This window comes from Pseudoalteromonas sp. 2CM36K (assembly GCF_023161865.1).
Lineage (GTDB): Bacteria > Pseudomonadota > Gammaproteobacteria > Enterobacterales > Alteromonadaceae > Pseudoalteromonas > Pseudoalteromonas tetraodonis.
On record NZ_JALNTK010000002.1, the window covers coordinates 1 to 115,343 of the forward strand.

Genomic DNA, 115,343 nt, shown 5'->3' on the forward strand with positions numbered 1-115,343 from the left:
ACTATGATAATTTAAACGAGTCAGGTAAAGTGGCCTGACTTAAACAAACTGGTCTCCGATGAACTCGGGGCGATTCACTTTGTTTACACCCGTATACATCAGAGGTATTTTAGAATGGCTATTCTAAGCATCCGAATTGACGATAAATTAAAAGAGTCTTTAAGTAGTGAGGCGCAAAAGGAAGGTATTTCTTTATCTGAATATGTGAAGAAATCACTGGAAATTAAGAGCGTTGATACTCATATACTAGCAACAGAGAAAAACTTAAAAAGCTCTGTTGATAGTATTAAAGATTTAGCGCTCGTCTCTCAGGAGACTGTACACGAAGTTGAACTAAATATTCAGCGGCTAAATGAATCGCTTAAAAATGCAAATCACTTAAAAGAAATCAAAAAATTGAAATGGATATTGATTTCTATATCCCTCATCTTTGTATCAATCTCGATCCCAATATTTCACTTTAATATTGCTTATTTCAAAACCTTCTTTTATTAGGCTTTATCCTGAATAATTTAAGGCCTATGAGCCAAGCCTATTAGTAAATATTCCAGTTACCGGAAAGCCTTTGCCGTCCAACACCTCTGTATTAAGCTTTTCACTTTACGATGAATTACCTTCAACAACTTAATTTAAATAAACTTTTTAAAGGCGTTTTCAAAAGACTATAAGTGTATAATTATGGCGCAGGTTTTGCAGTTAATATCACTCATACGATCATACTAAGGAAAAGAACCTATGCGAGTTGATGCAAACGTACATTATTTTAATGGGAACCAGCGTACCAAGCCTTCAACAGAGGCCTCAACGTCATTTTCGGCTGCATTAACAGCAGCACAAACAGACAATGATAAGACTGACAGCAGCACAAAACAGGCGGATTTCACTAGTATGACCCGGCAAGAAATGCGGGACTGGGCCAACACTCAAATCCGCAATGGAGAAATGTCTCTCGATGACGGCAGGCCTTTCATGGCTATGACTATGAAAATACCCGTAAATGGAGGCGAACTGGCAGGTGCACACAGTGATGAAACACGATATAACTTCATTCAAAAAACGCGTGATGGCATCCAAGGCGCACTGTCACGCAATGACGAGACTACTTTGAAGATGTTAGAATCAGCTATGTCTATCATGCAAGACAAAAGTACTGGTGTTAACATTCGTATTTAGAAATATAAAAAGGCCAGAATGTCTGGCCTACTGATCAGTGCCACTTAAATCGAGAATTCACGGCGCGTTGAGAACTTATTGATTTATAATGAAATATGGCACTTAAATTGAGATTTATTAACTAAATTACACTCTAAAAATAATTATGTTTTTTATTAGGTAAATTTCTTAAACAACGAGAAATCGCTTGAAAACATCTATTACAGTAAGTGATTTGAATTGATAATTTGCCTATCTGTTATACGAAAGCTAATCGGTTTACTTCGAGGTAGAGTTTATTTAGGCCGATGCTTTGCGGAGTAGCAACAGCGCATCTTTATTTTTCATTACATAAAGAACTTGTATTCATGGGCAGTTATAGCCGTGGATTGCATCACTCAATAATTACCGGCGGTCTGCTCTGTGCCATAAGCCGACCTTGAGACACATAGAGATTAAGACTGCAAAGATACGAAAGCGGAAGTTAGCTTTGGCCTGTTTAACGACAAATATTCCGACAAAGCAGTCATGACTATTAGTTTATTGTTAAATCTAATCTTTCTTTTCGTTCATCTACTCAATAACCCCACGCTAAACGTGACTTTAGCGTGGGGTTAGAGTTCACAGTAATTTTATCTGGATAGCTCTTTTATTTTTTTCTCTGAAAACCAGCGATATAAAACAGGTAAAACAAATAATGTTAACAGTGTTGCAGTTACCAAGCCGCCAACAATAACACTCGCTAATGGGCGCTGTATTTCTGCACCAACACCATTAGACATTAACATCGGTATCAAACCTAAAGCTGATGTTATAGCAGTCATAAGTACAGGTCTTAATCTTGAAGTAGCGCCTTCAAAAACGGCTTTAGATGCTTCTAGACCGTCTTTAATACGTTGGTTGATACTTTCTACCATAACGACCCCATTCAATACCGCTACACCAAATAAGGTAATAAAGCCAACGGAGCTTGGTACAGACAAGTATTGTCCAGATAAATATAAGGAGAAAACTCCGCCAATTACAGCAAGCGGCACGTTGACCAATATCAGCATAGCTTGACCAACAGAACCAAAGGCAAAGTAAAGTAGTAGTGCGATTAGTGCTAACGATAAAGGTACAACTATAGCTAACCTATTTTGAGCACGTTTTTGACTTTCGAACTGGCCGCCAATCGAAACAGAATAACCTGAAGGTAAGTCAACCTTTTCAGCAATTACCGTTCTGATATCGGCAACCACGCTTCCCATATCTCGATTTTGTACATTTGCTTGGATAACGACTCTTCGTTGTACATCATCGCGTCTAACTTGTGGTGGGCCTGACTCAAATGAGACTGAGGCTACGTCACCCAGCCGCACCCAAGCACCAGTAGGTGATTGAAGCCGAATATCAGCAATAGCTTCTTTGTTACTTCGGTACTCTTCCTCTATGCGAACGTAAATATCATAACGTTCATTACCATTGATTATTTGTCCGGCTTCAACACCACCAATACCATCACGCACAACCTCCATTATGTCACTCACAGACAATCCAAAGCGTGATAGTTCTTGCCTGTTAGGACTTATCACCAATTGCGCTTCACCAGCAATTTGCTCCAATGCAACATCCCTTGCACCTTCAATGTTTTTAATTGCTGTTTCTATTTCTTGACCTTTAGCCGCCAGTACCTCAAGTTCAGGCCCAAACAACTTTATCGCCAACTGAGCCTTAACACCAGATAGTAGCTCATCGACACGAGTCGCAATAGGTTGAGAAAAGTTGAGTAGCAACCCAGGGAATTCTTCTAAAGATCTCTCCATTTTTCCTTGAAGTTCATATCGATTAGATGCACTGGTCCACTCAGAAACAGGCTTCAACCCTATGTAAATTTCGATGTTATTCACAGGCTCTGGGTCTCCACCTATTTCTGCTCGACCAATTCGGCTTAATGCATAGGTTACTTCAGGGAAAGCCATTAGTTTTTCTTCTAGAATTGGTGCCACAGTGAGCGCGGTATCTAAACTGGAAGAAGGTGCAAGCGTTGCTCTTAAGTTTATCGTCCCTTCTTCTAACTCAGGTACAAATTCAGTACCAATTAATGGAACTAATGCAAAGGCAGAGAAAACTAATATAAGTGCGGCTGAAATGACTAATTTGGTGCGTTTTAGTGCGAATGTAAGCCCTTTTCTGTAGAGTTTGTCTAATGGCCTAAGAACAAAGCTTTCCCTCTCTTTTACACCTGACTTAAATAAATAAGTAGCTAAAGCGGGTACAACAAACAACGCAACCACAATAGCAGATATAACAGCTAAAATGATGCTTATTGCCATAGGTTGAAATAACTTTGCCTCAACACCTTCAAAGCTAAATAAAGGCGTAAATACGACTAAAATAATAGAAGCTGCAAAAAATACGGGACGAGCCACTTCTTTACCCGCATTTTGAAGACGTAACTTAATACCATGCTCATCTTGTTCTACATCATGTGGATCAGTATCAGCACTAGGCACTCTTTCTTTTACAGTTTTTAAATGGGTAGAGTCTGGTCTATTTAAATGCTTAAACATGTTTTCAACCATCACGACTGAACCATCAACTAGCATACCAATGGCTACGGCAATGCCACCCAATGACATAAGGTTTGCAGAAATGCCCCACCAAGCCATGATCATTAACGCGATACCAATTGAAATTGGAATAGATATTAGGACAAGGAAGGTTGCACGTATATTCATTAAAAATAGTGCTAATACAATACAGATGAAAATAAATGCTAGTAATAGTGCATCAACTACTGTATCAACGGCTTTTTCAATCAAATCAGCCTGATCATAAAATGGTTCAAAGCGAACACCTTTAGGCAATGCTTGATTAATCAATGGGATTCTTGCATTGATACCATCAATGGTGGCTTTAGTATTAGACCCCATGCGTTTTAAGACAATGCCAGAGACAACTTCACCTAAATTTTCGACTTTACCGTTTTCGGTTTTGCGCGTCATTGTGACAGCACCTTGACGAATTTCACTGCCCATTTCAACTTTAGCAATATCCGAAACCGTCACAACTGTCCCATCAACTGTTTTGACGGGAACTTGTTTGATATTACTAATACCAGCGTCACCACTTTCAAACCAACCTGCACCTCTAATAACAAGCTGCTCTTGCCCACGGTTCATATACCATCCGCCAACATTGGCATTGTTGTTATCTAGGGCACCAACAACGTCTTCTTGCGTTAGGTTATAAGAAAGAAGCTTAGATGGATCTACATTTACTTGGTACTGCCTAACAATACCTCCAAAGGAGAGTACATCAGTAACACCATCGACAGGCATAACGAGTAATTTTACTACCCAATCATTGAGACTCCTGAGTGCCATAGCATCATAGCCTGCATCTTTATCTGAAATAAGAAGGTACTGAAATACTTGGCCTAGCCCTGAGGTGTTTGGCCCCATTTCGGGTGTGCCGACACCTTCTGGTATCAGTTCTTTTGCGGCTTGAAGACGCTCAAATACAAGTTGTCTTGCAAAGTAAATGTCGGTGCCTTCTTTGAAAACAACCGTGACGCCAGACAAGCCTGTTTTAGAAATTGAGCGCACTTGTTCTACATCAGGTAAGGCATACATGACCGCTTCAATGGGGTACGTAATGAGTTGTTCAACTTCTTCAGCAGCTAGTCCTGGCGCTTCAGTATTTACAGCAACTTGAACATTAGTAACATCAGGAAAGGCATCTAAATTTAGTTTTGGTATAACCATAATTGCGCCGACAATTGTGGCAAACAGCGCAATCAAAATCAGGAGTCTATTATTAACAGACCAATCTATTATTTTATTAAACATAGTCTTGCTCCTTAGTGGTTATGCGGATCAAATCCGCCTTTAGCGATTTCAGAAGCAACAAAAAATGCGCCTTTGGTTACAATTCGCGTCCCACTATCAAGGCCAATGATTTCCCTAAAATCACCTAAGGCTCGGCCTAGTTCTACTTCTACAGCTTTAAATTCTCCAGGGTGGTCTTCGACAAATACGGTCCAATCACCATCTGCGCTGCGGATCAATGCTTCTTCTGGCACAGCCATCACTTTCTGCTTTGTGGCAAACTGAAAGTAAACTTTTACAAACATACCTGAATGAAGGTTATCATCAGCATTCTGTACCCCCAATCTAATAATTCTTGTACGAGTTACGGGATCAATTGTATGGGCTTCTTGGATAACTTTGGCATTGTAACTCTGGCCTTCTAATTTAAGTACCGCAGGAGAATCAATTGATAAATTTAGCTTTTTATTTGGAGAAACTTTTGCTTCAACCCATAGTTGTTTTTCATCAGCTAACAACATGACTGAATCCCCAGCATCAACACGTTGCCCTTGGATAAAGTCGTCTTGAAGCACGACACCTTCACGGTGCGCCGTTAATGCATATTGTCCAAATGCTTTAATGTCTTTGTTAGAAATACCATTTATTGCTTTTTCAGTTAACCCTAAAGCAATGAGCTTGCCATAGCTCGCATTGTATGTTGTTTCAGCTTGTAATAATCGACTTTCACTCACCGTCTTATTACCCAGCTTTTTTACACGTTGCCATTCGGTTGAAGCGATTAAATAGTCAGCTTGTGCTTGTGCCATTGCTTCACTAAATAATGTAACTAACTTCTGACCTATTTCTACATACTCGCCAAGCGCTGCATGGCGACTGATAATGACTGACTCTGTACGTGGTGATACCACATAACTTTTATAGCCATTAGCTTTTATTTCGCCAGGTGCATATACGGAGCTAAATTGATATTCAGGCTTAACACTTTCCACTTTAATGTTAGCAAGCGACATCTTCTTTGGATCAATAGTGATACCTTCTTCATGTCCTTCTTCTCCCTCTTTATTACCACCTTCATGGCCGTGCTCGTCATGGTCACCTTTATCTTCTTCATGTCCCTTTTCGTGTTCATGCTCATCTTGATGTTCTTTTTCTTCTTGTTTCGAAACGTTTGTGACAGAACCAGTTCCATCTGACGACTGTGCAAAAGCATCATGATTTGTAGTAAACCCAACTAACAGGCAGCTAATTACTACGGCTAAAAATTTTTTACTAATTACTGTATTCATTTTTGTAACCTATATTTTTAATAAATTTAAGATTTCGTTTTTCGCTACTGAAAAAACAAAGCGCTCAAATCTCAAATTTGGATAACTGACCCATACTTAAAATGAAGGATATTTCTGCAAGCTTGAATTGATTTTCCAAACGTATTCCTGCATGAAGCCCTTCCGCACGTTGATTTAATGCAAGTAAGTAGTCAGAAGTATTAATGTCACCAGCTTCCCAGCGCTTATTTAATAAGTTTTCGCTGCTATCTAATCTGCCTTTTGTCAGTTTTTGCCATTGCTCATAATATTTTTTACTGACAATAAGCGATTCATAATTAGCTTTTGCTTCAAATGACTGCTTTCGATAAACCGACCGAAAGTTAGCCTCTGCTGCAATTGCTTCTGAATAAGCGGCTTTAACAGTATCTGAATAGTTATTTCTGATATTTAAAGGCATTGAGAAAGTCACGCCAATCAAGTCTTCATCTCCACTTTTCCCTGCGTTAACTCCAATGGTTGGATTGGCTTTAGATTCCATAGTGGTTAGTTGAGCTTTAGATTGTTTTATCTTCCATTGCGCTCTAGCGAGTTTAACTTTTGGATGTTCCTCAACCCACTGAGAGTTAAATGAATAGTTTGTTGCTCCAAAAGTAAATGAAAACAAATTGGTAGTATTAGGCGTCCAATCAGGCAATAACTCCTGAACATTTACCTCTGCATTTTTCAAAGCAATTTGCGACTCAGATATTTCACTGAAAACTTGGGACAAGTTTAAATAAACCAGTTCAGCGTCAAGTGGCTCTAAAAGTCCTGCTTTTCGCTTATCTTCAATAATTCCAACGAGCGTTTGTAATTGATTTTCTCTTACTGAAAGTAACTGAGCCACCTTTTTTGCTGCTTGCCAATTAACTATTGCAGTTAAAGCGTTAGCCTTTTTAGAATCGAGTAGAGATAACAATTGTTGCTGGTTTGCATAAACACCAATTTCACCAATGCTTTTATTTGCTGATTGCTTATCCCAAAAATCAATCGTTTGACTGATACCAATAGAATAATTATCAAAATCACCCTCTTTTTCATAGCTTGCTTCAAGCTCTGGGTTATATACGGCTTTAGTTAAGCTCTTGGCTCTATGATTACTTGCATTAAGTAACTCTTTAGCCGCAACAACTTCGGGATCTTTATTTATTTGACTATCTAGCCATGAAATACTTTTCTGTTTGGCATAAGTGGCAACTGAAAAACTCACAGCCATACATAAAGACAGGACTAAACCTGCATTTTTTAAATATATATACATAAAAATTCTTAATTTTAAAATTAATAAACACGAAACCTTTATCCATTATTAAAGGATAAATAGGTCATTAAAAATTAATCTAATTAAGAAATAGGCGGACGAAGTATCGCTTCAAGAAAGGTACTTGTTTGATCAATTTGATAAGGCGTTTTATTGATAATGTTTAGTTTGCCCGTGGTATTTGAATTACTGACTAAAATCCAAGATAAGTGGCTGCCACTGCAATGTCCGCAGTGATGACAATCTTTTTCATTATGCTGCTCATCACCTACATTATCATTTGAGACATTTCGATCATCTGCATGATCATGTTGAGTTTGAAGGTGCTCTATATCTATTTGGTGATTCTCAGATGTTGAGGATGCTACAGCAGTTAACGATTGTAAAACAATCGAAATAACCAAGAGCATTTTTAGTACAACATTAAGGTTCAAAGTTATCACCAGTTAAATATAGTATTTAAAATACTAGCAGAAACTATTTTCTTAAACTAGCTTTTCAATTCAGTTTCCACGCTTTTACATTAAATAATTTTTTATTTGACTCTATAGCCACTATAGATTTTATACTTATTTTAATATTATTACGGAATGTTAAATATGTCAGAAAAATGTAGTGGTCAGTGTCAATCATCTTCTACCAATGAAGATGTAAAAATTGATACACAATTAGATAACTATAGTGGCGCGTTTGTCAGTACATTTAAAGTACCTCAAATGGACTGTCCTTCAGAAGAGAGATTGATTAGGTTAGCACTTGACTCAATTGAGCCTTCAGTTGGGTTGCAATTTGATATTCCTAGCCGTTTAGTCAAGGTTTTTCATGATGAAAATTTAGATGAGATAACAAAAAAATTACAACAACTCAATCTCGGTGCAGAGTTGGCATCAACTAAAGAAAGTTGCAGCACCGAAGCTGCAAAAGCAAAAGATCTAGCCCAAAAAAATGAGATGAAAGAAGCATCAACCCTAAAATGGTTGTTAGCCATTAATGGAGTCATGTTTTTTATAGAAGTAATTGCTGGGTTGATTGCACAGTCTGCTGGCCTAATTGCGGACTCATTAGATATGTTTGCTGATGCTGCTGTGTATGGTTTGGCTATTTATTCGGTAGGTAAAAGTATCAGCATGAAACTTAGAGCGGCACATATATCTGGTGTGCTTCAAGTTATTCTAGCGCTAGGTGCTTTGAGCGAAGTCGTAAGACGCTTTGTTTACGGTAGTGAACCGATCTCTTCTTTAATGATGATATTTGGTGGAATAGCACTAATCGCTAACATTGCTTGTCTATTTTTAATATTTGGTAATAAAGAAGACGGCGCTCATATGAAAGCAAGCTGGATTTTTTCCGCAAATGACGTTATTGCAAATGTTGGGGTAATCTTAGCTGGCTTTTTAGTTACAGTAACAAGCAGCCGTTATCCAGATTTAGTGATTGGTTTGATTATTGCTGTTGTCGTTTTAAACGGTGCTCGCCGTATCTTACAGCTAAAGTATTAAACAAATTCATCATGGCTATTTATTTAAATTTTAAAACCATTAATAGCATCTTTATAGCTAGTTTAAGTCTGCTTCAAACGGCTAAAGGGAAATGAAGTTATGAAAAACAATGCCTACATTCCGCCATTACGATTTCATTGGTTAACTAATTTTTATGACAGCCTCGTTGCTATCACCACGAGAGAAGCATTTTTTAAAAAACTGATTGTAGATAAAGTTGCCAACGTCAAAGGAAACAACCTACTTGATGTTGGATGTGGAACCGGAACGCTAACAAAATTAATAGCTGAAAAATCACCTAAATATACCGTAATAGGCTTAGATGCAGACCAAACCGCTTTAGATATTTCACAGAAAAAAGTTATAGGCAAGGATCTTAATATTTCTTTTAGACAGGGCTTTGGACAAGAAATGCCTTTTAGTGATAATTCCTTTGATATCGTAGTTTCAAGTTTGTTTTTTCATCACTTAAGCCGTTCAACTAAGCGTGCGACATTAACTGAAATTCGTCGGGTACTGAAACCGGGTGGCATTTTATTAATTGCTGACTGGGGAAAGCCGACTTCAATATTTCAACGGATATTGTTCTTTGTCGTTCAGTTATTAGATGGTTTTGAAACTACAAAAGATAATGTAGATGGAGTCCTTCCTTCTTTAGAGGTTGAATCAGGGTTTACTCATGTTTCAGATTTAAACATAGTCCCAACGACTTTGGGAACTATCAGACTGATTGAAGCGAACTAGATAACAATGAACCTAATGCGTCCGTCATATTTTAAACCATATATATCATACGTGATAATGATTTTAATCGCGGTGCAATCTGTGTTTTTTTCGCTAGAAGAGCTTGAAGTAAACTTAATTGAAAGTTCTTTTAATACATCACTAACTGAGTCTATTACCCCGCTAGAATCTCCAGAAACCTCCAATTTATTTGAGGTGAGTAATAGCCAAACTTTAATTGATAATTGTAATTTTTGTTGCTGTTGTCACTTATTTTTAAATGCAGATTATTCTTGTAATATTTTACAAAAAATAGAATATTTCCTTACCTACGCCTTAGTTTCTCCTGAGCTAAAAGGCTATATGTCGGTGCCATTCCGCCCACCTAAATACGCCTAAATTTTATAGAAAATTAAGAAAGGTCAAATGTTAATGACCTAAATATCACATATTAATTTATAGGAAAGTATACATGGCACTTAATACCTGTGAGCATCGCAAGATAGCAATTTTGAGGTGTGTAACACCTCAGCTTAAATATATCGCGTTTCTCGCGTTGTCACTTTTTACATTTAATGTTTATGCCTTTGAAAAGCAGTTAAATCTTCAAGAGGCAATTCAGTGGACGCTTAAACAAAATCCTGAACTCAAAATATTTGATTTCAAACAAACCGCATTAACAGGACAAGAACAAACAGCAAGTTTAAATCCCGCTTATGAACTAGAAGTTGAAGCTGAGAACTTTGCAGGCTCAGGTGAATTTAATGCATTCGACAGTGCTGAATTAACAGTCGCTCTATCTTCGGTTATCGAAATGGGAGATAAACGCTCAGCGCGGATTGGACTTGTTTCAAAATCAAGAGCACTACTCAATGCTGAGAAAGAAGTCTCTGCGCTTAATTTAATGGCTCAAGTCACTGAGAAGTACGTGGAAGTACTTGCAGCCCAACAAAGAGTGATATTGGCAGATAATGCATTGAGCTTAGCACAAGAAACGTTAGAGATTGTATCTCAGCGTAACCGCGCAGGTGCTACTCCTGAGGCTGAAGTGAAACGTTCAAAAGCAGTTATTGCTCAGGCTAACCTCACCCTTCAATCTGAACAAAAGCGCTTGGAATATCTAAAGCTTTCTTTATCAGCTTACTGGGGAGAAACATCAGTGTCATTCTCTAGAGTAACTGGAGATCTGTTTCAGTTTGGCAATGATAGTGATTTTAGTAGTCTCTTTGCGAAATTAGAGAAAAACCCTGCTATTCAAGTTTATGCAAGTGAGCAGCGACTAAAAGAGGCCGAATTACAGTTGGCTAAAACAGAGTCAACGGCCAATATCAAATGGTCTGTTGGTGTTAGGCGCTCTCAAGAAGCCAATGATACGGCACTGGTCGCTGGCTTTAGCTTACCTTTGTTTGCTGAAAAGCGAAATTCTGGTGCAATCGCTAGTGCGCTAGCAGAGCGTGACCAAGTTGCCATAGAGAAAGAGGCGACTAAGTTGAGGTTTAGAAATCACTTACTACGAGCATACTCCAATAGAAAACAAGCCATATTAACAGCTAATTCATTAAAGCAGTCGGTTATCCCAATGCTTGAAGATGCACTGGAAGATACTCAAGACGCCTATCAAAAAGGTCGATATGGATATCTTGATTATGTATCGGCTAGACAAGAGCTGTTAAATGCTCGGCGAACCCTCATTGATGCGGCATCTGCTGCCCTAATTTATGGCGCAGAGATAGAAAAACTAACAAACGAAGCGCTGTCACTCTAAATAAACATCACTTTAAGTTTAATAACAATTTATTGATTCAGTTATTAACTGAATCGTTTAGGAATTCAAAATGAAAAACTATTTACTCGCACTATTGATTTTTATTGGGTATCTATCACCCATTCAAAGTGTTATCGCTAGTGAAGATGAACATGAAGGCGAAGAAGGCATTAGCAAAATAAACAATAACATGGCAAAAAGGCTTGGTGTTGAAACAGCCTATTTAGCTTCAAAAACGTTGAACCAAACTATCCCTGTATACGGCGCTACGACGATAGGCGCTGAACAATTATTTCAAGTTGGCGCTAGATATAACGGCGTTATAAAGACAATTAACTCCACTGTTGGTGATAAGGTAAAAAAAGGAGATCTATTAGCCGTTATTGAATCTAATGAAAGCTTAAATACCTATAAAATAACATCCCCTGTTTCTGGGACTGTTTTACAGAGAAATGGAAATATTGGCGGTATCACGCAAAACACTAGCTTGTTTGAAATCGTCAATTTTGACACCTTGTGGGCTGAATTTAAGGTGTTTACCAGCCAATATAATCAAATCAAAGTCGGTCAACCTGTTGATATTGAGCATGGTGAACAGGCATTCAACTCAACCATCACCAATATAATTCCAGCTAAAGATCAGTCTTATGTTTTAGCACGTGTACGTTTAAATAACACTGAGCTAAACCTAACCTCAGGCCAATTATTAATGGGCAGCGTAAGGATAAACCGATTTGAGGTGGATTTAGCCGTCGAGAAAGTTGCGATACAAGAACTGGGAGGACAATTTGGTGTCTTTGTAAAAGAAGATGAAGAGTACGAGTTTGCGCCACTTGTGCTCGGACGTTCAGACAAAAACTATATCGAGGTCATTGATGGCCTCAGTAAAGACGCTGAATATGTAAACAAAAACAGTTATCTGATAAAAGCGGATATTTTGAAATCTGAAGTAGAAGACGACGATTAGGAGACGCAATATGATTGAATCAATTTTGCGTCTAGCAATAAATAGACGCTATTTAGTATTAAGTCTGCTGATGGTAATCATCGGCGTTGGCATGTGGAGTTATCAAAAACTTCCCATTGATGCTGTTCCAGATATAACAAACGTGCAGGTACAAATAAACACTTCTGCCCCCGGTTATTCACCTTTGGAAGCGGAACAAAGGGTGACCTTTCCTGTAGAAACCGCCTTAGCCGGATTGCCAAAGCTGTCTCACACCCGCTCCCTGTCAAGATATGGATTATCTCAAGTAACCGTTATCTTTGAAGAGGGAACCGATATTTATTTTGCTCGCAACTTAATCAATGCAAGATTAGCTGCGATAAAAGGCGTTATTCCCTCTGGCTTAGAGCCAGAAATGGGTCCTATTTCGACAGGGCTTGGCGAAATATTTATGTATACCGTACAAGCTTCTCCTGACGCTAAAATGCCTAATGGAGAGCCTTATACCGCTATTGCCTTAAGAGAAATACAAGACTGGATCATTAAACCGCAATTGGCTCAAGTTAAAGGCGTCATTGAGGTCAACAGTATCGGCGGCTACAACAAGCAATATCACATAACGCCTAAACCCGAAAAATTACTTTTTCATCAGGTAACCTTTGAAGAAATATCTGATGCATTACGTAAAAACAATGACAACCGTGGCGCAGGTTATATCGAACAAAACGGACAGCAAGTTTTAGTACGCTCCATTGGGCAACTAGCGACAATAGATGAGATCCTCAATGTCATCATCAAAAAGAACGATGGTATTCCTGTAAAAATAAGTGATGTTGCCAATGTTGCTATAGGCAAAGAACTTAGAACAGGGGCTGCTACTCGTAATGGCATTGAGACAGTGCTTGGTACAACCATGATGCTGATTGGTGAGAATTCTCGCACCGTTGCTTTAGAAGTGGAACATAAGCTCAGCGAAATACAAAAATCTCTGCCAAAGGGCATTACCGCAGAGCCTGTTTACGACAGAACAACGTTAGTAGATAAAGCGATTGCAACCGTTACCAAAAACCTCGTTGAAGGTGCGCTTTTAGTTATTGTTGTGTTATTTATTCTACTTGGAAATTTACGTGCAGCTCTCATTACCGCTGCTGTTATCCCTATTTCCATGTTAATGACAATCACAGGTATGGTGCAAGCAGGAGTATCTGCCAATTTAATGAGTCTCGGCGCATTGGACTTTGGCTTGATAGTGGACGGGGCTGTAATCATCGTTGAAAACTCTGTCCGTAGGTTAGCACAGGCCCAACACAACGGTCATAGGCAAGACTTAAGAGAACGCCTAAATACCGTTTTTGAAGCCACTTCAGAAGTGATACGTCCAAGCTTGTTTGGTGTGGCAATTATCACTGTTGTTTACATCCCCATTTTCACGCTAACTGGCGTTGAAGGGAAAATGTTCCACCCTATGGCGGCAACTGTCGTTATGGCGTTAATTTCCGCAATGATCCTTTCAGTTACACTGGTTCCTGCTGCTGTAGCTGTGTTTATGAAAGGTAAAATCAGCGAAAAAGAAAGTGTAGTTATTCGTTCAACCAAGTCTATTTATGAACCATTGTTAAAAATGGCGATGAAATTTCGTTGGATTATTGTCTCATTCTCAACGCTGTTAATGGGGTATAGCCTTTGGTTAGCAACTACGCTTGGGACAGAATTTGTTCCTCAATTAAATGAAGGTGATATTGCACTACAGGCATTAAGAATTCCATCGACTGGCCTAGAGCAATCAGTAGAAATGCAAGAAGTACTTGAGCAACGTATTAAAGCGTTTCCTGAAGTTGATAAAGTATTCTCGCGCATCGGCACACCAGAAGTAGCAACTGACCCAATGCCACCGAGTATTGCTGATATCTTTGTTATTTTAAAACCACGTAAAGATTGGGCCGAACCTTCAAAGCCAAAGAGTGAATTAGTTGAAGAAATGGAAGAGGTACTGAAAAACATTCCGGGCAACAACTATGAATTCACTCAGCCTATTCAAATGCGTTTCAATGAATTGATTTCTGGCGTTAGAGCTGATGTCGGCATCAAAATATTTGGTGATGATTTGGATCGGTTATTACTCACCGCAAAAGATATTCTAAATATAGTGAAAACCGTGGACGGTGCTGCTGATGCCCGAATGGAACAGGTCACAGGTGTTCCATCTTTATCAGTAATTCCTAAACGAGAAGCGCTTGGTAGGTATGGTTTGAGCGTTACCGAACTGCAAGACTGGGTTGCTACTGCAATTGGCGGTGAATCTGCGGGGATCATTTATGAAGGAGACAGACGATTTGAGTTAGTTGTTCGTCTACCGGAGCAAATAAGAACGGATATCGATAGCTTGAAGCATCTGCCGCTTCCACTTGAGAATGGTAACTATGTGCCACTTGAAGAAGTTGCAGAGCTTAAATCTGAGTCTTTACCTGCTCAAATTAGCCGTGAGAGAGGTAAAAGAAGAGTTGTGGTTACCGTCAATGTTCGTGGTAGAGATTTAGGCGGTTTTGTCAAAGAAGTGAAAGCTAAAATTAATCAGGAAGGAGAAATTCCAGCAGGATACTGGCTTGATTATGGCGGAACCTTTGAACAGCTAGAGTCAGCGAGTAAAAGATTAAGCTTAGTTGTGCCGATCACACTAATTGTTATCTTAGGTATTTTGGTTATTGCATTTGGTTCATTAAAAGATGCATTGATCATTTTCAGTGGTGTACCGTTAGCATTAACTGGGGGCGTAATTTCTCTTTATTTAAGAGACATGCCTTTATCTATTTCGGCAGGTGTCGGCTTCATTGCATTGTCAGGTGTTGCCGTATTAAATGGCTTGGTTATGTTGGCTTTTATTCGAGATCTTTGGCATGAAAAAGGCGACCTTTACGTAGCGATCATTGAAGGTGCCATCATTCGTTTAAGACCTATTTTAATGACGGCACTGGTCGCAAGTTTAGGTTTTATTCCAATGGCGTTAAACACTGGAATTGGTGCAGAAGTGCAACGACCACTAGCAACAGTTGTTATCGGCGGTATTGTATCTTCTACAATTTTAACTTTGTTTGTATTGCCTATTTTATATCAATGGGCGCATGGCGCTGAGAGTAGTAAACAGCAATCTGACGAAATTTAAAAACAAAAAAGCAGCTTAATTTATGTTTAAGCTGCTTTTATATTTAATCTTTTTATTTTAATTTTTAAAGTTTAATTCGCATCATCTCGGCAAGTTTCTTTAGGAAACTCAAATTCAATGGTTGTATGAGACAAGCGATAGGCAGAAAGTCTCTTAGCCACTTGTTCCTTAAGTTTAATTAATTCATCAACGTCAGTTTTTTCGACTAATTCTATGTGAGCAGTTAATACGTGACTTTCGCCATCTAACGACCAAAAATGCAGATGATGTACGCCATTAACTTCTGGAAGGTTAGTTAGCGACTGTTTTATACTTTCTTGAGTTTCTTCATCTGGCGCGGCCTGAAGAAACAAGACAATTGTTGATTTCAGATTTTTAAAAACATTGAACAAGATAAACAATGTGAAGCCAATAGATAGTAACGGATCTAAAATGGGCAAATCTACAAATAACAGCACAATAGATACAATAAGCACAGCAACCCAGCCAAGTACGTCTTCAAGCAAGTGCCATGTAAGTACTTTTTCATTTAAGGTTTCTCCAGCTTTTAATTTTAATACAGCATATCCGTTAACGGCAACGCCGAGTATCGCTAGCCCTAACATCCCCTCGACTACAGGCATTTCAGGATTGGACAGCCTTGGAATTGCTTCAAATAAAATCCAAATTGAGCCAATGATTAAAACAATACTGTTTATCAATGCGCCAAAGAGTGTAAGTCTACGATAACCATAACTAAACTTATCTGATGCTTCTTTATCTGAAAAACGACTTAAAATCCACGCAAAACCTATTGAAAGACTATCACCAAGATCGTGAACGGCATCTGCCATTATCGCCGTACTGTTAGTGAGCCAACCACCTATAAATTCTATAATAGTGAATGTCACATTAAGGAAAAATGCCCAACCAATACGGTCGTCTTTACCATGCTGATGACTGTGACTATGGTTGTGCATTTTGTACCTCCAGTACTTTTTTATTTCTTATTTTTGATACATTCATATTAATCAAATGTCGGATCACTCGTTGATACAACCAACGTTTTACACCTGATAGATTAGTACCTTTTTCGAGATAGAACTTATCTGGTGAATCATAAAGCCCAAAGTCGTCATGAATACCTTCTTTTTGAATATAGGTATCCTCTCCACGCCAATCCGTACCGGGTGAAGATAAGCACTTTGTTGCAACACCATAACCACAAAACTCATCTTTTGCTTGGCTAAATTTCTGCTGTAGTGAGCTTAAGTATTGCTCATCCAATATAAAGCCCTCTAAGTTTATCCAACGCCCTTCAAAGTAAACTTCTACCCAACTATGAATGATGTATTTAGGTGCTAACCAAAATACATAGCTTGGGATAGCACCTTTTTGTAGTTGCTGATCAATGGTAAAACCATGGAAACGACACTGGATACCTAGTCCACGCAATAGTGCCATTAACAGATTACCCTTAGTATTACATTGTCCATAACCATCTGCTAGCACATCGCTTGCTGAAATATCATCACTCTTGTTATAGCCAAACATTATTTCATCTTTTACAAACTGATAAGCGGCACCAGTTTTGTTGAAATTATCCAAATTTTTCCACCCTCGTTGATCGATCAGGGATTGGATATCTTTGTGTTCAAAATTAACGATATTCGTATTGTTTAAATATTTCTCAGTCATTTTTATATATCCCTTTCGTTGCATACCTATACTATAGATCCTATAGTAACTATAGAGTCAAATGTCTGGGGGAAATTGATGAAAATAGGCGAATTGTCAAAAAAATCGGGCTGTTCAGTACAAACGATTAGATATTATGAAAGAGAAGGATTACTGTTAAATCCAAACCGTTCAGAAGGTAATTTCAGGCTGTATGATAGTAAAGCACTTAAACAATTGGAATTCGTAAAGCATTTTCGCAGCCTAGATATATCACTCAATGATATTAAACGTCTTATCGAATTAAAAAATAAGCCAGAAGAAAGCTGCTCTAGCGTTAATGCATTAATTGATCAGCAACTTGCACTAGTGAATAAACGTATGAAAGAATTAAGGGCGCTTAAAGCTGAATTACAACAGATGGCAAGTGCTTGTGGTTCAGACAATACAATTGAAGCGTGCGGCATCATCAAATCATTGGATAGCTAAACTAAATATAACTTTAGATTAGTAGTATTCACAAAGGCAATAATGAAAACCATTGGCAAATTAGCACAATCATTAAATTTAAATGTAGAAACCATTCGTTTTTATGAACGAGAAGGGCTGATTACACAACCTGAAAAACCAATATCTGGTTATAGACAATATGACGAAACAATAGCAGGACAACTTAGGTTTATCACAAAAGCCAAAGCGCTCGGCTTTACGTTAAGAGAAATAAAATCGCTAATGTCTATGGACAGCAACTGCGCTCAAGTTGAGCTATTAAACCGACAAAAGTTAGCAATCATTCGAGACAAAATTAATGACCTTCAACGTTTAGAGAAAGTAATTGTGGGTATGACAAATACCTGTATGCAAAACGAAGATCCAACACATTGCCCCATAATTGACTCATTAAAATGATTGACTCCGTACTTGTATACGGAGTTTAGAATGATGGTAATATCAACCAATAGACTTTCAAATGATAAATAAAATATTAGACAGAGTAGGCTCTAGTGGCGTTTGGCTAGCGGCACGGCCTGCCTCCCTGCATTAAGGTCACTTGCATCGGCATTAGGACTAGGCTTCTTCTCTCACTTCGAAGGAATAGCTGTAAATACGCTTTTACCTATTTTTGCATCTTTGGAACTATTGGTAAACTTATACAACTGGCACAAAAATAAAAACCATACCAGAGCTGTCTTCAGCATTCTAGGGCCTGTAGCAGTGCTATTAACGCTTTATCCTCTTTGGCTATATGATTGGAGCACATACCTATTTTACTTTGGTATTTGCTTAATGGTCGTTATGTCGGTTTTGGATATCGTAAAACCAGTAAGGGAGCAAACATGCAACGTATGGCTAATTGCCGTCGTTGAAACGATTAACGGTCAATATCTGCTTTTCGCTCAAATAAAACCCAAAAAATGGCTCATATAGCTATCTAGGTTAACGCTTTCAAAAAACAGAAGTATATTTCCGATAACTACCTTTGAATTCCTATAAACGGAAGTTTGCTTCCGAAATATAGCAATATTGGGTTAGAAACCGGAAGTTTACTTCCGTTTTGTACTTTAAGATTATAAGTAGGTATCTAATGAAAGCTCGGAAGTCCAACTCGTTTCTACCCCATTGTGTTTTACGTTAGTTTTTCTACACAGCATTCAGTTTAGTATTTGACTTACTTTACCTTATGACAAAAACTCTAGCTATATGGTCAAACTTACTCATCCACTGCAGTCCGTCAAGTTGATAGCTATTCAATAACTAAGTGCCGGTTAATAGCTTTTTTACACTCAAGGGTAAAGCGCCCCCCCATGCCCCTATCTACTTCGAACCTTTTCTTTTCCGAATCGACAAACCTTACAGTTGTTTTTATGTTCTCACCTTCACCGCTCAGGATGAGGGTAAGAGTGTTCTCATCTACCTCTTTGTAACCGAGAGTTAGCTTCTTCTCTCCAGCTTGGTTGTATATGTCATATTTTGGATAGTTGTCATCAACCTCCACAGCGCCTATTTTATCGCTTTCGCCTAGTAGTGGTTCAAGAACAATATCTTGAATAACCTGACAAGCTAATAGGTATAAAGGAGAACCCTGCGCTTGTTTGATGATCGACCTTAGCTGGATGCTTCTATACAGGCCACCAAATGTAGCCCCTTCACTACTGGTCACTAAACTCTCCGCTATTTCATGGGCAGCAACAAACATGTTCAGTATATCCTCTTGTGAGTTGGATTTTTCAGTTGATGGGGTTTCAACCACTTGATTCACTATGGGGGATAACTCTCCACCTAAGAAGTTTGTTAGATGGAGTGTTTCGAAAAAAGCATCTCGGTAGGTATTTATATCTGAGCTATCCAAATTAATCACCCTCATCCCAATTTCATAATGCAGTGTTAGTGCACATTGATTTAAATACTGAATTAGCTGGATGATCAGACTTTCTTTGATGTGCCTGTTCGGCGTTTCTTTGGCTTCTTCGTTTTGCAATAGGTTTAGAGCTTCTTCTAGAAGACTTTCGGTATTCCGAAAGTAGTAGTCAATGGCTCGTATCGCTTCATCACAGACACTTAGTTTACCACGTTTAATTAAACGGTCTTCCGCATACACCTTTGAGTGAATTGCTGGCAAGTCATCTGTTGAAATAAAAGTAAATGCACGGTCAGAGGATAATTTACCAAACTGCTTAATTAAAAGACGCTCACTAACATCATACTCATCTCTAAGGTGTCTATTTATTACTTGCTGCTCCTCTAATTCGGATGGCTTATTTGAGTTGTGAGCTATCAACCATTGAATTAATGTCGTAACACAAAAAACAACAGAAGCCAGCGGTATCCGATAGGTTTCTAATGTATGTTTTAGCCCCTCAGAGAAGCCAGAGACATTTTGAGCCATAGAGACCAATGTCAACACTACAATTAGAGTGAAAAATGGCAACACCCAAAACCAAATGGATTTGTATGGAGGTTGCCTTCTAGCTTTGCTCTTTATTGTGTCCATAAATATTTCTCAGTCAGTAGGTTATGTACTAGCTTACCCTATGAAACCCGTCATAACCAACAGAGTTTGCTTGCGTTGCACATCATCCACACTGCCAGAAAGTCCGCCGTGGCGAGCCGCTTATTCAATACATCACCTAATTCTAACTGAGTTAATTTAACAACCTATGTAACTCAAAATTGTCCAAGAACGAGCTTAAACGACCGTCCGCTTCTCGCTCTAGGTCGAACTTCATTACAGTCCCAAAACAGACGCTAATTGACAGTTTTTGGTTCGCTAGCTAATACATCCTTAATCCACTTACTATAATTGGAAATTCTCACTTGATATGCAGTTGTACCATATAACCCACCCTTAAAATCAGAAATATCGCCATGCGCTAATTGCCAACTTGAAAGCCCTACAAGAAAGGGTATACCACCCTGATAAATGACAGAGGCTCCACCACTATCACCTGAAGCGTGCATTCCCTCTAGAGGTAATCCATTAGGTGCCTTATCAAACCTGAATGTCAGCCAATTAGTTTCTGCATTTTCGATAATATTTTGGAAGTGATTCAGCTGTTTCAAAGATTTAGTCTCAGACTCTTCGCCAATAAGCCCATTACCTGTGGCACCTCTACCAAAAACTGTAACTGTTTTTCCTTGTTCTTTTGTGTTTGTGTAAAGAGTAATCGGTAATACATCGCTCACAGGCGAAGTTAATTTGATTAATGCAATATCACTTCTTGCTTTAAAAAAACTCATTAAAGGCGCTAAATTTCCTTTCAACAAACTTTCGCTAGGTTTTTCAAATTCAGGATGTATGTACACTTTTTCAATTTGATATGTATTTGATCCAATCCTTAAACTTTTACCAATATAATTATAAAAAATGGTATGCGCGACAGTTACAACCCACCTTGGGTTAATTAAAGCGCCATGCCCTTCATGAGGCATATCCACTAAGAAGTTAGGAGCTTCTTTCGACACATAATTCTCAGGGGGAATATCATGCCTTTTTACAACAGCGAGACAGCTAATAGAAAAGACAAATAGAAAAATGAAAAAGAAAGCTTTCATAGTGCGTCCATGTTTTTATGAATGCTTTACAGGCTACCTTGCAAGCTAGGAGAAGGCAACTAATTCGACCGTCTGCAATTCGCTCATAGCAGTCTGCCTGATGAAGTCTAAACGTATTCACTTAAACTGTAAGATCAGATATGAGCTGGTACAACTTGACTTTGTTAACACCAAGCGACTTTGTCGTATCTTAATCACCAAGCGATTCTGTCGTAATCGCTAATTACCAAGGGAATTTGTCGGTCACTTTTTTACGTGTCTGTTAGTGTTTTGTTTTTGGAATACTAGAAGGCATGTTGAGGATGATTGTGATGGATTCTAAAGCTCAACTCACCGTTGACATCATAGCTAAAGTGGTTGAAGGCAGGATAACAATTGCCAATGCTGCTAAGTTACTCAGTAAGTCTCGACGCACTATTGAACGCTACGTAAAGCAATATCAGCAAGTCGGTATTCAATTCGCTGTTCATGGTAACAGTGGCAAAGCCCCACCCAACAAAACGCCGGTATCAATAAAAAAAGTGGTTCAAAAATTGATTAAAGAAAAGTATTTCGACTTGAATCTGCTTCACTTAGCTGAGCAGTTAGCAATCAATGAAAACATCGTAGTTAAGCGCGAGACCCTACGAAGTTGGGCGCATGATATCCACCATGTTAAACGCGCTAAACGAAGACGTAGTAATGTTCGCAAACGCAGAGAACGCATGGAAGCTCCGGGATTAATGATGCAAATGGATGGTAGCCCTCATCGTTGGTTTGGTGATAAAAAGCACTGTTTAGTTATCATGATTGACGATGCTACTAGTGAAGTATACGCCGAGTTCTTTCCTTCAGAAACGACCGTAGGTTGCTTAAAGGTAATGCGAGAATGTATTGAAACCCAAGGTGTGTTTAAAACGCTTTATGTAGACAGAGCTGGTATATTCGGCGGGCCAAAGCGTTGCAACTTCTCTCAAATGCAACGCGCCTGTGAAGAATTAGGTATTGAAATAATTTTTGCTAATTCACCACAAGGTAAGGGGCGTGTTGAGCGTGCGTTTGATACCTTCCAAGACCGACTTGTGCCGGAGCTTAGGTTAAATAATATCAATGATATTGCTGGGGCTAATGCTTACCTTAAACATGTCTTTATTCCTCAATACTGGCAAACTAAAATACAAGTGAAATCGAAACAACGTTCTGAGTTCACACCATTATCAAAACACACCAACCTAGACGATATCTGTGTCATCAAAGATCACCGTAAAATACGTAATGATCATACCTTCAGCTATGACAACAAATTTTACTTGATTGATTCACCTCTCAAATACTCGATTGCCAATCAAAAAATAGAAATTAGAAAAACGAGCAAGAAAGAGTTTACTGCTCACTTCGCTGGACGACAGCTTAAAATATCAGAGGTAAACGAACCAAGTAAACTTGCATCAGAAGACTTGGCTGTACAGAAAAAGCTTGAAGTATTAGCGCTAATTGAGGAGCTTGGAAGTGTCAGTGCAGCCTCACGTCAAAGTGGCGTATCGCGAGATACTATTCACCGTCACTTAAAGCTGGTTAAGCAAGGAGGGGCTGATGCTTTAAAACGTCAAGAGACTCCAAACCTGCGACATAAAAATTGTGTAGATCAAGCGATAGAAGATGCGGTTGTGCAATTCTCAATTGAGCATCCACATCTTGGTCAACAGAAAGTCGCAATGAAGCTGACTGAGTCACTTGGTGTTGATATTAGTGCAGGTGGTGTGCGCAGCATGTGGCTTAGAAATAACTTGAACACTACCGCACTGAGAGTTGAAAGATCGCAAGTGTTACAAGAAACCGCACAAACTGTAGCCAGTTAAATAACTGGCTGGTATGCTATTTACGTCAGAGTCGCTCGGTAATTAGACCGACATAATCCCTTGGTAATCACACTGGTACAACTTGACTAGTACACCATTATGTTTTTAAATTAAAGCTGTTGTTTACTTAATAAACATCCAAATACCGGCAGCGATCATAAACAGGTTTTCTGTTAGGGAGATAAACCCTAGTGGTACGTTACTGTCACCGCCTACACACGCACATTTTAACTCTCGTTTATCTATATAGACTGCTTTTATCACTGAAACAGCACCAACCCCACCTATGAACAATGAAATAGGGGCAATAATATAGGCTGGTAATCCGGCTATCATTCCAATGCCAACAAATGCTTCTAAAAATGGGTAAACATAGGCGTACCTGACTACTTTCATAGCGACTAAGTCATAGGTTATAAATGAATTAGTAAAGCTAAATAAGTCTTGAAGCTTTTGTATTGCTAACACTGCCATTGTTAGGGCTACAAATAGTTCAGCGGTTTGCATTGATAATAAGCTATTATTCGCTGCAAAACTAAATGCCACACTAAGCAAAAAACTAACCGAAAAAATCGCAATCACGGGCGTGTAAGTTGTACCTTCTTGCCCAGCTTTTGGCTTATCAAAGTAATCGCGTAAGTCGTCATAGCCACCTATACGTTTATTATCAATAAATGTTTGAGGTGTAGTTTCTACACTGTGTTGTTTTTTAAATTCATCTGTTTGCTCTCGAGAAGTTAATAGCTGATCATCAACTGTATATCCCTCTCGCTCTAGTAGGTCTTTTGATTTTAAACCAAACGGGCAAATATGCTCATCTGTGGCCATTCTAAAAAGTTGGGCTGATTTACTCATGTTTAGCTCCCTTTTATGTATTGGTATAAAATTTTACTTAGCATTAAAATCCGGTACTGTCCTAGATTGTGCTTGCTCCTGAGTTTCTGCTAGGCCATTTTTCTCTATATCCTTTAGTAACCACTGCATTTCTTTAATCTCACGACGCTGTGCCTCAATAATATTTGTTGCAAGCTCTTGGACTCGCTTATCTTTGATTTTTGCCCTTTCACTGGTGAGTATTGCAATTGAATGATGTGGGATCATCGCCGACATCCATGAGCTATCATCAACAGTCGCTTGTGATCGAACTAAAAATAAACTTCCCGCAAATACGGTAACACTAGCAATGAGTACTGTTATATTTTTCTTTTTATCTTTATACATATTGAGCATGAAAAGTAGCATTATCACTGCCATCATGGCTCCCATATAAAGCGCCATATAAGTACGAGTTTCACTAAAAAAAACATGACTTAGCTGATAAGTATTCAAATACATCAGTACAAACATGACTAATGTTGATGTGGCTATCATTAAGAAAAACTTTAAATACTGCGACATTAGATGGCTCCTTTCTATCATTTACTTTGTATATCATTTACTTTGTATATCATTTATACCAATGGGTAATTCTTACAGGTTATTAGGCGTAAACCCACTATATATTTAATCATTGAATCAATGTTTAATATTACATCAAGAGTTGTGCCATAAGTGTTAAAACTGCTCAGCGTATTTGCTAATATGCTTATAAGTATTCTGCTGTAAATCGTGCGTAAGCATTTCAATATTATATTTATAAAAGCGATCGCCCATTTCCATACCTGGCGTACCAGCAGGCATAGAGGGAACAGAGAGCCCTATCGTCTTTTCAGGATGTTGTTCAGCTAAAAACTGTTTTATATGTTTGGCGGGAACATGACCTTCAAATACAAATCCATCGGCTGAAACGGCTGTATGGCATGACCGCATATTTGGTTTTATTTGATACTGAGATTTAATCGTCCCCATGTCATTGACGTTAATTGCTTTTGTTTGAATATTGTTTTCGCTCAAATGAGCAATCCACTTATTACAACATCCACAATTTTTACTTTTATAAACGGTAAGCTCAATTTTAGGTTTTTCTGAATTCTCATAAGTTATTAATGCTTTATGTTGTTTTTCGATACTTATCGCCGAAAATGACATAGTTAATGATAAAAATAACGCTGAGGTAATGTAGATTACTCGCATTGTTAACTCCTTAATTTGACCAATGAATATGAGTGATTTTCCAACCTGTATCGGTGTTTTTTAATGTGATTGATTCCATTCCCATAGACTTAATATCTTTTCCTTTGTACTTTCCTTGAGTTTTACTTCTTGAAATTGAGTAAGCTATGTCTCCATTTGTGTAAACTTGATGCTCTAGTAGTTCACTATTAACAGCACTTAAGAATTTCATATCCGCTATCATATGATGTTTCGCGTATTCATCTGCAGAACGCTCAACACTTCCGCCTTCAAAAATGATGACATCGTCGGCCAGTAATTTACGTGCAGCTTCGCGATTGCCTTGTTTTAGAGATGCATGAAATAGGCTGACTGTTTTTGCAGCCTCGCTATCAACATTGACAAAGGCCTTGCCTTTTTTTGAATATTTTTCATCGTCATGTGCACTAACAGTAAAAGAACTAACAGTGCTAAAAATTAGTAGCAATAAAATTTTTAAATTAAAGGATTTAATTAACATACGTTTCCCTTTTTATTAATCGTTAAATAGGCGGACCAACAAGTGTGGTAAATACACTTGTTGTAATAAGTACAAACAGGGCAATTACTATTTCAACAGTAATCGAGCGTTTTAATATACTTATATGGTGTTGTTGAGTGATTTGCGGGACTAAAAAAAGCTTATGCCATGCACCTAGGAACAGCATCGCGCTGACGAGTAACAGCTTTAATAAAATTAGTTGCCCATAATCTGATGTAAACAATGCAGAAAATGACTCTAGGTACCGCAGGAGCAGAGTTAAGCCCGAAATAAGTAGTACAAATACAATAACAATAGCGAGTTGACCAAAGTAATGCATTAACCGCTTTACTTCACTGGTAGGTAGTAAAGTGCAGCTTTTGTAAAGCGGCCACAATGACCCTAACCAGCTCGCAATGGCAATAAGGTGAAAGGTTAAAATACTTTTCACTAACCCATTTTCGTTTGCACTGTGCCCAGTAAAAGTGAAGCTATAAGCGATAAACCCAAGCATGATGAGTATAACGGCACCGTTTTTATAACCTGCTACGTTATCATCTGATTCCACATTCCACATACATGCGCTAATTAGAGCAATAATAAGCGCTGGTATTCTAAACCTTGCTTGGTCACCTATGACTGATTGCCAAACAATTTCAAGCATAAAGGGGTCAAACATTCCCATAAAGCCTGATTCAGCCATTGCTCCAGCTTCTATAGGTACTTGTAAAAGTGCAGCAATACTACCTGTAACTACACACGTAATTTGCCAACGTTTTAAGAACTGATGAAAGCTAATTAAGTGATGCTCTGCAACATTGCTGTTGCCACACATAAAGCGCATTAATAAAGTGCCCGCAAGCCCTACAATTGCTATATAGCTTGCTAGTTTTAATAATAGTAAGAGCACTGACCATTCACTTAATTGCATGATGTTGCTACTTAATGATTATGTTTGCTGTGGGTATTAGATTGTTCTTGCATCATCTTATGCGATTCATTTTTATGTACCATAAATCTAAACGTGCCAGTCCTTTTATGTCCATCACCACCCAGTGCTGTCCATTTAACCGTGTAAGTGCCTTGGGCTAGGCTCGGTAATGACCAATTAAAGTCTGTGCTTGGGGTGGCGCTGGGTTTGAAATCAAAGTTTATTGTTTTATTTTTTTCATCTTTGATGATGACTTTTGCTAGCCTTACTTCACCACTAAAAATTAACGAAAGTTCCTCTGGTCCTTGCATTAACATGGCTTCTTGTGCAGGTATTGATTGCTTGAGTGATATATGCGCTGATGCGGAAAATGTAAGCACTAAACCTAAAATGGCTACTGCAGAGTTAAAAAACTTCATAATTACCTCTTATTTAAAATGATTAAAACCAAAATTTAATACCCGCAACAAATGCAGTATTGTTGCTACTTTGTCCACTTGATGTGGCATAGTCGGCGGTATTGCCAAATTTATTGCTCCATTCAACGCCAATATAGGGCGCAAACTGGCGTGTAAATTCATAACGAACCCTAAAGCCAATCGCGCTGCTTGATAGGCCACTTCCAAGCTCGTTTTGTTTATCGTTTTTGCCATAAAGTGTAATTTCGGCTCGCGGTTGTATAATTAGCTTTTGCGTGAGTAGTAGTTCGTACTCTGCCTCTAACGTAAATGCGGTATTGCCTCGCTCACCTACGTATGCTGTCATATCAAGTTCAAACCAATAAGGGGCTAAACCTTGTAAGCCAAAAGCCAACCATTGCCGATTTTCACCTTCTTTATTGTAATCAAGATGAACACCTGCTTGAGTATCCCAATATGCTGATACGGCATGACCCCATAAAATATCGGTTTGGTTTTCTTCAATACTTCCTTCGCTGAAATCACCCTCGGTTTTAATTACCAATCGATCAAAGGTAGTGCCGTACCATGCTTGTAAGTCAAATACACCTGCGTTTGCTTGCTCGTTATATTCAAGACGATCGCCTAGTAATGCGTAAAATGGATGCTCATCAGCGAGTGTTAATCGCTCATTGCCCTCAAGCGCATATGGGCCTTCTGTTAAAGTTGTTCCCGCAGAGTAAGCATGGGGGTCTCTTGCATCTTTAGGTGCACTTCCTCCTTGTGGTTGCATCTTAGCGCTATTCATTTGTGCCATTTCACTTTGCGCTAATAAAGGGAAACTAATTAATGAAGCCCCAGTTAACATTAATAAACTAAATGATTTAGATAGTTTTAATTGTTTCATGATACGACTACCTCTCTAAACATGCCGGCATCCATATGGAATAATAAATGGCAATGCCAAGCCCAGCGCCCTACATCGTGAGGGGTGGTTAAAAAGCTGATTCTTTGTGCGGGTTGAACAGGTATTGTATGACGTCGCACTTGCACATCACCTTGCTCGTTTTCTAAATCACTCCACATACCATGCAGATGCATAGGGTGCGTCATCATGGTATCGTTTTGTAAAATAACTCTTAAACGTTGGTTATGCTTCATATGCACTGGCGTGCTTTTACCAAATTCTAAGCCATCAAATGACCAGCTATAACGTTCCATATTTCCGGTTAAATGCAACTCAATTTCAGCTTCTGGCTCTTGCTGGTTAGTGATCCCTTCAAGTGAGTGTAAATCTGCAAGTGTTAAAACACGGCGACCATTTTTACGTAAACCAATACCAGGATCATCAAGATTTGTTCTAGGCATATCAACGCGCATATCAACTGAAGCTCCATACTCCGTTTTGGCATGACGCACTTTAGGGCTGGCAACTGCCAATGGGTTTTCAGACATACCATGTTTGCTATGATCCATCGCCATTGCACCGTGCTCCATAGCGCTATGATCCATTTCTTTAGAGTTCATACCTGACATGCCAGCCATACCTGCCATTGCAGAATGCTCACCGCCGTGGGTCATATTGCCCATCATATCGGTCATCGTTAACCATTCAACAGGGTCAAGTGCAGGTACTGGCGCATCAATATTAGGCGAGCTTGATAAAGTTCCTTTTGCGTAACCAGAGCGATCCATACTTTGAGCAAAAATCGTATAGGCATCATTTTTAGGCTCAACAATTACGTCGTAGGTCTCACCAGGGCCGAATCTAAATTCATCAACTGTCACTGGTTCAACGTTTTGCCCATCAGCTTGTACAACTGTTAGTTTTAGTTCGGGAATACGAACGTCAAAAAAAGTATTGCTTGAGCCATTAATAAACCTAAGTCTTACTTTTTCTCCAACTTTAAACATTCCTCGCCAATTTGACATTGGCGTACTACCGTTCATTAAAAAGGTCATTGCTGATGCAGATAAGTCAGCTAAATCTGTAGGATTCATTCTCATTTGATTCCACATTTTGCGGCGTTGCAAAGCATTCGAAACACCGCTATTTGAAACGTCATCAAAAAATTCTGGAACAGTGGGCTGATTGAAGTTAAATACATCACTCTGTATTTTTAATTTGCGGAACAGCGCCATTGGGTCATCATCAGTCCAATCAGATAATTGAATAACATGCTCGTTATCTGCACTAATAATATCTTTTTCTCGCGGTTCAATAATTAATACACCGTACATGCCAGTCATTTCTTGAAAGCCACTATGTGAGTGATACCAATATGTACCGCTTTGTTGTAATTTAAATTTATAAACAAAGGTTTCGCCAGGCATAATGCCTTTAAAACTGATACCAGGTACGCCATCCATTTGATACGGTAAAATAATGCCATGCCAATGAATTGAACTCGGTACTGATAACTTATTTGTTACTCTAATAGTAACGTCATCGCCTTCTTTGAGGCGCAAGGTAGGGGCGGGTATAGAGCCATTGATAGTTGTCGCCATACGTACTACGCCAGTAAAGTTAACCGGCGATTCATCTATAACCAGATCAATTACTTTGCCGCTAAGTTCGGGCACAGTGCCTGTTATTGTTCCTGCTACTAAAGATGATGCAGCATGTAATACACTCGGAAAAGCAGCAAGTACACCTCCTGCAATTAAGCCTTGAACAAATCGTCTTCGTGGTGTGCTAACCTGTTGTGATGACTTTTTAAACCCCATTTCCTTACTCCTTCATACCAGAATATGTATTGAGTATAGAAAATAGACCTGTCTTAAACATGACGCGAACATTACAAAGTTGTAATGTTGGTGTCATGTTGCTGTAGTGACAGATACTGCATAATATTTGCAGAGGTAGTTGTTAGGACTTTAATGAAGGAATTGTATGCGCTTATTAGTTGTTGAAGATGAATCAAAGACAGGAGATTATTTAAAACAGGGACTAAGTGAAGCTGGTTTTCAGGTTTCTTTGGCGCGCAATGGACTTGACGGTCATCACCTAGCAATGACCGACTTATTTGATGTAATAATACTTGATGTCATGTTACCTGACGTATCCGGTTGGAAAATTTTACAGTCGCTACGTGAAGCAGATAACAAAACCCCAGTACTATTTTTATCTGCTCGCGATAGTATAGACGATAGAGTAAAGGGGCTCGAACTTGGTGCTGATGACTATTTAATAAAGCCTTTTGCTTTTGCTGAAGTTTTAGCAAGAGTACGCACTCTTATTCGCCGTGGTGTAGTACAAACAGTTGACGATATACTGATAGTTGCTGATTTAGAAATGGATATTCCAAAGCGAAAAATACAACGTGCAGGCAAGCGTATTTTATTGAGTAATAAAGAGTTTAGCTTACTTGAACTATTGTTACGGCGCGAAGGTGAAGTACTGCCACGTTCGTTAATTGCTTCTCAAGTATGGGATATGAATTTTGATAGCGACACCAATGTGATTGATGTTGCCATTCGTAGGCTAAGAGCAAAAGTTGATGATGACTTTACTGTTAAATTAATTCATACGGTTCGTGGTATGGGCTATAAATTAGAGGTTGAAACTGATGGCTATTAAGTCACGGCCTTTATCACTTACGATGCGTGTTGTGTTGTTTGTCGCTGTAACCGTTATTGCGTGCTTAACTTTAGTTGCCACCTTAATAAATAGTTCGATAAAACATCATTTTTTCCAGCAAGATAGTAGTGAACTGCATGTTATTAATCAATCTATTGAATTAGTTTTAAGACAACAGTATAAATCAAACCTGAAACTTAAAAATGAATTATCTAACGCTGTAGCGGGTCATCACGGTGTTTACTATCAGGTAAATACCGCAAAAGGAGAGCTCATTTTTCAAAGTTCTGAACGAGATTTTAGTGATTTTGTAATGAGTGCTAATGCTTCAGCTGGCTTTAACCGTAACAACATTACCTCATGGCAAAATGATACCCACACCTACCGAGCTCTGGTGAGTAATTTAAGTACTGGGCAACAGCAATACAAAATTACTACAGCGATAGACATGAGCTTTCATTTACACTTTCTCAATCAATTTCAACAAAGTCTTTGGGCTATTATGTTTGGCTCTGCGGTACTCATTTTATTGGTGGCTTGGTTTGCTATACATCAAGGATTGAACCCTTTACGAGGTTTGAGTCAGAAAATGCATGACATCCAAACTAATAAGATGGATGTAAGGCTTGATGAAAATAAAGTGCCTATTGAGCTTGTTAATATGGTGCAGTCGTTTAACTCGATGCTCGACAGGCTCCAAGGTGAATTTATTCGTTTATCAAATTTCTCTAGTGATATTGCGCATGAGTTACGTACTCCACTAACAAATATAATCACTCAAACACAGGTTGGTTTATCTAAAAAAAGACAGTTGTTAGAGTATCAAGAATTATTGTTTTCTAATCTAGAAGAGCTGGAACGACTAACTAAGATGGTTAGTGATATGCTTTGGCTTGCAAAAACTCAGAATGGACTGGTTAAACCCGTTCAAAATACTCTAAAAAGCCATGATGAAATTGAAGCATTATTTGAGTACTTTGATGCTTTGGCTGAAGACTCATTGATTACATTTAAGAAAAAAGGTCAAAACCTTTGTTTTTATTGTGACAAATTACACTTTCGCCAATTATTATCAAACCTCCTATCCAATGCAATAAGGTATGCCCCAAAATGCTCATCAATCACAGTAAATAGTGAAATATTTACCGCTGATAAAATATGTATTTCAGTGATTAATACTGGGGAGAGAATACCTTCTGAGCATTTACCTTATTTATTTGACCGCTTTTATCGACCCGATAAATCGCGCCAACGACACAGCGATGGAGCTGGTTTAGGGCTTGCAATAGTTAAAGCTCTAGCGCAAGCAAACGGTGGAAATATAGAGGTCAGTTCAAATAATCAAACTACCAGCTTTAAAGTTTTTCTAAATTTAGCTAAAAGCTAATTATTAAATTTAATAACCCAATGTTTGCTTGTACCTCTAGACTTCCCAGCTTTCATTAAACACCGGTTTATAAACTTAAAGTACAAAACGGAAGTAAACTTCCGGTTTCTAACCCAATATTGCTATATTTCGGAAGCAAACTTCCGTTTATAGGAATTCAAAGGTAGTTATCGGAAATATACTTCTGTTTTTGAAAGCGTTGGCCTAGATAGCTATATGAGCCATTTTTCGGGGTCTTATTTGAGCGAAAAGCGGAGGGTCGGGTAAACTCGTTTTTGGACAAAAATGAGTTAGAGCTGAAGGACGGCTCTGTGCCAAAAGCAGCCCTTGAGTGACTTAGTGATAAAGGCTGCAATGATACGATTGCTGACATTTCACTATTTCTTTTTATGCCTTCTCATTGCCATTAATAGACTGTCATTTAGCTATCGCAACAACTTTGACCTTCTTGAATTGGCGGGCATTTCACTGTTCCATAAGAGCAATATACGCAACAATCGCCTTTCAAAGGCTTTAGGAGAACTTTGCAAGATTCACATTCATAATACCACTGGCAAGCGTTGGTTGGCATTTCTTCAGTTTTACTGAAGCCACACTCAGGGCAAGTAATGGTAGAATTTAACTCTATACTTTGCATGTTTGCTCCTTCAAAGGTTTAACAATGTCTAATACGGACATTACAATCATCAAACAAATACCTACATAAAACAAATAAGTGCTCCATTCGTATTGCCATAGTGGATAGAGGGTTAACAAAACCGCTATAGGGCCAATAACCCCAAGAATACCTCTCGCATGATTTTGGTTTTTATACCAGTTATACAAATTTACCAACAATGCCAGAGTTGCAAATATAGGTAACAAGGTATTTACAGCAATTCCCTCAAAGTGAGAGAGAAAGCCTAATCCTAATGCTGATGCTAACGAGCCGAGTGCGGGGAAGCACCCCGTACAACTAAGAGCCGCAAGCCAAACACCACCTGAGCTAACTTTATCTAAAATCTTATTAATCATTTTTAACGTCTAACATTATTTGAATGATTTGAGTATGAACTCCGTAGGTAGGTACGGAGTCAATACTATTTTAGCGAATCGATTATTGGGCAGTGGGATTGATCGTTATTGTTGCGGCATGAATTAGTCATTTCTTTTATGACGACTTCTAAGCGTTGAAGGTCAGCTATCTTATTTTGAATTACGTTCAATTTCAGCAAGCCTAGGGATTCTACTTTGGCACAATCGCCATCCATTGACATCAATGAAGCCACTTCTTTTAGAGTAAAGCCAAGTGCTTTGGCCTTACAGATGAATTGTAATTGTTTGGTGATTGAGTCGTCATAGACACGATAACCATTTTGAGGTTTTTGAGGCTGTTTTATCAAGCCTTCCCGCTCATAAAACCGTATAGTTTCTACGCCTATATCAAGTTCTTTAGCCAACTTGCCTATTGTTTTCATCGTCCAACCATAAAATCAACTTTAATCATGACATTAGTATATCAATACGAAGTAAAATTGCTCGAACTACAATGACTGGTTTTCACTAAAAGCTGCCCTTAGAGCATTTACGTTAACTCGTCTTGGGGCAGAAATGAGTTAAATCGGAAAGGCAGCTCATGGCACAAATGCGTCTGTTCGATTTGGTTGACTCTATTTGTTCAAATCTGACAGTTTTGGTTAGGTCTTATTAAATGAATTCATTCCGCGCTTATCTTGTTAAGCAAAAATGCTAACTAAATCACTATTAAAAGAAAGTCCGCTTAAGTTATTTTCATTAATCAGAGATTTAAACTCAGCATTGCAATAAAGTGCTGTCCCGCCTTGAATGCATGATTTGAAAACAAGATGTTTGTCTGATTTAAATGATAAGGATTTGAGGCCATCCTCAATACCATTCAGGTAAGCCTTTTCAGTAAGAAATTCGTCTTCTTCTTCGAAAACGAGTGGATTAAATAAAATTAGCTCTTTATCACACCTAAGCGGTATAAATTCCCCGTAAACTTGCAGATAGTTCCCTAGGGCAATATACGCTTTATGGTTCAAAACAAGGTAATTCGAAAATAAGTTTACGTCGTAGGCTTGCTATAAAGCTTCTTTTTCAACTTTGCAGCTAAATCCGTTTTTGACTATATCCGTTATTCTAGTTTTGCCGCTTGGAAAGCCAATCTTGGCTAATATTACTGCTTCTTTATAACTGAGGTTATTTTCTTCGGCAATTTGGTCTGCCATCGATACGATATCTAGGTCAATTATATCGTATGTTCTATCTGGTTTGTGCAATTTATAAATATCGAGTTCCTTTCCCATAAGTAATCCTTTGTGAAGTAATATTTGTGCTTATTAAAGATTAATGAAGCCAGAATATCAACTCCTTCGGCAACGCAAGCAGAACCTCATTGGATACTAGCCAAATTTTATTAGGCTGGATTACTAAAGGAGTGCGCGTTAGTTATACCTATACTCTATTCATTTATTAGCTTTTAATGTAGAACTAGCAACATTTACATAATACAGATTCTCATCTTTGCCTACCAAAGCCCCTAAATATCTTCCCTTATGTAGAGCTCATGACCTTTAAAAGTAAAATAGACAGATTAGAAGGCGATAATCGCCTTATTTATCTTCCATAATATCTTTAAGTGCAATGCGCTTTAGCTTAGTACCATCGCGATACCCTTTTACTAACAATTCATCTAATACAGCGCCAGTGTAGAAGGTATAGCCATTTTCTTCATCAACGGGAAGCTCGTATACAGAGCCTGATATTTGAGGCCAAATCCAATAATTCCCACAGGGTGATAAGTGAGGTAGAACCATTGAACCTGAGCTTACTCTCCATTCATCATCATTTTTCCACGAACAAAACAACACATAGCAGGGTTTGCTATCAATAGTTTGAAACGTTAAAACAACCCACCCTTCTGGCTTGTGTTTCATATGTCACTCCATCTTGTTTACAAAAAAATTTAAGCCTCCATTAACCTTAACTTAATAAACGAGAACACCCCCTCTTTTTTCTTAAAAAAACACAAAAAATAAAAAAAAGCACATATTCACACTCAGTTAATGTTAATTGTAGTGGGGATTTATTGGATTTTAAGACCTAAATCAAAGAAGTTGGAAGAATATAACCTAGCGGTCTGACCAGTTTAACCTTCTCTATTTCTGCAATATCTGCAATCATAGCGACTGCCTTTTGAAAAGCATCAACCTTGCTGGGGCTAGGTGTGAAATTTTAAATTTAAGCTTTTAGGAGCAGCACTGAATATTACTTTCGCTTTGGGTGTTTTACTTGAACATAACAACGTCATGTTAAACACAAACATAAAATCGGTTTGGATAAGGTAAAAACAACTCGAGAAACCTTCATAGTACTTTAAAGATAAATTTTTTTTGAGAATAAATAATTTGCTCGTAGAAAAAACATTGAACTTAACTTTCGAATTTTAAAGTGAGATTAGCCCTTGAAAATAAAACAAAATTTTCAGTGGCTCCAAGGATTGATAAGCCTAATTATGACGAAAGGAATAATGTAAAAATGCTTACCAAGAACAACTATTCTAAAGATAAACCTTTTAATTTATCACCCATTATCTATAGTGTAAAGACATTTATTTTTTGGGAGGTAAAATTATGACCGTTACAAAGACGAACGCTAACGTTCACAGAGGTCGATTTGTTATACGATTTTACTCCCATAAAAATCAGTGCGCACTTAATCCCGAGTCATTTCAGGAGCTGATCCTGGCTTTTAAACTGGAATGTGACCCTAATGTGAAGCTGTTTGCCACCCAGCCTGAGCAAATAGAAGTGACTATAGACAAAAAAGTTTACCGCTATACACCCGACTTCTTAGTCCTATATCATTCTGGCTTCGCTGAATATATTGAAGTTCATCATGAGTCTCAGGTTGATAAAGAGTATCACTCGAAAATTCATCTTTTTAATGAGTACACCCGAAAAAAAGCACAAATAGGTTTACGGTTAATCATCGTCGATAAGCTCAATACTATCTTTATGGCGAACCTTAATCTGATAACAATGTATTACTCGGAGCATTCATTCCCATTAACAATGCTGCCTGATGGAGATTTAACCTTTGGTGAACTCATCGAATGCTTGGAGGGTATAGCTAAAAACCCAGTGTCAGAGGCTTATGGACTAATTGCATCAAATGTATATAAATTCGATATGGAGAAGCCGTTAAACGCCTCTACTACATTGATGCGAGGTCAACTCAAATGATCGGATATGCTACGGGCACTGACTTGACTAATAAGTACGGTAACGTTGAATCTATTGCGTTTGTTGACAGTACATCAATACTCCTTTCCGGTGATGGTATAGAGACTAAGAAGCGCCTATTACCTCGAGACGACTTTGAGAAATCAATTGATGATCAAGGCTTTATATTAAGAAGCGCACAGCATCCACATATTGAACTAACAGAATATCAAAAGTTAACGGTTACATCACGATTGATTTATCAATCTATCTTGAAAGAACTGGTTAGTGAAGGATACCCTGCTACAACCAAGAAGACATATGATGAGCTCATCAAACGAGTCGAGAGTCAACATCCTGCAACTATTGCCACAAAACACCCGCAATGGAAAACGGTATGTCGCCATTGGCGCGTATGGGTTCAATCAGATTTTAATGATGAGGCGCTTGCGGGAGTGAAGCGTAATAGGCCTATACGGCTAAATGCGGCCACTGAGGCTTTCATACAGCACTACATCGCTACCGTCTATTCGTGTAATAACTCTGCTTTCAAAGGCGCATATTACAGTAACTATAAACGAGAAGCGCAAGAAGCTAGCTTGAAAAATAATGAGATTCAAATCGCATCACAACGCACCTTTTACCGCCGGTTACAAGAGCTTACTGATGCCGAAAAACTTGCTAATTTTAAAGGCCTTTCACAAGCGGAAATCAATAAGCGACTAACAACGCTACGTAAACGAATAAAAACCTATTACGCAATGCAGCGCGTTGAATGCGACCGTGTTGTGCTAAATATGTGTTTAATTGACGACAAAACAGGTCTTCCGACACCGCCTATTTCTTTGTATGTAGCAATAGACGTATACACACGCGCACCTATCTCTGTGGTGCTTAGCTTTGAACCTGAAAACTCTGCCGGTGGGCTTAATCTTTTACGTCAAATATTTATGGCAGATAGTAATCTTACAATGAATGGACGTAAACCGACTACATTGATTATGGATAATGGCCCAGGGTTTAATAATCGTTTGATAAAAAAGGCTGCGGAGCGACTAGAGTTAAATATTCATTATACACCATCAAATCAACCTGCTAAGAAGCCATTCATTGAGTCATTTTTTAATGTGTTAAGAGATCACTTTTTTTCGGGTATGAAGATTGAAACGCAAAGTGGTGAGACGAGTATTGGATTTCAAAGTTATTCAGGAAAACGTACTAACCCGAACTCACTCGACACAATTCCATTAGCTAAACGTGCGGATATAAAGGTATCTGATTTTACAAAGCTACTGAATATATTTTTGACAGAATACATGCACAAACACCATAAACAGGCTGGCCATACGCCTATCAAAAAATGGAATCAGTCCATTATTGATACGCCTATGCCTTCATTCACATATGATCAGCTACAACATTGCTTCCACGTGTCCAGAGCCCAGGCCTCACATAAATTACAGCAACGTGGAACTATCAGATGTTTAGGTCAAGATTATTACAGTGATGAGCTAAAACAACTATACGCGGCTACTAAAACAGACATGGAGCTGGGTGAAAACCCCTCTGTTTATGTGTTTCATGACGACCTAGATGCCAGAAAAGTAACAGTTCAAGCAACACTGCCTGGCGAGAACAATCCTGTGGAAATAGTGGCTGATAATATTGACCATCATGATACTAAACTACCAGTCAGCTTTGCTGAACTAAATGGCAATCAAACTCTGACCCAACTCGGAATATATACAGAAACTTTCTCCCATACTCCTACTGGTCACTATGTCGGTGAAATAACTGAATTCGTAAAGCAAAAGCCCAAACGCAAACAGCACAGGGGCCCGAAGGTAGCGTCTTTCAATAAAAATACGAAAGAGAACTTATCCATTGTAGAGCGAATAAAAAAATCTCATAAAGTGAATGAACTTAAATCACAGATATCGCACTCAGGTGAACAAGATACCTACGCAGATACGATAGTGAGCAAAACCAGAGAAATGGCCTCTACCCGTTATAATGATGATGAAGGAAATGAAAAACAATGGTAACTATGCCCAGTACAATTTTCGCATGTGACATACAAATGAAGATATGGCAGAGGATAGCGGAAATCCACAATATGTATCACGTACCTTCAGAGGATAAACGAGCTCAACTTATTTATGGTGCCTCGGGTGCTGGCAAGACGTATATATTAAAGCAGTATCACGCTCAGTTTTTACCTGTTACTAAGCCAGAAAAACGACAAAACCAATCTTTTATGTCGCTTTTAAGGAGTTTAAAAAAAGTACTGCAGAGATAACTCGATTTTTAATTTCAGAGCTAGAGGGAACAACACAAAACTCTCGCACTACTGCAGCTGAATTGGATGCCCAACTTATCTCACTTCTCAAAGACCTAGAAGTGGAGCTAATCATTCTTGATGAAATTCAGAATATTGCCTCAAGTTATGATGGGATAGAGTTTCAACGAATTATTAAATATTTTTGCTATCTGATCGATAGCAACAAGATCCGTTGTTCGATTATTTTCGCCGGTACAAGCAGTGCTAAGCGCCTTATTACATTTGGTAGAACCGCCGGTAAATTTGACGATGACGAGCAGATGTCTCGTCGACAAATGCGCCCCATTGAAATTAAGCCAATCCTTCCTAAAACGAAAAACTGGATTGCCTGTTGTAATTGGTTCATTCAACAAGTTGGGTTGCCAAATTTAACAAAGGATGAGCACAGTGAGCTACTTGATCGTATTTACCTTGCGTACAGTGAGCACACCATGAGTACAATGCGCGATTTATTTTTACGTAATAACACACGAAATGCAAAAAACTATGATCAGCTTATAGAAGCCTTATTTGAAAACTTTGAGAAATATGCAATTGGGGCTGTCAATCCATTTGATTATGAACTTTTAACAAAAAAACAATTAGATGCATATCTAAATGAGCAAGATAAAAACCTTAGAAGTCAGTTCTATTCGGGGTTATGCTAATGCGTTTCCCAATAAAACCCTCTTACTATGAAGCGGAGTCAGGTATTGGTTATGTACTTCGTTTACTTAAAAGAAATGGCATACAATCAGAATCTCGCGTACTTAATAAGGCTATGCTAACCAGTATCATCAAAGGTAGATCAACAAAGAACGAACTCCTTGATCACCTTATTCCTATAACTCGCACTTTATCATCATTAAAGATAAAGTGCTGGACACATGCGAGATTGCTAACGCCACAAGTTTGTCCAGATTGTGTTAACCAATATGGGTATTTTAGGGCCCAGTGGCAAAATCCATTTTTACGACACTGTATTATTCATGAGTGTGCCCTGTTATCCGAATGCCCTCATTGCAATTCACCGCTGCAATTTACCATTAATCTTCTAAATGGCCGCTGCACATCACCTTTGTGCGGCTTACGCTTAACGCATATACCATTGAATAATCAATTAAAATCACCTGAACAAGTCCACGATGCATACCTCATAGCTAAAGTGATAGTTGACGATAGTAATACACGAACGAGTTTCCCACCAAAGGAGATTACCTCCACATTATTAAATAGAGCGGCTGATATTCTTAATAACCCAGATAGTGCTAGAGTATTCTTAAGTGAAAGGGCTAAACGTGTACCAACAGATCTACCGTTGAACATTGAGTTTCACAAAATTGAAATTATTGTTCAGAATTTGCTATGTGAATGGGGGTCATTATCCACACTATATGAAATGTATAATAGCGAGTATATTCGTTCAAAAGCTCCCATAACTCAGCTTTGGTTTGAAGCTCAAACAGCCTCCTCTATAATTGGGGTAACGTTTAAACAAATCGCTCTTTTAGTCGAAGTTGGATTGATAAGAACTGATTCAAAAAAGGCCTTAAGAACAGATACTCGCGTTGAAATATCAGGTGTTTATACCTTTTTAGCCGAGTTCAGCCACAATAAAGATTACGTCCCCCTTTCTGAGCTACGTCGCTTTATGGCTCTTCATAATATCTGTATAACTGATGTACTGATAGCTGCTAAAAATAAAGAATTATCAATAGCATACAAACCTTCATTAGACTTAATGCATTCCATACACGTTTTGCCTGAAGCATTCGATACCTTTTGTAAATTACATACTCAACTTATAAGAGATAAAACGATGTCCGTTGCAAACGTAGCTGAAGTCACCGGTATACCAAAGGTAGAACTAATGAGGTTGATTAATACCGGTAAGCTCAGGCCCGTTTACATTCATGGCAATAATTCAAAACGTATACTTAATTGTGATACTTTGAAGTTGGCGAAAACGCAAAACAAACAGCTATCACTCGACATTTAGTACTTTGTAATTTCAACTTTAATTTTTAGGCCGAGACATGTTCTCGGTCTATGCTTTATTAATAACAATAACAGCAGTTCACTAAAACTAATCGACTGAATATCAATAAGTTTAACTTTCCCTTTTTTAATAAAAGTTTAGTAATTTCATCCATAACTAAACCTAAATCAAACCAAATTTGAATTAACTCAACATTACAAATGAAGCTTCGCATATCTGCATTTTAACTTTCACTTAAATGGCTTCATTTCTCTTTATCCTAAAAATCCATTTTCTAATCGATTTACTACACTTTTACTAAGTAAATATTAGCGTATAGTGTTCGCCACTAATTTACCGAATACAGAATCTACTTAATTATGTGCTCATTAAAATCAAGTCAGAGTTCTTCAGTGGCAGAATGAGAATCTGCAAGGCAGAATGAGAACTTTTTGGCTGGATGAGAATTTGTGTTGGGGCAGTTTTTAGCTATAAATAATTCTCAATTTAAGAGGCGCAGTACCGATAAAGAACACAAGCTAAGTTATTGTTTTGAAATCTTATTACATGGCTGAGATTCTCAAGTTATATGGCGCCGATCAAATCTTGATCAGTGCCACTTAAATTGAGATTTATTAACTAAAATCTCACCTTGAACTTAGGTAGGATTAAGTAAATAGTCGGATGATTAAAATGAATTACATTAAGCCTGAAGAAACCTTAATGTATAAATATAGAATTAGTGCGTGGGCTATTTCCGGTTTGTGCCAATTGCAGACAGTGGTAACGCCTCGCTTAACCGGTGTAAAATAGCAGGCTAAAATTAGCGACGAAGGAGTGCAAGCCTGCTATTTTACGTCCTTTGGTTAAAGCGTTTGTTATATTTTTGCTAACTCAGGAATCGGTTCCTTTGTAGTAATAACGAATGAAGTCGAATTCAACACATCGTATGGCTGATAAAAACCTTGCTCCCCATTCTCATCGCACGAAAATATATGTGAAATGTCTGGAAAGTCATTAGGGTCAACAGGATGCAAGGCATTTGGATTATGGTACATTACCAAACTCTCTGACCATGATTCCGTATACTCAGGCGAATCTACATCTTCATGGAAAGGTATGCCAGCAAAAGCCTCTGGTTCAGGATTAAACCGAGTTCCAGCCCTCAAGATTTTAATATCTTCTCCCCCCATACCAGCGAGCTTACCCATACGATTAAACTTTGTAATAGTTGCTGCATTGCTAAATAAGATAGCACTAACATGCTCAGAGTCAGGCTGATTGAAAAAGCCAGAAGGAATTGATTTACCTTTCCATTCATGAGTCTCTATGCGGGTAATTTTTGGCTTTCCATCTACAATCGATGCCCTAAAACCGTATAAGTATTCCATTAAGGCAGTTCTAGACCAAGTCATAGAGCCTGTACTATGAAAGTCATGTATTGCGAATACTAATGGCTTGTCTTGAACATGAGTTTTTTCCCAATATTTCTTCTTGAGCTTAGAATATAAAGGACTACCAAACTTAATTGGCATATAGCCGTTGAGAAGCTCTCGTAACTTTTCGGGATCTTCCGGCGCCTCTTCATCTGGACGCGCTTGATTTTCACTCGGATTCACTGTCACAGCTTCAACTAAATACTCATGCACCTCATTAGTAATGTGGAAGTCAGGTGCAGCATTCCCTTTAATTTGAGTGAATTTATCGTGGAAATAGATATATAGATACAACTCCCAAAGGCGAGCGTCAAAGCCATGTGTTTGAAATTCTTTTATATAATGACCATCAGGGTCATCAAAAGTATACACTATTTCCTTTATCAAATTTCGAGCTGCTTCCATCCTAGGTTCTTCAGCTAATGCTATATAGATGGGATTCAACTTTTCTCGCTCAACTAAAGGCTCAAAAAGTTCATTGGTTAATTTAATTTCATCCCCTTGAGGGTAAAAAGAGTTATCATCATTTTTATATTTTTTAATAGATTTGATTAATTCATTTCGAGCATCTAGTTCACTAGGTTTAAATTTTTTGCTGACTTCTAGCGTCCTAAATATTTTTCTAGTATCACGCCCCATAACAACAAAGCCATAATCATTATCGATTGCATCTCTAAAAACAGTTGCTAGAATTTTTTTATCGTATGCAATAAACCACTGTTTTTCATCTGCTGTACTTCTCGCCATAGGATGACATGAAAAACAGAAAGCATCAAATTGACGCCTAGAAATACTCCTCACTCCTGATGGCAACTTAACTGCCACATTAGTTTTTTTACGTCTCTTTTCAAGCTTCTTCTTTCTTTTCTGATCTCGAGACAACTTAGCTTTTGCCATCAAGTACCTCTGAACTCAATTAAAAATATAACGCCGTATTAGGCGACTAGTAATAGCTTGCTAAAATGTGAAACAAAGTAGAACCGAGCAAGCAGTTACTAGTCCGACTTGAAAACCCTTGTTATATGGCAATTTCACCGATATCTGTAATTTCTTTGTATTGACTGTCAATTTCTTGAATCGATAAGTAGTGATTAACGTACCTATTCTCTTTACGCATGTATTGAACAAATATTACAGGATTACTAATGTCGCCTTTTGAAGTGCTAAACTCAACCATTTCGACTTCGTTACAGTCTGGCTCTCTACGAACGATTTCAGCAGCTTTAGATAAATATTCAACATACGGTTTATATTTCTCAATTACATATTCAGGTGTAATAGCATACTCAGCAATAGGCGCAATTGAATATTTATATTTATTGGCTTTCTTATAGGGATCTTCAATGGCGATAAATGAAAATTTATAGCTCTTAGGATTTAAGATGATCTGGTGATATTTGATACCACGGCCTTTAAGCTTATCCATTAGTTTATTTTTATCACTATCTGACATTCTTAATCCAAAATAGATAGCTTTTACGGCGCGATAATCATAACTATGTTTACCAGAGCTGGATGTTATAACTCTTATTTCTTTTTCGTAACTCCAAGCTTTAGATTTGATCCCGAACATTTTATTCAAGATTTTTTTTTGACTACTTGTGTCTATATCGGAAACACTTATTACTTGCGGAGAGTTTTTATATTTAACGTCTAAGTAAACGTAATCATTCTTTTCATATTCAATTAATTTATCTAAATCATATTCAACACAGAAACCTGTGTGATTACAACCATAATGAGCCCATAGCAACTCATCTAATGATGTTCGGCTTAACGAATATATGCCTGACTTATCGACAAAACTGAATACGTCCTTTAATGCGGCTTTTACATTACCAAGTTCATTAGTCGAACTATTAGCTTTTCCCACAAAGATTTTAAAAACAAGATCTAATTGAGTATTCACACTTTCATCATCGAATAACCCTTCACATGGATCATTTAAATTTTTTCTGGTAGGTGCCCAAAAGTAATTTTCGAAGAGTGTTTCTAAATCCCTTTCAAATTCACCACCGCGATATTTAAATACTCTCAAAAGCCTTCCTTGCCATATAATAATTTAATAGTGCGCTCATCGCGCATATTTCTGCCGATTAAACACTCATTTTCTACATTATATAGTTTTAACAAATAACCTAAGATATTACTATCACTATGTCTTCTCAAGCTTTAAAGTTAAATGAACCTATATGTGCGCGTCGCTCATTTTCATGAATATGTGTGCAAACAGCAGTTTGACCAATCAAGTAACTACGATATTTAGTCAACCTCAACGTCTGCACATCGCTCTTTGCCGAAGTACGCCTGGGTGCCAAAAACAGTCATTCAGATATAACTCGTTTCTGCCTAAAACGCTTTAGGGTAAATACTTTATAGGTGCCTTTGAGCTAATTTATACGTTCACTTATTTTAGAAAAGGAGTAGTTTTGTGTCACAATGCAACCATTAAGCTAAAAGCTTATTACCATCATGGAGTGGTTAACTATCCCTGACGGATGAGTGCCATAGGATAGTTATTAAATCAGCTATATGCTTATTTAGTTGCTGTTGTTGGTAACTTTGTTGAGAAAAGCCCAGCCAGTGCAATAAATACAAACGATACCGCTAAACAAGCCGCTAATCCGTATAGCTGGAAAATCCAGCCTGACAATACTGTACCAATCAAACGCCCCATCGCATTAGCCATATAGTAAAAGCCAACATCGAGAGAAACACCGTCGGCATCGGCCATGCTAACAATCAAATAACTGTGCAGCGATGAATTAATAGCGAACAGTACACCAAACAACATTAAACCAGCAATGAGCACTGTTTTTACTTGCCAATTAAAATACAGGGATAAGGCTATACCTAATGTAACCAGTGCCAGTAAACTCGCCCATTTGGTTGTTTCTATAGCAGGCGAAAACCCTTCTTTGAGATTCATTACCTTAGGTGCGATAGATTGTACGAAACCGTAACCAATCACCCATAGTGCCAAGAAGCCGCCTACCGTCCAATGATCCCAATTAAAGGCTTGCGACAAAAATACGGGCAGTGCAACCACAAACCAGACATCACGGGCACCAAATAAGAATAGTCGTGCAGCCGACAAGAGGTTAATTGAACAACTTTTTGAGAATATATCGGTGAACTTAGGTTTGCTCTTCGCTTTTCCTAAATCACTTTTTAAAGCGTAAAGGCTGTAACACCATACAAGTGCTAAACCACCCGTCATCAGCAGCATTGCACCTTTAAACGATAATAAGGTTAACAGTAAACCACCTAAGAAAAAGCCCACACCTTTTAAAGCATTTTTAGAGCCTGTTAATATTGCCACCCATTTGAAAAGCGTGCCTTCTTGCCCATCGGTAACCAACGACTTGATAGCACTTTTAGCACTCATTTTATTTAAGTCTTTGGCAATACCAGAAAGCGCTTGGGCAATCATCACATATACAACTGTTAACCATTCAGAGGGAACAGCTAGCATGAGCAAGGCAACAATTTGAATAGCCAAACCAATGTTCATGGTTTTATTTAGCCCTAAACGAGCACCTAAGAAGCCGCCAATCAAGTTGGTTACAACGCCAAAGATTTCATAAAACAAAAACAGCATAGCAATACTAAGCGGGCTATGACCTAACGCATGGAAATGAAGCACTACTAACATACGTAGTGCGCCATCCGTTAAGGTAAATGCCCAATAATTGCCTGTGACCACGAGGTATTGTTTAATATCGTCTGATAATGATGCCAAGCGCTTCATAGTGTCACTTTACCCTTTTATTGATAGACCCACTTTACGAGTAAGCTCAGCTGTTCTATTGGCGTATCCCCACTCGTTGTCATACCATGTATACAGTTTAACCTGAGTGGTGTTGACGACCATTGTTGATAGCGCATCGATAATGCTTGAACGCGGATCAGTTTTATAATCAATTGACACTAGCGGCTTTTCTTCATAGCCCAAAATACCTTTTAACTCGCCTTCAGCCGCTTCTTTCAGCCAAGCGTTAATTTCAGCTTCAGTTGTTGGACGTTCCACTTCAAATACACAATCAGTTATTGATGCATTTGCCAGTGGTACGCGAACGGCATGACCATTTAGCTTGCCTTTTAGTTCAGGGAAAATATGGGTAATAGCCGTTGCTGAGCCTGTAGTGGTTGGAATAAGGCTCATGCCACAGGCACGCGCTCTACGTAAATCTTTATGCGGTGCATCTAAAATCGTTTGAGTATTAGTTATATCGTGGATGGTTGTCATTGAACCATGTTTGATACCGATTTTATCCTGTAATACTTTTATCACTGGTGCTAAGCAATTTGTGGTGCAAGACGCAGCTGTTACAATGGCATGTTTTTCAGCATTATAAAGGTGGTCGTTAACCCCCATCACCACATTGAGTACGCCTTCTTCTTTCACTGGTGCAGTGACCACTACTTTCTTAACACCCTGATCTAAGTAGGCTTGCAGCAGATCGATTTTTTTCATTTTACCTGATGCTTCAATGACGACATCACATTCAGACCAATCCGTATCATTAATTACTTTATTTTGAGTGACCCGAATAGCTTGACCGTTGATTATCACATTGTTGTCATCGTTAGATACATCATGTGACCAAGTGCCATGCACTGAATCGTATTTTAATAGGTGTGCCAGTGTTTCTGCGTTGCCAGCAGGATCGTTGATTTGCACAAACTCAATATTTTGCCAACCAAAGGCTGCTCTAAGCGTTAATCGGCCCATGCGGCCAAAACCGTTAATACCAATTTTAATTGTCATGGTTAAACTCCTACTTTTTGATATTCATTAAAAAATGAAAGTTGCACAGGGTTAGAAAGCGCCTTAGGGCGTACTTTCTGTACTTGATTAATAATACTTGTCTTGTTGTAACCTAGCTCATACATCAGTATGCCAATCACTAAGCCCGTGCGACCTGAACCGCCTTTACAGTGCACAGCTATCGTGCCCTGATTACGCAAAATAACTAACACATCATCTAGGTGAGATCTGAACGCCGTTGCAAAGTCATCATTAGGCGCATCATCATCTAAAATAGGTAACTGAAACCATTTTATGCCTTGTTCGTTACAAACTTGAGGAAGTGTTTCGGCCTCGTTTTTCTTTATTTCTATATCATACATTAAAGTGACAATCGCTTGCGCTCCTGCACCTTTCAATTGCTTTACTGATGTCGTTAAGTCTACGTCTTTCGTTCCTGGGCATGGCGTGAAAATAAAGCTAGCGCCGTTATCAAGTGTCAGTTTGTCAAATGGGTGAGTTTGCATAAAGATCCTCTAATTATTAGTTAAACCAATGTTTTGTTCTGTTAACTATGGCAACAAGAGATAGCATCACAGGCACCTCTACAAGTACACCAACGACTGTAGCCAGTGCTGCACCGGAATGGAGGCCAAAAAGAGAAATAGCTACAGCTACAGCTAACTCAAAGAAATTTGATGTACCAATTAAGCACGATGGAGCTGCAATGTTATGTTTAAGCTTGATTTTTAGCGCAATAAAATAGGCAATGATGAAAATGCCATAAGTTTGAATAACCAGCGGAATCGCGATTAGCAAAATATTGAGTGGTTGCTCTAAAATAGTGTTAGCTTGAAAGCCGAACAACAGCATAACTGTGGCTAGTAAACCAATGACAGAAAATGGTTTTAACTTTTCTAACAAGGTTGTGATAGTTGTTTCATCACGACCTGAGGCATTTAGGTGCTTTCTGGTCAATATCCCTGCAATTAAAGGCAGTAATACGTACAACACAACAGAGGTAAACAAAGTTCCCCACGGCACATGAATATCCGATACCCCCAGCAGTAATCCTGCAAGTGGGGCGAAAGCAAAAATCATGATAATGTCGTTAACCGATACCTGAACCAAGGTGTAGTTTGCGTCACCTTTAGTAAGTTGGGACCAGACAAATACCATTGCTGTACATGGCGCTACGCCAAGTAAAATCATTCCTGCGATGTATTCTTGCGCGGTTTCTGGCGAAACAAAATCGGCAAACAATCCTTCGAAGAAAAGCCAACCCAATGCAGCCATAGAAAATGGTTTGATAAGCCAGTTAATCACTAAAGTTAACACCAGTCCTTGTGGATTTTTACCCACCTCTTTAATTGTTGAGAAATCTATTTGTACCATCATTGGGTAGATCATTACCCAAATGAAGATGGCAACGACGATATTAACATGCGCCACTTCGAGCTCTGCGATTGCTTCAAACAACGGCGGGTAAATAACCCCCAATGAGACACCTGCAGCAATTGATATAGCGACCCAAACAGATAAATAGCGTTCAAAAATTCCCATAATAATACTCCCTAGTTACAGCAGCTTGCTACACGCGTGGGACGATCACCCATCGCATTTAATCTGGCTAGCTCTTGTTCAATGAAAATGGGATCATTCACTACCGTTGATGTAATAGTTTGCTTCATCCACTCTGGTAGTGTTGGATTTATCGAATAAAAAACCCATTGCTGGTGTTTTCTATCGGATAAAATGCCCGTTTTTCTGAGTTGTGCTAAGTGACGAGAAACTTTAGGTTGGCTCTCTTCACTCAGAGCAGTCATTAGCTCACAAACACAAGCTTCACCCTCAACAGCAATAATTAATAGACTTTTCAAACGAATATCATCAGCTAGCGCTTTGTAAAAAGTAGTTGGTGTGATTGGCGCTAGTTTTTGCTTTTCTTTTGTTAGCAAAAACATTTTGAGCCGTTCATTTAGCTCTTGTAGTGTTTTTTCAAACGGATTGGCTTCTTTGCGGGAGCGAGGCTCAGGAAAATCCCATGCAAGGCAATTAGTGCCATTAACTCGGCTATCGCACTCTTTTGCCGCTTTATCACACAGGGTAATAACAAAATCAAAATGGATATTGCTAACTTCATCAAGGTGTTTTGAGCGTAAACCATCGGTACGCAACCCAAAGTGTTCAATAGCTGACAGCGTTCGGCTGTCCACATTATTTGGCTCAGTACCAGCACTGTAAACCTCGTACTCACCTTTACCATGATGTTTTAACAACGCCTCGGCCATGATAGATCTAGCCGAGTTTTCAGTGCATAAAAATAGAACTTTCATAACCACTCCATAACAAATTAGTTATATAATAAATTAATTATACAGTAAGTGCGATAGTAATCATTAAAAAAGAAATTAATAGGAATATTGTTTGAACGATACTGTCAGTCTGTGCTCAATCATTTTTTCATTAAAGTTTAATGAACGCCTTCTTTGAGTAAGTTTTTCATTATTAAATTGATGCTTAGAAACTCTGTTGGGTGGCGCCTTCGGCTTAACCAACCTACCTTTTGACGTAGGTCAGATAAGTAGCGAAGCCATGCGATCCATAATCACCTTGGCAATGAGAGTTCGCTAAAAATACTAGAATACGAAACACCTGCGCAGCGATTTAAGCTGTGTGTTGCATAGAATGGTTTAACTCACAGCGCTAAGCGGAACTTCAATCAAAACATAACTTGCTTGGCTTCTTGCAAACAATGGGAAGGTTAGTAGCAGGGATTGATAGTTTATACGACGATCGTGTCGTACCACTTAAAGTAAATTAAACATGTGTCTGATGATTACGCTGTAAATATTGTTGACTTACTTCACAAGTATCGTGCTGAGTCTATTACCAAATCAGCGCTTTTAGCGAATATTAATGATGCTAGAAATACGGCTGATAATGAATGGAAAGCCTACCTGAGCACACAGCTAACAGCTGAAGAAAAGCGCTTAGTAGATAATGTTGAAAGTAAACTACAGCCTGTGCTTACGCACTTGAAAAATTTAATTGTAAGTATTAATAGTGGTGAGTTTTTATTAATCCCACAAAAGCAATTTGTTTATGAGCTTTACCAATTATTTGATCCGCTGAGTGCCAGCTACCAAGCTTTAATTGATTTACAACTTAAAGAAGCAAGTGATTTTAAAGTTAAAGCTGATGAGAATTATCAATTTATAAAATTGATAATGAGTGTGATAATCGCGATATTGATTTTACTGTTACTGATTGTTGCTTACTTTATTTATTCTTCGATACAAAACCCATTAATGTCATTACGCGATACCATAACGCACATTGCGACCAATGCTGATTTAACAGCTAGTGCTGAGGTTCAAGGTAAGGATGAGATTGCAGATACCGCATCTAACTTTAATGATATGCTACTTCGGATCCAAGGTTTAGTAAAAGATATGGCAGGCGCAACACTGACACTTGCCTCTGCAGCTGAAGAAATGAACTCTGTTAGTATTCAGGTTGCCAGTTCAGCAACGCAGCAAGAGCAACAAGCTGTTGCTGATAATATCGAGTCAATAAATACGCTTTCAACTTTGGTTAATACTAATACGCTGCTCATTACAGATCTAAATACACAAACCAATGATATAAACCAAGTTGTTATGATGATTCAAAGCGTTGCTGAGCAAACTAACTTGTTAGCTTTAAATGCAGCTATTGAAGCAGCAAGAGCTGGCGATTCTGGTCGTGGTTTTGCCGTTGTAGCCGATTAAGTAAGGCAACTTGCTCACAATACTCAAAAGGCAACCGCTAGCATTAATGAGTTTAGTGCGAGTATCACGTCGGTTAGCGAAAACTCACAGCAAAATGCACAGGCATCGCAGGAACTCGCACAGCTTGCGGCAATGCTACAAGGGCAAGTTAATGTCTTTAAAGTTTAGGTACTTTCATTTTGCCGCATATTGCAGCTGATACCTAAATGAAAACATCATTTGCCATCACTCAATCATTTACAATGATTAAATGATGGCATGCTTGTTACTTTAAGCACTAGTTTGATTTGACAATATATTTATCCAATCACTGGGGTTTGAGAGTATAAACTGATACGAGCTGCCATCTTGCGTGAAAACCTCTATCGCATCAGCTGTTATTGGAACAAGGCCTGCGCCTTTGCCTTTACATTCAACCACTTTTAAAATTGTATCACGGGCAATTGTATATGGTTCTAACCCTAATTTTTCATTAAAAGGTTCAAAATTTAAGTCGGTTTGCGTAATCCAAAACTTTCCGTCCGCTTTCATAACTCCATTTTGAATGGTTGCCATTGTTGATTTAACGACTGTTGATTGCATATTTAAATTCCTTTACACGTTCATATAATTTCAAATTGTTCAACTTCCTTCTGTTTATTATTACAGCTAACTTGATAGCCAAAAGCAAGTTTATTTGTGCACTAACGCCACAAAGCCACCTTTTAAATTTAAAAGTTACCCGAATATATTTACCTGCTTTAAACTTTGTGGAATAATCGCTTCCCTCTTAGGGGAGTAGCCCGCTCAGTAATGAGTAAACTTATCAACATAATTGCATCTCATATGCATGGTAAGTTTGTAATGTTGTAGCAAGCGTTATCGGCGAGACCTAGGTAGACACTATCCTCATGGCGGGAGATAGCTGTTTGCCTTGGTTTAGTATTCCCGCCTGAAGATTATATTAATGGATATTTTTTTAACCTCTACCGTCACTGTTGCCCTTGCTGAAATAGGCGATAAAACCCAGCTTTTATCTTTACTATTAGCTGCTCGCTTTCATAATAAAATTGCACTTATTTTAGGCATTCTCGCTGCTACTATTATTAATCATGGTTTATCTGCATGGTTTGGTGATTGGCTAAGCGGGAACTTTGCCGTCGAATACTTACCTTGGATAGTCAATATAAGCTTTATTGTGGTAGGGCTGTGGCTACTTATTCCAGATAAAGATGAAGAAGTGAGCCATAAATACGACCGCTATGGTGCATTTTTAGTGGCCTTAATCTTATTTTTTATTGCTGAAATTGGGGACAAAACACAAATTGCAACCGTGTTGCTCGGTGCACAATATCAATCAGTACTTTGGGTTACGGTGGGTACTACAGTAGGCATGTTAATTGCCAATGTCCCTGTTATTTATGCCGGTAAGGCGTTACTAAAAAGAATTCCATTAAATACCGTAAGAGCGATAGCAGCCAGTGTTTTTGTACTGTTGGGTATTTATGGTTTAGTGGCTATATAATGATTAAATAACGTTTAAATCACTCTTTAATCTTTAAACAATAAAAAGCGCTTACCTACTTTTATACAAGTTAGTTGTAAGCGCTTTTTATATAAGGGTATATGATTTAGGCGTTATTTACACAATAGCAGCCTTTTGTATCCGCTATTAATAATGATGAGTTAAATCCGGCCTGTAAATTACTAATAACGGTTTCCACAAAGCCACTACCTTGAGAGCATGCCAGCCCTTCAGATAAAGGCCCTGCATAAACAAACTCACCATTTTTATCAATTAAAACGGCGGCAGGTGTGGCAGGGATCACTGACTTTAACTCATTATTTAATACAAAATTTTGCACTTCAACGCCTTGGCTTGTAGCAAAGCGTTGCAGGGCTGATAAATGAGGCTGTGCTTGAATTGTACAGCCGCAATTTTCTTGCGTAATAATCACAAGTTGAGCACTGTCTTTGTTTTGCCACAGTACTTGGTTTTTAAATTGCGAAAACCAGTTTTGTTGTTTAAGCATATTACCCTCATCAAAGGGCTTTAGCTGCCCTAGCTGAAAGTAAACAAGTGCCGACACAACAAAAGCAAGCCATATACAAATTAAGCTAATGGTGAAATAACGAGACTTACTTAAATTTTGCAATACTTTGCTCTAATACATCAATACTTACGTCTATCAGCTGTACTTTAGCCGTTAACTGCTCAACTATTTTAGTCTCTTGATACTGATTTTGGCGCATTTGATCTGTACTCATTGCTATTTGCTCTGTATTTCCAGCCTGCTCGGCAACCACTTGAGCGACTGAGTTAGTACTGGCAGATACCGCTTGAATTTGATCACTCATTGACGAAATTTTTTCTTTCATCGTTGCGCTTATTTTTGTTAAATCAACCACAAATTCTACACATTGATTCATAGATTGAGTTGACGTGCGACTATTATTTACCAGATCAGTAAGCGTAGACGCTATTTTGGTTGTTGTTGCTTGGCTGCTATTTGCAAGCGAGCGTACTTCATCGGCAACAACAGCAAACCCTCTGCCATGCTCCCCCGCTCGTGCGGCCTCTATTGCAGCATTAAGGGCTAATAAATTAGTTTGGTCGGCTATGCCTGAAATCTCATTGAGTAAGCTAGTAATAACATCGCCAGCGGCCACTAAATGGCTTAACTGCTCTTCAGTATTTGTTAACAAGGTGAGTAGCTCGGTGCTTTTTCTGTCGGTTTGTGATACTTCTTCCAGCGCAACATTGGCTGATTCAGTAATACTATTAACTTGTTGTTTTAAAGTATCGCTTTCTTGTTCAACTAACTTAAAACCATGCGCAACTTGTGAGCCTGAATTAGCAATAACATCTGTTTGCGCGTTTCGTTGCTGCGCGCTATTGGCTAACTCATCATGAACATGAATAAGTTCTTTAGAGTTATTTTTTAAAGAGTCAGACTGTACTTGAACTTGCTTAATCACATCTGATAAGTACTCAAGTAAAGTATTAAAACCAACTACCGCTTTGCTTGTTGTGTCATCTGCTCGCATAGAAAGCTTAACTTGATTTGGATCTTGCATTATTTGCTCTGTGGCATAGCTTAACGATAAACCCGCACGGCGTTCAAGCTGCAGTGTTTTAGCAATAAAACCGGCCACAAGCGCTTCCACAATGGCATACGCTGCGTGAATAAGCACAGTTGAAAAAGCGAGTCGGTCTGGATCAAATACGTAAAAACCAGTATTTTGTGTTTGCAGGTAGTAAAAAGATAAATGGTGTATAGCTACAAACACAATAGCGGTAATAAACACTCGCCACTGTATGAACATTATTAGCATGGCTAAGAAAATGAATATTTCGAAATGCACTTCAATAAGGCCATAGGCTTGTTGAATATGTAAAAATGAAAACATCATAATTGCAGCCGCAACAACATGCGGGGTCATTTTGCTATCAGGTTGGGTTTTTAAAAGCCAAATGGGGAGCAAACATAACGGTAAGCCGACAAGAAATGCTTCTGTTAGGGTGCCAAAATAAAGACCAATACCTATAGACTCAATAAACAAAAGACTAAAAATAATTGTAAATAACCGACTTACACTAGACATAAAAACCTTAAATTAATTGTGTTCTAAATTAAACACGTTCAGCCGTTACCTGAACTCAAAACAGCTCGCTGTTTATTATTTTAAATCAAACAAAAGTACAAATTATTTGATTTAAAACCGTTTTTAATGCGCTACTTAACAATTGGTAGTATTTGTTTAAAGGTAGACGTCCCTGCTTTTGTTGTCCATTGAAATATGATGGTCTCTACGCAAGACACTATAGCACCGGCTTGACGAAGCTGTTCTAGTGCAATAGCTTTGTGCTCTGTGTTTCTTGATGCTACTGCATCAGCTGCCACAGTGACCGCATAACCCTGCTGCAATAAATCTAAGCATGTTTGTAACACACAAACGTGCGCTTCAGTGCCAATAACAACTATGTGCGGGCGCTTTAACTGCGCAAGAGTATCTAAAAACCCCTCTTGCACACAGGCACTAAAGTTAATTTTTTCAAAATAGTGTGCATTAGGTAACGCAGATTTTATTTTCTCATCACTTTCACCTAGTCCTTTTTTATAATGTTCTGTAATTATTGAAGGAATTTGATGAATAGCACTTGCTTTTGCTAACTGCAGAGCACAATCTAGCGTGTCGTTAAACGAAGCAATCGCTGGTGCTAACTTACTTTGTAAGTCGATAACTAAAAGTAAACTGTGCTCTGCTTTAATATTTCCTGCGTAATTCATACTATGTCCTTACGTTATAATCAGATTAACTTTGTAACACACCAACAAAAATACAACAAACAGTTTACATTTAATGCTTTTTGTAATTTTTGAATTAAACTCAAGTTATATCACGCCAATATTTAATACCAACCTTGTTCATTGTAAGGATAAGTGCTTTTGAGTAAGTTTTTCTTTATTGTTTATATGTTTTTATTTGTTTGCTCGCAGCATAGCTTTGCTTCACAAACTTATTCAGAACAATTACAACGTATCACTAACAACGAACAATTGTCGCAAAGCTTTATAGTGAAATCACTCCAAGATGACATCGGCTATGTATGGATTGCTACAACTAAAGGTTTATACCGATTCGACGGATACCAAGTCACGCCTTACGAGAGCGAATTGGGTTTAAAAAATAACTACATTAATAGTGTTTATAAAGCAATTGACGGCCAAATTCTGGTTAATACTCAACTTGCAGGAAGTTATTTGATTAACCCTAATACCTTGCAAGCAGAGCTAATATATTCAGGGCACTTAAACCAAAATCAAGAAAAGTTCTCTCCTGTTCAGGCTGTTGCTGAACAACCGGCGCATTTTTATTTTTCTATTGATTCGCACATCTACCGATATGGTAAAACATCAAAAGATCTAACACTCATCTCATCTTTGCCTAATGAAAATATGTTTATTAGAGCATTATCATTATACCAAAACACATTGTATATTGGTGCCGATCAAGGGCTATATGTTTATAACTTTGCCAATAACGACCTACAACAAATAACACTTAACGACATTCAAGAAGTTACAAACGATAGCAACAATGTTAAATTTTTATCCATAGATGATGAGCTCGGTTTGCTAATTGGTACGGTTGAAGGAATGTATCGGATTGCTTTTGATGAAATTAAAAATATAACCCCTTCAGCATTAACAACTTTGATAAGTGACTATAATATTTGGGATTATATAAACACACCGTATGGTGAGTTTATTGCCACAGAAAGTGGGTTATTTGAATTCGATAGAAAAAACACAAGCATTAGCCCTATTTTAAACTTCAAAGATAGTAACTACAACGTAACAGAGAACACGATAAACGATATTATGTTTGATGAGTCGGGCTTACTTTGGTTAGGCTCTAGAACACATGGAATATTTACTTGGGCAGCACAAACAAAAAAGTTTAAAAAAATAACCTTACCTGAAAATAATATTGTAAACACTATTTACCAAGATAATAGTAAATTACTGTGGATAGGCACTGACGATGGGCTTGTTCAGTATAACTTAGAAACCCAAAAGAGTGACTTATATCTACAATCTAAAGATAGCAAAGCGGTTTATGGCCTATCGGCTATAGGTGATATTTTCCCTGCATATGGCAAAGGCGATAACTACCTATGGCTAGCAACTTCTTCCGGGCTCGATCTCTTTAATAAAGAAACAACAACATTTGAAAAAAATAAATACATTACTCAGTACAAGTTAAATACCAACTATACGTTCGGCATTGCACAAGTTGCACCCGATACTTTTGCTTATATAAACAATGATAACTTTTATATATTTAATGGTAACACAGGCGAAAACCGAGTTATTAATGGACTAAAAGATCAGGTATCGCCCATGCTTGCATATACGTTTCATACCCCCTCTGAGGCTTTCCCTGGCGAATTACTGTTAAGTACCTCTGACACGCTTTATCGATACAACGAAGAAACAGCGACTTTAATTACTATTTTTAAATCTAAAACAGCAAAAAACAATCTTTACCATACAGTAGAGAATTATTATTACGATGCTCAGCGAGAGCTGCTGTGGTTAGCCACCACCCAAGAAGGCTTAATTGCAGTAAACGCTAAAACATATCAGCAAGTGCATGTATTTGATAAACACAACTCATTAAATACTAACTCTATTTTTAAACTTATTGCAGATAATAAAGACTTTTTATGGATAAGTACTGATAACGGTCTTTATCAACTTAATTTAGATACGCTTAACATCACCACGTACACAATAAAAGATGGCTTAAGTAACAATCAATTTACAGCACTAGCAGCATTAAGGTTACACAACAACGAGTTAGCGTTTGGTAACCGTAGCGGCGTGCTAATGTTTGACCCAGAACAGTTTGATAATGAACAGCGAAAAATCAATAATAACTTAGCAATTACTAATATTAGTTTGTTTTCACAAGCCCTTAATTACTCCCCTTCAAAATACAGCACTGATCCATTAATGCTTAAGCACGACGATATGGGCTTAACGGTTCGGTTTTCAAATTTTGACTATAAAAATATTAATAAAACCTACTACAAAGTTGAGCTTACAGGCCCTTCATCTTTGAGCTACAACGATTTAAAATCTAACCAGGTGTTTTTTACTAAATTACAACCTGGTGATTATATTTTGTCTGTGTCTACTCAACAGCGAAATGGAGTGATCACAAGTGACCCCATTCAGTTAAAATTTAGTGTAGCTTACGCCCCTTGGCAGTCTCCTATTGCATATACTTTATATTTTATTGCTATTGTTGTTATTTTGTTTTTATTTTTCTGGCAATACCGAAGCCGTAAAATTGCAATTGAACAAGCTCACCGCGCCGCTGTGCACTCTAAAACACAAACTGAGCTGGCACTAAAAAGTAATAAAAGCGGTGTATGGAACTATAGCTTTGCAGATAACTCCGTAAATACAGATAGATGCGCAGAGCTTGGCTACGAGAACTTACCTGAACGCATCGATATAAGTAGTTTTTTTAATATTATGCATCCTGATGAGCGTCGCAGGCTACAAAGTAAATGGAATACTTTTACAAACCAAACAAAGCAAAAACACTGGCAAGCTACTTATCGTTTACGGCACAAGGATGGGCACTGGTTATGGTTTCATGATTTGGGACAAACTATTCATAATGAAGACACTAAAGAGCCTCTTTATGTGTCGGGTATTTTTACTAATATTACCGAGCAGCTGGCAAACGAACAACAAGCCAAAATATTAGGCGAAGCATTTAGTCAAATAAATGACTTTTTACTAATTTTAGATGAAGACCTCGTGCCATTTTCAGCCAATAACAGCTTTATGGATGTGTTTTCTGATGAAGGCAGAGAGGGGATTATTACCTCAAAATTATTTATTAATGCCATTGGTCAAGCTAAGTGTAGAGAGTTTGCAACAATTTTAAAAGCACTTAAACCAAAAGAAAACTGGCAAACAAATGCTTATGTAAAGACCACAAAAGCCGAAAAACACCCTATTCATTTAAGTGCTACAGCCGTTGCTAATGAAAAAGATAAAGTCAGTTATTATGTTATTGTTATTACCGATTTAACAGAGCAGAAACGCGCTGAAAATGAGTTACGCTACCTTGCTAATTACGATGCGTTAACGGGCTTACCTAATCGTAGTTTAATGAATCAAAAAATCGAAAATGCCATTACAAGCGCCGCTAAAGACGATTCGCAATGCGCTGTTATATTTATAGATTTAGATAAATTTAAACCCGTCAATGACTCTTTTGGCCATGCAGTGGGTGACAAACTATTGTGCAATATTACCGAGCGAGTGAGCCAATACTTAGGTGATGACGCTACACTTGGCCGCCAAAGTGGTGATGAATTTTTAGTGTTAGTTGAAAACGTTACCTCAATGGCCTCTTTACAACACACCCTCAACGAAATGAGCAAAGAGCTGGCTAACAAGGTTATTATTGAAGACTTCGCTATTAATATATCAGCCAGTATTGGTATTGCATTGTACCCATACGATGCAACATCGACCGATGCCCTCATACGTAACGCAGATATTGCCATGATGCATGCTAAACAAGCAGGCAGAAATGGATTTCAATTTTTTAATGAAAAAATGAATGAGCAAATTAAACAAAAGCTTATTCTTGAAAACGACTTAAAAGATGCTGCTAGGGATAATCTGTTTTTTAATCACTATCAACCTATTGTTAATACACTAGATAAAACAATAAGTGGGGTTGAATTACTCATGCGCTGGGAAAACCAAGGCAAACCGGTTTCTCCCGCTTTATTTATACCTATTGCTGAAGAGACTGGCATAATTGATATGTTAACTGAGCAAGCATTACAGCGTGCAATTACTGAGCTTGCTCCACTTTTGAACATTAACCCGTTGTTTTACATATCGTTAAATTTGTCTCCAAAACATATTTTAAAGGCCAACATAACGCAGCAGCTCAGCTCCATACTAGAAAAAGCACAGATAAAACCACAACAACTTCGTTTAGAAATTACAGAAAACACGCTATTAGAAGATAAATACAAAGCGGCTAAGCAACTAAAAAGCTTACAGGCTGCTGGGTTCAAACTGTTTCTTGATGATTTTGGCACTGGCTATTCATCGTTAACTTATTTGAGTCAATTTCCAATTAATGTGATAAAAATAGATCAAAGCTTTGTTAATAGTATTGGTATTGATAAAGGGGATGAATCTATTATTAAAACGATTTACTCACTCGCTGAAAACTTAGAGTTATATTGTATTGCAGAAGGGGTAGAGACGCGGGAGCAGCTAGAGTTTTTAAAAAATATAGGTTGTCATAAGCTACAGGGATACTACTTCGCTCGTCCTATGAGTGCTAACAATTTAATGAGCCCGGAGTGCTTCGAAAAAATTATTGATTTGATATGAAACTAAAAGCGACTTAGTTAAGTCGCTTTTAGGTTTAACGCATTAGTGTATGTGCTTGCATTCGTAGCTTTCTATTTGTAATACGCTGTTGCGCACATTAAATTTATCTGCAAGCAGTTTAATTACCTTTAAGCGGCACTCTTCATCATGCTTTTCTATAGTGCAATGTTGCTTTAACACCACATGAGCCCCCACTATCACCTTTTTATTTTTACGAACAACAGTCACATTGTGCACATTTTCAACATGTTCCATGGTGGCTATTTCTGTTTCAATATCGGCCACTTTAGGTAACTTAGCTTTATTTGAACGCAGCCCTTTGATACAGCTAACAATGACCTTAATACCGGTAAACAAGACAAAAGACGCAATTAACATGCTCGATAAAATATCAATTACATTCCAGCCTGTTAAGTATATAAGTACACCAGCAGCAAAAGTAGAAACCGTTGATATTAAATCAAAAAACGAGTGTAAAAACACGGCATACACATTAATGCTCGCCTTACGGCCTTTATAAAGCACCCATGCCGCTGCGCCATGAAATAAAAAACCAATAGCAGCAATTACCGACATTAAGTAACTATTAATAACCAGCTCATGTCCCCCTTTATGATGCATAAAGCGCTCAGTGCCCTCATATAAAATAAGTGAACTAATGGCTAGGTATAAAACGCCGTTGATCAACCCCCCTATTAGCTCTGCTTTTTGATGGCCATCGTTATAGGTTTTAGCTAAATGAATAGCAAAGCTAGACGCAATGAGAGCAATGAACAAAGAGCTATTATGAACAAACAAATGCCCTGCATCAGCAAGTACTGCAAGTGAGTTTGCGTAATACGCACCCACTAATTGAATCACCATAAATGAGCAGGTAATTGCAAGTGCAATTAACAAACGGCGACGAGAAGCGTGATGTGTGGTTATTTCTGTCATGAAATATAATAGACCTTCACTAAAAATAAAGTAAGCTTATGAAATAAAGCAAATTGGGAAATACGTAATGATATACAGTCACAATTGTAATACGTAGGCCAAATAAACGCACTAAAAACTTAGTAAAATACAAAAAACTGTACTAAAAGTAACTAAGCGGATACAAAAATAATAATTAATTCATAAATATGGGTAGTTTTCATATTTTAATGCGGAGAAACCAGTGAGCCATGACTCAAACAATACAATTTGGCAGATTTTTAATCTAATTAATTTAGCGGTGATTGTTTATAACAATAAAACACATAATTACATCTTAAACCAACATGCCAAAACGTTACTTAACATAAATAGTGACGACGCGCTTAGCAGCGATGTTTTTAACAATATTACGCTTCGCGACTTTAATGATGATACGGTGATAACCATTGAGCAATTATTTTCATCAAATATCACAGCTGTTTTATTAGAGTGTGAATTTTCGCCGCAGCTTTTAAATGTTAACCACTCAATAGTTAATGACTCTATGTCTATGATCACTTTAGAGCAAGATCGTACACTTACAGAACAATATAACTTTGATCAAATTATCTCTAAAATTTCTACCAAACTCATTGATATACAAAATGACAATATAGACCAGCAAATTAACTTTGCCCTTAAAGCCATTGGCACTGTTTTGAAAGCAGACCGCAGTTATTTATTTGAATTCAATACCGACAACGAAACTATCACCAATACTCACGAATGGGTCAATACGGGCATTATCGCTTGCAAAGACAGACTACAAAATGTACCCAAAGTTGAGCTACCCTACTTTTTTGAAATAATGAATGAGAGCCATCTATTTCAAGTCAATGATATTGAACAACTACCAACAAAAGCCGACGCTGAAAAAGCTGAATTTAAAGAGCAAAATATTCAATCTGTTTTGTGCATAGGCCTACGTTTTGATGAAGAGCTAGTAGGGTTTATTGGTTGTGATTGTGTTAAAACAAAACGTCATTGGAGCAAAATAGATTTAATTAGAATAAAGCTCGTAGGCGAAATCATTAATAATGCACTTAAAAATATTAACTATAAAAAAAAGCTACAGTTAACCCAACAGCAATTAATTAACGCCAATATAAAGCTCAATAAATTAGCGAATACCGATGCGCTAACTAATATTGCTAATCGTCGTTTTTTTGATACTTCCCTAAAGAGCGAAATTAAACGCTCTGCAAGACAACACCAACCAATTAGTTTAATTATGTGTGATATCGACTTTTTTAAGCGCTATAACGACAATTATGGCCACCACAAAGGCGATGAAACGTTAAAACACGTTGCTCGTGCTTTAAAAAGTTTATGTAAGCGTGAGGGTGACATAGCAGCTCGCTATGGCGGTGAAGAATTCGCAATCATTTTACCTGCTACGAATATAGAGCAATGCCATAAATTTGCTTTGTTAATTGAGCAAAAAATAAAAACACTTAATATTACGCATGAGTTCTCTCCTATTGCCCCTTACATAACACTTAGCTTTGGTTGCTTTTGTAGTTATCCAAATGCAGATACACACACAGAAAGCTTAATAAAAAGCGCTGACATCGCTTTATATAAAGCAAAGAAAGCTGGCAGAAATCAAATATGTATTTTTGAATAATCTATCTATAAAACCTACCTGCTGTTTTTATAGTACAAATTAAAAACTAATGATAATCTGTAGCTTGTTGAAATTATAAGCATCGTGCAGTTTTTGAACTGAACGTAATTAACAAGGAAAAACCCTATGGATCCCATCGCAGAAATTATAAATATTGTTTTTACTGTTGAAGCGTTTTTACTGATTTTTGTTTTAGTGCTGCTAAAGAGTAGCGTTAAATTTGTACCACAAAACCGTGCATGGCTGATTGAGCGTTTTGGTAAATACCAATCAACCAAAGAAGCGGGCTTAAATTTTATTGTTCCCTTTATTGATCGCATTGCTGCCGACCGTAGCTTAAAAGAGCAAGCCCAAGATGTCCCCTCACAGTCAGCTATTACCAAAGACAATATTTCGTTATCTGTTGATGGTGTACTGTACTTTCGTGTGCTTGACCCATACAAAGCCACTTATGGGGTTGACGATTACGTATTTGCAGTAACGCAGCTAGCACAAACCACCATGCGTTCTGAACTGGGTAAAATGGAGCTTGATAAAACCTTTGAAGAACGTGATGTCCTCAATACTAATATCGTAACCTCTATCAACCAAGCAGCTGAGCCCTGGGGTATCCAGGTTTTACGTTACGAAATAAAAGACATTGTACCACCACAATCCGTGATGGAAGCGATGGAAGCGCAAATGAAAGCCGAACGTGTTAAACGTGCGCAAATTTTAGAATCAGAGGGTGATCGTCAAGCAAACATCAATGTTGCCGAGGGTAAAAAACAGGCTCAAGTTTTAGGTGCTGAAGGTGAAAAAGCTGAACAAATCTTGCGCGCAGAGGGTGAAGCTAAAGCTATTATTGCTGTTGCAGAAGCGCAAGCTGATGCGCTGCGTAAAGTAGGTGAAGCTGCAGATACTGAGCAAGGCCAAAAAGCGATTCAACTCGATTTAGCAACCAAAGCCATTGCCGCTAAAGAAGCTATTGCGAAAGAATCGTCTGTTGTTTTATTACCCGATAGCGCCACTGATGCAAGCTCATTAGTTGCACAAGGCATGTCAATTATTAACTCAATAAATCAAAAGCAAAAACTTTAATCTGTTGAGGATAAATAATGACGCTTATTACTAACAACTTACCTGAAGCACTGATGATTTTAGGTGTGCTTGCGCTCATTATCGAAGTGGCTGTGTTAGGTATGTCTACCTTTATATTATTATTTTTAGGTATGTCTTTGTTTACTAGCGGTTTAATGATGAACTTTAACTTGTTAGATGACTCTTTAACTACCGCATTGTGGAGTAACACACTTATTACAGCTGGGTTTGCGCTATTTTTATGGAAACCATTAAAGCGTATGCAAAACAATGTGGACAAAAAAGGTGTACAAAGCGACTTTGCTGAGCTTGATTTTGTTTTAGCTGACGATGTTGATGAAAACGGTCTCACAATGCATCTTTACTCTGGAATTAGTTGGAAGTTAAAAAGTAAACAGCCACTTTCTGCAGGTACACATGTTAAGGTCGTAAAAAAAGAAGTAGGCACTATGTGGGTTGAAGCCATTTAGCCAACTAGAATCACATTAGATTTTAAGGGCTGTAATATCACTATTACTGCCCTTAAAATTTTTTATTTGTTAGCTTAAGTCATCAGCATTTGGGGTAACCACGCCATATAAGTCATTAATGGTTGCTAAAGCACTTTTATGTAGATCAGATGCCAACACATCACTTACTGAAGTTTGTAATGGTCTTGAAGCGCACGCGTCAGCGACTACCGTTTCGTGGTTACCTCTTAAAAATGCACCTTGCGCTGTAAATGTCACACACATGTGGGTCATAAACCCAACAATGATCAATTTATTATTACCGATTACTCCTGCAGGCCAGAATTTATCAATCTCGCACGTTTTATCAAAGGCGACCATCTATTTGATTTAGGTTGGCTGTGGCAAGAAACAGTTCGTGAAATCCCCTTGAATACCGACGAATTCTCGCAATCTCTTTACGATTTTATATTGTTGCCACGGGAATAGATTCAGGTAAAGCTCACTATTTGCAAGCAACGGGCAATGAAATGGTTGAGCAATTAAAAGCCTTTTGCGCCATCCCAATCGCTTATCGGGATTACCCAACAATAAACGGGATCGCCATGACCGATGGTGGCGTTGCCGATTCTATTCCGGTAAAAAAAGCCTATGAAATGGGTGCATCAGAAATAACGGTTATCCTTTCCTAACCTTTAGGCTACCGTAAAAAAGACAACAAAGCACCGTGGTTAACTAAACAACTCTATAAACAGAACCCAGCGCTTGCAGAGGCCGCCATACAGCGTTCTAAAAATTATAATGACAGTATTGATTTTTTGCACCATGCTCCGTCAGATTGCAAAATAAATATTATTGCACCACCAACAGGGTTTAAAGTCGGCCGCACCACCAAAAATCGAGCTATACTCAATTCAGGCTATCAAATGGGCATAAGTGAAGCTATAAGTTACTTGGATAACCCTAGATTTGGTAGCATTGGTTATGAGCGATAAAACCATTACAAACAGATTGCTCGAAGTCAAAATTGCATTTACATCTAATTCAAGCTATTAATTTTTAAACCCGCGAGTTAATGTAATAAGGAGTTATGTGATAATGGCTTATTGTCAAAAAATAGATTATGTTTAGGCGTAGTGTTTGCTCGTGTTCTTGTGTACATACTAAATAAAATAAGGTTTTTTGTGAATTTTCTTCGATGCTTTCATAATATAATCTCTGATCAACAGCTTAGCTTTGAGCAAAAAATTGCAGACTTACTTGCTTTTGGGCTCGATGTTTTTCAGCTCGATTTGGCTATTATCGGCCGCGTAAAAAATAATTCTTACACTGTTTTACATGCTATTACCCCTGACAACTCTCTTGCTATTGGTACTGAGTTTGAGTTAAACAGCACCTATTGTACACATACTTTGTTGGCCAACTCTGCACTGGCATTTCATAATGCGTCGCAAAGTAGTATTGCAAATCATCCTTGCTATATTAATTTCCAATTGGAGGCGTATATTGGAGCGCCTATACGAATAGGTACAGATGTATTTGGAACTGTTAACTTTTCATCAGCTCAAGAATGCGCCCCTTTTAGCGATGAAGCTTATGATTATATTGAATTATTGGCTCAGTGGTTGGGCTCAGAATTTGCGCGCAATCAGGATAAAGTTAATCTCACTAAAAATAGTGACACCTTATTGAAACTTGAAAGCGTTGCAAATATAGGCACATGGGAAGTCGACCTAATAGACAATAGCATTTTTTGGAGCCAGCAAACTCGACGTATTCATCAAGCCGAAGAAGGCTATACTCCAAACATGGAAACAGCCATTGAATTTTATAAAGCGGGTAAAAGTCGAGATAGCATTAATAAAGCGGTAGAAAATGCGGTATCTAAGGGTGAAAAATGGCATTTAGAGCTGGAAATAGTTACCGCAAAGCAGCAAAACATTTGGGTGTCGACTTTTGGTGAGGCCGAGTTTAACAACGGCAAATGTGTGCGATTATTTGGTACTTTTCAAGATATAACTGAAGCCGTTAAGTTACGCGAAGAGTTAAAACAAAAAAAAGCACTTGCAGAACAACTTCTCCAAGACCGAAGTATGCTGTTTGCCAAAATTAGTCATGAGCTTAGAACCCCGCTTAATGGTATTACGGGAATGTTAGCGACTCTCATTGATGAACACGATTATGACAAGCGAGCAGAAAAAATAAAAGTAGCCCTTCGAAGTGCTGACATTTTATTAAGCATTATTAATGAAGTACTCGATTTTTCAAAAATAAATCATGGTGAGTTAAAACTGGAGCCTCACCACTCTCTACTTAAAACGGTATTTACCGATTTGGTTTCTTTATATTCGGTATTGTTTAGTAATAAAAACATTGAACTACTAGCCACAAACAACATTCCTAATGATGTTTGGGTATACTGCGACACCTCTCGATTAAGCCAAATTGTATCTAATTTACTGAGTAACGCGCTAAAATTTACAGAGCATGGATCTGTTTCTCTTGAATCGCAGTTAACATTAGATACAAAGTCCCCTTTACTTACCATTAAAATAACCGACACAGGTCGCGGCATGAGTAAAGCGTATTTAAACTCATTATTTAAGCCTTTTACCCAAGAGGTTGATGCTAACAACAATAAAGATGGCACTGGGTTAGGCTTAGCCATTGTTAAAGAGCTCGTTGGTTTTATGAATGGCAAAATTGAGGTAACCAGTGAGATTAACGTGGGCACATGTTTTACCTTAAGTATCCCGATTGAACTTGGTAAACAACAAAAACAAACACCTAGCCTTAAATCTATTAATAATCACAGTAATAAGTTATCTGTTCTGGTAGTTGATGATAACGAAATAAATCGCCTGGTATTAGAAGCGGCACTGGATAAGTTTAATATAAAATCAGACTTTGCTATAGACGGCCAAGATGCCTTGTTAAAATGCAAGCAAAAGCATTTTGACCTTATTTTTATGGACTGCATCATGCCTATCATGGATGGTTTCGAGGCCACTAGGCAACTAAAAGCACAAGGTATTTGTGACCCGCAACAAACCTATATTGTGGCGTTAACTGCTAATGCTTCCTCACAGGATAAACTAAACTGCCAGCAAGCGGGCATGGACATGTTTATAGCCAAACCGTTTAAGCTTCCAGCGATAGAAGAAGCAATTACAAATACACTAAAAAGACTGGGCGTAGCCACACCATAACAACAAATGTCGCTCAGATTAACTTGCACAAAAAACAAAGGATCATTATGACAAATAAAATCATTGGTATTGCACTTATTGTTATTGGCGTAGCGCTTGGTATGTGGGGTTATGATGTTTACGATTCTGCATCTTCACAAGTTACCCGCGCATTAAATGGCGAACCCCCTATAGAAGCATGGCTAGGCTTTATTGGCGGGGCAGTGTGTATTTTAGTGGGTATTACCCGACTTAAATAGCGCTCAAAAAAGCCGCCTTTGGAGAGGGCGGCTTGGGTGAACAAACAGCTATGGGTGAGAGCTGTTATATCAAGAGACTTTAAGCTAAAACACTATTAAGCAGCGCTTTGCTCTGCATCGGGCGTTTGACGAATTAAATAGTCAAACGCACCCAGGCTTGCTGTTGCGCCCGCCCCCATCGCAATAATAATTTGCTTAAATGGCGTAGTGGTTGCATCACCTGCAGCATAAACGCCTTGTAACGATGTTGCACCTTTGGCATCAATGAGTATTTCACCAAATTGGCTCAGTTCAAGGTCGCTGTCTTTCAACCATTCGGTATTGGGTATTAAACCAATTTGTACAAATATACCGGCTAAGTTCAACTGCCTACTCTCGCCGCTAAGGCGGTCGGTATAACTTAACCCCGTTACTTTTTTGCCATCACCAAGTACTTCCGTGGTTTGGGCATTTTTAATAATAGTGATGTTTTTTAAGCTATTAGCTTTACGAATGAGTACCTCATCGGCGCGTAACGTATCTGCAAATTCAAGTACAGTAACGTGTTCAACTATATTGGCTAAATCAATTGCCGCCTCAATACCTGAATTACCACCTCCAATAACTGCAACCGATTTACCTTTAAATAAAGGCCCATCACAGTGCGGGCAGTAAGCAACGCCATGGCCTTTATACTGTTGCTCACCGGGTACATTCATTTCGCGCCAGCGTGCACCGGTTGCTAGTACGAGTGATTTTGCCTTTAACACAGCGCCATTTTCTAGCGTAATATCATACCCATTACTGCCTTTTTGCAGGTTTGCCGCGCGTTGGTTGTGCATAACATCAACATCGTATTCTTTAACGTGTTCTTCCAACTGAGCCACCATTTTTGGCCCTTGCGTTGCTTTAATTGAAATAAAATTTTCAATCGCTAATGTATCAGCAACTTGACCGCCAAATCGCTCTGCTACAACCCCAGTATTGAGCCCTTTACGTGCTGAATAAATAGCTGCCGAAGCACCAGCTGGCCCACCACCGACGACAAGTACATCAAACACCGACTTTTCATTGAGTGATGCTGCTTGGCGCTGTGCACCTTTGCTATCCACTTTATTTAAAATATCAGTGAGGCTCATAGCCCCTTGGCTAAAGGGTTCACCATTTAAATATACAGCGGGTACCGCCAGTATGTTTCTTTGCTCTACTTCATCTTGAAATAATGCCCCATCAATCATGGTGGCTTTAATATTGCTATTTGTTGCTGCCATAGTATTGAGTGCCTGCACAACTTGCGGACAGGTTTGGCAACTCAAGCTAATGTACACTTCAAAATTGAGTGTTTGCTCAAGTGTTTGTATTTGTTCAATGTCATCTTTACTTGCTTTACTAGGGTGACCACCCGTATGTAATAGCGCTAACACTAAACTAGTAAATTCGTGTCCCATAGGAACACCTGCAAAGGTAATATGGGTGTTTTTTTCTGGTGAATGCACCACCATAGAAGGCCTACGGGCGTTAGTATCGGGATTATTTATCACACTAAACTTATCGCTTAGTGACGCTAAATCATTCGCTAAACTTTCTACTTCTGTTGATTTTTTGCTGTCGTCCAAGGCGATAAGCAGCTCAACAGGCTGAGTCAGCGATTCAAAATGGCTTTTTAATTGGTTCTTTATGTTGTTGTCTAACATGGCTTAGCCCCTTAAGGAAAATTAAAACAGCAAGGTTCCCATGCCATCAGTGCATGTGCGAAATTTTAGAAACGTGTGATGGCGTGGGAGAGTGCCCAGTGAACCTATACAGGCTCACTGGGTTTAGAGTCATGTTCTACTCTAAATTTAGTTAGTGGTAAGGTTTAAATCTTACCAACTAGGTCTAGTGAAGGTGCTAATGTGTCTTCACCTGGCTGCCAAGATGCAGGACAAACTTCGCCATCATGTGTTGCAATGTATTGCGCTGCTTGTACTTTACGAACTAACTCTTTAGCACTGCGACCAATGCCTAAGTCATGTGTTTCAACAACTTTGATTTCGCCCTCTGGGTTCATTACAAATGTACCGCGAAGTGCTAAACCGTCATCTTCAATCATGACACCAAAGTTGCGTGTAATGCGCCCTGTTGGGTCACCAATCATTGGGTAAGTAATTTTACCGATGGTGTCTGACGTGTCATGCCATGCTTTGTGCGTAAAGTGTGTATCAGTTGATACTGAATAAACTTCAACGCCCATTTCTTGTAACTGTGCGTAATGATCTGCAAGGTCACCTAATTCAGTTGGGCATACAAATGTGAAATCTGCAGGGTAAAAGAAAAAGATAGACCACTTACCTAATACGTCTTTTTCAGTGAGTTCTACAAAGTCACCATTGTGGTAAGCTGTTGCATTGAAAGGTTGTAATTTTGTGTTAATCAATGAAGTGCTCATAGTATTCCTCATTTATGTTTAGTGTATTTAAAAAGTTAACGCCTTGTGCGTTGGCTTGATTAATACAATAAGGCCATTGAGAAATTAAATAAAATTGATTGTTTAGATTAAAACAATCGATTTTTAAGATTAAAAACCCAAGGAGTGATCTACTGCTTACTTTTAAGCGTTAAAGCAGTTACAACTCAACTACCACTCATAGTCAGTTGCGCTATATAGATTTTAATAAGATTACACTGCACATCCTTGCTACAATAACGTGGTTTACATTACACAACCTTTAAAGGCATTTCGTTTATGGAAAAATTCGTCAATCACATTCAACTTGGCTATTTGGGCTTATTGCCATTTTTAGGCTGTGTGGGCTGGCCACTCATGGTTGGCAGTAACAGTGTAAATTTAGAGTTTTTTAGTTTTTACAGCATTGCTATTTTAGCGTTTATGGCGGGTAATTTATGGCATGCAGGCCAACAAAGCTTTGCCGATGCGATTAAAGCAGTGCTACCGGTCATTCCTATTCCGTTTTTATCATTCTTACCGATTGAGTGGATGCTTGCGTGGTTAGGCGCGAGTTTTTGGTTAGTACTGATTTTTGAAAAGGCCACAATACAGTGGCAGGGTTATCATAAAGATTATCAAAAAATGCGTTTTGTGCTCACATCAGTGGTATTTGTGTGTCATATCTTAATTATTGGTATGAGTATTTACCCTAAATAACACGCCATGGCTTAACCATTGGTCTGTAATAGGGTAACATCCGCGCACTGTATTGAGAGGACACACCATGATAGACCAACTACGCCAACAGCTTACTGACCTTGGTGAGAATTTTGTAGAAAAAAACGCGGCTTTTAAAATTAAAGTGATCCCGTTTTTTTGCGCTATTAGCATAAAAAAAGATCATAAAAGTGAGGGGCGTCTTTCTTTTTATTCAAATCAGCTCATTGAAATATTTATGGTGGTGTTGTTTGTTTTATTTGGCTTAGCCATTTACGACCCTCAAGCCGGTTTTACTCATGGCCCTATTCATATTGTGTTTGCTATTTTGATTACCTTTAATTTAATTCTTAAACAAGTTGCCATTGAAGGGTTAAAAACGCGTTTAGCTATGTATAGGTTACATCAACAGCTGATTAGTACACCGCATCCTGACACATCGCCTGTTACTAATAAAAACATATAATTTAATATGTACTTAAACCCAAATTGGAACATACTCACGGTAGGTGATGGCGACTTATCGTTTTCAAACGCGCTTTACAACCACATTAAACCGCAAAAGTTAGTTGCCTCAACCTATGATGCAGCTGCAATTCTTACAGAAAAATACCCCGATAACGCGCTTGCTTCACTTAAAGCACATAAAGTTAATGTGCTTAATGAATTTGATGTCACCAACACACAATGTTGGCAACAACTAGCCGAGCACCTAAACAGCTTTGATGTGGTGATTTTTCAATTTCCACTTATTCCTGCGTTTATTGGTCGCGACGCATTTGAGAAAAATACACGTAATAACAGCATGAACGTGCTTAACCGTGCGTTACTGCATCAATTTATAAAATATGCCAATGAGTTTGCCTTGAACCCTCAAGGCCCTGGGTTATGTTATATAACCTCAAAAGATGTTAAACCGTATCGTGAGTGGAATATTGAGGGGAGTTTAAATACCCATTTAAACGCGGCATACCAAGGACAAATGCCATTCGATATCAGTCGCTTTGATGGCTATAAAATTCGCAATGTCGACCGTGACAAACACGTCAAAGACACCAGCGGTATTACCTATGTATTTAGTGAAAATACACCACCCGAATTAAGTGATATGTTAACAACCCCGAATTATCTAACTGATGATTATTGCCCGCTTTGTCGTGTGGGGCCGTTTTTAGCGGATGAGGATAAAAACAAACATTTTTCCGCTAAAAAACACCAGCAAATGCTCAAACTAGAACAAGACTGGCAGCAATGGTTAACCGCGTTTTATAAGTCAAATTAATCACAGATTGCGGCGAGCTTAATTAAATCAGCGGCTTTTTCTGCAATGGCTATTACCCCAGCATTGGTATTTCCGGTAATAATACTGGGCATAATAGAGGCGTCTACCACTCGTAAATTTTGCACACCGTGAACACGTAATTCGCTATCAACCACAGCCATATCGTCTTGGCCCATTTTGCAGGTTCCTACGGGGTGGTATTCTGTATCGGCTGTTTGCCTAATAAACTCAATAAGCTGCGTATCATCATTAATATCAAGCGGATATACCATATCTGCACGAATAATATCAAACGCTTTGCTTTGCATTATGCTCAATGTTTTTTTAAGCCCAAGTAGCATAACCTGTAAATCATCGGGGTGGCTTAAATAATTAGGATCAATGAGTGGCGCACTTAAAGGGTTGGCATCCGCTAAACGAATAGTGCCGCGGCTTTTAGGGTGCATTATGCTGCTATGAATACTGTATCCATGGCCATAATGCAGTTTACGGCTGTGATCGTCCACCAGCCCAATAACAAATTCAAGTTGCACATCGGGCACAATAGAATCTGTAAATAAGTTTATAAACGCATGCGATTCGGCAAAGTTACTGGTTAGCTTTCCTTCGCGTTTGGCAAACCAATCAACACATCCTTTTGCAATATTAAACGCACCACTGGCACTTATTCCAAATGTGCCTTGCGAATATTTTGCTTTGTATAATGGCACAACGGTTAAGTGATCGTGCAAATTACTGCCTACACCTTCTAATGGCGTTACAAGCTCAATGTTATGCTGCTTTAAATGATCTGCAGGCCCCACTCCCGATAACATTAAAAGGTGTGGGGAGTTAATAGCACCGGCACTTAAAATAACTTCTTTATAGGCATTTAGCACCAAGCTTTTATTATTAACTGCAACTGTTACACCAGTTGCAGATTTCCCGCAAAAATTAATTTTATGCACCTGCGCGTCAGTGAGCACGGTTAAGTTTTTACGAGCTAAATTAGGTGTTAAGTACGCTTTTGCCGCACTGCAACGCTCCCCTTTATGTTGAGTGACCTGCGATAACCGCGCACCTAGCTGTTGCTGCGCATTAATATCGTCATTAAGGGCCACGCCTTGCTCTTGGCATGCTTTTAAAAACAGCTGATTAACTGGGCTTGGTAAACTTAGCTCTTGCACATGTAAGGGGCCATTTACACCATGATATGGGCTGTTGGTAAAGGTTTTGTTGTTTTCAGCTTTGATAAAATAAGGCAGCAAACTGGTATAATCCCAGCCGGTATTTCCCATAGCGGCCCAGTTGTTGTAGTCTTTTTTATTCCCTCTTATGTACACCATGGCATTGATAGAACTTGAACCACCAAGCACTTTACCTCTGGGCATAAACCCACAGCGGTTATTAAGCTCTTTTTGTGGCACCGTATTGTAATGCCAACTATTAATGCCATAAGGCACACTAGCTGCAACTCCCACAGGCATTTGCACCATAGCACTTTGATCACGGCCGCCGGCTTCAATTAAACACACACTTACATTTTTATTTTCAGATAATCGCGAGGCAACAACACAGCCGGCACTGCCTGCGCCAATCACAATGTAATCAAATGAGGTGGTATGCATAAAAAATCTCCCATTAAAAAAACTACTTTGCATGGATTATCTACTGAAAACTTGATATTTTTAGACACCTCTCCACTAATGCAATTGTTATGAGCAGCCTAATTAAAGCCACTTCTTTGCAGGGAATTGATACATTAATTACCGAACTAGGTGGTGATACAACAAGCATTATGCGCCATTGCGCCATTGAGGTAGCGTTAAACTCCCTTGAAACACAAAGCTTAACTTATCGCCATTATGCTGAGCTTTTAGAATACTGCGCTCATAGCTTAAACTACCCAAGTTTTGGCCTTAAACTCGCTAGCAAACAAAGCTTTGATATTTTAGGGCATATCGCTATCGCTGCTAAAAGTGGAACTGATTTAGGTGAAGCGCTAACGTGGGTAATTAAATACCTACACTTACATACACCCGCACTTAATTTAACCACGCATACACTTGAAGATGACCAAAATATATTTTTATCATTCGAAATAAAACTCAAGCCATTACCTGTTATAAATCAAGTTATTGAATTAACAATTGCACTGGCGCTCGCCACCTTAAAAAAAGTGAGCCAAAATCAATGCAAACCCATTAAGGTATTTTTACCGCAAAAGCTTGATACAAATCTACGCGCTTACCATCAGCACTTTGGCTGTCACGTTATTGAACACAGAAACAGCGCCGGTATTTTAATCGCCAAAGACGATTTATTATTGCCGCTTAATGTTTCTGATCAACACAAAGTACAAGCCGCATTAAACTTTTTAGCCGCTAATAATGCGCATACTCAGTCGTTACCTTCGCAAGTAAGTGCACTTATTCGACCCATGCTGCCCCTTTTTCAATGCTCAAACCAAACGATAGCAACGGCACTTAATATGCACCCACGGACCTTGCACCGTGAACTTAAAAAACATAACACCAGTTTTGTAAAACTAAAAGATGCCACTCGCCGCGCATTATGTGAACACTATTTAATGCAAAACCAATTTTCTATTTCACATATTTCCGAGCTGTTAGGTTATCAAGAACAAGCCACATTAAGTGCCAGTGTAAAACGCTGGTTTAACTGCTCTGCCCGCGCATTTAGAGCAAAACATTGTTAAACTGCAAAGCTGCGTAAAATACATAAAAAGGCTAAACATGAATTTTGTGATTGTAGGTACCAATTTTATTAGCGACACCCTACTCGATGCGGCAAGTACTCTGAGTAATTTTAATTTATACGGTATTTGCTCTCGCCAAATAAGCAGCGGCGAGCGCTTTTTAGCTAATCATCCAACAAATACCGACGCTAAAATTTTTACCTCTATTGATGCTGTGTGCCAAGATGAACAAGTAGACGCAGTTTATATAGCTGCGCCCAATAGCCTGCACAGTGCGTATGCAATACAGTGTTTAAAAGCGGGCAAACACGTACTTGGCGAAAAACCTTCAGCAGCAAATAGTCATGAGCTTACGGCTATTTTAACAGCTGCTCAAAAACATCAACGTTTGTACATGGAAGCGATGATGACAACGCATTTACCTAACTTTGCTGTTTTAAAAAACGCATTAAAAAGAATTGGTACACCGCGTAAATTTATTGGCCAATTTAGCCAATACTCGTCACGTTACGATAAGCTCAAAAACGGTGAGCGCCCTAATACCTTTTTACCTGAATTTGCAAATGGGGCATTAGTAGACTTGGGTATTTACCCACTTTATTTACTTATAGCACTGTGGGGCGCACCAAACAGTGTGCACGCCAGTGGCGTATTGCTAGAAACCGGTGTTGATGGTGCCGGCGATGTACTTTTAAATTATGCAGATAAACAAGCGGTAATTAGTTATTCAAAAATATCGCAGGGCGAGAACATCACCGAAATACAAGGTGAGTTAGGCCGTATTCGTATTGAAGCTGTATCGCAGCTTAAAAAAGTGGAATTCATCGCTAATAATGGCCAAAAAGAAACAATAAGTGCAGATTTTGATGAGCATTTTATGAAGTATGAAGTTGCGCACTTTATTGAGATGATTGAGCAAAACACATTAGAGTCACATATTAACAACCACCAACTTTCACGCGATGTGATGACGGTACTCGATACCGCCCGCGCGCAATTGGGCGTTATATACCCTGCAGATAGTAAAGCTGAACTATAAATTTTTACTCAATGAGTCAGCCCTCATTACCTGCCACCTCAATCTTAAAAAGAGTAACGCTTTTTTATTCAGCCCAGTGATAGCCTCTCATCACTGGGAACTCCATGTAAAACGTTAATTTACATTTACCTGCGTAGGTAAAAGCAGGTAATATGCGCCGCAATTAAGTGGCAATTTTTAAGGACGACCATGCAAAAATCAACCAAAGAGCTATTACTGGCTATTTTATGCATATTGCTTGCAATGATCACTATTCAGTCTGGGGCTTCACTGGCTAAGCAGCTTTTCCCTATTGTTGGCCCTGAGGGCACAACGGCCTTACGTTTAGGTTTTTCTGCCGCTATTCTTTGTTTAATTTTTAAACCTTGGAGACACTTTCCGGTTGCAAGCCAGCGTTTACCCATCTTAATTTATGGTCTGAGCCTAGGCGGCATGAACATTCTATTTTATTACGCCATTGAACGTATTCCACTGGGTATTGGTGTTGCGCTTGAATTTACCGGGCCCCTTGCCGTTGCGTTATTTTCATCAAGACGAAAGCGTGATTTATTTTGGGTTGCCTGCGCAATAACCGGAATATTATTACTGTTACCCGATATGAAAGGCCAAGAAAGTTTAGACCCAATTGGCGTGATTTTAGCGCTTGCAGCGGGTGCGTGTTGGGCAGGTTATATTTTATTTGGTAAAAAAACCGGCAGCCAAAGCTCTGGTGGAGCAACAGTAGCGATGGGTATGACCATTTCAGCTATTGTGCTTGTACCTTATGGTGGTATATCACAAAGTGCTGCATTTACTTGGGATATTATTCCGTTAGGTATTGCCATTGCGGTACTCTCAAGTGCCTTACCTTATACTTTAGAAATGATCACGCTGCGTAATATGTCGCCGCAAGGGTTTAGCATTATGATGAGCCTTGAACCCGCTATTGCAGCACTCGCTGGCTTAGTTATTTTAGGTGAACTACTTAGCATTTGGCAGTGGCTTGCTATTTTATTAGTTATTATTGCCTCGGTTGGTAGCTCAACGTCAAACAGTAAAAAGCAGCCAACTCCTGCTTAATATTTAATTAAATATTAAGCTACTGAGACACACAAAACCCACGCTATTTGCTTGGGTTTTGCAATTAAGTTATTCACTATTTTATAGGGGATGGCTGGCCATGTGGGCTTGAACGCAAATATTGCTTTGGTGCTTGTACTTGCGCGCCCAACTCGGCAGCAGCATGCCAAGGCCAATGTGGGTTATATAAAATACCCCGCGCTAAAGCAACACCATCAGCATGTTCATCACTGATAATACTTTCAGCTTGCTGCGCCTCGGTAATTAAACCCACCGCTATCACTGGCATATTCACAACCTGTTTAATGGCGGTTGCAAACGGCACCTGAAAATTCTTAGCAACAGGTATATCTTGCTCAGGGCTTAAACCCGCAGTGCTTACATGAATAAAGTCACACCCTAACGCGTCAAGCGCTTTTGCCAGTTCAATTGATTGCGGTAAATCCCAACCACCATCAACCCAATCGGTTGCTGAAATACGTACACCCACCGCTTTATTGCTTGGAAATGCCGCTCTTACAGCTTTAAATACGTCGAGTAATAATCGCATTCTATTTTCTAGGCTACCACCGTATTGATCATCACGTTTGTTTGCCAGCGGCGATAAGAACTGGTGTAGCAAATAACCGTGTGCGCCATGTATTTCTATTAAATCAAGGCCCAACTCGTCAGCGCGCTTTGCCGCATTAACAAAGTCACTTATGAGCGAATCTATATCATCTTGGTTCATCGCTTTGGGAATGGGGCTGTTTTCATCATAGGCAATGGCTGATGGCGCAACCGTTTGCCAACCATTGAGGTGATCGGGCATAAGTGCCCCACCGCCATCCCATGGTTTATCGGTTGACGCTTTACGACCTGCATGGGCTAATTGAATACCAATAGGCATTGGGCTGTATTGTCTTACGGCCGTTAAACTTTTTGCTAATGCAGCTTGGGTTGTATCATCCCATAATCCTAAATCGGCGTAACTAATTCGCCCTTCGGGATTAACGGCCGTCGCTTCTAAAATAAGTAAACCCGCTCCACTTAAACTCAATTGACCTAAATGAATGGTATGCCAGTCACTTGCAGCGCCATTGTTGGCCGAGTACTGGCACATGGGTGCAATAATAATTCTATTCTCTAGGCTTAACTTACCAAGTGACAATGGTGAAAACAGCTTTGACATTATAAATCCTCATATAACTGACTCACACCCACAACTAAATTGTGCTGTTCGTGTTATCAATAATTAAACATGTATTATAAAGGTTATGGGGGGGAATATTCATTTTTATAGTGTTTATAAAAATATAAGTAATGACGTTTTAAACTATTCATTATCCAGTTTTTATCTATATTAGGCACAATTATTATTTTGGTTGATTTTAAAGCAACGCCTTTGTTTATTTAATATACAGCGTGAAACACTCAAACTCACTTTTATATTTTTATTCTAAAAAAGGGAATTAAAATTCATGTTTTTATTTCCATCACTAAAACCCCCTGATACTATTAGCGCTCATTTATAAACACATTTTATTGAACTAGGATCACTTTTTATGTTTAAACCAAGCCTGTTAACCTTGGCTGTATCAAGCGCACTGAGCGGTGTATTATTTAGCAGTAATGCAGTGGCTCAAGAGCAAGTTATTGAAAAGAACAAATCGCTTGAAGTTATTGAGGTTACAGCAACGCGCCGAAGTGGCTCAATTCAAGCTGCGCCTCTTAACATTACCGCGCTCGATGCTGATGTAATGAAAGATCAAAACATCAGTGAGCTGGCCGATGTAGCACGTTGGGTACCGGGCTTAACAATTACAGATCAAGGTGGCCGTGCCGGTTCACCTATTATAGTTCGTGGATTAAATACTAATTCATCAGGCCCTTCATCAGATGGTGGCACTGTTGCCACTTATATTAATGAAATTCCAGTATCGGTCGATATGCGCCTTGTTGATGTAGAGCGCGTGGAAGTGCTTATTGGGCCACAAGGTACATTATATGGAGCTGGTACATTAGGCGGCGCTATTCGCTATATGCTTAAAGAACCAGAGCTTGATTTCACCTCAGGGGAAGTATTTGGTGATGTTTTTCAAACTCAAGAAAGTGATTCGGTCGGTGGTGAAGCGGGCTTTATTTTCAATTTACCATTGATTGAAGATAAACTGGCGGTACGTACCAGTTTAAATATTTATGAAGACCCAGGGTTTATTGACTACGCCTACACCGTTCGTGAACCAGGTGTATCGATTACCGACCCTGATTGGACAAACCTTGATGCAGTCAACAGCAATCTTAAAAATGTAAAAGACGCCAACGGTGAAACAACCACAACTGGCCGTATTTCATTGCGTTACAAAGCAAATGAGTCATTTGAAGGCACATTAAACTACTTCTATCAAAAGCAAGACACCGAAGGCCGCTCAATTGTTCATCACAACAGCCTTAATGCTAACAATGGCTTAAATGATCGCATTGGCAAATACGAGTCAGCGTACCGTTATGAAGAGCCACGGATAAAAGAAGACCAATTACTAAGCCTTGAACTAAAAGCCGACTTAGGTTTTGCTGAGCTGGTCTCAGCTACCGGTATTTCTCAATTTGACGCCGATGGGCAACGCGACCAAACTGATCTTTTAATTCGCTTAGACTATGGCTACGAAGAGTTTCCTTCGTTTTCAGCCTTTACTCGTGAAATTGACGAAAAAGACACCTTTACCCAAGAACTGCGTTTAGTATCACAAAGTGATGGCGATTTAAGCTGGATTGTTGGTGGTTTTTACAACAAAACTGACACCGATGCATCAAGCAGAGAGTACACACCAGGCTTTGATCAGTTCGCGGTTGATAATTTCGAAGGCGCACAACTTAGACCAGACTCTTTAGAATATTTAGAAATTACTGGCAGCAATGTCACTGAATCAGCGCTTTTTGGTGAAGTGGGTTACCAAGTAACCGATAAACTCGACATTACCATTGGCGCGCGTTTTTACGAATACGATGTAAAAGCAAAAGCAGCATATGACTTCCCGCTTGCAAATACTTTATTTGGTGGCGCAGAACCTGATGCGATTAGCATTAATTATGAATACGATAAAGCAGGCGACAACGGTAATCTATTTAAATTTAATGCTAAGTATCAGTTTACTGATACTGTAATGGGATACGCCACTGTTAGCGAAGGCTTTAGAATTGGCGGCTCAAATGGCCTAGTGCCTTGTCCTGTGCCCTTACCTGAGGATCAACAAACAGGCTGTGGTACACCTGATGAAATGCTGTATGAAGCAGATACCACAACTAACTATGAGCTAGGCTTTAAAAGTACGTGGTTTAGAAGCCAACTACACTTTAACGCCGCCCTATTCAATGTTGATTGGGATAATGCACAAATTGCAGGGGCAACAACAGTAGGCCAATTACCGTACCTGTCAAATGCAGGTAGCGCGAATGCGAAAGGGATTGAGATTGCCACGCGTGCAATTTTATCAGACTCATTTACTGCCTATGCAACTTATGCCTATACAAAAGCAGAGCTAACCTCAGACGCACCCTATTTATTTAATGCTGACGGGAGTGATGGTGCGGTAGATGGCGACCGTTTACCAGGCTCGCCAGAGCATCAGTTTTCTATGGGGATTAACTACCAAACAGACGTGTTAAATGATAAAACCTTAGATATTAACTACGGTTTAACTGCACAAAGTGATGTAATTTCAAAAGTAGGCCTACGTGATAATGGTGAAGCACTTCCAGGTTATAGCTTAAGTAATCTTTCAGCTAAATTAACCGCCGATGCGTGGTCGACTACTTTATATGTAGATAACCTATTTAATAAATATGCGGTTACCTCTGTTCGTCGCTCAGATGCGGATATTACAACAGCGAATGGCGCAGACATACAACGTAACTATGGTTACTATGTTAATCGCCCGCTTACTGTAGGCATTAAATTTAACTATAAGTTTGAAATATAATTAAACGATACGTTGGAAATATAATTAAACGATAAGTTTAAGTACAATCAAGAGGCTCAAATTAATTTGAGCCTTTTTATTTGTAAGTACATTATTTATAAGAGTATTCATGCAGCCAAACTTAAAGCAACTACACCAAAGCGCTATAAACAACTTAAACCAAGGCAACATTCAGCAAGCGCATAAAGCACTGGTTGAGCTAGTGACACTGCAGCCTGACTTTGCTGATGGCTACTTTTTACTCGCCATGGTTAATTTACAGGTTGGTCAAATTTATAAAGCGATAAAGCTAATTGAAAAAGCATTAAACTTTACTCAGTCTATTGAATATACAGCGCAACTTGCCAAGTGCTACGCTCTTACCGGCGATTTACAAAAAGCGAAAAGCACCGCCCTCAGCGTTAAGCTTGAACATATTAGTAAAGCACTTGATGCCGATACATTAGGCGTGGCGCTCACCCAAGCGGGTTTACATCAACAAGCAGCTGATTACTCTATATGCGCATTAAGTATAGCTGAGAGGAGTAATACTCGTCAGCCACAGTTTTATTATAACTATGGGGTATGTGCTAAATTTTTAGGCCAGTTTGAAAAGGCGCAGCACGCGTTTGAAAATGCCATTGCACTGAATCCGCTTCATCATCAAAGTCATTTTGCTTTAGCCGATTTAACTAAAGTCACTGAGCAAAATAACCACATAGAGCGATTAAAAAACGCATTTGAACAGGTCAATCATCCCGACGCTAAACTGCATATAGGTCATGCACTGGCAAAAGAATATCAAGACCTAGGCGACTTTTCAGCAGCGTTTGCCGCGTTACAACAAGGTAAAACAGCAAAACTCGCTAATAAGGCGTTTGATAACCAAGCGTCTGAGGCACTATTCGCACACATTAAACAGCTCAGTGATAAGTACAAAAACCAACAAACAGCTGGTAACCAAAGCTGTGAGCCAATTTTTGTATTAGGCATGCCGCGCTCTGGCACCACATTAGTTGAGCGCATTTTATCAAGCCACAGCGACGTACAATCGGCTGGCGAGCTGCAAGACTTTGGCCTAAGTGTAAAAAAACTTAGCCAAACACCTACGCCTCAAGTACTTGATACAGACACCTTAAGCCAAGCTTACCAGCTTGATTTTGCAAAACTTGGCAGCACTTACCTTGAGGCGACCCGTGTAGTTACCGGTAGCCATAAACACTTTATTGATAAATTACCGTTTAACTTTTTTTATATCGATTTAATTACCAAAGCCCTGCCAAACGCCAAAATAATCTGCCTACTTCGCGACCCCATGGACACCTGTATTGGTAACTATCGTCAGCTATTTACCATTAACAACCCGTATTATGCTTACTCGTTAGACTTACTCGACACAGCTAAATTTTACAGCCGCTTTTATAAACTAATACAGCACTTTAGCGCCCTTCACAGCAATATTAAACTAGTAAAATACGAAGAACTTGTAGCCGCACCAGAGCAAAAGATAAAAGAGTTAGTGAGCTATTGTGACTTAGACTGGCAACCACAGTGCCTTGATTTTCATTTAAACACCGCACCGGTATCAACCGCCAGTAAAATGCAAGTACGCCAACCGCTTAACAACAAGGCCATAGGCCGCTGGAAAAAGTTTAAGCCCCATACCGATGAAGCGCAGGCTTATTTAGTTAAGGAAGGAGTTTTAGGTTTAATTAAATAACAAAAAATATTACGTGGACGGATAGTTCAGTGTTATAAATTTTAAAGTTACTGGATGGATATAAGTTTTTAGGCTGAATGTATTTGAGGTTTTTTCTCTGTTAACTAACCCTCTTCCACTTAAGGAAAAACCCAACGCTACTATAAAAAGCTAATAAAAAGTAACACACCAATTACTGCAGCAGCTATAAATAAGTATTTACCAAGCGTTGCATTGTGTTTAAGAGATTCTTGATGTTTAGCCTTAAGCATAAGTAATTGTGTTTCGTTTAAATCGGAACAATGCGTACATTTATCCAAGAACTCAGAATAATACAGTTCACACCTATCACATCGCTTTTGTTTAGGTTGCTTAGATCTCCATGATATGCTCATCCCTAAAGACATTATAACTTCCACTCAAGAGTGCTAGTGTACTCAACCTTAACCAGCCTACCATTTAATAACGCAGGCTTAAATCGCCATAGTTTTAAAGCCCGTAAACCTTCCTTTTCAAATACACCTTTTGGGGCAGATTCAATTACTTCAACTCTTTCTAACGCACCAACTTCATTCACTATTGCTTTGAATTTTAAGTAGCCCTCTACGCTATTTTTAGCCGCATCTTCAGGATATTTTGGTTCAATCTTCACAACCCATTTAGCAGGTAAATCTGTTTGTGTATTGGTATACACAGTACTTGAATTTGCCGCCTCATTAGTACTATTACAACCAACCAGTAAAAGAACTAAAAATATAGTTATGTACTTCAAAGGCTACTCCTAAAAATATGCTCAATAAAATAAACAACTAGTGGTTAAGTTTACTAAGGTGTTCAGCAACTCCAATACCAATGAAAAATATAACAACACTTAAAATTCCAAAACCTAGATATTTGAAGAATTTCTTCACCATAACTCCTTGTACATATAACCGCTTTATCAGTTAACACTTTCCAAATTCAAGCGTGAAAATGCCCTCATTTTATTAACTTATATTAATAAAAAATAGTGTAAGTTATTACCAGCTATAAATTTTATGCTTAATGTAGGTTATTTCGCTATGTAAAAAAGGGAGGGTTTCTTTTTATTCTTACTAAGTTAAAAACGACTCACCTGAATGATCGTTCATCGCTCTTTGCCGAAGTATGCCTGTGTGCTATGAGAGGACATTGAGCACCATAGTCACTTGTTAGCATTAAAACTCTGATACTTATTCCGTGCGATAAAGAACCATACAGAAAAACAGCCTGCGCATAAGTACCCGAAAAAAATCAAAAATGTAGCACTATTGATTTTTATACCTGTTGATACCGAGGCAACTAATAAGAGATTAGCTGTAAGCCCTGAGAATAGAATACCAACAAGTACATCATTAACGGGCTTTAAGTTTGACGCTGCTATAGAAACACCCAAAAAAGCAATTAAAAACCAATAATGGTTTTCATAAAATTCACCCTGAGATATCAGAATAAAGATCGCCACAACGGTATAAATTAAAAAATTAAGTAGCGATGTTATTTTCAATAGACTATCCAAATTAACTCCTTAATGCTAAGGGCAAAAAATTGTTAGCTAAAATATTGAACGGAGTGAAAATAGCCAACTGTATTTTTTCCGTTTTAAGCCCTTGTTAGCATTACACTTTTACCAAACTCGCATTTTTGAAATATTTCTCTGCACGTTCAGCAACATTACTGCAATATTTTTTAGGTAACCAAATATCTATGGCGTTATTACTTTCTGTGAATAAACTAACACAATTATTTGCGAGTTGAATTTTTGTAATATTAGATTTAGCTACAACTTTAGATGAAAAACCATAGCAGCGTGACAACATAGTTGGATTAATTATAACGTTATCACCATCTTCTATTAACGCTTTGTGCGAAGTAGATAAGTTTACTTTATGCTCGATAAACCAGATCACTAAGCAAGCGATAATTATATAAATATACGTTGATTCCACTACCATACTCCTTGTAAGGCTAACGCCTTGCTCACCGGAAAATCAGGAGCGTAGCGAGTGATTTTTCCGAGTGCAGCAACTTGTTATGCGCAGTTCTCAAATTTTAAAGATTTTTGTAAGCGTGATAATTGTCGAGCACTTGATGGTAAAGAATTGCCGATTTTTTCCTTGCGGCAGGGTGGAAAGCGTTAATAAAGACAACCCCCTCATGCACATGAACCCGCTCACTCACTTTTTTAATCTCGGGGAATATATAGCGTTTAACTTGACTATATGTACCGCAAAGCACAACAACATCAGGCTTTATCAACTCAACTTGCCTTCTAACAAAAGTGGCAAATTCACTAGCATGTGTATCAAACGCCTTCTTATTGGTTGTAGCACTCCCAGAAGTCTTCCTTATATTTATATATGCAATGTTCTTAATTGCGTTTTTTTCATTTAGCTTTGCATCTTTGAATGGCGGCACAACCCCATCATAATTTTGAATCCCGTAAGCCCATCGCCCCACCCGACGAAGAACCTGTCCTCGCCACCATCCGCTTTTCTTAACGTCAATAGCTCTATTGATTGCAGTAACAACATTCTGCTTGGCTTTATTTGTTTCCTTTAAAACAAACAAAACTCTTTTTCCACTACTATCCCAATTCTCTTTTGAGATCACTCCGTCGTGGTTGAAGTGCCAGCCCTCCGGGAATGCCTCTTTCCAAGCAGCCATCAACTCATCAATACAAATTATTTCGGAAATTTCTTTATTATCCATGAGTAAACTCAAATTAACTATTGGATAAGTCAGTAGACCCGTCAGGCAGCCATTCGATATTTAAGCCACCATCACCAAAACGAACTACACCTTCCTTTTTCGGTAGTTCACTGCATTGATCCCGATATTGAATAAAATTATCAAGCAATTCAATTAGGTGCACTTTGAACCCTGACTCAGTAGCCTTCTCAAAAATTTCGTCTTCAACCGTCCAACGAGTGCCGCTCAAGCGAGCCTCATTATCTTCCGCACAGAAAACCACTTTGCCATTTTCTTTCACAACCTCAGGGTATTGCTTGGCAAGCATGGCAAGGCGAGTAGCTTCGAAGTCTTGATCAAAATTTGGCATATTTTTTCCTTTGGCTCGTTATTCTTTCAGCTTGCGCCATATGGGCGACGGGTTGCGTCGTAGGGCCGCATAACAATTTAATAGTGCGCTCATCGCGCATATTTCTGCCGACTTAACGCTCATTTATCTAGCTTATATAGTTTTAACAAATAACCTAAGGTATTACTATCACTAAGTTTTCTAAAATCTCAGATAAATTTAAATAAACCAATATGCGCGCAGCGCTCATTTTCATGAATATATGAGCAAAGGGCTATTTAGCTAATTAATTAACGACGATTTTTTTTGCCAATCTCAATGCCCGGTTATCGCTCATACCTACATGCTAAGTTTAATCTAATAATTATGACTATAAACAAAACTTAGCACGTAAGTTAAAGGTTATTGCTCATCGGCGTCGCGAATGCGTTCTTTACGCTCTTGCTCTTCATCAAAGGCGGCTTGAATTTCGTCAAGTACAGAATCTACATCTGCAGCTTCGCCATCGTCTTCAAATTCGCCACTGAGTTTTGAGTGCGGGGTTAAGTTAGCATCTGCAAACAGTGCCCACATTTCTTTGGCATATTGCGTATGTAATAACGCCGGTGCAAATTGGCCATAATAGCGGCGCATGTTATTTACATCACGGGCAAACATCGCCTCGGCGCTATTATTGGCAGAGGCGTTAACCGCTTGGGGTAAATCAATAATTACTGGGCCGTTGCTATCAACAAGTACATTAAACTCCGATAAATCACCGTGAATAATCCCAGCGCACAGCATGAGTTTAATGTAGTGCATCATTAATGTATGTTGCTCAATGGCTTGTTGCTCGGTTAAATCAACCGCACCAAGCTGAGGTGCAACATCGCCTTCATCATCGCTTACTAGTTCCATTAACAAAACACCGTCAATGCAGCCGTAAGTTTGCGGTACCCGAACACCCGCTAAAGATAAACGCGACAGCGCGTCAACCTCAGCATTTTGCCAAATTTCTTCTTCTAATTGGCGGCCATAGCTTGAACGCTTACCCATAGCACGGGCTTGGCGGCCACCACGTACTTTTCGCCCTTCTTGGTACTGTGCTGCCTTTTTAAAACTGCGCTTACTGGCCTCTTTGTATACTTTAGCGCAGCGAATGTCATCGCCACAGGCCACCACAAATACATCGGCCTCTTTACCGCTCATTAACCGGCTGATCACTTCATCAATAAAACCATCATCAACTAATGGCTGTAAGCGTTTAGGTATTTTCAAACGACACCTACTAAAAATACAGGGTTGGCTTTTTGTTTTGCTATGTGGTTCAAACGAGGCATACCTTTGGGGATTGAAGAAAGTTATAAATTATTAGTAAACTTTAAAGTTACATTTAATGACTAAATTACGCAGCTAGAATAAGCGACTACAGCTAAAAAGCCAACCGCCTTTTTTGCTTTTTAAACATTATTGAACAAGAGCCGAGATAAAACCAAAAAACGAGCACGGTTTAGCGTACTCGTTTACTTTATATTATTAAAAAGTGTTTAGAACTGCCACACTAAAGACGCCCAATAACGACGGCCATCTTCAACATAACCGTACTCTTGCTCTGTGATCTCTTTATCAAGCAAGTTGTAAATTCCAGCACCAAGTTTAACGCTGTCACTTAGCTGATAATTAGCACCTAAATTGGCAATGGTATAATCAGGGGCAATTAAACTACTTTGTGAAGGCCCTGTGGTAGGCTGGCTTTCTTCTCCACGATATTGCACACGTAACCATCCGCCTAACTTATCTGTTGGACGCCAATTTAAAGACGTTTGTAAACTATGTTTTGGTAGCTGATTAAGTGGGCTCCCTTTATATTGACCGGTTTTTTGCTCTGAATCGGTGTAGGTATAACTAGCACTCACATCAATTTCAGTTGAAATATCGTAATCTACTGATAGCTCAATACCTTGGGTTATGGCTTCATCCACATTAATGTACGTGGTTGGCATGGAGCCAAACTGATTTGGGCCATCTGTGCACTGCGTTAATGGGCAAGCTATACGGGTTATTTTGTCATCAAATTCATTATAAAAAACGGTTGTCGATATGCTTAAATCGCGTCCAGAATCATAGTAAACACCCATTTCATAGTTAACTGATTGCTCAGGCTTTAAGTCAGGGTTACCATAAATATTCCCGCCACGACTCACTTGTCCCCATTGGGCGGTAGATTGGCGCACGGAAACCGGTTGATATGCCGCCTTTAATGGTGATCGCTTTAGATGCGCTATAAACACCATACAAACGTGGGCTCCAATGACCCGCAAAGTTGCCATCATGATCGTAACGTAGGCCTGCGGTAAGCTTAAAGTCATCCGTAGCTGCCCACTCGTTTTCACCAAAAACTGACCATTGCTCGTTTTCTACATGGGTTAAGTCGCTAATTTTATTGCTTGTATAATCATCCAATGACTCTTTTAAATAGGTCGCACCAAACGTAGAGTTATGATCACTAAATAGCGGTAAACTCCATGTCGTTTGAATGTCGGTATTTTCGACAAACATTTCACGTGAGTTATTATCAAACTTATCGTACTTAATGTAACTACGCGACGAGCCAAAGTCGTAAAAACCGTTGTGTGACATAGAGTATGTTTGTTGCTCATACTCAGTAGTTGCTGATTCAGGGCAGCCACGTCGACCACAGTTTTCACCTGGCGCAAGCGGGGCAACTGTTTTGCCGAGAGTTTCATCTAATGTTTGTTTTGCTGAGCCAAGTTCAAACATTAATTCGTGACTATCATTAGGTGTTAATGTGAACTTGGCTTTAACATTACTTTGTTCTTTTCCTCGAAATCCTGCAGTAAACTCATCTTCATTTCGCTTTGAAAACTGCCCATACAATTGCACGCCCAATAGATCTGGTATAATGCCTCCAGAAGTGAAAAAGCTGGCTTGGTTTATATCACCTGACTGACTTTGCTCTTGAATGGTGCTGTCTAAACGCAGTTCACCGTACCACTGCTCTGGCGCTTTACGAGTAATAATATTGATCACACCACCAATAGCATCAGAGCCATACAACGACGACATAGGGCCACGTATTACTTCAATACGTTCAATCGCTGAAATTGGCGGCGTCCAAGCACCTTCTACGCCTGGGCCATCACTATTAGGTCGTGTTTCTCTTGAGCTTTGGCGTTGTCCATCAATAAGAATAAGCGTGTATTGGCTAGCCATACCACGCAAGCTAATATCTTTTCTGTCGCCTCCGCCGGTCACTATTACACCCGGAATATCAGCCATTGCATCGGTTAAGTCACGATAAAAGCGTTTTTCTAGCTGCGCTCTGTCGATAACACTAATGCTTGCGGGCGCCTCTTTGAGCATTTGTTCGTAGCCAGAAGCAGTGACAACCATTACTTCCATATCTTGTTTTTTTTCATCAGCAAAAGCAGGGTTAGCAATTGCAAAAGTACTTAAAATAAATGCAGTTACCGGCCTTAACTTACAACTTACCGTGTTCATGATATTTCTCCGTGACATTTAGCGTGCAAATGATAATAATTAGCGTTTGCGATAATAGTGAGAAGTTCCCTTTCTCACAACGTTATTTTTATTAAAGCTAATTTAAGTAAGGCTTAACGGTATGAGTGATAAGTTAACTAAAACCCTGAATATATTTGTTCGCACAGTACAAACGGGAAGTATGAGTAAAGCTGCCGCTGACCTTTTAATGACAACCTCTGCAATTAGCCAGCAAATAAAACAAATAGAGCAAGATGTAGGTTTGAGTTTATTTAATCGAAGCCCTCGAGAATTAACGCTTACCGAGGCGGGTGAACTGTATTATCAAAGTTGTTTACAAATGCTTGCCGTTGCAACAGCTACATCAGAACAATTACAACATTTACAAAATTGCCCGAGTGGGCAATTAAAACTAGCAGCCCCTGTCGGTTTTGGAGGTGGGTTACTAAGCGAGCCTGTAAAGCATTTAATTAGCCAATTTAATGATATAGATGTGCACTTAACGCTTTCTGACGAACCCATTGATATGATCAGAACAGGTATAGATTTAGTGCTGGCGATTGGCCCTCTCGAAAACTCAAACTTAATTGCACGCCAGCTCGCTAGTTGGCCATTAATACTGTGTGTTCATAAAAATCATGCACTAGCACAGCAACCAAAAATCACACTGGATGACCTAAAAGCGCATAACCGCATTGCGCATATAGCTGTTGATCCGGCGCTTACGCACCTTACTCGCGGCGTAAATACAACACTACAAAAAGCGCGTATTACCATTAATAATATGCAAACTGTGATTCAATTTGTTCTCGATGAGTTAGGCTATGCTATTTTGCCTGAGCCTGAAGTACGTAATTTCTTAGCTACAGGAGAACTTTTAGAAATATGCACTGATTGGCAACTTCCCCATTACGATGTATTTGCTCTAACGCCTGCACGCGATACGTTAGCAGCAAAAACAAAAGCCGCAATTAAAGCACTTAACGCATCATTTTCAGCTATTTAAATAACCTAAGTTCAGGTTAAATAACCTATGGCTTGTTTATAGCTGGTTAATTGCAAGCAAAATTCCTACCTGCATCATTTAACTCCCCGCAATACGCTTCAGTTACTTAATGTTATTGCCTTTGATTAAAGTTTATACTTGTAGTTTTTCTGTTATGTAAACGCAAAACAAGCATATAGCTAAGCGCTCATTCAGTAAGACTGCATTAGTATTAATACTTTGCGGCACGTTAATAAACACACGGTTATTAAACAGGAGTAAATTACATGGCAAGCACATCTAATAAGTCACACGAGGTTAGTAATGCACAATCGGCTTTATTAAACCCAGAGCACAGCATTCAAGTACGAGGCGCGCGTGTTCATAACTTAAAAAATGTGGATGTAAACTTGCCCCGTAATTCACTTGTTGTTTTTACCGGTATATCAGGTTCGGGTAAATCATCGCTCGCCTTTGGAACATTATTTGCCGAATCGCAGCATCGTTATCTTGATTCGGTATCCCCTTATGCACGCAGATTAATCGATCAGGTAGACGAGCCTGATGTAGATTCAATTGAAGGGCTGCCACCCGCGGTAGCCCTGCAGCAACAGCGTGGTGCACCCTCGGTACGCTCATCGGTGGGTAGTGTAACCACTATTTCTAACGCGCTGCGAATGCTTTACTCTCGTGCAGGCGAATACCCCAATGGGCAAGGCATACTGTACGCCGATGCGTTTTCGCCCAATACGCCACAAGGCGCCTGTCCAGAATGCCACGGTATTGGCCGTGTATTTAACGTAACCGAAGAGCTGTTAGTGCCCGACCCTACTAAATCAATTAAAGAGCGCGCTATTGCAGCATGGCCGCCGGCCTGGCAAGGTAAAAACCTAAGCCGTATTCTTACCTCGCTAGGCTACGACATTAATAAACCGTGGAATACCCTGCCTAAAAAAGCCCGTGATTGGATTTTGTTTACCGACGACACACCCACAGTGCCCGTTTTTCCTGAGTACACGCTTGAGCAAACCCAAGCCGCTATTAAAAATGAAGAAAGCCCCAGTTACATGGGTACATTTATAAGTGCTAAACGCTTTGTTTTACAATCGTTTGCCAGTACGCAAAGCCCACGCACAAAAAAGCGTGTATCGCAGTATATGCAAATATCACAATGCCCGCAGTGCGAAGGTAAAAAGCTTAAAAAAGAGTCGTTATCGGTTAAAGTAGCGGGCCTTGATATAGGTGAGATTTCGCAATTAACGCTTAATGAGCTGGCAGATAAATTAAGGTTTGCCGCTAGTAACCCCGCTAAAAGTAACGCAGCAAACCCCGAAAAAGCCATAGTTGCAAAGCGTATAGCAGACGACATTCTTAAACGCGTAGAAGCACTTACCAAACTTGGTTTAGGATATTTATCGCTTGAGCGCACCACGCCATCGTTATCGCCGGGTGAGTTACAACGCTTAAGACTTGCAACGCAAATTCGCTCAAAATTATTTGGTGTTGTGTATGTGTTAGATGAACCCTCTGCAGGCTTACACCCTGCCGATACCCAAGCCTTATTAGCCGCACTAGATGAGCTAATAGCTGCTGGTAACTCCGTGTTTGTGGTTGAGCACGACGTAAGTGTTATTCGCCACGCCGATTGGGTGGTTGATGTAGGGCCAAATGCGGGCTCCCGTGGCGGTAATATTGTTTATAGCGGCCCTGTTGAGGGCTTAAAGCAAATTAGCAGCTCACACACGAGCCAGTACTTATTTAAAATTAACGAATCTCAGCAAGCTCAAATTCAAAGTAAACAACGCCCAGCAAAAGCATGGCTTACGCTTAAAAATGTTGAGCGTAATAACTTACAAAAGCTTAATGTAGAATTTCCGCTTGGAGTTATTACAAGTGTTACGGGGGTATCTGGCTCAGGTAAATCAAGCTTAGTAAGCCAAGCGCTTGTTGAATTGATTTACGATGCACTAGGGCAAAAATCGCAGCCACAAATACCCATAGATGAAGCCGAGCTACTCGAGCAAGAACTCGATATAACAACCGGCGGACAAATAACTGGGGGCATTGAGTACATAAAGCGACTAATAACGGTTGATCAAAAAGCCATTGGCCGCACACCTCGCTCAAACCTCGCAACTTACACGGGCTTATTTGATCACGTACGTAAACTGTTTGCCAATACCAAAGAGGCAAAAGCACGTAAGTACGATGCCGGTCGTTTTTCGTTTAATGTTAAAAAGGGTCGATGCGAAAATTGCGAAGGTGTAGGCTTTGTAAGCGTGGAGCTGTTATTTTTACCTAGCGTGTATTCGCCTTGCCCTGTGTGTAACGCCAAGCGCTACAACCAAAAAACACTCGAGATTACCTATAAAGATAAAACTATTGCTGATGTACTTAATTTAACGGTGGAGTCTGCGCATACCTTTTTTGCCGATGAACCCGCTATTTTACGTGCGCTAAATGCGCTGCTACAAGTAGGCCTTGGCTATTTACGTTTAGGCCAACCTGCTACTGAGCTTTCGGGCGGTGAAGCCCAGCGCATTAAACTTGCCACTGAACTACAACGTACTCAGCGCGGCGATACGCTTTATATTTTAGATGAACCAACTACCGGCCTACACCCTAAAGATGTAGCCATGCTAATGGCGCAGTTAAATGGTTTAGTTGATACGGGCAACACCGTCATTATGGTTGAGCACGATATGCAAGTTGCCAGTAACAGTGATTGGGTTATTGATATTGGCCCCGGAGCCGGCGATGAAGGCGGCTTAATTGTAGCACAAGGTTCCCCCGAAAAAGTGGCAAGTGTAAAGGCGAGTAAAACCGCACCATTTTTACTTAAATAGTTAATAGATGACGCTTTTAGTTGTATAAAAGCGTCACCTATATATGGTAGTTAACGCTGAAAATAACGGCTCGAGATAGATTAATTATCCAAAGTTCAGGTTTACTAATACATCCCTTTTTTATCTTGGTAACCAATCTGAAATAGCTTTACCTATTTCGTGCGGTGAATCCTCTTGGATGTAGTGAATACCGCTTACGGTTACCTCAGTTAGGTTTGGCCATGTGCGCACAAAATCTCTTGCGTAACCAACTAAAAAAGCACCCGGTTCAGCATTAATAAATAGCTTAGGAATATCGTGAGAGTTAGCTAAATAGCTCGCATAGCTTTTAACTAAAGCCACGGTATCGGCAGGCTCTCCAGCAATGGGCAGTTGGCGAGGCCCTGCTAAAATTGCACGGCGATCTTCTCCTGCATTTATAAAGGGTCTGCGATACTCATCATGCTCTGCCTGCGTTAATTTGCGTGCAATGGTCGCTGGTAATATTGTTTCAATAAAAAAGTTGTCATCAAGAACCATTTTTTCACCCTCAGCTGAGCGCATAGTGCCAATGGGTCCGTGCAAATCTTTAGGAAAATCGTCCCATGTTGGAAAGTCAGTAACAATTGCTTCCATAAACGCAATTGCTTTTACAGCATCACGATGTGTATTAGCCCAGTTAAAACCAACGCCTGAACCCCAATCGTGCAGCACCAAGGTAACGTTATTATTTACACCCAACGCTTCTAAAAGTGCAAATGTGTATTTGCTGTTTTCAGCAAGTGAGTAGCTGCCCTCATGGGTGTTATCTAACTTTTGCGAATCTCCTAATCCAATCATATCGATAGCAATTAAACGCCCTTTTCCTTGCAAATAGGGCATAACGTTTCGCCAAAGGAAGCTAGATGTAGGGTTACCATGTAAAAAAACAATAGGATCACCTTCGCCTTCATCTATATAAGCCATTTTTTTATCTAATACAGTTTTAAACTTTTTTGCATAACGTAATGTTTCTGAATCATTTTTCATTTAATTATATCGCTTTATTTAACTGATGAGCTGGCGGTAAATCCTCGCTCATCTAATTTGTGTAATATTCGAAGTAGATTAACTAATTTCGAGTTAATATACATGACTGAGTCATACAATAAACGAACGGGCTTAATTTGTCACTATATTTATATGATCTAATCACATATAATTAAATTTATGAAAAATGAAAAATATATATCAAATTTAATCGGCACGTTTGCTACTTCTGTTTCTAATGACATTGAAAAACAGATTGCCGAATTAGGCGGGCGAAGCCTAAGCCACGAAGCGGCACTGGTCACTATTTACAATCATCCGAATGAAACCATTGATGTACTAAGCAAGGTTTTAGGCTTAACGCATTCTGGTGCTGTTAGATTAATAAATACACTTGAAAAAGAAGAATTTGTAGAAAGGCGAAAGTCAGTAAAAGATGCCCGCTCTGTTGTTTTATGCGTAACGGATAAAGGAAGCCAAAGAGTTGAACTAGTACTAGCCAGCAGAGAAACAGCCACCTCTAAAATACTAAACAACTTTAATGATGAACAAAAACAACGCTTTTTAAGTTTGATAGAAGTAGCACTTGGCAGCCTAACAAACGAGCAGGTAGAAGCACGTAAAATATGCAAATTATGTAACGAAGGTGTATGCCGTAAACAAGGCTGCCCGGTAGAAAACTCAATTAAGTAACTAATTACTTCATGCATCTGCCCACTATAAACGTATTAAATTATTTGCTTTAATACGTTAGCGCTCAAAGTGTTAGCTCTTTAAAAAGCGTTCTATTTTAGGTTTTACCGTAACCGACATAACAAGCATTAATATTAAACCAATGGGTAGCGCGGCTAATAACCCCTCTACCCACGCTGTATAAAATAAGCGAGTATTAGCAAAGCCAATATTATTAGTAGCGGTAACAAACGCCATTAACAACTCCATGTTCAGCGCCATAAAACACTAATCACTAAATTACATTTAGCTCGCTTGCTGTTGGTAATAACTTAGTCACAAAAACATTCATAAAAGCAGTCATTGCTAAACCTATTGGCGCCATAACCAGTACAGCACTTAAAAACGAGGTAAACCAATCCATATAAAAATGATCAGTTATGCCTACATTTGTATAAGTCATAATGTAAGTAAGAGAACCGCCAACAAGTGTGATCATCATGACCATAACCAATATTTTGTATATAACAGGTGTTTTTTTAAGCGCAACAGGCACAGAGTTTATTAAAGCAGGCGTATTCATTAAATAGATAACACTTCTAACATAGATGATAAAGTCACCTATATCGAATTAATTGACAATATCAACTTTATTTGGTTAATTTGGTCATCAAAACTTAAAAGTAGTGGTGGCACTCAATGCAGCCACTACTTTATGAAAATTTGAATTTATTCTGATTTATTAGCTATTTTTTGAAGATTTTCATGAATTTTAAATAATACAATTAACAGCTCACACCAGATACGCGCACCAATCGCCCCACCAACAATGATAGCCAAACCACTGATGACGCCACCACCAAACTTAGCAAACATTGTAGTAAGACCTGAAATCAAAGTCCCTATTAAAATTAACCAGTAAACAAATGTAATTATTTTTGGCGTTAACATTGAATCAAAAAAGAATATATCTTTCATTTTAGTCCTTTAAAACTCCGTATAAGAATACTAGCTTAGCGGAGTTATAAACTAAGCTAGTAATTTAGAATTTTTATTAGTTATTTAAACTATCTAACTCTTTTTCAAGATCTTTCATTGCTTTTTGGGCTTTAAACTCTTCGTAGAGCGCTTCACGTGAACTTGGATCTAAACGCTTACCAGATTGAGCTACAAGGTTATTAAATGTTTCTTTTGTATTGCTCATTACAACGAATGTACAAAGCTGCTTTACCCCGTCTAATTTAGCAAATGCCACTTCTTGTGGCACAGCACCCACAAGGCTTTGCTGTGCAACTTGTTTGCTTACTTGCTCAAAAGTACCGCCAACATTTAGCTCATCATTACTTTGTGCTTTACGTTGATATAGCTTGTCCATAACGCTTGCTTTAACCTGTATTTGCTGAGATAAATCAGCGCGAGCTGCTGCAATAGCTTGCGCTCTATCGGTAGACATACTGCCAGACCAAGGAACGCATGATGACGATGCTAAACCTTTATCAGAGACAGGTAATAACACCCAACTTGGTACTGAATCATTTTTTGCTAATGGTGCCGACTGTGTGTTTTCAGTGCTTGAACACGCACCTAATGCTAAAGCGGCTATAACGGGTAAAAACTTTTTCATTTTAAATTCCTTTCAATTGCTTTTGATAATAAGCGGTGCGTTTTACCACTTTTTGTAAATAATTACGGGTTTCTTGCGCAGGTAAATTGTTAACCATTAAGGTATAAATTTTCTCTGCAGACATTGAATTAGCTGCAATACTTGCCTGATTAAGTGATTTAGAGCCACTCAGCGTTTTGGCTACGTTGCCAGGGCCAGTATTATAAGCGGCTATACTCATGTAAATTCTTGATTGCGCATTACGCACATTTTTAAAATAACGATTACTTAAAATATGCACATAAGTGCTGCCTGCCTCTACGTTATTATCAGCCTGAAATAAATACTCAGGGCTAAGTAATAGCGGTTTACCTTGCAAAAAGTTGCTCACGTCTTTACCCGCTGATGTCGGGACAATTTGCATCAATCCAAAAGCAGGAATTGGGGAACGAGCTAGTGGGTTAAAACTTGATTCGGTATGAATGATGGCTAATAACAATGCGGGATCTAAGTTGTAACGTTTAGCTTGTTGCTGAACTTCAGGTAAGTATCGTTTTGCTTGGTTAGAGAGCGTATTAGCAGGCAGCTTATAGCTAATTGTTACTCTGTCTTTTTGCTTAGTTATAACAGGTGCCTTGGCAGAGAGTACCTCTTCTACAATCTCTGTAGAAAGTACTGTTTGCTTAGCTATTTTTTTAGGTTGGGCCGTTGCTGATGGCTTATTTCTTTGAATTTTTTTATTTAATGGCTTACCCGTAGAAGTGAAGCTTTTATTATTAATGGTTTTATTAGCAGTAATATAAACGGGATCATTTGCAAGTGTTTTATCTACCGTGACTTGAGAAAGCTCATTTAATTGCTGTTTTGCATATTCAACAGCTTGCTCGTTGTTTTTGCTATTTAAAAGCTCAACTACAACCTCACCACTCTCAAAGTTTACACTGGTACGTTTATTTAAATCACCACTGTATTTTACCCACACTTTTGAGCTTGGCAGACTTGGATCTTGCCATTTTGTCGTTATTTGTTTTAAATATGCATCTTGCGCATCACGCCAGGCAGTTACAAATGCGTCAAATTCTTGCTTTTGTTGTTGCTCAAACTGATTAAATTCACTTTGACGCTTTTTTAAAAAAGCTTCAAATTCAGCCTCATCATTCGTTTGAGCTATGCTAGGCAAACTCATTGTTAAATAAGCGAATGCGCCTATTTTTAGAAGCATTTTAGCTCTTAAATGCATTTCTTATATCCCTATAAAATTAAAAGTAGCTACTCAAATCATCAGCAGGTAGATTATCAAAAGCAGTTTGAGCTGCTAAATTTAACCGCTTACAGTCTATGCTATCGCATTGTTGGGTTAGCGAAATAACTTGTTTATAACGACCATTAACAAACCAGGTTTGTGCAACTGACGCCTTAGCTTCATCGATCTTTAACTCACTCACTTTTAAATATTTATCGAGATAGCCTAAACGTTGCTCTTCTGGTGATTGATCTGCAACTAACGCCACCGCATCAGACATCGTTGTAGGGTGATTCAATGCAACTTGTAATAAAGGGCGTAAGTTTGTTTTATCTTTTTGGTTTCCTATTTGCCACGCAGCTCTAACGGCAAGACCTGCTTCATTAATATCTTGCGCAGCAGGTGTTACAACGCCGGTACAAGTTAACCATTCTTGCTGTTTCTCTTGTTTATAGTCAGTAATTTCAGCGTCAATAAAGCTTACCGATGCTGGCAAAGTAATATTAAGCTTTTTAGCTAAAGTATTTTTAATAATACTGCGCTGTGGCAGAGTCAATGCATTTCTACATGCCTGCTCAAGCGCATTTTTTGCACTCGATTTTAACGCCATTACTCGGGCGTATTGTCCATTAGCCTGAGTTTTAAAAAAAGCAGTTTGCTGTTCAATGGTTTGCTCTGAGTCAAAGGTGGCCGAAGCCACCAATGAAAGCGCTAAAATAGGTGCTAGCATTAAAGTTCCTCTTCGCTCGCTACTTTACCTGATGCCCCCTGAGGATTTGCCGCTTTTTCATTTAACCCACCATGGGCTTTAATTTTATGACCATAGCGACTGACACCGTTTACTGTTTGTCCATTATTACCGGTCATTTCTTTTGCAGCTTGGCGCGCAGTTGCCTCTAGACTTGGCGCGTAAACCGCAACACTGTATTGCCAAAAGCCATCATCACTTGCAAAGCTTTTAACACTTACACCCGGTGGTAATTTCCCTTTAGCAACTGTTGAGTACTCGTCTGACGTTTTTAATTGATTTAAAAATGTACTGCGGTCTTCTTCGAGAATTTTAACTTGTTGAGGATCGTTTAAATATGGGTCTTCGTATTCAAACTGCTTTGTGCCTTCCATTTGGCTTTCATCAAAGCTACCTTGCCAATACACTTTTTCACCTTGAATAGTGGCAAGCAAGGCAGAACGAGCACGTGTTTGCGATTGAGATTTAGCAACACCTTTAAGTTTACGGGCAACCGTTTTATTTCGGTTTTGACGAGCAATGGCTGAGCCGTAACCTAATATGATGACTTCTCCTGTGTCTGCATTAGTTAGTACTTTAGCCCCAACAGGAGGTAAAACGCCACTTTTTACATCACCAATTACTTGTTGAAAAATAACATTTGGTTCAGTAGTCACTGCAACTGCACCACGATTCCCTTTAATTTGTGAACGCGTTTTAGGAGTAGATATTAAACTTACACGCACTTCTTTTTCATCAATATTGTCGTAAACATCATAAGTAACAAAACCCGCAAGCGAACCTGATACAGACTCTTTACACGCTTCCAGCATATTAGTCTGTTCATTTACAGTACTTTCAACACCCGTATCGATAGAATCCATACTTGCAGACACTACATTACCACATTGATGTTCAACTCCTTTCATGTTTTCAATTAATTGTTTTTTTGCAATTAAATAAGCTTGATTATAAGCCCCGCGTTTAGAAAGTAACGATGCATTCATATTATCGTAAGTGTTATAGCTAGCACTACCGATTGATAAAATACCGGTACCACTGCCAACCTGAATCATTTTTATGCCATCTTCGTTATCATCAATTAGTGCCTGATGAGCTACAGCAACCGCAACATTTGTATCTTTTGCAACCACTACATCGCCAGAAACTTGCGCTTGATCTGCACCCGCTACTTGTGCGCCAGGGCGAGCAGGTATCATGTCTGTTAGGCTAAACTCTTCAGCTGCGATCGCAGGCATAGCTAAAACCATTGCTAATGTTAATACTTTAAATTTCATCATCTATCCTTATTTATACCTGAGTGTAAAATCGTCTTCGACTGTAATTTTTGAAAGGTTTTTTGCTGTTATTGTCATTAATGCTTGATCGAGCGCATTAGCAAGCTCACCGGTATTACCTTTAAACCTAAGGCTTGCTACAGTATAATCACTACGTTTATGAATCGATACATCGCTCACACCGCCTAAGGTGCTAAGTACATCATATAATTTTTCTGGCTGCGTAAGCTTTTTACTCGGTAATAATACCTCTCTGACTAAACCGCCTCGTGCAACGACTTTTGTAAACGCCACAGTTAATGCCCGATGCAATGCTGCCGATTGTGACTCACTGGCTAAATGCACAGCCATTAAATCAGTCTTAACATTTTCGTCGTTAGGTAATGCCATTAACGAAGGGTCGTTTTGCCACTTCCCATAAATATTGCCAGCTAAATCACGCACATCAACAATTAAACGAAGCTGTCGGTTATTGTCTCGCTTAACTAGCTCAGACCTAGCATACAGTTCTAAACTGGCTGCAGCGCCCACCTCAATACCTTGCTCATTTAGCCATGTTTTAAGTTCTGTTTTTAAAGGCTCAGGTGCAATCACATGCACGCGAGGCGAACCTATCATGCTCAATAATTGCGAAGCTTGTTGAATTAAAGGAGCTTTTTCGACCACCGCCATAATAGTAATTTCCACCCCGCCATTTTCTAACTGCTTACTTTGGAGCGTTTGCCACTCTTTAATCAACCCTTCGCTATGACTTGATAGTTGCTGGCCAATTAACTCTTGCATAGTAGTTGATTCATTATCATCACTAATACTTAAGCTGGTGCTTGATGACTGGGTATGCTGTTGTGTAAGCCAAACCCCAACCACCTGCGATACCGCACGCTGTAATGCATCTTGCTCAGCATTGCTGAGCGCAGTCTTACCTTGCTTTTGCCAGCCTTGTCCTATCACCGTAACGCTAATATTTTGCGTTGCTTGCTGCCAATTTTGCTCTACCGGCTCACCTAAGTTTGATGGATTTAGGCTCACCGTCATGCAGGTATCATTGCCATTGAGTCTTGGCACGCTGTAATTTAATGGTACCGCCCCCGCATTTAAGCCCTCTAGCATTACACTACGTTGCTGCTCATAAAGGCTTGTCGCGTCATCGGTTAAATCTGTGGTTAACTGCTGCTGCGCACTTTGCATTGTGAGGCTTTTGTTCCCTTGTAAAAAGCGTATCAGCTCTGCACTGGCTTGTGCTTTAGCACCAGTAATAGCGGTACTCCCGCGCCCATAAGCACACGCCTGTGTTTGTAATGTACCATCTGCAAGCACTTCTACTTGTGCTTGTGCACTTAACGAACATAGTGCTAAAACACCAAGCTTTTTTATCATGTACGGCTCTCCAAAAAGTTAGCTGGCGTGCCTACCGATACAGCAAAAATTTTGGCGCCACTGGCGGGGCGATATATGCCATTCTCGGCTTTATTTTTTACGTTATTAGCCATGTTCGAATCTTTCCAGCGAATAATCTCACCATTAGCACTATTACGTGACGGGTTAACATGTGCCACCCCTAATGGCTCAACAAAACCTGCTTCGTAGCTAAATATAATCATGGTTTCATTGGGTAATACGCCAGCATTTTGGCCACGGTCAAGGCTAATTTTGTTGCCTTTAATGCCTAACACTTGCGCTGTGGCAGGCATTTCACTGAGCATACGGGTTAATAAAATATCAATACCCCGCGAACCCATATCATTAAATACCGCGTTTACATGCGCGCTATCATCATAATGAAAACCCGTATAATAACGACCACTTAATCTGGTAAATTGAAGCTCAGAACGCTCACGTACGTCTTCTGACTTAACCCGTATTTTACCCAAATTTGGGTGTGAAAGCTTTTCGCGAGTTTGTGGGTTAATCACCCCGGTGGTGAGCTCTAAGGTATAATCTGCCCAATCGCTATAAGCTCCTTCTGTTTTAATGGTTCTCAGGGAATCTATTTTTACAATAAAATCCGGCATTAACGCTTTTACTTCGGCGCGTTTAGCTGCTGCTTTAGCACCTTGTTGCTGTAAAAATATTTGCTGCTCTTTTGAAATAGTGTCGTCATCACGGGTAATAATTCTAAAGCGATTAATGCCGGCAAATTGATTTTCAACCATCAATAGTAAGTTATTATTATCGAACTCTCGCATGGCATCTACGCCAATGCCACTTCCAGTTACTTGAGCTAGGTCAAAATACATACGTACGATAGGCTTTTTTAACGGGCAGCTATCGGTTTCGTTATTAACATCAAACGTACAGCGCTCTAGCCCTTGAGTATCAAAATAAGCAGGAATAGTAATATCGTGGTCTTTAAAGTCGTAGGCGCTTTTAGCCACTTGCGCGTTAGAGGCACGATTACTTACTTTGGCCACTTGTGTGCTACTACCCGGCTTTGTCTGACAACCCGCTAATAAAGCGACAGTGATTGCTGAAAGGGTAATTTTTTTTATGAGTTTCATTATTATTCCTAAATATCGAACAGCCATGTACTAGGTGGCGCTTTAAGTTGTTGAACTAAATTTTGAATCACTTTTTGTTTCGCAGCATTCGTTGTTGCCCCCGTTTCTTGGGCGTGTAAATCGTGTTGTAATAACACCTTGAATGGGCTACTACTGCGGGTAAGTGCTAAAGATAAAATCGCTTTTGCGCTGTGGCTATTTTTACTGTTAGCATAGTACCAGCGTAATTGCGGGCGCATCCACAATTGAGTATTACCACTGTGGGGTAGGGCATCGTTTAAAGCCGACTTGATTTCATGGGCGCTCAGTGCACCAACCACATCGCATGCAACGTCATTTAGCGCGCTTGACTGATCCGTTAATAAGGTATTTAAGCGAGTTCTAATTAAAGGTTGAGCCCCTGACAAGTACTCAAGTACCGCGAGCTTTTTTGTTGCATCACTGAGTAAACCACTATACTGCAATGCCCAAATAAAGCGTTGTTCACTATTTTTGTCGCTCGGTGACACGCGGAATAACACTGACAAATCAGCTTTTACCGTGTTAACAATGACTGATTTTTTCACACCGAGTTGTAGGGCAAACAAATTTGCCTGCTCAGCGCTATTAAGCTCCTCTGTGCCCGTAAGGGTAAACGGCAAGCTACTAAGGGACGTAGTTTGCTGAAAATAACCTGTTGATTGAGTATTTTGCTTGCTTGATAGCTGTACTTGCTCGGTACTTACATCAACACTCAGTTGCGTTACTATGTCAGCTAGAGCCGCTTGCTTTGCAGCTAAGCGACTTTCACCAATACCTACAGCTGTAATATATTCATCACTTTGTTGAGACTGAAGTACCCAAGCAGGCCAACTTTGTGCTGAAGTAATACAAACAAATGCCAGTAACAAGACAAATAGGCTTGTTTTCATTAATTTTTCGCTTCTAGCGTAAGCTGCCGCTCGTTAATTGATGCTATGGTTGCTTGTTCAAGTTCAATAATTTCATTCGCTTCAAGTGCTAACGCAAGTTGATCTTTTGCTTTTAATAATGCGACACCAATATCCTTTGGGTTCTCAGCTTCATTTTCATCATCTGCGAACATACTCATTACACTACTGCCTGCACTTAGTGTTAAAGCCGCAGCAACTTCGTTTCGATACTCTGTTAGTAACAGTGCAGATTTAGCGGCTTCAATAGTTAGCTGTGTGGCAAGCTCAACGTTTTGTTGATAAATCGCTTCATTAGCTTCGTTGTAAGTAGCAAGCTTATGACCTATCTTTTCGTCTTCATTTTTAGCGCCCGCATCAAACTTTACAATAGCTGCCTCTAGCTCTTCAGGTGAAGCATCTTTATTGGCGTATAAGAATTTTCGTGCATCAAGTTGATCAGTCGATGTGCGGTACTGCGACATAACTTTATATTGGCGCTCTAGCACCATGGCCGATGCATTTAAAAATTCGTTAATACCAGGCACAACATCTACCGGGTATTGATAGCCAAGAGTATCCATACGGGTAGTTAATTCAGCAACAACTGCGTTGCGGTCTAAGTCACCAGAATTATCTGCAGTAGACACACAGCCTGCGAAAAGAGGAGCAAAAATCAGCGCGGAAAGAATGGTTTTCTTCATGTGGAAATTTCCTATAAGTTTAAAAGGCAAGAAAGCATGTAGCTAAGCTATTGACTTAATTCATTCTTCCTTGAATTGCCCTTATATAGTTGCTGAATTTAAGATGAATTGCAACACGAAATTTCAAAATTTATACGCAGTTTTCGCAAAATAATAACAAATGTAACTACAGCTAGGCATTATTTTGGAAATGATGACTACAAAGTAATTTTAAATCTAAAGAGGTTCATTTTCTAATTACAGCAAATTTAGTATGGTTGATTTAATTATCAATCTATAGCTAACCAAACCCCCACTAGCACCATTAAACTTCCCGCAATACGATTCATCCACTGAATGTTATTGCCTTTGGTTAAAAATAACCGCAGGCTTTTACCACCTGTTGCGTAAATCATCATACAGATAAACTCTGAGAGCAAAATAATGGCCACCAGCACCGCTAATTGGGGCGCAACACTGTATTGTACGTTAATAAAAGGAGGTAATAAGGAAATCATAAACGCCCACCCCTTTGGATTGGCAATGGCGGTTACAAACCCCTGTGAAAATAATGAATATCGGCTCACGGCTGTTGTATTATGCGTATCAACCGACATTTTACCTTTTGCGCGCCACATATTTATACCTATATAAATTAAGTATGCACCGCCTACCCATTTTAAAATATCGAACGCATTAGGGTAATTTAGCATTACGCTTGCAACACCTAATACCGCAGCAATAGCAACACTTGCGACCCCTAACAGCTCGCCAATCATCATCCATAAAGTTCGGCGCACGCCTATACTCATGCCTAAAGTCATGGCCAGTGTCATGCACATACCCGGAGTAATAGACACAAAAAAGAAGGTAGGAATAAAAACGGCAAGTGCAGCTACATCAATCATTTTTTCTCTCTATATTAAAAGCAAAAAACGCGGCTAAAGTAGCCGCGCTATTGGTTACCTATTATCTACTATTGTTCAGCAATCGGTATTGGCTCTGCTACTTGCTCAGTAGTAACATTTACCGGCTCTTCAACAGAATCACTTAATAAGTACTTATCTAGCCACTGCTCTTGCTCCCACAGTACATGTAATAAGCTTTTACGTGCGCGGTAGCCATGTGCCTCGTAAGGGAGCATTACTAAGCGAGCGTCTTTACCTAAGCCTTTTAGGGCGGCGTACATGCGCTCACTTTGCATTGGGAAAGTTCCAGAATTAGGATCTTCTTGACCGTGGATCATTAGCATTGGCTCGTCAATTTTTTCAGCATGGAAAAACGGCGACATGTTAGCGTACACACTTTGTGCTTGCCAAAAATCACGTTCTTCACCCTGAAAACCAAACGGCGTCAATGTGCGGTTATACGCACCACTGCGGGCAATACCTGCCTTAAATAAATCGCTATGTGCTAATAAATTAGCCACCATAAACGCACCGTAAGAGTGCCCTGCAATAGCAATGTTATCTTTATCGGCAATGCCCTTTTCAACCAGCACATCGACTGCAGCTTGTGCACTTGAAACTAGCTGCTTTCTAAAGTTATCGTTTGGCTCGCTGCCATCAATACCTACAATAGGCATTTTAGGGTCGTCAAATACGGCAATACCTTTAGCAAGGTAAGGCATAGGGCCCCAATAGCCAATGTAAGTAAATTCGTATGGCGATTCGCGCACTTGTGATGCTACGGCTTTATCTTTGTATTCAAGTGGGTACGCCCACATAAGTACGGGTAACGGGCCATGGGTTACGTCGTAACCTGGTGGTAAATAAAGCGTACCTGAAAGCTCAACACCGTCATCACGGGTATAACGTAGTTGCTCTTTGGTAACCCCTTTAAATGCTGGGTACGGATGAGCAAAATTAGTAAGCTGTGTAAGAGTATCGTTATCTAAATCACGAATAAAAAAGTTAGGTTGCTCGGTTTTAGACTCTCGCACAGTTATAAAGCGCTCGCCTTCGTCGTCAAGCAATGCACGAACACGCTCGTAGTATGGCGCTTGTGATTGCCATAAACGCTTGCTGCTATTCGTTTTTACATCGTACTGGTCTAAAAACGGAATATTACCTTGCTCAGACGCGCCGTTACCGCGCAGATACATATAACGCCCGCCAACAATTTTAATAACGTTGGCGCCTAAATCGTTACGCTCGTATATAAAGCTACCTGGGTTTTTGTACGCATCGTTATAGCTTCGCTCAGAAAAAAGCACGCGGTTACTATCGGCATTACGTGGTTGAATTACATAAGTGCGCACTTGTCGGTCACTAAAACGCCAATCACTTAGCATAGCAATATTATCATTACCCCATTGTATGCCAGCAAAACGACGCTCTACTTTGGCAAATAATTTAGGGTCGCGTTTAAATGGCGCTCGCAAACTGTAAAGGTAGTCATGATATTCAACCTCAGTTTTCATATCACCGCCATCTTGCGCCTCGGCCCATATGACTTCAGCGCCTTGATCCGCGCGCCATTCAAAATCACGACGACCGGTGCGTACACTGTCGTAGCCTTGTGGAATGTTGTCGGCAAGGGGTTGCTTTGCCAGCTCTACTAATGCATAGCCACGCATTCCCCATATTTGCCATGTAGTTGCAAAACGACTGTAAGGGACTTGATACGAAAATGGCTCGTCGATGGTCGCGACTAAAATATTGGTTGAATCAGGCGATACCGAAAACGATTTAAATAATGCAGGGCTGCCAATGGCTTGTGTATTGCCATCAAGCGTTACGTAAGCTAATTGCCCTTGGCCGTAGAATTTAAATTGTGCTTCATCAAACGGACTGGTTAATAAGTTTTGATAAGTACGCGCTGGCGCTTTTTCGCCAGTGCTTTGCTGTATAACTGGCACAACATTTTGACTGCTGTTTTTAAGCGCGGGTTTACCTATGTTAACCGCTAAATTGGCAATCAGTGCACTTCCATCGGGTAGCCATTGGTAAGGCATAGCGGTAATAACAGAATTAAGCGCTGCGCTTGAGAGCATTTTTGCTTGTTTAGTTTCTACACTGTATAGCCATAAATTTGCTTGGCTTTGTTGCTCTACAACAAACGCTAAATATTTACTGTTAGATGACCATTTAGGCGAGCGAATAATACCACTTGGTAAATTATTAATATTAATAACAGTGCCGCTTTGCACATGTTTAAGCTCAATTGCGCTGTATTTAGCACTCACACGCGAACGTGAAAAATTAGCAGGGTTAAGCTTTATGCCGGCAAGCTTGAGCTCATCTTTGGCAAGCTCATCGAGCGTTTCCACGCGTTTACGCTCAAATAAAGCAAGCCATTGGCCATCGCTCGATAAAAAACTTGTAGGTGCTAATTTTGCATCGACCACAGCAGCAAGCTCAGGCGATGGTGTTTGATAACCTTGCTCAGCATAGCTGTTTGGCATTATTACAACACAACAAATAAAGGCAATTAAGAGCCTAAATGCGTTCATGTTTTTATCCTTATGTTATTTTTAAGATTATAAAAGGTATATAATCACGTTTTGACCTGTTCATAAAGTATTAAGCTTTAAATTGCAGAGTTAAAAGATGACTTAAATAGATTAAATACGCTACACTACGCAGCTATTTGTTTACTACTTCGCGCATAAATACCATGCCTAACAAAGCTAAATCGGTCACTATTTTTGATGTTGTCCACCTTGCGGGAGTGTCTAAATCGACCGTATCGCTGGTACTAACGCAAAGTAATAAGGTTGCTGACAAAAGCAAACAAAAAGTGCTACAAGCTATTGACGAGCTGGGTTATGTGTATAATCGTGATGCAGCGGCTATGCGCTCTGGGCGTTCAAACTTAGTGGCTGTTGTAATTGATGATTCAACAAACCCGTTAATGGCCGAACTGGCTGCCCACCTAGAGCTGCAATTAAATAGCGCGCATTTTCAAACCGTTATTGTGAGTAGTAATAACTCTGTTGAGCGCCAAACTCATACAACAAACAATCTAAAAGAATATAACGTAGCCGCTTTTATAGTATGCCCAGTGGCAAACACCTGCGCCCAATGGCTCGATAAACTAGCGAGCCATTACAATGTTATAACACTTATTTTTATAGGTGATAACAGCCAAACGTCAAAAGCGCAGGCTGCAGGTTTTATAAGCGCATGCGAGCAAAAAAAAGTTACTGAGTACGATGTAATAACAAATGCTGAAAGTTCGGTATTACAAGCAAAACAGTTTTTTAATGAAGTTTTAGTAAATCAGCCGTATATAAATGCTGTTGTTTGCGCAAACAATATAGTTGCCCATGGCGTATTAGCAGCGGCTCCGCACTTAAAAAATAATACAGTAAGCTGCTTGCATATTCCTGATATTACCCAAATGCAACCGGCCTTTACTTGCGCCAATATAAACACCTAAGAACTAGCTAAGCGCAGTATTTTAGTGCTGCAAGAGCAACTACAAAACAACACTGCGCCAGTAAAAACACTGGTAAATGTAAACCTACAAATTAGAGAAACACCGTAATGAAAAAAGTGCTGGTAATTGGTTACGTATGGCCAGAGCCCAATTCGTCTGCTGCGGGTACGCACATGATGTCGTTATTAACCGCGTTTAAAGCGCAAGATTGGCAAGTAGAATTTGCTACCCCAGCACAGCGCACCGAACACATGGTAAATTTAGATGAGTACGGCATAAGCAGTCAAAGCATTGCCCTTAACTGCGATAGTTTTGATGAGTACGTTAAAGCCTACAACCCAGACATAGTAATGTTTGACCGCTTTATGATGGAAGAACAATTTGGCTGGCGCGTAGATAAGCATTGCCCAAATGCACTTAAAATTTTAGACACCGAAGATTTACAATGCCTGCGCAATGCCCGCCATGAAGCCCATAAAGGTGAGCGAGAATTTACCACCAGCGATTTACATTCAGACATAGCTAAACGTGAAATAGCCGCTATTTTACGCTGCGACTTAAGCTTAATTATTTCAAGTTTCGAAATGGGTTTGTTACATGAGGTATTTAATGTAGATACTGATTTATTGCATCATTTACCCTTTATGGTTGATTTACATGCATTACCAAAAACAATTAAACCGTTTGAACAACGCCAACACTTTATGACCATTGGCAACTTCAGGCATGCCCCAAACTGGGATGCGGTACTGTATTTACAAAAAATTTGGCCGCTTATCCGCAAACAACTACCGCAGGCAGAGCTGCACATTTATGGCTCTTACCCGCCACCTAAAGCCACCGCACTCAATAACCCTAAAACCGGTTTTTTAATTAAAGGCTGGGCAGATGATGCTTATGAAGTAATGCAAAGCGCGCGCATTTGTTTAGCCCCGCTTCGTTTTGGTGCTGGCATAAAAGGCAAACTTTTAGAGGCCATGATCATGCAAACCCCAAGCGTCACCACGCCAATAGGTAGCGAAGGTATGCATAACCATTTACCATGGCCTGGTGCTATCACTCAAAATGCAGAAGAATTTGCAAACGCTGCTGTCTCAATTTATACCAATCAAGCTGAGTTTATAGCTGCACAAAAAGCTGGTAATGAGTTACTTCATACACTTTATGATAAAGCGCAGTTGAGCGACAATTTAATCGAAAAAATTCAATTAGTAAGCCAAAATTTATCGGCCCATAGAATGAAAAATTTCACCGGTCAAATGCTAAAACATCACACCATGCGCAGCACACAATACATGTCGCAATGGATAGCAGAAAAAAATAAAAAAACGGTGAGAAATGACTAGACAGACGGCGATTTGTGTTTAAAATCGCCGCAAATAAACTTGGGCAATTTTAGCATTATTGCCTATATTTTTAGCTTAGTTATTTAATAGTTGGTTCAAAACAAATTTGAAAACCGCAACGTTTACAGAAAAACGCAAATTTATCGTTAAATTGGGTAAAATGCTTCATAAGTACGGTACACCGGCATATCGCCTAGAAGCTCATTTAATGGAAGTGGCGACTTACCTCGGTCTTAAATCATCGTTTGTCATGTCGCCAACATCGGTTACCTTTGTTATTTGGACTGATGGCCACGAAGATGAATACACCCATGTTGCCCGTGTAGACCCTGGCGATCATGACTTAGGCTCACTTGCAGATACCGATGATCTCGTTAATAAAATGCTTAATGATGAATTAACGTTGCAAGAAGTTGATCAGCAACTTGATATCATTTTTGATGCCCCAAACCCTTACAATAGAGTGATTACAGGTATTGCCTTTGCTACCTCTGGCGGCGCATTTGCAATGCTTATGGGTACCAGTTGGAATGACGTGCTGTGGTCTGGTTTATTAACCTTTGTTGTTTATTTATTTGTGCTGTGGTCGGCACGTTCCAAGCGCGTTGCCCACATGTTAGAGCCCTTAGTGGCCATTGTTTCAGCGGTACTGGCGTGTGCCATTAGCGTTCATTTAGATACGCATATTAATATTCGTTTAATTGTTCTGTCGGCCATTATTGTGTTTATTCCAGGCCTAGCACTGGCACTTGGTTTAGCTGAACTCGCAGCGCGGCATTTAGTATCTGGCACAGCACGCGTTATGGACTCGTTTATGTTGCTGTTTAAACTTTATTTTGGTGCATTTATTGGTATTGCTATTGGCTTTGCTATTTTTGGCCAAGCTGATTTTGTACAGCCAGAGCCACTGCCTAAATGGACAGCTTGGTTAGCTATATTTTTACTATGTAGCAGCTTAATTGTGATATTTAGAACTAAGTTTAAACATGCTGCTTGGTCTATTGCTTCAGGATTTATAGCCTACGGCACCAGTATTGGCTCCGCCATGTATTTAGATTACACGCTGGGTACCTTTGTTGGCGCATTTTCTGTCGGTGTATTTAGTAACTTATTTAATCGCGTTGCAAATGCCCCAGCTTCTATTGTTGCTATGCAAGGCTTAATTGTACTAGTCCCCGGCAGTAAAACTTATATTGGCTTAAACTCGCTTATTGAAGGCCAAGACTTTGTTTATGCTGAACATATTGGGCAGCAAACGTTTTTAATATTTATGTCGCTTGTAGCGGGGCTCATATTTGCAAACGTGGCGCTTCCTCCTAAAAAGAGTCTATAAATGTATGCGCGGTATTGCACAAGAATCACTTCACTTAACGTCCTCTTTTGAGGATTAATCGCATTTTTTAGTATATTGGTTACACATTGTTATAATGAGGTAAATCTTATAAAGCAAAGGAAATAACAATGCTAAAAACTAGCTTAGCGCTGGCAATTGGGCTTTCAAGCTCAGTTGCATTTGCGCAATCGGCCATCACTGTTGAAGACATTCCAAAAATTAAATCTGTGATCCAAACCAGTGTTAGCCCAGATGGCGACAACGTTGCGTTTACACGATCGTTACCGCGTACATTATATGTTGATGAGAACGGCAGTAATTACAGTGAGCTTTATGTTGTTGATGATAAAGGCGTTGAACGTCCTTTTATTACCGGCTCGGTTAATATTAAAAGCATAGAATGGTCAAACGACAGTAAAACAATTTATTTTTTAGCGAAATTAAAAGACGATAAATTTACCTCGCTTTACCAAATACCTGTTGATGGCGGCCAAGCACAACCTGTTCTTGCTTTAAAAGACACATCAATTTCAAGCTACAAATTAAGCCCAGACAACAAACAGGTGGCTATTTTAGCGATGCCTGCAGCAGACAAGTCAGAAAAAGAACTTAAAAAACTTGGCTTTAAAGCTGAAGTATATGAAATGGGCTTAAAGAACAAGCAGCTTTTTATTGTTGACTTAGCAAAATCGGATAAGCCACTTACCCCCACCGCACTCAACGTTGATAATTACGTGAGTGATGTTAACTGGGCTGCTAATGGCGAAAAACTACTGGTTAAAACTCAGCCTACCGCATTGATTGATGATAAATACACAAAATCTATGTGGCATTTGTTTGATATTGCTAGCAATAAAGTCACCTTATCGTTTAAAACTGAAGGCAAGCTAGGTGATGCAGAGCTGTCGCATGATGGTAAATACATTGCTATTTTAGGTGCTGAAGATAAGCATGACCCTGCAACAGGCCGCTTATTTATTGCTGACACTAAAACCGCTGAAATCACTGAATGGTTACCTGACTTTATGGGGCACGTTGTTGATTTTGAATGGTCGCATAAGCGTAATACACTTAACTTTATTGCCAATGTAGGCACGCAAAGTTTTGTAGCGAGCATTAAAACGGGCTCTAATAAATATAAAAAATTAGTCAAAGAAGGTAAATTTATTGCCTCACAATTAAGTGTTTCAGATTCAGATAAAACACTCGCACTTCGTGGTAATACCGCAAAACACCCTAACGAAGTGTTTATTGTGCGCAGCAATAAAGCAACACGTTTAACCGATTCAAATAGCTGGTTAAATGATAAACGCTTTGCCAAGCAAGAAACCATTACCCTTAAAGCCCGCGACGGCGTTGAGCTTGATGGTGTGCTCGTTTACCCATTAGATTATGAAAAAGGCACACGCTACCCACTTATTATGTCGGTACACGGTGGCCCTGAAAGCCATGATAAAGACGGCTGGGTCACTAACTACTCACGCCCAGGTCAAATGGGGGCTGCACGTGGCTATGCGGTGTTTTATCCTAACTACCGAGGCTCTACAGGAAAAGGCGTAGATTACTCAAAATTAGGCCAAAACGATTATGCAGGTAAAGAATTTGACGATTTAGTTGACTTTAAAAATCACCTTGTTGATATGGGTTTAGTAGACACTAAACGTGTTGGTATTACTGGGGGATCTTACGGTGGTTATGCATCGGCGTGGGGCGCAACAAAACTAACCAAACACTTTGCTGCAAGCGTTATGTTTGTGGGTGTCACCAACCAACTGTCTAAATTTGGTACTACTGATATTTCTAACGAAATGAACCTAGTTCATGCGCGTTCATACCCATGGGATAAATGGCAGTGGTACTTAGAGCGCAGCCCTATTTACTGGGCAGGCCAATCTGAAACACCTCTGCTTATTATGCATGGTAAAGACGACCCTCGCGTTCACCCTGCACAATCTATGGAGCTTTACCGCTACATGAAAGTGCAAGGTAAGGATGTACGTCTTGTTTACTACCCAGGTGAAGGTCATGGTAACCGTAAAGTGGCAGCGCAATACGACTACAGCTTGCGTTTAATGCGCTGGATGGACAACTATTTAATGGAAGGCAAAAAAGAGATGCCTGCGTTTGAAATTGACCATGCTGCTAAGTTAAAAGAAGTTAAAGACGCAAATAAATAAGCACTTATAAACGCTGTTTAATTTTAAAAGGCCAACATAAAAATGTTGGCCTTTTTTATAGGTCTAAATTGGCGCGCACGCATCCTTAGTGACATAGCACAGCTTATGTTAAACTCTCGGCAATTATTTTGTTAACTGCTAATTTTACTGCCATGTCAAACCCTGCTAGCTGCTTTACCGTTTTTGATCAAAACGTCGATTCCCTTACTCTGCCTGAGCAGTTTACATTTCCATTTTATTATAAACCGCACCCTTTGGCCGTTGCCGCTGCACAGCAATTACAACAGCAATTAAAAAAGCTAGATAAGACTATTTTAGATACGGATGATATTGATGCGGGTAAAATGTTTGGTGTGCTAGTCGTTCAAAATCAGGCGCAAAAACTGGGGTTTATTAGCGCCTATTCGGGGCAAATTGCGGGCATAGATGAGCAACTGAATTTTGCACCTAATGTGGCACTTAAACACATAGACGATGCTGTATTTAGTCAGCAAAGCCAAATCATTAACGCCATTAATGCGCAAATTACGGCATTAGAAAACAGTGAAGATTATCAAGCCATTGAGCAGCAATTAGCCACAACACGTAAAAATTATGAACAGCAACTTGTAGCCAAACAACAAGCCATGCAAGTGACCCGCAAACAGCGAAAAGAGCAACGCCAAACTGGCCAAGAGCAACTCAATGCCGATGACTTTGAACAACTTAAAACAACCTTAGCTGGGCAAAGTATTGTTGAGAAAAAACAACTGCAGGCATTAAAGCAAGACTGGCAAACGCAAATTAAAGCGCTTGAGCAAACCCAAGCAGCTATGCTGGGTGAAATTAACGGATTAAAAAAGCGCCGCAAAACACTCTCAAAAAACCTACAAAAGAAATTATTTGCTCAATACCAATTTTTAAATGCACACGGTGAAGTGACCGATCTGAATGCCATTTTTGCCAAACTTCCTGAGCACACTCCACCTTCGGGAGCGGGGGATTGCGCCGCCCCTAAATTATTACAATATGCATACAAGCACCATTTAAAACCAGTGGCTATGGCCGAATTTTGGTGGGGTGCACCGCCTAAATCAGCAATTAGGCATCACTTACATTATTACCCATCGTGTTATAGCAAATGCCAACCCATTTTAGGTCATATGCTAAAAGGCTTAAATGTTGAAGAAAACCCATTACTAACAAATCCAGCAAAAGGGAAAGACTTAACTATTGTTTATCAAGACGATGATTTACTGGTAATAAACAAACCCGCTGAATTTTTATCGGTGCCAGGGATTAATATTGATGACTCAGTGTACATGCGTATTAAAACTCAGTTCCCCGCGGCTTCTGGCCCACTTATTGTGCATCGATTAGATATGTCGACCTCAGGGCTGTTAATTATTGCGCTTAATAAGCGCGCGCATAAAACGCTGCAAAAACAGTTTATTGAACGCACAATTGAAAAGCGTTACGTTGCTTTATTGGCGGGCAATATCACTGAGAATAGCGGAGTGATTGATTTACCCCTTGTGCTCGACTTTGATGATAAACCACGCCAAATGGTGTGTTATAAAACCGGTAAACCGTCGTTAACAACATGGCATGTACTGGAGCGCAAAAACAACACCACCCGACTGCAGCTATACCCTAAAACAGGGCGCACACATCAGTTACGGGTGCATTGCGCTCATCAATTAGGTTTAAATACCCCGATAGTTGGCGATACTCATTATGGTGAAGAGGCAGAGCGCTTACATTTACATGCCGAGTATTTAGCCTTCACCCACCCTATTTCTCATCAACGTTTAGAATTTGAAGTAGCCGCTGATTTTTAAATCAGCGATACTAAAACTCCCCTCTGTTTTAAAAAGCCTTGCCATTTTTTATATTGCAAAGTCGGTAACCTTTACCGTTGCAATATAGAAAAATTTACCTGCACTATGCAAAGCTTCTAATTACAAATAATAAATAGTCATATATTTCAATACATTAAAAGCTGGCATTAGCTTTGCTTTTATAAAAACAAGTATTTATTACAGTCCACTTTATTTGATTAAAAGCGCCATTAAGTGCTTTTAATGACACACAGTAAATGGGTAACTAACCGTTTACTGAGTACAACAGAACTTCCTACACTCCCTGTGTACTTTATTGGTTATAGGCTAACGCTTATAACCATTTTTTTGCCTTTATTATTTGATTACTTATTTGTACCTCTAAAAGCGCAGCGTCTCTTTACCCTCTTTGTGCATAATTCACTAAATTTTTTTGAACTGAGAGAAGTGAATGAGAAGTAAATGAGCGGGCTTCGAGTGACGAGCAGCGAGCTTGTGAAAACAACATGACACCTAGTCATAACAGCCCTTAACTATAACCTTTAACCTATTCTTTCAGCGCAGCGCTTCTTTGCGCTCTTTATGCATAATTCACTAAGATTTTTGCCTCACAAATAAGCCATTTCTTTATTGTTATAATTAGCCACTAATTTAATGCGATGGGTATTGGGTTTTAAAAACAAAGCGCTACAAAAATGTAGCGCTTTCATTACTTATAGGTTGTTTGTTTAAACTAAAACGCGTTATTAAAAAAAGCCAAGCGGATCTTCGCTGTAACTTACTAGCAAGTTTTTAGTTTGTTGGTAATGATCCAGCGCGAGTTTGTGAGTTTCGCGGCCTATACCAGACTTTTTATAACCGCCAAACGCTGCATGTGCTGGGTACATATGGTAACAATTAGTCCATACACGACCTGCTTCTATTTTGCGACCAAAGTGATAAGCACGATTCATATTACGGCTCCATACCCCTGCGCCTAAACCAAATTCTGAGCTGTTAGCCAGTTCAAGTGCTTCGGCTTCGTCTTTAAAGGTCGACATTGAAATAACGGGGCCAAAAATTTCTTCTTGGAACACGCGCATGTCATTACGTCCTTTTAATAGTGTAGGTTGAATGTAATACCCGCCGTTTAGCTCGTCGCTTAATTGCTCAACATGGCCGCCAGTTAATACTTCAGCACCTTCTTCTTTACCAATTTCAATGTAGCTTAAAATTTTATCAAACTGGGCTTTAGAGGCTTGTGCGCCTACCATAGTTTCGCTATCAAGCGGGTTGCCACGTTTAATTTGTTTAGTACGTTTTAAAATACGTTCTATAAATTGCTCATAAATATCTTCTTGAATGAACAAGCGTGATGGACAAGTACATACTTCACCTTGGTTAAAGTAGGCAAGAATGGCA

At 39.2% G+C, this 115,343-nt stretch carries 101 protein-coding genes and 3 pseudogenes (1 of these 104 running past the window's edge); 43 read left to right on the plus strand and 61 right to left on the minus strand.

Annotated elements, in window-relative coordinates; genetic code table 11:
• Positions 1-114 precede the first annotated feature (114 nt).
• Together MTN97_RS01110 and MTN97_RS01115 are read left to right on the plus strand one after the other, a co-directional pair.
• The gene (locus MTN97_RS01110; RefSeq protein WP_024606317.1) at positions 115-495 is read left to right on the plus strand and encodes a hypothetical protein; all 381 of its coding nucleotides are present in this window, start codon (positions 115-117) and stop codon (positions 493-495) included.
• 240 nt (positions 496-735) lie between these two features.
• A complete protein-coding gene (locus tag MTN97_RS01115; RefSeq protein ID WP_013463093.1) occupies positions 736-1,173 on the plus strand; it encodes a hypothetical protein in 438 nt (145 codons plus the stop codon).
• Between the two features lie 611 nt (positions 1,174-1,784).
• On the opposite strand, the gene MTN97_RS01120 is transcribed toward MTN97_RS01115, so the two are convergent.
• The 4 genes from MTN97_RS01120 to MTN97_RS01135 form a co-directional block, all read right to left on the minus strand.
• Positions 1,785-4,985 carry an efflux RND transporter permease subunit gene (locus tag MTN97_RS01120; protein ID WP_248473436.1) on the minus strand — a complete coding sequence of 1,067 codons (3,201 nt, stop codon included), beginning with the start codon at positions 4,983-4,985 and terminating at the stop codon, positions 1,785-1,787.
• 11 nt (positions 4,986-4,996) lie between these two features.
• Entirely contained in the window at positions 4,997-6,253 is a 1,257-nt protein-coding gene (locus MTN97_RS01125) for an efflux RND transporter periplasmic adaptor subunit (protein ID WP_002962258.1), read from the minus strand.
• A gap of 64 nt (positions 6,254-6,317) precedes the next feature.
• Positions 6,318-7,535, minus strand: a complete 1,218-nt coding sequence (locus tag MTN97_RS01130) for a TolC family protein (RefSeq protein ID WP_008468875.1) — start codon at positions 7,533-7,535, stop codon at positions 6,318-6,320.
• Between the two features lie 83 nt (positions 7,536-7,618).
• Entirely contained in the window at positions 7,619-7,969 is a 351-nt protein-coding gene (locus MTN97_RS01135; protein WP_028835965.1) for a hypothetical protein, read from the minus strand.
• Positions 7,970-8,134: 165 nt separating this feature from the next.
• Here MTN97_RS01135 and MTN97_RS01140 point away from each other — a divergent pair, with 165 nt between their 5' ends.
• The 6 genes from MTN97_RS01140 (at position 8,135) to MTN97_RS01165 (ending at position 15,628) form a co-directional block, all read left to right on the plus strand.
• Entirely contained in the window at positions 8,135-9,034 is a 900-nt protein-coding gene (locus MTN97_RS01140; RefSeq protein ID WP_029771720.1) for a cation transporter, read from the plus strand.
• Between the two features lie 99 nt (positions 9,035-9,133).
• The gene (locus MTN97_RS01145) at positions 9,134-9,778 is read left to right on the plus strand and encodes a class I SAM-dependent methyltransferase (protein ID WP_008109690.1); all 645 of its coding nucleotides are present in this window, start codon (positions 9,134-9,136) and stop codon (positions 9,776-9,778) included.
• Between the two features lie 81 nt (positions 9,779-9,859).
• Positions 9,860-10,156: a hypothetical protein gene (locus MTN97_RS01150; RefSeq protein ID WP_223230508.1), complete on the plus strand. Its 297-nt coding sequence runs from the start codon at positions 9,860-9,862 to the stop codon at positions 10,154-10,156.
• 73 nt (positions 10,157-10,229) lie between these two features.
• Positions 10,230-11,522 (plus strand): TolC family protein, encoded by a 1,293-nt coding sequence (locus MTN97_RS01155; RefSeq protein ID WP_008109686.1) that lies wholly within the window; start codon positions 10,230-10,232, stop codon positions 11,520-11,522.
• Between the two features lie 70 nt (positions 11,523-11,592).
• On the plus strand, positions 11,593-12,489 hold the full coding sequence (locus tag MTN97_RS01160; RefSeq protein ID WP_029771722.1) for an efflux RND transporter periplasmic adaptor subunit: 897 nt from the start codon (positions 11,593-11,595) through the stop codon (positions 12,487-12,489).
• Between the two features lie 10 nt (positions 12,490-12,499).
• The gene (locus MTN97_RS01165) at positions 12,500-15,628 is read left to right on the plus strand and encodes an efflux RND transporter permease subunit (protein ID WP_024602003.1); all 3,129 of its coding nucleotides are present in this window, start codon (positions 12,500-12,502) and stop codon (positions 15,626-15,628) included.
• Between the two features lie 71 nt (positions 15,629-15,699).
• Here the strand turns inward: MTN97_RS01165 and MTN97_RS01170 are convergent, their stop codons facing one another.
• Together MTN97_RS01170 and MTN97_RS01175 are read right to left on the minus strand one after the other, a co-directional pair.
• Positions 15,700-16,587, minus strand: coding sequence for a cation diffusion facilitator family transporter (locus MTN97_RS01170; RefSeq protein ID WP_029771724.1), 888 nt, complete (start codon positions 16,585-16,587; stop codon positions 15,700-15,702).
• A complete protein-coding gene (locus MTN97_RS01175) occupies positions 16,574-17,305 on the minus strand; it encodes a transglutaminase family protein (RefSeq protein WP_029771726.1) in 732 nt (243 codons plus the stop codon). Before MTN97_RS01175 ends, MTN97_RS01170 begins: the two co-directional genes overlap by 14 nt.
• Positions 17,306-17,383: 78 nt before the next feature.
• On the opposite strand from MTN97_RS01175, the gene cadR reads away from it, so the two are divergent.
• The 3 genes from cadR (at position 17,384) to MTN97_RS01190 (ending at position 18,712) form a co-directional block, all read left to right on the plus strand.
• Positions 17,384-17,773, plus strand: coding sequence for a Cd(II)/Pb(II)-responsive transcriptional regulator (cadR, locus tag MTN97_RS01180; protein WP_096041309.1), 390 nt, complete (start codon positions 17,384-17,386; stop codon positions 17,771-17,773).
• Positions 17,774-17,815: 42 nt separating this feature from the next.
• Positions 17,816-18,193 carry a MerR family transcriptional regulator gene (locus tag MTN97_RS01185; RefSeq protein WP_248473438.1) on the plus strand — a complete coding sequence of 126 codons (378 nt, stop codon included), beginning with the start codon at positions 17,816-17,818 and terminating at the stop codon, positions 18,191-18,193.
• A gap of 102 nt (positions 18,194-18,295) precedes the next feature.
• On the plus strand, positions 18,296-18,712 hold the full coding sequence (locus MTN97_RS01190) for a MerC family mercury resistance protein (RefSeq protein ID WP_248473439.1): 417 nt from the start codon (positions 18,296-18,298) through the stop codon (positions 18,710-18,712).
• 316 nt (positions 18,713-19,028) lie between these two features.
• Here the strand turns inward: MTN97_RS01190 and MTN97_RS01195 are convergent, their stop codons facing one another.
• On the minus strand, positions 19,029-20,276 hold the full coding sequence (locus MTN97_RS01195; RefSeq protein ID WP_248473441.1) for a hypothetical protein: 1,248 nt from the start codon (positions 20,274-20,276) through the stop codon (positions 19,029-19,031).
• A gap of 254 nt (positions 20,277-20,530) precedes the next feature.
• Positions 20,531-21,337 carry a trypsin-like serine protease gene (locus tag MTN97_RS01200; RefSeq protein WP_055018908.1) on the minus strand — a complete coding sequence of 269 codons (807 nt, stop codon included), beginning with the start codon at positions 21,335-21,337 and terminating at the stop codon, positions 20,531-20,533.
• A gap of 302 nt (positions 21,338-21,639) precedes the next feature.
• On the opposite strand from MTN97_RS01200, the gene MTN97_RS01205 reads away from it, so the two are divergent.
• Positions 21,640-23,175, plus strand: a complete 1,536-nt coding sequence (locus MTN97_RS01205; protein WP_214552602.1) for an ISNCY family transposase — start codon at positions 21,640-21,642, stop codon at positions 23,173-23,175.
• 123 nt (positions 23,176-23,298) lie between these two features.
• Here the strand turns inward: MTN97_RS01205 and MTN97_RS01210 are convergent, their stop codons facing one another.
• From MTN97_RS01210 to MTN97_RS01245, 8 genes are all read right to left on the minus strand, one after another.
• A complete protein-coding gene (locus tag MTN97_RS01210) occupies positions 23,299-24,030 on the minus strand; it encodes a MauE/DoxX family redox-associated membrane protein (protein ID WP_055018909.1) in 732 nt (243 codons plus the stop codon).
• A gap of 33 nt (positions 24,031-24,063) precedes the next feature.
• Positions 24,064-24,573 (minus strand): DUF305 domain-containing protein, encoded by a 510-nt coding sequence (locus MTN97_RS01215; protein WP_024032683.1) that lies wholly within the window; start codon positions 24,571-24,573, stop codon positions 24,064-24,066.
• A gap of 156 nt (positions 24,574-24,729) precedes the next feature.
• Entirely contained in the window at positions 24,730-25,248 is a 519-nt protein-coding gene (locus MTN97_RS01220) for a DUF411 domain-containing protein (protein ID WP_064387012.1), read from the minus strand.
• A 10-nt stretch (positions 25,249-25,258) separates the two neighbouring features.
• Entirely contained in the window at positions 25,259-25,747 is a 489-nt protein-coding gene (locus tag MTN97_RS01225; RefSeq protein WP_008109928.1) for a YybH family protein, read from the minus strand.
• Between the two features lie 22 nt (positions 25,748-25,769).
• Entirely contained in the window at positions 25,770-26,678 is a 909-nt protein-coding gene (locus MTN97_RS01230) for a copper resistance D family protein (RefSeq protein WP_064387014.1), read from the minus strand.
• A gap of 11 nt (positions 26,679-26,689) precedes the next feature.
• Positions 26,690-27,097 (minus strand): copper resistance protein CopC, encoded by a 408-nt coding sequence (locus tag MTN97_RS01235; RefSeq protein ID WP_248473443.1) that lies wholly within the window; start codon positions 27,095-27,097, stop codon positions 26,690-26,692.
• 22 nt (positions 27,098-27,119) lie between these two features.
• Positions 27,120-27,983: a copper resistance protein B gene (locus tag MTN97_RS01240; protein WP_069439208.1), complete on the minus strand. Its 864-nt coding sequence runs from the start codon at positions 27,981-27,983 to the stop codon at positions 27,120-27,122.
• Positions 27,980-29,803, minus strand: a complete 1,824-nt coding sequence (locus MTN97_RS01245) for a copper resistance system multicopper oxidase (protein ID WP_069439209.1) — start codon at positions 29,801-29,803, stop codon at positions 27,980-27,982. The genes MTN97_RS01240 and MTN97_RS01245 overlap by 4 nt, the downstream gene beginning before the upstream one ends.
• Before the next feature lie 166 nt (positions 29,804-29,969).
• On the opposite strand from MTN97_RS01245, the gene MTN97_RS01250 reads away from it, so the two are divergent.
• Both MTN97_RS01250 and MTN97_RS01255 read left to right on the plus strand, forming a co-directional pair.
• Complete coding sequence (locus tag MTN97_RS01250) at positions 29,970-30,656, plus strand: heavy metal response regulator transcription factor (RefSeq protein ID WP_004588805.1); 687 nt, start codon at positions 29,970-29,972, stop codon at positions 30,654-30,656.
• Complete coding sequence (locus tag MTN97_RS01255; RefSeq protein WP_248473445.1) at positions 30,646-32,043, plus strand: heavy metal sensor histidine kinase; 1,398 nt, start codon at positions 30,646-30,648, stop codon at positions 32,041-32,043. Before MTN97_RS01250 ends, MTN97_RS01255 begins: the two co-directional genes overlap by 11 nt.
• A gap of 421 nt (positions 32,044-32,464) precedes the next feature.
• Here MTN97_RS01255 and MTN97_RS01260 read toward each other — a convergent pair whose 3' ends face one another.
• The 6 genes from MTN97_RS01260 to MTN97_RS01285 all read right to left on the minus strand — a co-directional run bounded on the left by MTN97_RS01260 (position 32,465) and on the right by MTN97_RS01285 (position 34,979).
• Positions 32,465-32,680: a GDCCVxC domain-containing (seleno)protein gene (locus tag MTN97_RS01260; RefSeq protein ID WP_076916053.1), complete on the minus strand. Its 216-nt coding sequence runs from the start codon at positions 32,678-32,680 to the stop codon at positions 32,465-32,467.
• Positions 32,668-33,057, minus strand: a complete 390-nt coding sequence (gene merC, locus MTN97_RS01265) for an organomercurial transporter MerC (RefSeq protein WP_024601094.1) — start codon at positions 33,055-33,057, stop codon at positions 32,668-32,670. Before merC ends, MTN97_RS01260 begins: the two co-directional genes overlap by 13 nt.
• 65 nt (positions 33,058-33,122) lie before the next feature.
• Complete coding sequence (locus tag MTN97_RS01270; protein WP_010557530.1) at positions 33,123-33,500, minus strand: MerR family transcriptional regulator; 378 nt, start codon at positions 33,498-33,500, stop codon at positions 33,123-33,125.
• A gap of 258 nt (positions 33,501-33,758) precedes the next feature.
• Positions 33,759-34,085 (minus strand): hypothetical protein, encoded by a 327-nt coding sequence (locus tag MTN97_RS01275; protein ID WP_055011433.1) that lies wholly within the window; start codon positions 34,083-34,085, stop codon positions 33,759-33,761.
• A 39-nt stretch (positions 34,086-34,124) separates the two neighbouring features.
• Positions 34,125-34,349 carry a hypothetical protein gene (locus MTN97_RS01280; RefSeq protein WP_055011434.1) on the minus strand — a complete coding sequence of 75 codons (225 nt, stop codon included), beginning with the start codon at positions 34,347-34,349 and terminating at the stop codon, positions 34,125-34,127.
• Positions 34,350-34,655: 306 nt separating this feature from the next.
• Complete coding sequence (locus MTN97_RS01285; protein ID WP_024032696.1) at positions 34,656-34,979, minus strand: hypothetical protein; 324 nt, start codon at positions 34,977-34,979, stop codon at positions 34,656-34,658.
• Positions 34,980-35,675: 696 nt separating this feature from the next.
• On the opposite strand from MTN97_RS01285, the gene MTN97_RS01290 reads away from it, so the two are divergent.
• The 4 genes from MTN97_RS01290 to MTN97_RS01305 all read left to right on the plus strand — a co-directional run bounded on the left by MTN97_RS01290 (position 35,676) and on the right by MTN97_RS01305 (position 40,585).
• Positions 35,676-36,287, plus strand: coding sequence for a TnsA endonuclease N-terminal domain-containing protein (locus tag MTN97_RS01290; RefSeq protein WP_055011435.1), 612 nt, complete (start codon positions 35,676-35,678; stop codon positions 36,285-36,287).
• Positions 36,284-38,311: a DDE-type integrase/transposase/recombinase gene (locus tag MTN97_RS01295; RefSeq protein WP_055011436.1), complete on the plus strand. Its 2,028-nt coding sequence runs from the start codon at positions 36,284-36,286 to the stop codon at positions 38,309-38,311. The genes MTN97_RS01290 and MTN97_RS01295 overlap by 4 nt, the downstream gene beginning before the upstream one ends.
• Before the next feature lie 205 nt (positions 38,312-38,516).
• Positions 38,517-39,254, plus strand: coding sequence for a TniB family NTP-binding protein (locus tag MTN97_RS01300; protein ID WP_312842956.1), 738 nt, complete (start codon positions 38,517-38,519; stop codon positions 39,252-39,254).
• A complete protein-coding gene (locus MTN97_RS01305; RefSeq protein ID WP_248473447.1) occupies positions 39,254-40,585 on the plus strand; it encodes a TniQ family protein in 1,332 nt (443 codons plus the stop codon). Before MTN97_RS01300 ends, MTN97_RS01305 begins: the two co-directional genes overlap by 1 nt.
• A gap of 857 nt (positions 40,586-41,442) precedes the next feature.
• Here MTN97_RS01305 and MTN97_RS01310 read toward each other — a convergent pair.
• The 7 genes from MTN97_RS01310 to MTN97_RS01340 all read right to left on the minus strand — a co-directional run bounded on the left by MTN97_RS01310 (position 41,443) and on the right by MTN97_RS01340 (position 49,086).
• On the minus strand, positions 41,443-42,897 hold the full coding sequence (locus tag MTN97_RS01310) for a hypothetical protein (protein WP_248473448.1): 1,455 nt from the start codon (positions 42,895-42,897) through the stop codon (positions 41,443-41,445).
• Positions 42,898-43,018: 121 nt separating this feature from the next.
• On the minus strand, positions 43,019-44,038 hold the full coding sequence (locus tag MTN97_RS01315; protein ID WP_248473450.1) for a DUF2971 domain-containing protein: 1,020 nt from the start codon (positions 44,036-44,038) through the stop codon (positions 43,019-43,021).
• Between the two features lie 498 nt (positions 44,039-44,536).
• Entirely contained in the window at positions 44,537-45,751 is a 1,215-nt protein-coding gene (gene arsJ, locus MTN97_RS01320; RefSeq protein WP_248473452.1) for an organoarsenical effux MFS transporter ArsJ, read from the minus strand.
• 9 nt (positions 45,752-45,760) lie between these two features.
• Positions 45,761-46,771, minus strand: coding sequence for an ArsJ-associated glyceraldehyde-3-phosphate dehydrogenase (locus MTN97_RS01325; protein WP_248473454.1), 1,011 nt, complete (start codon positions 46,769-46,771; stop codon positions 45,761-45,763).
• A 2-nt stretch (positions 46,772-46,773) separates the two neighbouring features.
• Positions 46,774-47,277 carry a dual specificity protein phosphatase family protein gene (locus MTN97_RS01330; RefSeq protein WP_248473455.1) on the minus strand — a complete coding sequence of 168 codons (504 nt, stop codon included), beginning with the start codon at positions 47,275-47,277 and terminating at the stop codon, positions 46,774-46,776.
• Between the two features lie 16 nt (positions 47,278-47,293).
• Positions 47,294-48,313: an ACR3 family arsenite efflux transporter gene (gene arsB, locus MTN97_RS01335; RefSeq protein WP_069440176.1), complete on the minus strand. Its 1,020-nt coding sequence runs from the start codon at positions 48,311-48,313 to the stop codon at positions 47,294-47,296.
• An 11-nt stretch (positions 48,314-48,324) separates the two neighbouring features.
• Positions 48,325-49,086 carry a metalloregulator ArsR/SmtB family transcription factor gene (locus MTN97_RS01340; RefSeq protein WP_036983845.1) on the minus strand — a complete coding sequence of 254 codons (762 nt, stop codon included), beginning with the start codon at positions 49,084-49,086 and terminating at the stop codon, positions 48,325-48,327.
• A gap of 492 nt (positions 49,087-49,578) precedes the next feature.
• Here MTN97_RS01340 and MTN97_RS17985 point away from each other — a divergent pair, with 492 nt between their 5' ends.
• Positions 49,579-50,523, plus strand: coding sequence for a methyl-accepting chemotaxis protein (locus MTN97_RS17985; RefSeq protein ID WP_248473457.1), 945 nt, complete (start codon positions 49,579-49,581; stop codon positions 50,521-50,523).
• Positions 50,524-50,793: 270 nt separating this feature from the next.
• Here MTN97_RS17985 and MTN97_RS01350 read toward each other — a convergent pair whose 3' ends face one another.
• Positions 50,794-51,105 carry a hypothetical protein gene (locus tag MTN97_RS01350; protein WP_013463090.1) on the minus strand — a complete coding sequence of 104 codons (312 nt, stop codon included), beginning with the start codon at positions 51,103-51,105 and terminating at the stop codon, positions 50,794-50,796.
• Positions 51,106-51,469: 364 nt separating this feature from the next.
• On the opposite strand from MTN97_RS01350, the gene MTN97_RS01355 reads away from it, so the two are divergent.
• Entirely contained in the window at positions 51,470-52,027 is a 558-nt protein-coding gene (locus tag MTN97_RS01355; RefSeq protein ID WP_069440178.1) for a TMEM165/GDT1 family protein, read from the plus strand.
• Positions 52,028-52,133: 106 nt separating this feature from the next.
• On the opposite strand, the gene MTN97_RS01360 is transcribed toward MTN97_RS01355, so the two are convergent.
• The 3 genes from MTN97_RS01360 to MTN97_RS01370 form a co-directional block, all read right to left on the minus strand.
• Positions 52,134-52,658, minus strand: coding sequence for a DUF6436 domain-containing protein (locus MTN97_RS01360; protein ID WP_248473459.1), 525 nt, complete (start codon positions 52,656-52,658; stop codon positions 52,134-52,136).
• The gene (locus MTN97_RS01365; protein WP_248473461.1) at positions 52,642-54,108 is read right to left on the minus strand and encodes a methyl-accepting chemotaxis protein; all 1,467 of its coding nucleotides are present in this window, start codon (positions 54,106-54,108) and stop codon (positions 52,642-52,644) included. The genes MTN97_RS01360 and MTN97_RS01365 overlap by 17 nt, the downstream gene beginning before the upstream one ends.
• Before the next feature lie 131 nt (positions 54,109-54,239).
• Entirely contained in the window at positions 54,240-54,794 is a 555-nt protein-coding gene (locus MTN97_RS01370) for an isochorismatase family protein (protein ID WP_036983839.1), read from the minus strand.
• Between the two features lie 159 nt (positions 54,795-54,953).
• Between MTN97_RS01370 and MTN97_RS01375 the strand changes: the two genes are divergently transcribed.
• Complete coding sequence (locus tag MTN97_RS01375) at positions 54,954-59,453, plus strand: EAL domain-containing protein (RefSeq protein WP_248473462.1); 4,500 nt, start codon at positions 54,954-54,956, stop codon at positions 59,451-59,453.
• Between the two features lie 42 nt (positions 59,454-59,495).
• Here the strand turns inward: MTN97_RS01375 and MTN97_RS01380 are convergent, their stop codons facing one another.
• Positions 59,496-60,389: a cation diffusion facilitator family transporter gene (locus MTN97_RS01380; RefSeq protein WP_036983838.1), complete on the minus strand. Its 894-nt coding sequence runs from the start codon at positions 60,387-60,389 to the stop codon at positions 59,496-59,498.
• A 223-nt stretch (positions 60,390-60,612) separates the two neighbouring features.
• Here MTN97_RS01380 and MTN97_RS01385 point away from each other — a divergent pair, with 223 nt between their 5' ends.
• From MTN97_RS01385 to MTN97_RS01395, 3 genes are all read left to right on the plus strand, one after another.
• Positions 60,613-62,037 carry a diguanylate cyclase domain-containing protein gene (locus MTN97_RS01385; RefSeq protein ID WP_248473464.1) on the plus strand — a complete coding sequence of 475 codons (1,425 nt, stop codon included), beginning with the start codon at positions 60,613-60,615 and terminating at the stop codon, positions 62,035-62,037.
• A 126-nt stretch (positions 62,038-62,163) separates the two neighbouring features.
• The gene (locus MTN97_RS01390) at positions 62,164-63,117 is read left to right on the plus strand and encodes a slipin family protein (protein WP_248473466.1); all 954 of its coding nucleotides are present in this window, start codon (positions 62,164-62,166) and stop codon (positions 63,115-63,117) included.
• A gap of 17 nt (positions 63,118-63,134) precedes the next feature.
• A complete protein-coding gene (locus tag MTN97_RS01395; RefSeq protein WP_036983833.1) occupies positions 63,135-63,587 on the plus strand; it encodes an NfeD family protein in 453 nt (150 codons plus the stop codon).
• Positions 63,588-63,656: 69 nt separating this feature from the next.
• Here MTN97_RS01395 and MTN97_RS01400 read toward each other — a convergent pair whose 3' ends face one another.
• Positions 63,657-63,947: an isochorismatase family protein gene (locus MTN97_RS01400; RefSeq protein ID WP_248473468.1), complete on the minus strand. Its 291-nt coding sequence runs from the start codon at positions 63,945-63,947 to the stop codon at positions 63,657-63,659.
• Between MTN97_RS01400 and MTN97_RS01405 the strand changes: the two are divergent.
• The 3 genes and pseudogenes from MTN97_RS01405 to MTN97_RS01415 all read left to right on the plus strand — a co-directional run.
• Positions 63,882-64,561: pseudogene (locus MTN97_RS01405) on the plus strand (patatin family protein); the annotation flags it as partial. The gene MTN97_RS01400 and the pseudogene MTN97_RS01405 sit on opposite strands and share 66 nt — an antisense overlap.
• A 189-nt stretch (positions 64,562-64,750) precedes the next feature.
• The gene (locus MTN97_RS01410) at positions 64,751-66,775 is read left to right on the plus strand and encodes an ATP-binding protein (RefSeq protein ID WP_248473470.1); all 2,025 of its coding nucleotides are present in this window, start codon (positions 64,751-64,753) and stop codon (positions 66,773-66,775) included.
• 47 nt (positions 66,776-66,822) lie between these two features.
• Positions 66,823-67,014, plus strand: coding sequence for a DUF3185 family protein (locus MTN97_RS01415; protein ID WP_248473472.1), 192 nt, complete (start codon positions 66,823-66,825; stop codon positions 67,012-67,014).
• Positions 67,015-67,109: 95 nt separating this feature from the next.
• On the opposite strand, the gene ahpF is transcribed toward MTN97_RS01415, so the two are convergent.
• Both ahpF and ahpC read right to left on the minus strand, forming a co-directional pair.
• Positions 67,110-68,687 carry an alkyl hydroperoxide reductase subunit F gene (ahpF, locus tag MTN97_RS01420; RefSeq protein ID WP_076922006.1) on the minus strand — a complete coding sequence of 526 codons (1,578 nt, stop codon included), beginning with the start codon at positions 68,685-68,687 and terminating at the stop codon, positions 67,110-67,112.
• A gap of 164 nt (positions 68,688-68,851) precedes the next feature.
• Positions 68,852-69,421 (minus strand): alkyl hydroperoxide reductase subunit C, encoded by a 570-nt coding sequence (ahpC, locus tag MTN97_RS01425; RefSeq protein WP_008115650.1) that lies wholly within the window; start codon positions 69,419-69,421, stop codon positions 68,852-68,854.
• A 297-nt stretch (positions 69,422-69,718) separates the two neighbouring features.
• Between ahpC and MTN97_RS01430 the strand changes: the two genes are divergently transcribed.
• The 3 genes from MTN97_RS01430 (at position 69,719) to MTN97_RS01440 (ending at position 71,420) form a co-directional block, all read left to right on the plus strand.
• Positions 69,719-70,138 (plus strand): DUF3429 domain-containing protein, encoded by a 420-nt coding sequence (locus MTN97_RS01430; protein WP_016899606.1) that lies wholly within the window; start codon positions 69,719-69,721, stop codon positions 70,136-70,138.
• Positions 70,139-70,205: 67 nt separating this feature from the next.
• Positions 70,206-70,604, plus strand: coding sequence for a hypothetical protein (locus MTN97_RS01435; RefSeq protein ID WP_013463074.1), 399 nt, complete (start codon positions 70,206-70,208; stop codon positions 70,602-70,604).
• A gap of 6 nt (positions 70,605-70,610) precedes the next feature.
• Positions 70,611-71,420 (plus strand): class I SAM-dependent methyltransferase, encoded by an 810-nt coding sequence (locus MTN97_RS01440; protein ID WP_248473474.1) that lies wholly within the window; start codon positions 70,611-70,613, stop codon positions 71,418-71,420.
• Here the strand turns inward: MTN97_RS01440 and MTN97_RS01445 are convergent.
• Positions 71,417-73,027: a GMC family oxidoreductase gene (locus tag MTN97_RS01445; RefSeq protein WP_248473475.1), complete on the minus strand. Its 1,611-nt coding sequence runs from the start codon at positions 73,025-73,027 to the stop codon at positions 71,417-71,419. The genes MTN97_RS01440 and MTN97_RS01445 overlap by 4 nt on opposite strands.
• Before the next feature lie 89 nt (positions 73,028-73,116).
• Between MTN97_RS01445 and MTN97_RS01450 the strand changes: the two genes are divergently transcribed.
• The 3 genes from MTN97_RS01450 to MTN97_RS01460 all read left to right on the plus strand — a co-directional run bounded on the left by MTN97_RS01450 (position 73,117) and on the right by MTN97_RS01460 (position 76,216).
• Positions 73,117-74,118 carry an AraC family transcriptional regulator ligand-binding domain-containing protein gene (locus tag MTN97_RS01450; protein ID WP_248473477.1) on the plus strand — a complete coding sequence of 334 codons (1,002 nt, stop codon included), beginning with the start codon at positions 73,117-73,119 and terminating at the stop codon, positions 74,116-74,118.
• Positions 74,119-74,155: 37 nt separating this feature from the next.
• Positions 74,156-75,157, plus strand: a complete 1,002-nt coding sequence (locus MTN97_RS01455; protein WP_248473479.1) for a Gfo/Idh/MocA family protein — start codon at positions 74,156-74,158, stop codon at positions 75,155-75,157.
• Positions 75,158-75,346: 189 nt separating this feature from the next.
• On the plus strand, positions 75,347-76,216 hold the full coding sequence (locus tag MTN97_RS01460) for an EamA family transporter (RefSeq protein WP_036983825.1): 870 nt from the start codon (positions 75,347-75,349) through the stop codon (positions 76,214-76,216).
• A 76-nt stretch (positions 76,217-76,292) separates the two neighbouring features.
• On the opposite strand, the gene MTN97_RS01465 is transcribed toward MTN97_RS01460, so the two are convergent.
• Positions 76,293-77,387, minus strand: a complete 1,095-nt coding sequence (locus MTN97_RS01465) for an NADH:flavin oxidoreductase/NADH oxidase (protein ID WP_248473481.1) — start codon at positions 77,385-77,387, stop codon at positions 76,293-76,295.
• Between the two features lie 373 nt (positions 77,388-77,760).
• Between MTN97_RS01465 and MTN97_RS01470 the strand changes: the two genes are divergently transcribed.
• Together MTN97_RS01470 and MTN97_RS01475 are read left to right on the plus strand one after the other, a co-directional pair.
• On the plus strand, positions 77,761-80,175 hold the full coding sequence (locus MTN97_RS01470; protein WP_248473483.1) for a TonB-dependent receptor: 2,415 nt from the start codon (positions 77,761-77,763) through the stop codon (positions 80,173-80,175).
• Positions 80,176-80,284: 109 nt separating this feature from the next.
• Positions 80,285-81,874 (plus strand): sulfotransferase, encoded by a 1,590-nt coding sequence (locus MTN97_RS01475; protein WP_248473485.1) that lies wholly within the window; start codon positions 80,285-80,287, stop codon positions 81,872-81,874.
• Positions 81,875-82,259: 385 nt separating this feature from the next.
• On the opposite strand, the gene MTN97_RS01480 is transcribed toward MTN97_RS01475, so the two are convergent.
• The 7 genes and pseudogenes from MTN97_RS01480 to MTN97_RS01510 form a co-directional block, all read right to left on the minus strand.
• Entirely contained in the window at positions 82,260-82,625 is a 366-nt protein-coding gene (locus tag MTN97_RS01480; RefSeq protein ID WP_248473486.1) for an energy transducer TonB, read from the minus strand.
• Positions 82,626-83,036: 411 nt separating this feature from the next.
• The gene (locus tag MTN97_RS01485; protein ID WP_010389245.1) at positions 83,037-83,390 is read right to left on the minus strand and encodes a hypothetical protein; all 354 of its coding nucleotides are present in this window, start codon (positions 83,388-83,390) and stop codon (positions 83,037-83,039) included.
• A 100-nt stretch (positions 83,391-83,490) separates the two neighbouring features.
• Positions 83,491-83,820, minus strand: a complete 330-nt coding sequence (locus MTN97_RS01490; protein WP_138560769.1) for a hypothetical protein — start codon at positions 83,818-83,820, stop codon at positions 83,491-83,493.
• A 103-nt stretch (positions 83,821-83,923) separates the two neighbouring features.
• Complete coding sequence (locus tag MTN97_RS01495) at positions 83,924-84,583, minus strand: hypothetical protein (RefSeq protein WP_248473487.1); 660 nt, start codon at positions 84,581-84,583, stop codon at positions 83,924-83,926.
• 13 nt (positions 84,584-84,596) lie between these two features.
• Positions 84,597-84,932 (minus strand): hypothetical protein, encoded by a 336-nt coding sequence (locus MTN97_RS01500; RefSeq protein ID WP_179808373.1) that lies wholly within the window; start codon positions 84,930-84,932, stop codon positions 84,597-84,599.
• A gap of 381 nt (positions 84,933-85,313) precedes the next feature.
• A complete protein-coding gene (locus MTN97_RS01505) occupies positions 85,314-86,168 on the minus strand; it encodes a PA4780 family RIO1-like protein kinase (RefSeq protein WP_090493321.1) in 855 nt (284 codons plus the stop codon).
• Between the two features lie 269 nt (positions 86,169-86,437).
• A pseudogene (locus tag MTN97_RS01510) lies at positions 86,438-88,412 on the minus strand (ligand-gated channel protein).
• A 121-nt stretch (positions 88,413-88,533) separates the two neighbouring features.
• Here MTN97_RS01510 and MTN97_RS01515 point away from each other — a divergent pair.
• Together MTN97_RS01515 and uvrA are read left to right on the plus strand one after the other, a co-directional pair.
• Complete coding sequence (locus MTN97_RS01515) at positions 88,534-89,418, plus strand: LysR family transcriptional regulator (protein ID WP_248473488.1); 885 nt, start codon at positions 88,534-88,536, stop codon at positions 89,416-89,418.
• 266 nt (positions 89,419-89,684) lie between these two features.
• Positions 89,685-92,243, plus strand: a complete 2,559-nt coding sequence (uvrA, locus tag MTN97_RS01520) for an excinuclease ABC subunit UvrA (protein ID WP_248473489.1) — start codon at positions 89,685-89,687, stop codon at positions 92,241-92,243.
• A gap of 120 nt (positions 92,244-92,363) precedes the next feature.
• On the opposite strand, the gene MTN97_RS01525 is transcribed toward uvrA, so the two are convergent.
• Complete coding sequence (locus tag MTN97_RS01525; protein ID WP_024605654.1) at positions 92,364-93,251, minus strand: haloalkane dehalogenase; 888 nt, start codon at positions 93,249-93,251, stop codon at positions 92,364-92,366.
• A gap of 180 nt (positions 93,252-93,431) precedes the next feature.
• Here MTN97_RS01525 and MTN97_RS01530 point away from each other — a divergent pair, with 180 nt between their 5' ends.
• On the plus strand, positions 93,432-93,944 hold the full coding sequence (locus MTN97_RS01530) for a MarR family winged helix-turn-helix transcriptional regulator (protein ID WP_069439143.1): 513 nt from the start codon (positions 93,432-93,434) through the stop codon (positions 93,942-93,944).
• A gap of 72 nt (positions 93,945-94,016) precedes the next feature.
• On the opposite strand, the gene MTN97_RS01535 is transcribed toward MTN97_RS01530, so the two are convergent.
• The 13 genes from MTN97_RS01535 to MTN97_RS01595 form a co-directional block, all read right to left on the minus strand.
• Positions 94,017-94,181 carry a DUF2798 domain-containing protein gene (locus MTN97_RS01535; RefSeq protein WP_248473490.1) on the minus strand — a complete coding sequence of 55 codons (165 nt, stop codon included), beginning with the start codon at positions 94,179-94,181 and terminating at the stop codon, positions 94,017-94,019.
• Between the two features lie 37 nt (positions 94,182-94,218).
• A complete protein-coding gene (locus tag MTN97_RS01540) occupies positions 94,219-94,506 on the minus strand; it encodes a DUF2798 domain-containing protein (protein ID WP_248473491.1) in 288 nt (95 codons plus the stop codon).
• A 146-nt stretch (positions 94,507-94,652) separates the two neighbouring features.
• Positions 94,653-94,901, minus strand: coding sequence for a DUF4282 domain-containing protein (locus MTN97_RS01545; RefSeq protein WP_069439142.1), 249 nt, complete (start codon positions 94,899-94,901; stop codon positions 94,653-94,655).
• Between the two features lie 76 nt (positions 94,902-94,977).
• Positions 94,978-95,547: a hypothetical protein gene (locus tag MTN97_RS01550; protein WP_214552445.1), complete on the minus strand. Its 570-nt coding sequence runs from the start codon at positions 95,545-95,547 to the stop codon at positions 94,978-94,980.
• Between the two features lies 1 nt (position 95,548).
• Complete coding sequence (locus MTN97_RS01555; RefSeq protein ID WP_248473492.1) at positions 95,549-96,748, minus strand: murein transglycosylase domain-containing protein; 1,200 nt, start codon at positions 96,746-96,748, stop codon at positions 95,549-95,551.
• A gap of 37 nt (positions 96,749-96,785) precedes the next feature.
• Positions 96,786-97,499, minus strand: a complete 714-nt coding sequence (locus MTN97_RS01560) for a hypothetical protein (protein WP_214552447.1) — start codon at positions 97,497-97,499, stop codon at positions 96,786-96,788.
• On the minus strand, positions 97,499-98,794 hold the full coding sequence (locus tag MTN97_RS01565) for a hypothetical protein (RefSeq protein ID WP_214552448.1): 1,296 nt from the start codon (positions 98,792-98,794) through the stop codon (positions 97,499-97,501). The genes MTN97_RS01560 and MTN97_RS01565 overlap by 1 nt, the downstream gene beginning before the upstream one ends.
• A 9-nt stretch (positions 98,795-98,803) precedes the next feature.
• The gene (locus MTN97_RS01570) at positions 98,804-100,171 is read right to left on the minus strand and encodes a hypothetical protein (RefSeq protein WP_248473493.1); all 1,368 of its coding nucleotides are present in this window, start codon (positions 100,169-100,171) and stop codon (positions 98,804-98,806) included.
• Complete coding sequence (locus tag MTN97_RS01575) at positions 100,168-101,292, minus strand: hypothetical protein (protein ID WP_248473494.1); 1,125 nt, start codon at positions 101,290-101,292, stop codon at positions 100,168-100,170. The genes MTN97_RS01570 and MTN97_RS01575 overlap by 4 nt, the downstream gene beginning before the upstream one ends.
• Before the next feature lie 8 nt (positions 101,293-101,300).
• On the minus strand, positions 101,301-102,203 hold the full coding sequence (locus tag MTN97_RS01580) for an LPP20 family lipoprotein (RefSeq protein ID WP_248473495.1): 903 nt from the start codon (positions 102,201-102,203) through the stop codon (positions 101,301-101,303).
• On the minus strand, positions 102,203-102,904 hold the full coding sequence (locus tag MTN97_RS01585; protein WP_248473496.1) for a hypothetical protein: 702 nt from the start codon (positions 102,902-102,904) through the stop codon (positions 102,203-102,205). Before MTN97_RS01585 ends, MTN97_RS01580 begins: the two co-directional genes overlap by 1 nt.
• Positions 102,905-103,173: 269 nt before the next feature.
• Complete coding sequence (locus tag MTN97_RS01590; RefSeq protein WP_248473497.1) at positions 103,174-103,791, minus strand: LysE family translocator; 618 nt, start codon at positions 103,789-103,791, stop codon at positions 103,174-103,176.
• Between the two features lie 68 nt (positions 103,792-103,859).
• Complete coding sequence (locus MTN97_RS01595; RefSeq protein ID WP_248473498.1) at positions 103,860-106,337, minus strand: prolyl oligopeptidase family serine peptidase; 2,478 nt, start codon at positions 106,335-106,337, stop codon at positions 103,860-103,862.
• Positions 106,338-106,501: 164 nt separating this feature from the next.
• Between MTN97_RS01595 and MTN97_RS01600 the strand changes: the two are divergent.
• From MTN97_RS01600 to MTN97_RS01620, 5 genes and pseudogenes are all read left to right on the plus strand, one after another.
• Positions 106,502-107,374, plus strand: a pseudogene (locus MTN97_RS01600) (LacI family DNA-binding transcriptional regulator).
• Complete coding sequence (locus tag MTN97_RS01605; protein ID WP_248473500.1) at positions 107,374-108,612, plus strand: glycosyltransferase; 1,239 nt, start codon at positions 107,374-107,376, stop codon at positions 108,610-108,612. The pseudogene MTN97_RS01600 and the gene MTN97_RS01605 overlap by 1 nt, the downstream one beginning before the upstream one ends.
• 106 nt (positions 108,613-108,718) lie before the next feature.
• Complete coding sequence (locus MTN97_RS01610; RefSeq protein WP_248473501.1) at positions 108,719-109,945, plus strand: threonine/serine exporter ThrE family protein; 1,227 nt, start codon at positions 108,719-108,721, stop codon at positions 109,943-109,945.
• A gap of 128 nt (positions 109,946-110,073) precedes the next feature.
• Positions 110,074-112,122, plus strand: coding sequence for a S9 family peptidase (locus MTN97_RS01615; RefSeq protein ID WP_248473502.1), 2,049 nt, complete (start codon positions 110,074-110,076; stop codon positions 112,120-112,122).
• Positions 112,123-112,274: 152 nt separating this feature from the next.
• Positions 112,275-113,942, plus strand: coding sequence for an RluA family pseudouridine synthase (locus MTN97_RS01620; RefSeq protein ID WP_248473564.1), 1,668 nt, complete (start codon positions 112,275-112,277; stop codon positions 113,940-113,942).
• A gap of 746 nt (positions 113,943-114,688) precedes the next feature.
• Here MTN97_RS01620 and MTN97_RS01625 read toward each other — a convergent pair.
• On the minus strand, positions 114,689-115,343 hold the final stretch of the coding sequence (locus tag MTN97_RS01625) for an aldehyde dehydrogenase family protein (RefSeq protein WP_016900596.1). The gene runs 866 nt beyond the window's last position; only the last 655 of its 1,521 coding nucleotides appear in the window; the start codon falls outside the window, past its right edge; it ends in the stop codon at positions 114,689-114,691.

Bases quoted from the DNA above. Each gene is read 5' to 3' on its own strand.
- MTN97_RS01110 (WP_024606317.1), top strand. From the start codon at position 115: ATGGCTATTCTAAGCATCCGAATTGACGATAAATTAAAAGAGTCTTTA.
- MTN97_RS01115 (WP_013463093.1), top strand. From the start codon at position 736: ATGCGAGTTGATGCAAACGTACATTATTTTAATGGGAACCAGCGTACC.
- MTN97_RS01120 (WP_248473436.1), bottom strand. From the start codon at position 4,985: ATGTTTAATAAAATAATAGATTGGTCTGTTAATAATAGACTCCTGATT.
- MTN97_RS01125 (WP_002962258.1), bottom strand. From the start codon at position 6,253: ATGAATACAGTAATTAGTAAAAAATTTTTAGCCGTAGTAATTAGCTGC.
- MTN97_RS01130 (WP_008468875.1), bottom strand. From the start codon at position 7,535: ATGTATATATATTTAAAAAATGCAGGTTTAGTCCTGTCTTTATGTATG.
- MTN97_RS01140 (WP_029771720.1), top strand. From the start codon at position 8,135: ATGTCAGAAAAATGTAGTGGTCAGTGTCAATCATCTTCTACCAATGAA.
- MTN97_RS01145 (WP_008109690.1), top strand. From the start codon at position 9,134: ATGAAAAACAATGCCTACATTCCGCCATTACGATTTCATTGGTTAACT.
- MTN97_RS01155 (WP_008109686.1), top strand. From the start codon at position 10,230: ATGGCACTTAATACCTGTGAGCATCGCAAGATAGCAATTTTGAGGTGT.
- MTN97_RS01160 (WP_029771722.1), top strand. From the start codon at position 11,593: ATGAAAAACTATTTACTCGCACTATTGATTTTTATTGGGTATCTATCA.
- MTN97_RS01165 (WP_024602003.1), top strand. From the start codon at position 12,500: ATGATTGAATCAATTTTGCGTCTAGCAATAAATAGACGCTATTTAGTA.
- MTN97_RS01170 (WP_029771724.1), bottom strand. From the start codon at position 16,587: ATGCACAACCATAGTCACAGTCATCAGCATGGTAAAGACGACCGTATT.
- MTN97_RS01175 (WP_029771726.1), bottom strand. From the start codon at position 17,305: ATGACTGAGAAATATTTAAACAATACGAATATCGTTAATTTTGAACAC.
- cadR (WP_096041309.1), top strand. From the start codon at position 17,384: ATGAAAATAGGCGAATTGTCAAAAAAATCGGGCTGTTCAGTACAAACG.
- MTN97_RS01185 (WP_248473438.1), top strand. From the start codon at position 17,816: ATGAAAACCATTGGCAAATTAGCACAATCATTAAATTTAAATGTAGAA.
- MTN97_RS01195 (WP_248473441.1), bottom strand. From the start codon at position 20,276: ATGGACACAATAAAGAGCAAAGCTAGAAGGCAACCTCCATACAAATCC.
- MTN97_RS01200 (WP_055018908.1), bottom strand. From the start codon at position 21,337: ATGAAAGCTTTCTTTTTCATTTTTCTATTTGTCTTTTCTATTAGCTGT.
- MTN97_RS01205 (WP_214552602.1), top strand. From the start codon at position 21,640: ATGATTGTGATGGATTCTAAAGCTCAACTCACCGTTGACATCATAGCT.
- MTN97_RS01210 (WP_055018909.1), bottom strand. From the start codon at position 24,030: ATGAGTAAATCAGCCCAACTTTTTAGAATGGCCACAGATGAGCATATT.
- MTN97_RS01215 (WP_024032683.1), bottom strand. From the start codon at position 24,573: ATGTCGCAGTATTTAAAGTTTTTCTTAATGATAGCCACATCAACATTA.
- MTN97_RS01220 (WP_064387012.1), bottom strand. From the start codon at position 25,248: ATGCGAGTAATCTACATTACCTCAGCGTTATTTTTATCATTAACTATG.
- MTN97_RS01225 (WP_008109928.1), bottom strand. From the start codon at position 25,747: ATGTTAATTAAATCCTTTAATTTAAAAATTTTATTGCTACTAATTTTT.
- MTN97_RS01230 (WP_064387014.1), bottom strand. From the start codon at position 26,678: ATGCAATTAAGTGAATGGTCAGTGCTCTTACTATTATTAAAACTAGCA.
- MTN97_RS01235 (WP_248473443.1), bottom strand. From the start codon at position 27,097: ATGAAGTTTTTTAACTCTGCAGTAGCCATTTTAGGTTTAGTGCTTACA.
- MTN97_RS01240 (WP_069439208.1), bottom strand. From the start codon at position 27,983: ATGAAACAATTAAAACTATCTAAATCATTTAGTTTATTAATGTTAACT.
- MTN97_RS01245 (WP_069439209.1), bottom strand. From the start codon at position 29,803: ATGGGGTTTAAAAAGTCATCACAACAGGTTAGCACACCACGAAGACGA.
- MTN97_RS01250 (WP_004588805.1), top strand. From the start codon at position 29,970: ATGCGCTTATTAGTTGTTGAAGATGAATCAAAGACAGGAGATTATTTA.
- MTN97_RS01255 (WP_248473445.1), top strand. From the start codon at position 30,646: ATGGCTATTAAGTCACGGCCTTTATCACTTACGATGCGTGTTGTGTTG.
- MTN97_RS01260 (WP_076916053.1), bottom strand. From the start codon at position 32,680: ATGCAAAGTATAGAGTTAAATTCTACCATTACTTGCCCTGAGTGTGGC.
- merC (WP_024601094.1), bottom strand. From the start codon at position 33,057: ATGATTAATAAGATTTTAGATAAAGTTAGCTCAGGTGGTGTTTGGCTT.
- MTN97_RS01270 (WP_010557530.1), bottom strand. From the start codon at position 33,500: ATGAAAACAATAGGCAAGTTGGCTAAAGAACTTGATATAGGCGTAGAA.
- MTN97_RS01280 (WP_055011434.1), bottom strand. From the start codon at position 34,349: ATGGGAAAGGAACTCGATATTTATAAATTGCACAAACCAGATAGAACA.
- MTN97_RS01285 (WP_024032696.1), bottom strand. From the start codon at position 34,979: ATGAAACACAAGCCAGAAGGGTGGGTTGTTTTAACGTTTCAAACTATT.
- MTN97_RS01290 (WP_055011435.1), top strand. From the start codon at position 35,676: ATGACCGTTACAAAGACGAACGCTAACGTTCACAGAGGTCGATTTGTT.
- MTN97_RS01295 (WP_055011436.1), top strand. From the start codon at position 36,284: ATGATCGGATATGCTACGGGCACTGACTTGACTAATAAGTACGGTAAC.
- MTN97_RS01305 (WP_248473447.1), top strand. From the start codon at position 39,254: ATGCGTTTCCCAATAAAACCCTCTTACTATGAAGCGGAGTCAGGTATT.
- MTN97_RS01310 (WP_248473448.1), bottom strand. From the start codon at position 42,897: ATGGCAAAAGCTAAGTTGTCTCGAGATCAGAAAAGAAAGAAGAAGCTT.
- arsJ (WP_248473452.1), bottom strand. From the start codon at position 45,751: ATGAAGCGCTTGGCATCATTATCAGACGATATTAAACAATACCTCGTG.
- MTN97_RS01325 (WP_248473454.1), bottom strand. From the start codon at position 46,771: ATGACAATTAAAATTGGTATTAACGGTTTTGGCCGCATGGGCCGATTA.
- MTN97_RS01330 (WP_248473455.1), bottom strand. From the start codon at position 47,277: ATGCAAACTCACCCATTTGACAAACTGACACTTGATAACGGCGCTAGC.
- arsB (WP_069440176.1), bottom strand. From the start codon at position 48,313: ATGGGAATTTTTGAACGCTATTTATCTGTTTGGGTCGCTATATCAATT.
- MTN97_RS01340 (WP_036983845.1), bottom strand. From the start codon at position 49,086: ATGAAAGTTCTATTTTTATGCACTGAAAACTCGGCTAGATCTATCATG.
- MTN97_RS01350 (WP_013463090.1), bottom strand. From the start codon at position 51,105: ATGCAATCAACAGTCGTTAAATCAACAATGGCAACCATTCAAAATGGA.
- MTN97_RS01355 (WP_069440178.1), top strand. From the start codon at position 51,470: ATGGATATTTTTTTAACCTCTACCGTCACTGTTGCCCTTGCTGAAATA.
- MTN97_RS01365 (WP_248473461.1), bottom strand. From the start codon at position 54,108: ATGTCTAGTGTAAGTCGGTTATTTACAATTATTTTTAGTCTTTTGTTT.
- MTN97_RS01370 (WP_036983839.1), bottom strand. From the start codon at position 54,794: ATGAATTACGCAGGAAATATTAAAGCAGAGCACAGTTTACTTTTAGTT.
- MTN97_RS01380 (WP_036983838.1), bottom strand. From the start codon at position 60,389: ATGACAGAAATAACCACACATCACGCTTCTCGTCGCCGTTTGTTAATT.
- MTN97_RS01390 (WP_248473466.1), top strand. From the start codon at position 62,164: ATGGATCCCATCGCAGAAATTATAAATATTGTTTTTACTGTTGAAGCG.
- MTN97_RS01395 (WP_036983833.1), top strand. From the start codon at position 63,135: ATGACGCTTATTACTAACAACTTACCTGAAGCACTGATGATTTTAGGT.
- MTN97_RS01400 (WP_248473468.1), bottom strand. From the start codon at position 63,947: ATGGTCGCCTTTGATAAAACGTGCGAGATTGATAAATTCTGGCCTGCA.
- MTN97_RS01415 (WP_248473472.1), top strand. From the start codon at position 66,823: ATGACAAATAAAATCATTGGTATTGCACTTATTGTTATTGGCGTAGCG.
- ahpF (WP_076922006.1), bottom strand. From the start codon at position 68,687: ATGTTAGACAACAACATAAAGAACCAATTAAAAAGCCATTTTGAATCG.
- ahpC (WP_008115650.1), bottom strand. From the start codon at position 69,421: ATGAGCACTTCATTGATTAACACAAAATTACAACCTTTCAATGCAACA.
- MTN97_RS01430 (WP_016899606.1), top strand. From the start codon at position 69,719: ATGGAAAAATTCGTCAATCACATTCAACTTGGCTATTTGGGCTTATTG.
- MTN97_RS01435 (WP_013463074.1), top strand. From the start codon at position 70,206: ATGATAGACCAACTACGCCAACAGCTTACTGACCTTGGTGAGAATTTT.
- MTN97_RS01440 (WP_248473474.1), top strand. From the start codon at position 70,611: ATGTACTTAAACCCAAATTGGAACATACTCACGGTAGGTGATGGCGAC.
- MTN97_RS01445 (WP_248473475.1), bottom strand. From the start codon at position 73,027: ATGCATACCACCTCATTTGATTACATTGTGATTGGCGCAGGCAGTGCC.
- MTN97_RS01450 (WP_248473477.1), top strand. From the start codon at position 73,117: ATGAGCAGCCTAATTAAAGCCACTTCTTTGCAGGGAATTGATACATTA.
- MTN97_RS01455 (WP_248473479.1), top strand. From the start codon at position 74,156: ATGAATTTTGTGATTGTAGGTACCAATTTTATTAGCGACACCCTACTC.
- MTN97_RS01460 (WP_036983825.1), top strand. From the start codon at position 75,347: ATGCAAAAATCAACCAAAGAGCTATTACTGGCTATTTTATGCATATTG.
- MTN97_RS01465 (WP_248473481.1), bottom strand. From the start codon at position 77,387: ATGTCAAAGCTGTTTTCACCATTGTCACTTGGTAAGTTAAGCCTAGAG.
- MTN97_RS01470 (WP_248473483.1), top strand. From the start codon at position 77,761: ATGTTTAAACCAAGCCTGTTAACCTTGGCTGTATCAAGCGCACTGAGC.
- MTN97_RS01475 (WP_248473485.1), top strand. From the start codon at position 80,285: ATGCAGCCAAACTTAAAGCAACTACACCAAAGCGCTATAAACAACTTA.
- MTN97_RS01495 (WP_248473487.1), bottom strand. From the start codon at position 84,583: ATGGATAATAAAGAAATTTCCGAAATAATTTGTATTGATGAGTTGATG.
- MTN97_RS01500 (WP_179808373.1), bottom strand. From the start codon at position 84,932: ATGCCAAATTTTGATCAAGACTTCGAAGCTACTCGCCTTGCCATGCTT.
- MTN97_RS01515 (WP_248473488.1), top strand. From the start codon at position 88,534: ATGAGTGATAAGTTAACTAAAACCCTGAATATATTTGTTCGCACAGTA.
- uvrA (WP_248473489.1), top strand. From the start codon at position 89,685: ATGGCAAGCACATCTAATAAGTCACACGAGGTTAGTAATGCACAATCG.
- MTN97_RS01525 (WP_024605654.1), bottom strand. From the start codon at position 93,251: ATGAAAAATGATTCAGAAACATTACGTTATGCAAAAAAGTTTAAAACT.
- MTN97_RS01530 (WP_069439143.1), top strand. From the start codon at position 93,432: ATGAAAAATGAAAAATATATATCAAATTTAATCGGCACGTTTGCTACT.
- MTN97_RS01535 (WP_248473490.1), bottom strand. From the start codon at position 94,181: ATGGCGTTTGTTACCGCTACTAATAATATTGGCTTTGCTAATACTCGC.
- MTN97_RS01540 (WP_248473491.1), bottom strand. From the start codon at position 94,506: ATGAATACGCCTGCTTTAATAAACTCTGTGCCTGTTGCGCTTAAAAAA.
- MTN97_RS01545 (WP_069439142.1), bottom strand. From the start codon at position 94,901: ATGAAAGATATATTCTTTTTTGATTCAATGTTAACGCCAAAAATAATT.
- MTN97_RS01550 (WP_214552445.1), bottom strand. From the start codon at position 95,547: ATGAAAAAGTTTTTACCCGTTATAGCCGCTTTAGCATTAGGTGCGTGT.
- MTN97_RS01555 (WP_248473492.1), bottom strand. From the start codon at position 96,748: ATGCTTCTAAAAATAGGCGCATTCGCTTATTTAACAATGAGTTTGCCT.
- MTN97_RS01560 (WP_214552447.1), bottom strand. From the start codon at position 97,499: ATGCTAGCACCTATTTTAGCGCTTTCATTGGTGGCTTCGGCCACCTTT.
- MTN97_RS01565 (WP_214552448.1), bottom strand. From the start codon at position 98,794: ATGAAATTTAAAGTATTAACATTAGCAATGGTTTTAGCTATGCCTGCG.
- MTN97_RS01570 (WP_248473493.1), bottom strand. From the start codon at position 100,171: ATGATAAAAAAGCTTGGTGTTTTAGCACTATGTTCGTTAAGTGCACAA.
- MTN97_RS01575 (WP_248473494.1), bottom strand. From the start codon at position 101,292: ATGAAACTCATAAAAAAAATTACCCTTTCAGCAATCACTGTCGCTTTA.
- MTN97_RS01580 (WP_248473495.1), bottom strand. From the start codon at position 102,203: ATGAAAACAAGCCTATTTGTCTTGTTACTGGCATTTGTTTGTATTACT.
- MTN97_RS01585 (WP_248473496.1), bottom strand. From the start codon at position 102,904: ATGAAGAAAACCATTCTTTCCGCGCTGATTTTTGCTCCTCTTTTCGCA.
- MTN97_RS01590 (WP_248473497.1), bottom strand. From the start codon at position 103,791: ATGATTGATGTAGCTGCACTTGCCGTTTTTATTCCTACCTTCTTTTTT.
- MTN97_RS01595 (WP_248473498.1), bottom strand. From the start codon at position 106,337: ATGAACGCATTTAGGCTCTTAATTGCCTTTATTTGTTGTGTTGTAATA.
- MTN97_RS01605 (WP_248473500.1), top strand. From the start codon at position 107,374: ATGAAAAAAGTGCTGGTAATTGGTTACGTATGGCCAGAGCCCAATTCG.
- MTN97_RS01615 (WP_248473502.1), top strand. From the start codon at position 110,074: ATGCTAAAAACTAGCTTAGCGCTGGCAATTGGGCTTTCAAGCTCAGTT.
- MTN97_RS01620 (WP_248473564.1), top strand. From the start codon at position 112,275: ATGTCAAACCCTGCTAGCTGCTTTACCGTTTTTGATCAAAACGTCGAT.